Source organism: Psychromonas algicola (assembly GCF_004378355.1).
Classification (GTDB): domain Bacteria; phylum Pseudomonadota; class Gammaproteobacteria; order Enterobacterales; family Psychromonadaceae; genus Psychromonas.
Map to the genome: position 1 here is coordinate 115,343 of NZ_SNUB01000002.1, position 82,422 is coordinate 197,764.

Here is an 82,422-nt window from a genome sequence, read left to right on the forward strand (position 1 = left end):
TTCTACAAGTAAAGTGCCACTTTTAGGTGATATTCCTTATCTTGGTTTCTTGTTTAGAAGTACGGTTCATGAAAACAGTAAAGCAGAACTCTTAATCTTTGTAACACCGCGTATTGTGATGCAAACAAAATACTGAACGTAATGCATATAAAATACTAAACAAGATATATATGTTGTAGAACTCTGACATTTATCGTCAGGCTTTATTTTTATGGCTTGCAATGTATTGTTAACAATTGCGATAATAAGGCACTTCTCTTTAATTTTTAAGGGTTTTCCTAATAATCAATCACTTGAGTAAAAATTCAACATGGCAGAACAGCGTAATATATTTTTAATTGGTCCAATGGGTGCTGGTAAAAGCACAATTGGTCGTCAACTAGCACAAATGCTGCACTTAGACTTCCTTGATTCAGATAGTGAAATTGAACGCAAAACTGGCGCAGATATCGCTTGGGTATTTGACGTTGAAGGTGAAGAAGGTTTTAGAGCTCGCGAACAAGATATGCTAGACGAGCTTACACAAAGACACGGTATTGTTTTAGCCACTGGTGGTGGTGCGGTTATTCGACAAGAAAACAGAACTCACCTTTCAGCGCGTGGCATTGTTGTTTACTTAAAAACAAGCGTACAAAAGCAATTAGCAAGAACATTAAAAGATAAACGTAGACCTTTATTACAAACTGATGATCCAAAATCGGTTTTAGAAACATTAGCAGAAAAGCGTAACGCACTTTATGAAGAAGCTGCGGATTACACGATTGAAACAGACGAGCAAAGTGCAAAAGTGGTTGCGAGTCAAATTATCTCTTTATTGGATTTTTAATGGAAAAATTACTCGTTGATCTAGGTGACCGTAGTTACCCAATCTCTATCGGTGAGCATTTATTAACAAATGCTGACTTATTCAAGAGCGCTATCAAAGGCCAAAAAGTAATGATAGTCACTAATGACGTCGTTGCTCCTTTGTATTTAGAAACTTGTAAAGAGACGCTAAAAGACTATCAAATCGATGAAGTGATCTTAGCGGACGGCGAGCAACACAAAAATTTAAGCACCTTTGAAATTATATTAAGCACTTTACTTGCTAAGAAACATGCAAGAGATACAACCATTATTGCATTAGGCGGCGGTGTTATTGGTGATATGGCAGGATTTGCTGCTGCATGTTATCAACGTGGTGTTGATTTTATTCAAATTCCAACCACATTATTATCTCAGGTAGATTCTTCTGTTGGCGGAAAAACAGCAGTTAATCATCCTTTAGGCAAAAATATGATTGGCGCTTTTTATCAGCCACAAGCTGTTGTGATTGATATTGAGTGTTTAAAAACATTACCTGCGCGTGAATTTGCTGCAGGCATGGCGGAAGTGATTAAGTACGGTATCATTTACGATGAAGCCTTTTTTGCTTGGTTAGAAGCCAATATACAAGCAATCAAATCATTACAGCCCGAAGCGATTATTTATATGCTTAAGCGTTGTTGTGCAATTAAAGCTGAAGTTGTCGCTTTAGATGAAAAAGAACATGGGATTCGAGCCTTATTAAATCTGGGCCATACTTTTGGTCACGCTATTGAAGCTGAACAAGGTTACGGCAATTGGTTACACGGTGAAGCGGTCGCTGCAGGCATGATCTTAGCTGCTGAAACCTCTTATATCTTAGGTCTCGTTGATCATAGCGATGTTGACAGAATTATCGATTTAATCGAAGCATTTGATTTACCACTAGCAGCGCCTGCTGAGATGCAATACAAACATTTTGCTGAGCATATGCAGTTAGACAAAAAAGTACTTAAAGGAAAATTACGTTTGGTCTTACCAACATCAATAGGTACAAGTGCCTTATTTGATGATGTAAGTGAATCTGTTCTTCGTGACGTTATAGAATCGTAGCCGGCTATGGTTGAAAGAACATTAATATCACTCCCTTCCCAACTGCAGTTAATTGAACGACTTCAGCATCTTATTTACTTATCTTCTTCGCTTATTTTTGTTTCAGGCGAAGCGGGATCTGGGAAAAGTACGTTAACTGAAAATCTTTCAAACTCTTTAAATGCAGAGTTACAGCAGATATACATCTCACTATCTAACACACCTAGCGTTGATAAATTACGCCAACAAATTGTTAGCCAGCTTTATGATCATCCTTTATTTAATTCTGAAGATAACCTATTAGATACTATCCTGCGTTTACAGGCGTCAGAGAGTAAAGAGAGTAATAAATTATTGATTATCGATGGTGCAGATAATTTACCTGAAGGGTTTATTATTGAGCTATGCGAGTTATTCTCAGGTGAAGATTTTGTACGGGATAGTACATTAAATATTTTATTACTTAGCGATGAAAAAACTAACCAACAACATTTAGATTATATCGAAGATAATTTAATTGCACGTATGCAAGCGACTTTAAATCATGTTGAATTCAAGTTGCCACCTTTATCCGCAGAAGAAAGCCTTTCTTTATTACAGCATAACTTTAAACAGGCTGACTATCAGCCCGAAGTGCAACATCAGGAAGCGTTAACTCGACAACTAAAAGAATGTGCAGGTAACCCTAAAAAAATAATTCAATTAGCCGATGATTTAAGCCAAGGCAGTGTGTTACCTCCTCGTAAATATTGGTTAAAAACGGCATTGCCAGCTATCTTGTTAATGTTGTTATTAGTTGGGATCGTCAGCGCTTTAGGAACTTATTTATACCCTAAATTTATCACTCAGAAAAAAGTTGAGCCCAAAATAGCTCCTGAGGTGGTAGAGCAAAAAACACAAAAAGATGTACGATTAGAACACTTACTCATTCAAGAAAAAAGAATGCAAGAAGCATTGGCAGGTGAGTGGGATGACGCCAATGCAGAAATAGAAGATAACCAACAAGAAGTTGGCTTGCCAGAACAAAAAGGCCAGCGTGTTGTTGTTTCTGATGAAGAACTTGTCAAACTTGTCAGTGCCGTTGAAGCAAATACTAAGAAGTTGCTTGGAGATAAGGGGGAGCAACCTATTACCTCATTACCACTTAGCCAAACTGAAGATAAAACATCACAATCTGAGGTTGAAAACGAGCAATTTTTGCCAATACATAGTCAACAAAATGATGACAGTAAAACCTTATTGTCTTCTTTGCGTGAACAGGCTGGTTTGGATATTGCCGACGAAGCCCCTGTTGAAGCGGTTTCCGTGGTAGTTGAGCCTTCTGCTCCAAATGTTGTTATTCCTGTGGTTGATCCTGTTGCGATAGAAAATGAAGTTAAAAATGATGTTCAGCAAGTTCAAGTCGAAAATGACGTATTGTTAACAGAAGAGTCACCATCACAACAGCAAGTATTAACTGAAAGTGCTGCACCTGAGACTCCTTTGCAAGTGAATAAGGAGCCTGAATTACCTGCAAGTAATGTATTGACTGAAGAAGCGCAAACAGAATTAACACCAACAGCTATTTTATTTAATAAATCGCCTGATCATTATACTTTACAGCTTTCTGGAATGGCGACAAAAAGGTATGTTGAGCTCTTTAAACAACAATCAAAATTCCCTCAAGAAAATTTGTTTTTATACGAAACTGTTTACCAAAATAAACCTTGGTTTGTTGTACTTTACGGTGATTATGATTCAGTTCGATCAGCTCAGTTAGCTGCAAATAATTTACCCGATGCCTTCAAAGGAATGTCGAGCTGGGTAAAACAATGGCAACTAGTACATAATGAATTGCGATTAAATGATGAATGAAAAAAATAGAGCCTTTTTAAAATGGGCCGGTGGCAAGTATAAATTAACTGAGCAAATTAATGAGCGTCTTCCTAAAGCAAAGCGTTTAATTGAACCTTTTGTTGGCGCGGGCTCTGTTTTTTTAAATAGTGATTTTGAAGAATACGTACTTAACGATATCAATCCTGATTTGATTGAAATGTACAGAATCATTAAACGTAAACCAAAACAGTTTATTCAAGACGCTAAAGTTTATTTTCAGGATGAATTTAATAAAGAAGAGGTTTACTACAAACTACGTTCGGAATTTAATAAAAGTGACGATATCTATTTGCGCTCATTATTATTTTTGTACCTAAATCGTCACGGTTATAACGGCTTATGTCGTTATAATAAAAGCGGCGGTTTTAATGTACCTTTTGGCCGTTATAAAAAGCCTTATTTCCCTGAAACTGAATTGCTGTTTTTTGCTGAAAAAGCGAAGAAGGCAACTTTTACTTGTAAACCTTATCAGAAGTTATTCTTATACTTGCGTGACACGGATGTACTTTATTGTGATCCACCTTATGTGCCGTTAAGTAAAAGCGCTTCTTTTACAAGTTATGCGACACAAGGTTTTACCCTAGATGATCAAGCACAGCTTGCGAAATTAGCTCGAGAAAGTAAAGCGGCCGTTTTATTGAGTAATCATGATACAACACTCACCCAAGAGTTATATCGAGAAGCTCACTGCGATAAAATTTCTGTGTCTCGAACTATTAGTAGTAAATCTTCTGATCGTAAACCTGTTGCAGAGCTTTTCGCTTTTTTCCCTGCCAAAAAATAACCTTTGATTGATGAAAGTCGACTGCGGTTAATTCACTATTGACCTTATTTTTCCTGATTGAATTCACTATCTGCTTTAATTACTTCAAAACTTGTTATTCAGTGCGAGTTATTTCATTCAGTCGCCGAGATCCACTATGTATTCTGATTGGTATTATGTAGAATAATCACCTAATTATTTAGCTTCTTTTTATTTAGGGACAAACCATCATGACCGATTATTTAATTGCACCTTCGATTCTCTCTGCAGATTTTGCTCGTTTAGGGGATGATGTTCAAAAAGTATTAGATGATGGTGCCGATGTTGTGCATTTCGATGTAATGGATAATCACTATGTTCCTAACTTAACAATCGGTCCAATGGTTTGTAAGGCATTGCGTGACTTTGGCATTACAGCGCCGATTGATGTGCATTTAATGGTTGAACCCGTTGATACTATGATTGTTGATTTTGCTAAAGCTGGCGCATCAATTATTACTTTTCATCCAGATGCTTCAAAACACGTTGATCGTTCATTACAACTTATCAAAGACCATGGCTGTAAAGCAGGTTTAGTGTTAAATCCTGCTTCTTCGTTAGAAGAGTTAACCCATGTCATGGATAAATTAGATGTTATTTTATTAATGTCAGTGAATCCTGGCTTTGGCGGGCAATCTTTTATTCCTCATACGCTTGAGAAATTACGCCAAGTTCGCAAATTAATTGATGACAGCGGATTAGATATTCGTTTGCAAGTTGATGGTGGCGTGAAAACAGATAATATTAAAGAAATTGCAGAAGCTGGTGCTGATATGTTCGTCGCTGGATCGGCAATTTTCAATCAACCAGACTATAAAGCTGTGATTGATGAAATGCGCGTTGAATTAGCAAAAGTTAAATAAAGAATTAAAAAGAGAACATTTTAAAATGTCAGAGATAACTAATATTAAACTTATTTGTTTTGACCTTGATGGCACATTAGTAAACAGCGTGCCTGATCTACGCTTAGCTTTAAATGCTATGTTAGACGATTTATCATTACCTCATGTTAACGGATTAGTTGTTAAAACATGGGTGGGTGATGGTATTCCAAAAATGGTTGAGCGTTGTTTATTACATGTTCAAAACAAAGCAAGCAGTGAATCTGAGTTAACTAAAGCAGTGGCTATTTTTGAAGGTTATTACCAGCAATTTTTAAATACAGAGTCTGGTTTATATCCTGCGGTAAAAAGTACTTTGTTTTCACTACAGGACAAAGGCTATAAGATTGCTTTAATTACCAACAAAGCAGAGAAATTTTTACCTGAGTTATTGGCTTATTTTGGAATCGACCGTTGTTTTGATTTGCTTATTGGCGGTGATACTTTAGCTAAGAATAAGCCAGAGCCTATGCAAGTGAATCATGCCTGTGAACATTTTAATGTAAGCAAATCTGAAGCCGTAATGGTTGGCGATTCTCGTAACGATATACTTGCTGGTCAGAATGCCTCAGTAAAAACAATTGCATTAACTTACGGGTATAACTTCGGTGATCCGATTGCAGATATGAACCCAGATTATCTTATTAATCATTTCGATGAATTATTAACATTGCTTTAAAGCAATGAAGGAAATAAACAATGACTAAACCAGTTGTATTAAGTGGATGTCAGCCATCAGGCGGCTTAACTATCGGTAACTACATGGGCGCATTGCGTCAATGGGTTGTAATGCAAGAAACACACGACTGTTTATTCTGTCTTGTTGATTTACATGCGATCACTGTTCGTCAAGATCCGAAAGCATTACGTAGCGCGATTTATGATGGTTTAGCGATGTATCAAGCTGTTGGCATCGACCCACAGAAAAGTACTATGTTTATTCAATCACAAGTGCCTGAACATGCTGAATTATCTTGGATTTTAAACTGTCATACACAAATGGGTGAATTAAACCGTATGACGCAGTTTAAAGATAAATCACAAAAGAATGTGACTAATATTAACGCGGGTTTATTTAGTTACCCTGTATTAATGGCGGCAGATATTTTGTTATACGGCCCTAGCAGTGTGCCAGTAGGGAGCGACCAAAAACAGCATCTTGAATTAGCTCGCGATATCGCTACACGTTTCAATAATGCTTACGGTAATACGTTTGTTGTACCAGAGCCTGCTATTCCTGAGCATGGTGCGCGTATTATGAGCTTACAAGAGCCAACCAAGAAAATGTCTAAATCTGACGATAATGAAAAGAACTTTATTGCATTATTGGAAGACCCAAAGAAAATTGCGAAAAAAATTAAAAGCGCAATGACGGATACCGATGAGCAAGCGCGTATTTATTTTGATACAGCGGAAAAGCCTGGAGTATCTAACTTATTGACCTTACTTTCTTGTTCAACGGGTAAATCAATCGAAAGCTTGATCCCTGAATACGAAGATAAAATGTACGGTCATTTAAAATCAGATACAGCAGAAGCGGTTGTGACTTTATTAGAGCCAATTCAAGAGCGTTTCAAAGCATTACGTGCTGATGAAGATGCATTGCAAGGAATTGCAAGAATAGGTGCTGAAAAAGCACGTGAGCGAGCGGCTACTACATTAGCGACGGTTTATGATCGTATTGGTTTTTTACCAAAATAATACTATATAACCAATGCTTTAGTGCTAAACAGAAAAAAGGCTGATAAATATCAGCCTTTTTTATATCTCTTAAATGATCGATTAACCTAAGCCTTGACCTGCATCTTTTTTGTTAATCAACTCAATCATATAACCATCAGGGTCTTTAACAAATGCAATCACAGTACGGCCGCCTTTTACAGGGCCTGGTTCACGTGTGATTTCACCACCTAATGATTTAATTTTTTCACAAGTTGCATAAATGTCATCGGTTTCAATTGCAATATGACCATATGCATTACCTTTCTCATAACTGTCTGTTCCCCAGTTATAAGTCAATTCAATCACGGTTGTATCAGCTTCATCGCCATAACCTAAAAATGCCAGCGTATATTTATACTCTTGGTTTTCAGATTGACGCAATAATTTCATATCCAATACATTTTGGTAAAAGTCTAATGATTTTTGTAAGTCACCAACACGTAACATAGTGTGTAATAAGCGCATCGTCTATTTCCTTCTAATCTTGTGGACACAAAAAAGGCGAATCTAAATTCGCCTTTTTAATCGGGGGGATTTAACTTTATAACTAATAAAGATCTTTTATTAAAAAGGCAACCGTTGATGCGATTTCTTCATCACTACAGTTACTACATGTTCCTCTTGCTGGCATTGAGTTAAAGCCAAGGATTGCATGATTGATTAATGTGTCTTGGCCTTGTGCTACACGAGGTTCCCAAGCTGCTGCATCACCTTTTTTAGGTGCGCCTAGTAAACCGCTACCATGGCAAGCAACACAAAAAGTATTGTAAATGCTTTCTCCTGAACGAGGACCTGCTGGTGCAGCGGGTGCTTGTTTTGAGCTAGCTGTTACGATTTCGCCATCGATATAAACATCACCAATAGGAGCGATACGATCAGCAATTGCATCTTCAGAGTAATCTTGTGCAAAGCTTGATACACTGAAAAGACTTATAGAAAATGCAATCATTATGCTAAGACGTTTAATAAGGGCCACGTGAACTCCTGTCATGTTAAATAAAAGCCAATTTTCAGAAAGGCTTGTTGTCAAAATGTTAATTATAACTAGATTGGCTTTAACTACCAATCTGTTTATGGGTATTATTGTTTCCAGTTCACTATTTTCTTTTCTTTTCCAGAAATAAGTCGGTGAATATTACTAATATGTCGAAGAATGATCAAACTCGATAGCATAAGAACCGGCAAGGTGAACTCTGGTTTTATAAATTCGATAAAAATAGGAGCAGCAATCGCTGTTACAATAGCGGCAAGCGAGGCATAGCCACTTAATGCGATGGTTAATAACCAAGTAAAAATGAGCAAGCCAGTCATATCCATTCCTAAAGGTAATAAAGTCCCCAAACCTGTCGCAACTCCCTTACCTCCTTTAAATCCAAAATAAGGAGGGAAAATGTGCCCCAAACATGTTGCGATACCAATGAAACCAATGGCAAAAGGAGGAATGTTAACAAAATAAGCGATATAAACTGGCAGCGTGCCTTTTAATAAATCAAAAATTAACACCAAACTTGCTGCTTGTGCATGATGTAATCGTAAAATATTAGTTGCACCTGGGTTTTTAGAGCCATGTAAGCGTGGATCTGGCCAGCCTTTCACTTTACATAATAAAATCGCACCATTAAGTGCGCCGATAAAATAAGCGGACACGGTAAAAATGAGTGTCAATAATATAATCATGGTACTTATTTCATCCCATTAAGGTAAAATGCTGTGAAATTTTAAGCTTAACTACAACGTTAAGTTGATAACTTAGCTTGTCAGGTTTAGTTGAGTCGCAGAGTTTACTTGTAAAAAACAGGAAACAAAAGCAACATCGTCTAAAAAATAATCATAACGAGAAGGCATCAAAAAATGGATATCGTTTTTATCAAGCAATTAGAAGTCATTAGCACCATTGGTGTCTACGGTTGGGAAAAAACAGTTCAACAAAAACTCTATTTTGATCTAGAGATGGCTTTTGATAATCGTCCTGCTGCAGCTTCCGATGATATTAACCTTGCATTGAACTACTTCAGCGTCTCTGAACGTGTTAATCAATTTGCTCAACAACACCAATTTGAATTAATAGAAACCATGGCGGAGCGTGTCGCTGAGTTAATTATGACTGAATTTTCTGTGCCATGGATAAAGTTAACTTTACACAAACCGGGGGCACTACCTAAAGCTGAAAGTTTAGGTGTTCAGATAGAGCGTGGTAATAAGTAGTGGCAACTATATTTATTGGTATTGGCTCAAGTATTGATAGAGAAAATTATATTCAACAAGGTATTTCCTTGTTACAAAAGCATTTTGGGGAAGTAAAGCTGTCCAGTGTTTTTGAAAGTGAAGCGGTTGGTTTTACTGGTGGTAACTTTTATAACCTCGTTGCTCAGTTAACATCTGAATTACCCGTTGAACAAGTTATTGCTAAGCTAAAAATGCTCGAAGTGCAATTAGGTCGACCTGAAAAAGCGATTAAGTTTGCACCACGAACATTAGATTTAGATATTCTATTGTATGATCAATTAGTGGATATAAGCTTAAATATTCCTCGCTCAGAAATCACTGAAAATGCCTTTGTGTTACAACCTTTAGCCGAACTTGCGCCTGAGTTACTACATCCATTATTAAATGAAAGTTACGAAAATTTATGGTCGCAATATCCAGTTAATAAACAAAAGTTATGGAAAATAGAAATGTCTTTTCAAAGAGACAGTGTTTAACTAATTAGAGAAAAATATGAGTATTTTAGAAATTGTTGTACTGGCCTTGATTCAAGGGTTAACTGAGTTCTTACCTATTTCAAGTTCAGCACATTTGATTCTGCCATCGGTTCTTTTAAATTGGCAAGATCAAGGGTTGGCTTTTGACCTTGTGTTAAACATTGGAACCTTAGCGGCTGTGCTAATTTACTTCCGTCGTGAAGTGACAAATATGTCCTTTGCTTGGGTAGATTCAGTTAAAAATAAAAATCACACACAGGACAGCAAATTAGCGTGGTGGATAGTCTGGGCAACCATTCCTGCTGCGGCGATTGGTTTTTTTGGTAAAGACTATATCGAAATTTATTTACGTAGTGGTTATGTTATTGCGGTGACCACGATAGTCTTTGGCTTATTACTTTGGTGGGCGGATGCAAAAGCGAAGCAAATTAAAACAGAATATCAAACCGGTTTACAAGGCGCGATTATATTGGGTTTTGCACAAGCATTAGCGCTTATTCCTGGCACATCTCGTTCTGGGATCACTATTACAGCAGGCTTAATGTTAGGGTTAACACGTAATGCAGCTGCGCGTTTTTCATTTTTAATGTCGATTCCAATCATCTCAATGGCATCGGGTTATGACTTATTAAAATTTATATTGTCAGATGAATATGTTGATTGGTTTTCATTGATGCTAGGTGCCGGTGTTTCTTTCGTAAGTGCTATTTTATGTATTCACGTGTTTTTAATCTTACTAAATAAAGTGGGTATGTTACCGTTTGTTATCTATCGTTTGATTTTAGGCGCAGCACTTTTTTATATTTTAGCTGGTTAATGGTGACAGCTCATTACTAAAAAATTAAAGCACAGCAATTAAAGCTGCTGTGCTTGTTTAAACGCTTTCACTAATTGAATGCGTTGTTCATTTAGTTTCTCTTTGATTTCCGCACCTTGAAAGCCCTTACTAATAATCGCTTGAATATCGACCTTTGATGCTGCCTGAAAGGCTTCCCACATAAATCCAGCCGTTGGGTAAGGTAATAATTCAAAGCCTGTACGGCCTTTAGAATCAGCAACACAGCATTGCAACATTTGTTGGAAACGTGCAGGTTTACGCCATGCATCACATTTATCCATAATGCCAACAATCGTGCTTGGCCTTAATTCAAAGGCGCTATGAATATTGGTATGGTGCTCACTCACTAATAAAGCTAAATCACGACATTCATTGGGTACTTTAAGGCGTTTACAAAACTTCTTAATGACATTAAGACCTTTAAAACCGTGCCCTTTATGACTAGGCCATTCGCTCTCTGGAGTTAATGCTTTACCCAAGTCGTGTACCAAACACGCAAAACGGAAGGCTAATGCATCAGATAATAAACAAGCTTGCTCTAGCACCATCAATGTATGAATGCCTGTATCTATCTCTGGATGCCAGCGTTTAGGAGCGGGAACACCGAATAAGTTATCTATTTCAGGAAATAAAATCGCTAGCGCTCCGCAATCTCGTAATACTTGAAAGTACACTTGTGGGCTTTGTGTATGTAATGCTTTTTCTGTTTCTGCCCAGACTCGCTCAGCGGTTAACGCTTGTAACTCGCCGCTATTAGCAAGTTCAGTCATTAACTGCTGTGTTTCTGGTGCGATGTTAAAATCAAGGTGAGCAAACCGTGCAGCAAATCGTGCCACTCTTAATACACGCAAAGGATCTTCGCTAAATGCCGGGCTAATATGACGTAAAACCTTTTCTTTTAAATCTTTCTGGCCGAAATAAGGATCAATAATTTCGCCTTCTTGTGACTCTGCAATAGCATTAATTGTGAGGTCTCGGCGAATTAAATCATCTTCAAGGCTAACATCTTGGCCTGCATAACATGTGAACCCAGTGTATCCAGAGCCTTGTTTGCGTTCGGTTCTTGCTAACGCATATTCTTCATTAGTGGTTGGATGTAAAAACACAGGGAAATCTTTGCCTACTTGAGTAAAGCCTTTCTCTAACATGGCTTCTGGGGTGCTATTAATCACAACAAAATCACGGTCTTTGACTTCGAGGTTTAATAACTTATCTCTGACTGCGCCACCGACTAAAAATATACGCATAGCTTCCCCCTCAATGATTGATGTAATAATGCCAATCACGATAAATAGATAACATATTTAGCGCAATCGGTATAACTATAGTCGAACAGTTACGTAGCTGTTCGTTTTACTGAAAAAAGTGTTAAAAAAAACGCACATAAGTGCGTTTAAATAATGCTTAAAAACGGTGATTACCAGCCGCTATTACTTTTTTTACGTCGAGGTAAAAATGGAAGTATTAGACCAAATAAAATACCAAAGAATAAAATACTACCGCCATACATTAACCATTCCATCATCATGCGAGATTCTTTTGTTTCTTTTAAAATATCAAATTCAACATTAAGCGCTTCTAGTTCGGCAACAGACTCTTCTAACGCTTTCTTTTCAAGTCTTAGTCTGGCAATTAACTTATCTTTATCAATAATTTCTTGATCTTTATTCGATACGGTTTGCTCGTGACTATTATTCGCTCTTTTTAATGTGTTTTTAGCAGCAGCGAGTTCTTTTTGTATTTTAGGCAACAAAACATTTGCTGGTGGTTGTTGTTGTAGTTCGCTTAATTTAACCCAACCTGTTTTACCTGCGTTGGTTTTAACTTGCATAAACTTGGTTTCTTCATTGTATTCTAAGGCATTAACATCAGTGCCTACAGCAAGGGCTCCAATAATACGATATTCTAAACTAGGGCCTGAGTGCATGAAAATAGTCAAGTTATCTGTTACATATTGTGTCGCAGCAAAACTGCTAGATGAGAATATTAAGCAAAGTAATAATTTAATTGATTTCAAGAGGCATACCTTTTTTAGATAAATAACAGAAAGGACATTCTAAAAGGTATTACGGTGGGTGTACAAGAAAAAAGAGAGCATAAGCTCTCTTTTTTTATATTTTTAGCAAATTAAAGGTTAAGAAAAAATGCTGTTTAATAGATAAAAGAACACGATTGATAACCCAGCTCCAATTGGTAACGTCACCACCCAAGAGATAACAATGTTACGAACTACCCCTAAATTTAATGCTGCGATACCACGTGCCATACCTACACCCAGCACGCCACCAACAAGAGTTTGTGTTGTGGAAATTGGTAAGCCAGTGCCTGAAGCAATAACAACCGTTGAAGCTGCTGCTAATTCAGCGGCAAAGCCACGGCTCGGTGTTAAATGCGTGATACCTTGACCAATCGTTGCCATTACACGGCGTCCAAATATTGCTAAACCTAACACAATACCAATACCACCTAGAGGTAAAATCCACCAAGCTAATACTGCTTTTGAAGCGATTTGACCATCATTTTCAACAATATTTACCACAGCCGCTAGCGGACCAATTGCATTAGCAACATCATTTGAACCATGAGCAAACGCCATTGCACAGGCGGTGACTATCATTAGTACTGCAAATATTTTTTCTACATTAGCAAAGTGCATATGCTTATCTGCTTGCGGATCAATTTTAATGCGTTGTATAAATATTTTACCTACTACAGCAATTAAAATACCAATAATCACAGCGAATACATTTGCTTCTACTAGCGAGAAATGTAGGCCAACGTGTTTAAGGCCTTTAGTGATTGTTACTAATGATAGTATAAAACCGGCTAAGAACATGTATAAAGGGACATAACGTTTTGCATTTGCAATCGGATCTTTTGTATTAAAGATAAGCTTTTGAGAGCTCATAAAAATGAAGTAAGCGATAATGCCTGAAATTAGTGGGGTAATTATCCAACTACCTATAATACCAACGACTTTGCTCCAGGTTACACTGTCTACACCTACACCTACCGCCGAGAAACCAACAATGGCACCTACGATAGAGTGTGTTGTAGAAACAGGCCAGCCAAAGTAAGACGCAATAATTAGCCACATACCTGCTGCTAATAAGGCTGCTGTCATACCAAAAACAAGTAGTTCAGGTTGATCGACAAAATAAGAGGCATCAATAATACCTTTACGGATCGTTGACGTTACTTCGCCACCTGCTAAATAAGCACCAGCAAATTCAAAGATCATTGCAATAATAATTGCTTGCTTGATTGTTAATGCTTTTGAACCAACAGAGGTTCCCATTGCATTAGCAACATCATTTGCGCCAATGCCCCAAGCCATTAAAAAACCAACTGCACCTGCAAATAAAACAAGCATGCTTCCGTATGTGTTTAAAATATCCATAATGAATCCTTTGAGCTACGAGCGAGCTAGAATAAGTTCTAGCTGAGTGCCTATTAATTCTGAATGATCAGCAAGGCTACCTACCCATTCTAGAATTTTATACAAAAACATTACGTCCACTGGTTTGTAATTGTCTTCGATGGCTAATAAGTTACGACGAAGTTTGATTTGTAATGAATCAGTATCATCTTCAATTGTTTCTAGTACTTCGATCATTTTTGTCACGATATCTACTTCACGGCCTTTAAAGCCTGTTTCAAGTAGTTCGTCTAAACCATCGATTGCATCTTTAGCTTGTTTAACAGCGTCTAAACTACGTTGCACATAAGCCATGAAATCATCAAAAATTTCATTTGGAATTTGTAACTGACGACCAAAAATACGACCAGCAATATCTTTTGCTGTATTCGCAATTTTATCCTGACGGTTAACAAGTTCAAGCAGGTCTGCACGGTCAATAGGCATAAATAAGCCTTTTGGTAGTGTTAAACGTAATTCGCGCTTAAGCTCATCTGCTTCTTTTTCAAACTGAGATATTTGTTTACGCACTTCATCTGCTTTATCCCAATCATTTTCAGCACTAGCTTGAAAAAATGGGATCAGCAAATCACCACACATAGCAACTTTGTCTATATGTAATTGAATAGGTTTGATTGGAGACTTAGCAAAGACCCCAAATATCGAATTAACTGGCATGATTTACCTTAAGTTTTTATGGTTTATTAACCATATATTGATTAAGTTGAACATTTTATATGCCGCGCATGTTAACTTTCTTTTGCGCACAATAGAACATCAATTTAGTATAATTCAGGAAAAATTACGATTAAAGTCGCTAGAACGCTTAATTAAAAGGTCATTTTGGGTATCAATTATGGAAACAGAAATAGAGATTAAATTTTTTTTTAACGCAAACTTTTCCGAAAAACTGTTGGATGTCATCACTCAACACACGGTTATTTCCCATAAAAATCAAATGCTACACAATGTTTACTTTGAGACTGAAGGGCGTGATTTAAGAAAAATGGATATGGGGCTGAGAGTGCGCCGTATCGATGAACAATGTACACAAACCATTAAAACATCGGGCAGAGTGATTGGCGGTTTACATCAAAGACCCGAATATAATGAACCAATAGAGGGTTTACAGCCAGAACTTGCGCGCTTTAAAAGTAAAATTTGGCCTGAAGATTGTGATATCAATGAATTACAAAAAGCTTTAAAGCCGTTATTTAGTACTGATTTTAGACGCTTGCATTGGTTACTTGAAATGCAAGACGGCACTTTAATTGAACTTGCTTATGACTGTGGCAAAATCATAGCGGAGCAGGGCGAATCAGACATTTGTGAAATCGAGCTGGAATTAGTTAAAGGTGATGAAGCTCAGCTATTCATTTTAGCGCAAGATATCGCTGCATTACCTAGTGTTCGTTTAGGTAACGTAAGCAAAGCACAACGTGGTTATATGTTAATCGATAATGCGAAGTTTGAAGTTAAACCCATTGATTTTTCTGCTCTAAATACAGAGATGAACATTCAGCAAGCACTATCCACTAATTTTCAGCACGGCTTAAAGCACTTGCAGTATCATGAGAATTGTTACGTCGATAGTGGTAATTTTAATGCGTTAGTTGAATTACAAAAAGGCATCATGTTTTTGCATCAAAATATCCATCTATTTAAAGAAGGTGGAATTTCTTTTACTGGGTGTCGTTGGGTTAATGACCTGCAATGGTTAGCACGTAGTTTTTCGTGGGTTAATCAGCGTTTAATTCTACAAAATTTATTAGAAAATAAAGCGTATTATCTTCGTAAGTTACCAAAATTAAAACAATTACAAAAACAAATACAACTCGCAGATCAAGCCTTACCCAATGAAGAAGATATCTTCAATCTATTGCATAGCAGCCGTTATTGTAACTTTGTTTTAGGGTTGACTGAGTGGTTGATTCAGCTTGAAAAAACAACATTAGAAACACAGGGTGAGACATCATTATTAGATTTTTCTAAAGCGGCATTAGATAATTGTTGGGCAAAATTAACTCAACCCCTTTCTGTGGAAGGCTCTCTTGAGTTAGATAACTTATTGCCGCATCAAGGATTATTAGTTTCAAATTTAATGACGGGATTAAGCCTTGGACATATGTTTAATGAAACCTTATGCGCCGAATATCGCTACCCATGGTTAGATATTTATCAAGGTACTCTAGAGCTTTCTATGCTGAATACGGTCTCTGAATTTGCTTCTGATGAAACAGATACAGAAGTGCAAGAAGAATACTTTAAATGGGTTAAGCGCAAGCAAGGCTCGTTATTAAGCGCAATTGAACAATCAAAGCAGCGTGCCTTATCGAATGAGAAATATTGGATTGATATTGAGAATTAAAGATCTATTTAATTGGATTGGACAGAATGTCGTCCGACAAAAGAACAAGAATACATTAAGATCATATTCATATTTCCATGTAAATAATGAAGTGAATAATTAATTTTTTAAATAAGTTTTAATTTGAGTATTCTTATTTCTATGACTAATTTCACTTTGATAGGCAATAACTAAATGAAAAAAACAGATTATTATATTTTTTTAGCGGATTCTTCGGATGGACCAATTATAAAAGATGATCTTGAAGAAGGGCCTCAGGATTGGGAGTTCTTGGAGAATGAATCGCTACTCGATGAATTTCCTGAGGTGGGTGTTTTGCACTTTTCTAATGAGAATGAATATTCAAAGTTATATGATTTTATTGAGAACAGATTAGGTACTCAGATAGTTTCTACAAAAGTGAAAGAGATCATGTTGGATCATGGCTTAGATTCATCTCAAGTAGAATATTTTCCTGTGACAATCAAAGATCAGAACAGTGACGTAGCTAGTAATGATTATTTTATGCTGAACTATATTAACGCTCAGCCAATCATCGATATGACGAAATCAGAATATGAGTTAAGTAGCTTCGATGATAGCCAAATATCAGTAATAAGCAAAACCGAGCTGGATTTAACGGATGTAGATCCTAAAGCAAAAATCTTTCATCCTTTAACTTACAAAAATATCACCGTGATTGAGTCATCGTTGCTTAATGCGTTTCAAGAAGCAGGCGTGACCGGTTTTTGGATGATTCCCGCACAAGGTTGGAATGGAATGATTTTGCCTCACGATAAGGCTTATATGAAAGAGCTGATGTTATAAGTGTGTTATACGGTAATGATTAGAATTTAAACTTATTAAAAGTAGTTGGAAACAATGTGGATATAGACTTAATTGGTTTTAAAGAAGATGCCATTCGAAATATAGAAAATAATTTGTTTTTGATTTCCAGCAAACTTGATTGGGACACTTTTTATCGAAAGACGTCTAAGTTATGCGATAATTTTTTAATTATTGCGACAGCTAATATAGTGATCGATTCGACACCCTATAATTTTCTACATAATCTTTGTCGCGTTGGCGAAAACTGGCGTCGTTTACTCTATTGTGCAAATACTCATTATGAGCAACGCGTTTCTTTTTTTAAAGACTATCCACTCCATGCTGCAGTTATTGTTCAGCAACAAAATTTAATTACGAATTTAATTAAAGAATTGCCGACACAATGGGAACAAGGAGAAGAGCCACAGGATCGTTACTATGCTAACCATCTTCTTCTTGCATTGTCTAACAGTCGAGTCACCATCAATAATGAAATTGAAACCTTATTATTAAACCTCGAGGCTTGCGAAAAAACAGGTCTACGGACAAAGCTCATTAAAGCGCTTTTATTAGTGGAAGCATCAATCGAAGATGATTTTTGGAAAGCATTTGATCAACTATTAACTGCACATCAGGAATGGGTGCAAAAGAAAATAGATCAAAGAAGTTACTCAATTGAAGCTTTTCTTCCTCATTCAAAATTATGGTTTGAAGGAATGGCGTGGCTGAAGTTGGCTCAAGTTAAAGGCTTTACATTACCAAATAGAGAGCTGGCTATGTGCCCGAAAGAGGCGTTGCTATCGATGCCTGAGCCTTACGATAATGATTGGGTTATTCTCTCCGATAGCACATTCTAATACCAATCATAGTAATACCGATTGCGTAAAATATGTTTATTTAAACTTTGCTTGTTAAAACAAACACATATTCGACTAAGTGTTGTTTGTCATCGCGGTTATTTTTTTCGACATGTTATAGCCAGAAATAGCAAAGCCTACTTCTTTATACAAAGCTAGCGCGCGTTGATTATTAAAAGCAACACGAAGCTTGATTTGATCAATGCCTACCGTCGCTAATAAATTTTCAAGTTGATTAAGTGCTTGTTTACCATAACCACTGCCTCGATATTGCGCTTCAATATAGAAATCATAAATAAACGTCGATGCATCACTGGCTTTGATCGAATGCCACAGGTAGCCGATTACTTTGCTGCTATTAGAATTTAATTCAATACACAGTAAATCATGCTTTTTGCTTTCAATACCATCAGGAAGACTGCTTAATAATGTCTGCTGAGCTAGTTCCGTAGCCGCTTCAATAGAGTGACCATAATTTTGTGCAAGATCATCTGCATAATCAGCAATAAAATAATCGCAATAAGCAGGGTATTCATCCGCCTTCATTTTTCTTAAACTAATCATTATTGATTTCTCTTAAGCTTTATACTGAATGGATTTATCTATTTGCCATCGGATGTTCAGGTTTCAATTGCATCAAATCCCAACGGTTTCCGTACAAGTCTTCAAACACCGCAACCGTCCCATGATCGCGCTCTATTGCTTCCTGAATGAACTTGATACCGATAGATTGCATACGCTCATAATCACGCCAGAAATCGTCAGTGTTTAAAAACAGAAATACTCGTCCGCCGGTTTGGTTACCAATCACATCAAGTTGTGCTGGTTTTGAAGCCTTTGCTAAGACTAGCGCCACTCCACTTGAGTTCGGTGGGGCAACAACAACCCAGCGTTTATCTCCATCGCCTTGATAAGCATCTTCTATAAGTTCAAATTTTAGTTTATTAACATAGAAATCAATCGCTTCATCATAATCTCTAACTACTAATGCCACGTGGACAATATTCTGCTTCATTTATTTACCTTCGCTTTGCGCCAAATATTTTCAATACAAGTAATAATCAAGTAAATAACTGAACACATAAGACTTAAATATAATCCTGTGAAAATAGTTTTACTATATGTCAAAATAAAAGGGTTGTTTTCTAACCCTATAAAATCAACTGTCATTATTGCAGCTAAACCTGCGTACATATCGGGCATAATAAAAAATTGTAGAGGGATCCTTAAAACAGCGCTTAAGAAAAGTTTACGACTTGTATTTATGTATCCATTTTTTTGTAAGTAATTATCAAAGCAAACATAAACAAAATACCAAGTAAGTATTCCTGTTATCATCGCTATTTCAAAGCCTTTGCCCTCTTCTGATCCTAACATAAATCCCAAAATAGAGTTTAGTCCAACTACCACAAACCATTTAAAATACATGTACATAAGTAGACCTTTTATTATGTTTTTTTGTCTGCATATACTGCAAGCACATGTCCTGTTGGTACGTGAACAGATTTAAGGATATGCTCATCGCGAATAATTTCGATTTCATCTTCGCCATCTATTTCAGTTAACTTTGCTACAAACTCTTTAGTGTATCGTTTTATATCTTCCGATGGACTTGTTATTCCCTCTTTTTGCATGTGGAGGCGACGTTCCATAATTAATAAGATTTCTTTGGCTTTCATTGTTCTATAGTCTCTTTTCTTTATGTGACGGTTATTTTTTGTTGTCAGGAGCGCCTAAGTTTGATGTGAAATACACGCCTTTAAGTTCTGCATCTTCAATGGCCTGTTTAAGCTCTTCTTGGATGAATGCGTTAATGTAACCATCAAAGGAGGTTTTAAATATCATGAAGTTTTTCGTTTTATCTTGGTGAAAGGCCATGCTCAGGTGCTCGCCATATTCATTTCTAATGCAGAGTTGTTTATTTAAACCATTGACGCTTTCAGCAACACTAAGTGTATTAAAAATATATGCGCAGCCTTTCTCGTACTCAACAGGTAAGAATTCACCATCATTTTTGATTAAACCTTTGACCACATCGTATGCTTTGGGGCTTAAAAATAATCGTCCATAATGTTCTGAAATATCTGGGATTTCATTGCCAGAAAATGTTGACGCTTCACGAGAAAAGTTCACCTTAAGTGGGCTCTTCACATGCATCAAAAAAGGCCGAGGCGAATAATTAACATTAAAGTGATGGTTTAGGGAGCCAAAATTGTCAAACATTTGCTCACTGTCATAACCAATGGTGCGGTATTTTTTAGCATCTGCGTAGATTGAATAAAGTGTCATATCTATTTCTTTATATTTCCTAGCCAATATATTAGAAGAGTAAATAACAGATAGACGAGAATACTGTTAAAAATGAATCTGAAATGAATAATTTAATGTCGATAGTCATTCACTCGATAGCGGTTTTTCCACATACAACGCATCGATGTTGTTCTCTTGAACATGTATCGCATATTTTCCAAGCGTTGTTTTTATAATGCTGTTTATGTGCATCATTCGCGCTGTTCCAATTCTCATTGCATTCAGGGCAAGTGCCAAAGGATCTCACCATTTGTTTTTCCGCACATTCTGTTGAACAATAAAGTGGTTTGGGATTTTTCTGCATTATTGCCCTTATTTATTTACAAAGAGTCTGATATATCTAACTCTACACTATTTTTTGTGCGTTTAAATTAGTGGCTGTTCAGCTTGATTCTTTTTATGTTGCCAGGCTTATTTGCAATACCAGCATTTGCTAACAAGCGATCAGTTTCTTTCTTTACCACGCAATAACATTCACAACTTAAACTTTCGAGCTTCTGTCTATCTAAAACAATAATGTGCCCGCGATGATAATTAATCACGCCTAGCTTATGTAATTTTCCAGCCGCTTCCGTTACTCCTTCTCGACGTACACCTAACATATTGGCAATAAGCTCTTGAGTCATTTCTATTTTATTATCGGCTAGGCGATCCAGTGACAACAAAAGTAAACGGCATAACTGTTGCTCAATGGTATGGTAACGGTTACATACCGCTGTCTGTGACATTTGAGTCATAAGTGCTTGTGTATAAAGAAGCATCAATGATGAAAACCTTTCGTGGCGCTTAAACTCCTCCATAAAATAATCGCCTTTAATGCGATAAGCATGCCCTACACTTTTGGCCACTGCTCTACTAATAGTACTTCCACCTCCCATGAATAAAGCCATACCAACAATTCCTTCGTTTCCCACTATCGATATTTCTGCGGATGAACCAGATTCCATTGCATAGGATAAAGAAATGATCGCATCAACGGGAAAGTACACATGAAGAATGTTATCTCCTGACTCATAAATAACCTCGTTCAATGTTAATTTCACTAGCTCTAAATGCGGAAATACACGTTCATATTCAACGAGAGGTAAGGCTGATAACAAGCGGTTTTTTAAAGGAGAGGTGATATTGGGGGAGGTATTATAGTCTGACATAACAAGGGTGCCTCTTTAATAAATGCAGTAAAGTTAATTAACTTCACTAGCCTTATGCTAGAGACCAAACATACTCTTCTAAGTGAATAAAAATCAACCCTGTAGACAGTTCAACTGTAATAAGTTTACGCTAAATCAAAATGTGCTATTAACGATCCTTTAACTTGCAAAATGTCCAACAGGTTATTGAAAAAGAACTAAAAATATTTTTTAACCAAGAGAGCAGCGCGCCTCAGTATTTAGACTAAGGCGGCTAACAAACAAGTAATAACTTTTTATAACCTACATTTCCATAATGCCTCTTACAGGCACATCTTTAAGCAACGCCATAATCGATGATTGTTTATTCATCTTCGCGACATCAATAAGATAACTTCTTTCAGGCTCACGCATAGATAATCCTGATAACATTTTTTTTACTGACGACGCTTCACCTTTTTCTATACTCATTTCTAATGGCATAAAGTTAGCTGGACCTAGTTTGTTTTGACTTGAGATATTCATTTCCATCAGTTTTCTCCGATAATTGAGTTTGAGTTCAAAAAATAATAAATACGTTAATGATTAGATTATCTTTTTCTGTTTATTCATCTATCTGATTTTTCACTGTATTTCGCAGACCAAGATGTCTCTAATGAGGCGACTATATCCTAAGATAAATGATTAGTCGGTACGGTGGCGCACATTGTTTTTGAGGGCAGATTGAGAATGAGGGGAGTAAGTTGTGGTGACTATTCGTTGGTGGTAATAAAAATATGTTGTGCGAGTTTATAAGATATTTTCGTTAGTACTTTTATTTTTACTTACGAAAATAGCTTTGCTTTTTTGAGGATTAAGTTAATGCCAGCTTAAGTTTGTTCCAACTATTTTTTTGCCCTTGTTCAATTACTTGCTAATTGTCGGTTACACCTACACCTATAACTTTACTGCGCCTTTCAATAAGAACTACATCACGCCAGATATTATTCATTTGGCCAAGCTTTTCACGAATACCAAGTTGACGAAAGTTATTATTTTTGTGGAGTTTAAGGCTACCTTTATTTTCAGGAAAAATAGCAGCTTGTAACATCCAAATATTATTTTTTTCAGACTCTAAAATTAAACTTGAGAGTAACGCTTGCCCTATGCCTTTACCTTGAGCACTAGCAGCAACATATACGCTGACTTCTGCTACTCCGGAATATACTTCTCTATTTGATATTGGCGAAAGTGCAGCCCAACCAATGATATTGTTATTTTCTACGGCTACAAGGCGGGAGTGGTTATGCATTGAAGTATTCCACTCATCCCAACTTTTCGCTGTTAACTGAAATGTAGCATTACCTGTATCAATACCTTGCTGGTATATGGTTTTCACGAAAGGATAATCAGTTTGCTCAAATGTACGGATTAACACTAAATTCTCCTAGGTAACTAACGTCCACAACACGGATCAATTTGAGATGCTGCGTTTTTACAGCACTTGGTCTAATCATATGCTTGAGGATTCCTGCTTAAAAATTTAACAGCCTTATAGATCTCATAGTAACGTAAAAGCCCGTTGTGTATATCTAATAAAAATAATATCAATATAACCTTAAAAACCAAATAAATCTAATCGCCTATCGTTTTTATTGTTAATAGAAGCCACTTTACATTACGTCACCTATAAAAGAGTAATACGTGATGGGGCCTACTTTAAGTTATTGATTTATTGTGTTTTAAGCGTTTTTGGGGAAAAGAGAGGTTGTTCTATTCGTCACTGTGATTATTTTTATTAAGCTGAAAAATATTGTGATTGGATCAAGGTACCTTACATGAAATGAGCATCACAAGTCCCATTGATGGTTAGGTAAAATACTATCTACTTTAAATTATTATTAGAAATAATTTAAAGTAGATAAGGCGTTTACCATTACTCTGATTCGTTAAAATACTCACTGCTTGTCGCAAATTTAGTTAACTCTTCAATCACACACTTTTTAATATCAAGTTGGTTTTCTGCTGGGATATTATAGCGTTCGCCTAATTGTGCATAATCATCGGCACTTAAACTGACCGTTAAACGCGGGCGTTTTGGCTTGGTGTGCGTTGGCAGTTCTAATAAATCACGAATTTTTTCTGAAGGGCTGATGCCTTTGTCTAACGCGCTACGACGAATGCTGTATTGTAATTTGCTGTCCATATCAAAGGCGATTTGTACTGCTTTGACTACTTTCGCCGATTGCTGCCACTTCTTTGGTAATTCACCACTTGCCATTATTATTCTCCTTTGATCCATAACTCTGCAATATCCTTAGCAGGGCGTAGGCTAGATAGGTAGACATCTGTGTCGCCATTTTCAAAAATAAAGATTTCTATCAAACGTAATCCTTGATTACCTTCAAGCGAGTAATATTCAAATTCTCTGCCATGGTCTTCATCTGAAAACTGTGGTGGTTTGCTATCGCGGTAATCAGCTTCATGTTTGTAACCTGAAGTTGAGAAATCTTGTTGAATATATTCCTCGGCAATCATATCCGCATAAGCATGATTTGTTGTAATAGGTTTTAATCTTGCTTGGCCTGGCTCTTCGAATATTTCTGAAAAAGCATCCATATCAAATAAGTTTTCAACTTCTGCACGGGTTAACAATAAGCTACATTTTATCAGGTTCTGCGGATTTTTAGGGAAACCAAGATAAACTAATGTGTCACTTGCACCTTGACCAATGACTTGTGTGTAGTGCTCATGTTTAAATTCGATAGTATTAATATCAATCACTTGTAATTGCTGTTTACGCATCATTTCAGGTAATGAAAAACTATCACCAAAACAGAAAATATCACCGGTTAATAATTGCTTTGGTTCATTTAAAAGACGAGTAGGCGCAGGTGCTTGCTTGCTAAATAATGATTTTAAAAAGCCCATGGAATTCCTTAGAGTTTAAAAACAAAAAACACGACGAGCAAACGCCAGTCGTGTGTTATTGAAACAAAATGTTGGCTATACAACGGAGTTGTTAGCCATTAAACCTTATGCTTATTTGTTTTTTAAGCGGTCTAATACAGATTGTGCGCTTGTTTTTTGAGCACCAATGCCTGCTGCTTGTAGTTTGCTTTGTAGCGATGAATCTGGTGTTTCTGATTCTAGTTGCTCTGCTGCTTTTAACTTATCATCAAACATCGCTTGTTTCTTTTTAATGCGCTCTAAAGAGTCTTTTGCATTAAGCAATTTAGAGTTACTTGCTGAGAAGTTATCTGTAATTGCCGATGTTGCTTTTTGAACGCTTTCAGTGGTTTTAACCATAGTTAACTGACGTTTGTATTCAGTTAGTTGACGTTCACTCTTTTTGATGAGTTCTTTTAAACGGTCTGAGCTTGTTAAGAAACTTTCGTTTGCTTGTTGTTGCTCTGCAGCGCTGATTTCTAACTCAGAGATTTTCTCTGCTACTTCAATTGCTAATGCTTCGTTACCTTGATTCAAGGCTTGCATTGCGTAACCTTCGTGCTCTTTAATGCTTGCTTGAACTTGTGCTAATTCACGCGCTGCTTGCATTTGTTTTGCCATGACTTCTGTTAAATCACGTTTTGCGATAGTGATATGTTTTTCAGAGTCACGGATTTCTTGTTCAAAAATACGTGTTGAATTGGCATCGATAATCGCTTCACCCGCTTCACTTGCGCCGCCACGTACTGCTGTAATTATTTTTTTAAATATACTCATTATAAACTCCGAATTAGTTTAGGTAGCTATCCATTTCATTGATAACTTCAAGGCTGTTGTCGCTAAGCGTAACCACTTCAAGTTCGATATCTTCTAAGCTTGAATTGATTGATAGTGCGCCAAAAACAACGTATTTATTTTCAACTTTTGCAAAAGATGACAATGGCATTGGAATGTTCATTTCTAACATTGCTTCCATCATGTTCATTCTTTTATCTTGTTTAACTTCGTCTTCGCCCCATAAGTAAGCGATACATAAGATTTGGTTGTCGCTGATAGAAACAAAAATCGGAATCTCTTCACGTCCAATGATTTCTACCTGTAGGACATCTATTTCACCGTTAATGGGTGTACAGTCAAAATCGAATCCGGTTCCAGCATCTTCTGCTAACTTATTTAAGTGAGTAGCGATAGTATGAATATTCATCCTGTTCCTTACTGTTTGACATTAAATGTCTCGTGAGTGTTAATTTAGAGTGTGTGGCATTATATGTCAATGAGTTTGTGTTTTTATTTTACGGTTTATCAACACAGCTTATTAACAGAGTCCATGAATGCCTTTGACTGTTTTATCTCTATTGTGTTCCGATGGTAACGTTAATTAGGGAGTGAATAAAGTGTTTGCTTGCTTATAAACATCATATTAATGAGGCATTTACTTAAATTTTTAATATTCATCAACTTAAACTGCTGATCAAACCTAAAACTCCTGTTAAGTTAAGCGCTTCTAAAATTGGATCGCGAGTGACTTATGTCTTTATTAACTAACGCCTCACAAAAGCATTTACAACAACTTGGCGAACGTTTCGATTTGTCTATTTTGAATGAATCGCAACTCGAGCAGTTATCTGAAGTGTTTGCATTAAGCGATTTTGTGGCTGAGTCATTAATCAAACAACCCGATCTTGTTAATACCTTATTTGAAAGTGATTTATTAAGCTCTGCACAACGTGCTGATAGTATTATTAATGAGCTGAGCACTGCGTTATCTACAACAGAAACAGAGCAACAATTGCATCAAGTTTTACGTCAATTTCGACGTAAACATATGGTGGTGATTGCGTGGCGTGAATTATTAAACCTCAGCACTTTAGAAGAAAGCTTTGGACATACTTCTTTATTAGCGGATCAATTAATTCTGCAAAGTATGGATTGGTTATATCAGCAATTATGCAAACTGCAGGGCACGCCGATTGGCGAATCAGGAAAAGCACAAACTTTATATGTGTTTGCCATGGGGAAATTGGGCGGTAAAGAGCTTAATTTTTCTTCTGATATCGACCTTATTTTTACTTACCCTGAACGTGGCGAAACCCAAGGTGGGCGTCGTGTTATCGAGAATAATCAATTTTTCACTAAATTAGGCCAACAGTTAATTGCTGCCTTACATCAAATCACCGTGGATGGTTTTGTATATCGTGTTGATATGCGTTTACGTCCCTTTGGGGAATCTGGGCCTTTAGTGACGGCGTTTAATTCCATTGAAGATTATTACCAAACCCATGGTCGTGAGTGGGAACGTTATGCCATGGTGAAAGCGCGTGTATTAGGTCAAGAGGGCGACTATAAACAAGAACTTGAAAAGATGCTCAGACCCTTTGTATTTAGACGTTACATCGATTTCAGTGCGATTGAATCTTTACGTAAAATGAAAGCTATGATCAGTGCTGAAGTTCGCCGTAAAGGATTAAAGGATAATATTAAACTTGGTATGGGTGGCATTCGTGAGATTGAATTTGTTGCGCAGGCATTTCAGTTGATTCATGGTGGTCGACATAGTGAATTGCAGTGTAAAGGTTTGCAACAAGCTCTCTCTGAAATTGCCAAAATGGGCGTATTACCCGAAGAGCGTGTGAACTGTTTATTAACCTCTTATCATTTCTTACGTTCAGTGGAAAATGTGTTGCAACAAATTGGCGATCAACAGACACAAACCTTGCCCGATAATGAGTTGGATAAGTTACGTTTAATTAAGGTGATGAAGTTCGATGATTGGGATGCTTTTTATCAGCGTTTAAATAAAATGATGGCGAATGTGCACCGTGAATTTAATTGGGTGATTGGCGAGTCTGAAGAGCAACATCACGAAGCCGATAAAGAGTTTGTTGAAATTTGGGAGTTAGCCTTAAGCAGTGATGAAATGGTGCCGCTGTTAACGGAGCAGGTGTTAGCTGAAAATGGTCAACATGAGCAAGTCACATCAGAGCATATCGCGACGTTTGCTCAATTAATTGTTTCTTTAAAGCAAGATATCAGTAAACGGCCGATCGGCCCTCGTGGCCAAGAAACCATTGATAAATTATTACCAAGATTGATTGAGTTAATTTGTGCTTATCCCGATCCTGAATCATTGTTTGAACGCATCCATCATCTGATTTTAAACATCATGAGTCGTACTGCTTATTTAGAATTATTAAATGAAAATGAAGGCGCGTTAAAGCAGCTGTTAACTTTATGCTCAGCCAGTTCACGTGTTGCGGCTCAGTTGGCACGTCATCCTATTTTGTTGGATGAATTGCTGGATCCACAAAAGCTTTATCACCCTACTGAATTGGCTCATTACAAACGAGATTTACAACAATTTATGTTGCGCATTCCAGAGGAAGATATGGAACAGCAAATGGAAGCGTTACGACAATTTAAACAAATGCAATTTTTGCATATTGCGACGGCGGATATTGCTGGTGGAATTAAGTTACCTCAAGTGAGCGACCATTTAACTTGTTTAAGCGAAGCGATTTTAGAATACGTGGTGCATCTTGCTTGGGCACAAATGGTTGAAAAATTTGGATTACCTAGCAATGTCATGGGAACCGATAGAAAAGGGTTTGCTGTTATTGGTTATGGGAAAATGGGCGGATTAGAATTAGGTTATGGCTCCGATCTTGATGTGGTGTTTTTGCATGATAGTGATATTGCAGGCACAACAAACGGGGCAAGAAGTATCGATAATCAGCTTTTCTATTTCCGATTAGCGCAACGCATGATTCATTTATTTAGCTCTCGCACTAACTCTGGGATCTTATATGAAATCGATATGCGTTTACGTCCATCGGGGGATTCTGGTCCACTTGTGGCTAGCATGGCAGGCTTTTGTCGTTATTTAAAAGAAAATGCGTGGACGTGGGAACATCAAGCATTAGTGCGGACTCGTCCAGTGTTTATTGACTCAATGATGTTAGAAGAGTTTAAGCAGATTCGCTTACAGATATTAAGTCAGCAACGCGATCAGCAACAATTGAAAAAAGACGTCTCTGATATGCGCGCTAAAATGCGAGCTCATTTAAACAGAGCAGAGCAGGATCAATTTGACCTTAAGCAGTCACCCGGTGGTATGGTTGATATTGAGTTTATTGCACAGTATTTGGTGTTGGCTAATGCGCATCAATTTCCTGAACAGTTAAGTAAATGGTCCGATAATTTACGCATTTTTGCAGCATGTGAAGCAACAGGGCTATTAACGCAGCAACAGGCGAATAATTTAATTGATGCTTATTGCCATATTCGCGATGCAGCACATCGTTTAACTTTGGGTAAAGAAACCAGAATCGTAGATCACAAGCGTTTTGCTTCTGATCGAGAAATAGTCATGGCTATTTGGAATCAGCTTTTTGGCGAATAATTTTGTGATTGTTAGGATCAGAAAATCGGCAGATACAAAAAAGGCGAGTGAATTGAGGTTCACTCGCCTTTTTTGTTATTAACGCTATTTATGTAATAAATGCTTAAGTATTATTTATAAACAGAAGGTTCGCCTTCAGGGCGAGTTTTAAAACGACGATGTAACCACATATATTGGTCATCACATTCTTTTACCATACGCTCTATTTGTTGGTTAGTACGGGTGGTATCAATGGTGATATCGTCACTTGGAAAATCTTCTAATGCTTCATAGAAAACAAGCTCATAACCTTTGTTGTCAGGCAGACGTTTCAAAAACATAGGAATAACCACAGTGTTTTTAACCCGCGCTAATGTGCTTGCTCCTGCCACTGTGTTTGCATCTTTAACTTCAAAGAAGGGCGCAAAGGTACTGCTTTTATGTTTGCCGTAATCATGATCCGGTGCATACCATAAAGCTTGGCTGTTTTTTAAGGCTCTTAGCATGGCTTTTAAATCTTTACGATCTAACATAGCTTTGTGATGACGCATACGGCCACGATAAAACCAATAATCTAATACCGCATTGCTGTTTTTTCTGTATACCGCGTAACTTGGGTGAATTAATCCTAATGCACGCGCACCCATTTCTAGTGTTAAAAAATGGGCTCCTAAAAATATAATGCCTTTGTCTTGTCGTGTTGCTTTTTCTAAATGCTCAATGCCGCGCACGGTTAATAAACCGCGTACTCTCCATGTTGGCCAAAACCAAGCCATGCCCATTTCTAATAAAGCGATACCTGTGTTTTCAAAGTTGATGCGAACTTTTTTATCGACTTCTTCAGGTGTTAGTTCTGGAAAGCAAAGTTCGATATTACGACGTGCAGTATGGAAACGTTGTTTAGCAAAAGGCGTTGCGATTCTTCCAATAAATTTCCCTAACGTTAATAAAACAGAATAAGGCAATAATGAAGATAAAAAGAGGGCAAAAATGCCTAACCAAGCAAACCAATATTTTGGATGAATAAAACTCGCTTTTAATTTGTAAGCTTCCATAAATCACTCTCTGTGTGCAGAACAATTATTCTAGTGAATATTGTTAACTATGCCTATTTGTTGATGGCCTATTTTATTGTGCTTTCATCAATATTAGTAGGTGTAAATTAAACCTTTGACTGTTAATGACAAATACTGCTTATTCTTCACCATGGTAAGCCGTACCCGTGTAATCATCAAAGCGCGAATAACGCCCTTGGAAGGTTAAACGTACTTTACCAATTGGACCGTTACGTTGTTTACCTATGATGATTTCTGCAATGCCTTTGTGTTCACTTTCTTCGTGATAAACCTCGTCACGGTAAATAAACATAATTAAATCGGCATCTTGCTCAATCGCACCTGATTCACGTAAATCCGAGTTAATTGGACGTTTATCTGCTCGTTGCTCAAGGCCACGGTTTAGCTGAGATAGGGCAATAACAGGACAACGTAATTCTTTAGCTAACGCTTTTAATGAACGAGATATTTCTGAGATCTCTAAGGTACGATTTTCACTTAAAGAAGGAACACGCATTAATTGCAGGTAATCCACCATGATCATGCTGACACCACCGTGATCACGAGCGATACGACGAGCACGAGAACGTAATTCTGTTGGCGTTAAGCCTGAACTGTCATCGATAAACATCTTACCTCTGTCTAATAAAATAGACATGGTTGATGATAAAGAAGCCCAATCGTTTTCATCTAATTGACCAGTACGAATTTTACCTTGGTCAATACGACCTAGCGACGCCAACATACGGTTCATGATTTGATCCGCGGGCATCTCTAAGGAGAATATGATAGTAGGTTTATCTGAGTTTAAGGCTGCGTGCTCAGCCAAATTCATGGCAAAGGTGGTTTTACCCATAGATGGACGCGCGGCAACAATAATTAAATCACCTGGTTGGAATCCCGTGGTCATTTGGTCTAAGTCATTATAACCAGATGAAAGTCCGGTAATACCATCACGCGGGTTTTTACATAAGTCATCAATTTTAGCGACGGTTTCTTTCAAAATGTCTTTAATTGGCTGTGGGCCTTCATTTTGATTATTACGCGCTTCTGCAATTTGGAATACTTTGGTTTCGGCAAAATCCAGTAATTCTGAACTGTCGCGCCCCTCTGTATCGTAACCTGCTTCTGCAATATCGTTAGCAACACCAATTAGTTCTCTGACAATGGCACGTTCACGAACGATATCTGCATAGTTGTTAATATTTGCAGCACTCGGTGTGTTTTGTAATAATTCAGCCAAATACGCAATGCCGCCAACACCTTCTAGATCTTGAGTATCTTCTAGTTTTTCTGAGAGTGTTACGATATCCACTGGGATATCATTGCTGCTTAGTTTTTCAATGGTAGAAAAGATCATGCGATGTGCGCGAGTGTAAAAATCACGTTCCACAACACGCTCAGAAACGTCTGACCAAGTTTCATTGTCTAATAATAAACCACCAATAACGGCCTGCTCTGCTTCAAAAGAGTGAGGTACCGTTTTGATTGGTGATTGTGTGTTATTTTTTTGTTTTGTAAAAGCAGGTTTATCCGCCATTTTAAATCCTAATAATTTCGGTCAGAGTAGGCTAGATTGAGGTAATACCAATCATAGTAAGTAACTGATCTATTTTACTTGTTAAAATAACTTATTTTCTCGTTGTAAGTTTCGTAAAGGGAACAACCATTTACATCAACTTACGCCTCAAACTAAGCTATTTTTCCAGCGCAAAATTTAGATCAGTTATTTAATACAATTGGTATAAAAAGCATTTGTTGCCTCAATTCTTTATGCACTATCGGAAAGGCTGTACTTTAGCAAATAGCCATTGATTGGTCATCTATTTGCTGTTTATTAATCATAATCATTTGTTGATTATCGCAGAACTGCTTTCAGCGTCTATATTGCTGTACCTTGTATGGTAAACTGCACCAATGCTTGTGTTTTAAAATGATAGTTTCGCATCACTGCAACTGATAAAAGTATTATAAAAACGATGTTGTAAAAAAGTAAGGAAAGTATGTGTTAGTTAAAAGGTCTTTTTTATCACGGTTAATTAATCGTTTTTGGGTTAAAAGTGCCGTGGTTCCTCAAAATCCACTGGCTGAATTAAAGTTAGATTTATCTCGTCCTATTATTTATGTACTTGATCAAAACAGTGCCAGCGATTTATTAGCGCTACAACAAGCATGTAGAGAGCTTGCGTTACCTGATCCTTACCGCTCCATTTCATTGCAAAATGAAAGTATGCCTGCGGTTATTTATCTGCATGATTGGCACCTATTTAAACAATCTTCGCTTAACAAAAAACAACCGACTTATTTAAAACAGTATCAACAGTTACTTAAGTTGCATCAAGAATACTCAAGTATGGATGTGCAATTGGTGCCAGTGACTTTCTTTTGGGGAAGAAATCCCGGTAAGCAAAAAGCGCGTAAAATATTTTCAGGGCGGAGTAACCCTAATTGCATTCAGAAAGCATGGTCTATCTTGACCACGGGTAGAGATCATTTAATTCGTTTTAATGCCCCGATTTCAGTTCGACAATTGGCTAAAGCGGAAAAGGGTGAAGACTACAAACAACAGGCTTATAAATTAGCGCGATTAGCGGTTTACTTTTTCCGTGCACAGCACAGTTCAAGCCGAGGGCCGCAAATTCCCAAACGCAAGGTGATGATCAATCGCATTATTGCTAGCGCTATGATGCAAGAAATTATTAAACAAGAAAGCTTAGAAAGTGGCCGATCTGAACATGAAGTTATTAAAGAATGTAAAGGCTACTTAGAAGAAATTACAAGTGACTTTTCCTATCGTTTCTTGCGTTTTTTTCGTGCGGTTTTATCTAAGGTTTGGAACGGTATATACCAAGGAGTGGAAGTTAATCACGCTCAGAAAGTACGAGATGCAACTCAAAGTGGTGCAGAGATCATTTATATGCCTTGTCACCGAAGTCATATGGATTACCTTTTGCTTTCCTATTTATTGTTTGAAGAGGGCATGATGCCACCACATATAGCGGCGGGAGTTAACTTAAATTTCTTCCCTGCTGGGAGCATTTTTAGGCGTTCAGGCGCTTTCTTTCTGCGTCGTAGTTTTAAAGACAACCCTATTTACGGCAAAGTCTTTAAAGCGTATTTTGCGATGTTATTTAAACAAGGTTACCCGATTGAGTTTTTCACCGAAGGTGGGCGCAGTCGAACGGGGCGATTATTACCTGCTAAAACCGGTTTGTTAGCGATGAGCGTGCAAACCTTTTTAGATCAACCTGAGCGCAATGTGATGATTGTACCTGTGTATATTGGTTATGATCATATTATGGAAGTAAGCACTTACATGAAGGAGCTTTCTGGACAGAAAAAAGAAAAAGAAAGTGCATGGCAAGTGTTGGGTATTGTTAAAAAACTGCGTAATTTTGGACAAGCTTTTGTTAACTTTGGTGAGCCTATTAATCTTAAACAATACTTTGACCAACATCAGCCTGAATGGCGTGAGCAAGCGTTAACGGAGCAACAATTTACTTCACAGGTGAATGATTTAGCGGTTAATGTGATGCAAGGTATTAACCATGCCACAGCCGTCAATGCGTTACCTTTATGTGCTGCAATTTTATTGGCAACACCCGCTCACCAAATTGGTAAGCAGCGTTTGTTAACATTAATTAAGTTACATCAAACCTTATTGACTGATATCGCTAAACACTCGAATGTGACTTATCCAACGCAATCGGCTGAATTGATTTATGAGCATGCTTTAGCGATGAATAAATTCTCAGAAGAGAATTATGTGGTTAGTTGTGATCATAAACAAAGTACGCACTTAACTTATTACCGTAATACTATTGTGCATGTTTTTGCTCTGCCTTCTTTATTAAGCTTTGTTATTTTGAAATTAGTTGATGAAGCAGACATCATTGAGATTAATAAAGTAACTGAAATTGTCAGCGAGTTATTTCCTTTTGTGGAAGCTGAGTACTTTTTAACGCCTTCAGAGATTGCGCTGAGTGAACGCATTAAACTGTTATTATTACAATTTAAACAAGCTAACCTTATTCGTTTCGACGGGAACAATATTAAGCCTATTGAAAGTGCTTCGTTACAAATATTAAGCGAACATTTAAATGAAAGTCGTCTGCGTTATCATTGTGTACTAACATTGTTAGCTGAAGATTTAGAGCGGGATAATGACGAGTTATTAGCTGCAAGTAAAAGCAATTTATTAGGCAATAGCATTGAACCCTTTGATGAAAAAGTCATTAATGTATTTATTAAACAACTTGATAGAGCAAACCTAGAATATTCGCAGGTGTATAAGCTATTGGGGCTTTTATCAAACAAATAGGAATAAACATGATCTTGGATGGAAAAGGCTTAGTTGATGTATTACGCTCACAGGTTAAGGAAGTTGATTGTACTGAAATGAATCAACGCTTACAAAGTGATGAGAATCTACTGTTCATTGATATTAGAGAAGCAAAGGAAACTGCTCTTGGTTCCGCTGCCGGAAGCGAGTTAGTGCCGCGTGGTATATTGGAAATGCAACTTACTAGCCTGCCAAAATATCAGGCATTAAACAAAGCATTAACAACACCAGAGCAATTACCTATTTATTTAATTTGTCGTTCTGGAGCACGTAGTGTTTTAGCGGCAGCTTCTTTACAGCAAATGGGTTATCAAAATGTACATTCAGTGTCGGGTGGCTTTTTAGCGTGGCAATCATTAGGTTTTAACGTTACCAGTGAATAAGCCTTACACAATTTTAGCTTCACCTGTTTCATTTCAGGAAGAAATTAAAAAGAGCCGATTTTTGACTTTTATCCAACCAGCAGCAGGAAAAACTGCTGCAATGGAATTTATTGCGCAAATTAAAGCATTACACAAAGAAGCACGTCATCATTGTTGGGCGTATATCGGTGGAAGCCCTAAAGATAGTGTTAATATGGGATGCGGCGATGACGGTGAGCCAAAAGGTACGGCAGGGAAACCCATGTTGGCTGTTTTACAAGGATCCAATGTTGGCGAAATCGTTGCCGTTGTAGTGCGCTATTCTGGTGGAATTAAACTCGGAACGGGCGGATTAGTACGCGCTTATAGTAACGGTTTACAACAATTGTGTCCTACAATGCCTAAAGCTGAAAAACGTTTCTTTCAACAGTTTCAATTGCAATGCGACTATGCTCAAATGGCAACCATAGAACATTTATTGTCATTGAGTTCTGGACGCATCCTTAATGTCGATTACCAGCAGTCTGTGGTGGCGTTAATAGAAGTGGATAATGAACAAGTTGATCTGTTTAAACAAAAATTACAATCATTGATGCAGGGAAAGATCATTGCAAAAAAAATTAATGCTTCACCTTAGCTGGGTTAACTAGTGGCTATTCGCGCGATTATTCGAATAGTAGGCATGCTGATCGGATTATTCAGTTTGACCATGTTGCCACCAGTATTCATTGCTTATATTTATCAAGATGGAGGCGGTAACGATTTCTTCGCCGCTTTTTTTGTGACTTTACTGATCGGTTTGTTTTTTTGGTTTCCGAACCGCCGCGAAAAAAGTGAGTTACAGTCTCGTGAAGGTTTTTTAATTGTTGTGTTATTTTGGGCTACGTTAGGCAGTGTTGGGGCAATCCCTTTCTTAATGAGTTCAAGTGTCGATATGAATGTCGCCACTGCTTTCTTCGAATCCTTTTCTGGTTTAACGACCACAGGTGCAACCACTATTGTGGGGTTGGACGAATTACCTAAATCCATTTTATTTTATCGCCAAATGTTACAGTGGTTTGGTGGAATGGGGATCATTGTATTAGCCGTTGCCGTGTTACCGATGTTAGGCATTGGTGGCATGCAGTTATATAGAGCAGAAACGCCGGGGCCTGTTAAAGATTCAAAAATGACACCACGTATTGCAGAAACGGCTAAAGCGTTGTGGTACGTTTATTTATGCCTTACCGTTGCTTGTATGCTGGCTTTTTGGTTAGCAGGGATGAGTTTATTTGATGCATTAACACATAGTTTTTCAACGGTATCAATTGGTGGCTTCTCTACTTATGATGCCAGTATGGGGCATTTTGATAATCAAATAATTAATATTATTACCGTTGTGTTTTTGATTATTTCTGGGATTAACTATGCTTTGCATTTTACGGCTTTCTCTGCGAAAAAATTTAGTTTAGAGGTGTATAGGCGTGACCCTGAAGTACGTGCTTTTATTTTTATCCAAGTGGCTTTAACTGCGATTTGTTTTTGGATGTTGATTGGTAATAATGTTTACGACTCCATTGAAACGACTTTCTCGCATTCTTTATTTCAAGCCGTTTCTATTTCCACCACGGCAGGGTTTACAACTACCTCTTTTGCCGATTGGCCTTTGTTTTTGCCTGTGTTGCTTATTTTTGCAAGTTTCATTGGTGGTTGTGCAGGATCGACAGGCGGTGGTTTAAAAGTTATTCGAGTGTTATTGCTTAACCTGCAAGGGCAACGAGAGCTTAAACGTCTTGTGCACCCTAAAGCGGTTTATAAAATTAAGTTGGGTAATAAAGCGTTACCTGATCGTGTGATAGAGGCTGTATGGGGATTCTTTTCAACTTATGCCTTGGTATTTATAATTTGCATGCTCGCCTTATTAATGACTGGCATGGATGAATTGAGCGCTTTCTCAGCGGTGGTGGCTATGCTAAACAATCTTGGTCCTGGTTTGGGAGAGGTGGCATTGCACTTTAATGATGTGAGTGATGCTTCTAAATGGGTGATGATCATTGCCATGTTATTTGGACGTTTAGAAGTATTTACTTTATTGGTGTTATTTACACCGGTATTTTGGAAAAATTAATAGGACGATAACCATGCAAGCAACAGCAAAAGCAGAGAAAGTATTAATACTTTATTCTTCTGTTGAAGGACAAACTCTTAAAATTATTGAACATATGAAACAATCGATAACACAGGACGTGGATGTGTTTGATATGGAAACAGAGTTAGATATTGATTTTTCACAATATCAAAAGGTCTTAATTGGCGCATCTATTCGTTACGGAAATTTCCGTTCGAGTGTGATCAAATTTGTAAATCAACATCAACAACAATTAGATGCCTTACCAAATGCTTTTTTTGCCGTGTGCCTCACTGCCCGTAAACCTGAAAAAGCAGTACCTGAAAATAATGCTTACATGAAAAAATTTGATCTCCTCTCAAAATGGCATCCAAAGCACAAAGCGGTGTTTGCTGGTGCACTTTTATATTCTCGTTATAACTGGTGGCAAACGCTGCTTATTCAATTGATTATGAAAATGACTGGCGGCAGTACAGATAAAACAAAAGACATGGAATTAACAGATTGGCAGAAAGTTGATTTGTTTAGTGAACAATTTAAATCATTATAACGGTATCAATAGTTAAATAAGGCCTATAATTAATTTTTGCCGCTATATGCTTCGCAAGGTTTAAATTAAAATTTAAGCTGAAATAATGTGGCTGCTGATTTACAATAAGCGGCCTTTACCCGCTTAGATTCTCGATAGGTTGTATATTTTGAGCCAAACCATCACCAACAGTGCCGCACATAACGTCTTATTCGATGTGTTTGGTTACAATCAATTCCGTGATGGACAAGAAAAGGTTATTAACGAACTTATCTCTGGTCGAGATGCATTAGTGGTTATGCCTACGGGTGGTGGTAAAAGTTTATGTTTTCAAATTCCTGCATTAGCGCGCGAAGGCATCTGTATTGTTGTTTCGCCTTTAATCTCCTTAATGAAAGATCAAGTCGATACTTTGCAAGCCTGTGGTGTGCCTGCTGCTTATCTCAATTCAAGTTTATCTTATCAAGACCAAAATAACATAGTAAATGCATTACACCGTGGTGAATTGAAGCTATTGTATGTCGCGCCTGAGCGTTTATTACGTCCTGATTTTATTGCTCGGTTACAACACCTGCCCATTAACTTGTTTGCTATTGATGAAGCGCATTGTATTTCTTCTTGGGGACACGATTTCCGTCCTGAATATGCACAATTAGGCCATCTAAAAGAACACTTCCCACAAGTGCCTTTAGCGGCTTTAACGGCGACCGCTGACCATGCAACGCAACAAGATATCTTACAGCGTTTAAATCTTCAAGACCCTTTGATAGAAGTGCGTAGTTTTGACAGACCTAATATCGAATACTTATTGATTGAAAAATACCGTCCTTTATCGCAGCTGTTTAATTATTTAGATCAGCATAAAGATGAAAGCGGCATTATTTATTGTACTAGTCGTAAACGTACCGAAGAGATTGCTCAGAAGTTAGCTGCAAAGGGATTTAATTCACGTTGTTATCATGCTGGATTGCCGTTAGAAGAACGTCAAACGGTGCAAGACCTCTTTATTAAAGACGAAGTCGATATCGTGGTTGCGACGGTTGCCTTCGGGATGGGCATTGATAAACCTAATGTGCGTTTTGTTGTGCATTATGAAATCCCTAAAAATATTGAATCCTACTATCAAGAAACTGGGCGAGCAGGGCGTGATGGTTTACCTGCGCAAGCTATGTTGTTTTATGACCCAGCGGATCCAGCACGCATTCGTAGTTTGCTTGAAAAGAATCCTAACCAAGAACAGTTACGCATTGAGTTACACAAACTTAATACCATGGTGGCTTTTGCAGAAGCGCAAACCTGTCGTCGGCGTGTTGTTTTAAATTACTTTGGTGAATATAGCCCTAAAGCCTGTGGTAACTGCGATATTTGTTTAGACCCACCACAAAGTTACGATGCGACCGTGGATGCACAGAAGATATTGTCTTGTGTTTATCGCACTGGGCAATACTTTGGAATCACTCATGTTGTAGAAGTGCTTCGAGGTGCTCAAACTGCACGCGTTAAAAGCCTTGGGCATGATCAACTTTCCACCTTTGGTATTGGGAAAGATAAGTCTACAGAGCATTGGTTTAGTATTGCGAGACAGTTAATTCATTGCGGATTATTAATGCAAAACTTAACACGAGGATCTGCTTTGCAGTTAACGGAAGCCGCTCGCTCAGTGTTGAAAGCTGATCAAACATTAATGTTAGCGGTACCAAGATTACAACTCGTCAAAACGACGGCTAAGCAAAAACGTCGCAGTGTTTCTGCTAATGCAGATAGTAAATTATTTGCTAAATTACGTCATTTACGTAAACAGATTGCAGATCAAGAAAACCTGCCGCCTTACGTTATTTTCAGTGATGTTTCTTTATCTGAAATGAGTGAGTTAATGCCCACTAATGATTCGCAGTTTTTGTCGGTGACAGGTGTGGGCCATATTAAATTAGATAAATATGGCGAAGAGTTTTTAGCTGAAATTAGACAGTATGTTGATAACCTATAACTTGTTAAGGCTTAAGGCAGAATCTTCTTAAAATTTTCTAAGTTCACTTCTAATTCAGGCATCTTTTCTGAAGGAACCGCTACCCAACCATTTTCTTTTTTAGCTAAACTGAATGAGAAAGGGTAAACCTGAGAAAAGCCAAGTCGTAAGTCTGTTGCGATCAATGTATTTTGCTTGTCTTCAAACTTTAATAAACCACCACTAAACCATTCTAAACGCTGTAACTCATTGGAATCAAAATCATTAAGTAACGTTCGGCCACTGTCCAATGCTTTCCATTTTAATGGTTGTTGATTAAATATATTGGTAAACGTTTCATAGTAAATATCGCCGTGATAACTGATCACGCGCCAAAAAACGATATTAAAAGGCGTTGGTGAAATAAACACTTTACTGTTTTGTGTAATAGGTTCTTTAGCTAAGTGAGACTTTAAATACCAAAGTTGGCTTTGGCCCAGTGTTAAATACAAACAACTGATTAATAGCATAATACGATTTATCTTTTGCCATTTGATCGCGTGCTGGTGGCGCCAAAGTGCGAGCACAGAAACTAAAAGCGGTAGAGTATATAACGGGTCGATAATAAATACGCTTGACCAAGAGATAGGTTGCATTGCTATTGGCCACAATAATTGCGTGCCATAGGTTGTGAATCCATCTAATAAAGGATGGGTGATTAAAGGCAGAAAAATAACAAAAAAGAGAGCTTTCTTATTCGTTTTCCATTGGGGGTTAAGCCACAAGGCTAGCCAATATATAATGATGCTTAATGCACTTAATACAAATAATGAGTGACTAAAGCTGCGGTGTAAGGTGAAACTATCGATTGCGGTTTGATAGCTTACAAGGACATCTAAATCAGGTAAGGTACCTAATGCTGCGCCTGCGAGTAATACTTTTCGACCGAAAGGTTTGATACCCACGGCACCTGCAACACTTGCACCAAGAGCGATTTGAGTTAATGAGTCCATTGCTTCTCTATATTTTTTAATAATATTAAAAGTGGAATAAAAACATGTGGTTAAGCATGTTAATGAACACTATATCTTTTTAGTGTTTGTCCTATTAATACGCAATGGACCATAACTAAGTTCAATGTGTAATTATTGTTACTTTTTATTGCGACGTTTTACGCTTTTAACACCAGATAGTTTCTTAATTTGGCGCATGATTCTTGATAAATGCACTCGATTAATAACGGTTAAGGTGACGTTAATTGAGTAAATATGGTCAGTCATTTCACTGGTTTCAACGTCTAATACATTGGCATTACTTTTAGCGATAACATTAAATATTTTTGCTAGCCCTGCTTTATGATTGGCCATTTGAATATTCAAATCACTTGAATATTCGTATTGGTTCATAAAGTTCATATCCCATGACACACTGATATATTTATCTAGTTCATTTTCAAAGCCTGCGACATTGTGACAGTTTTTATTATGAACCACTAAGCCTTTACCTGTACTTGTATGAGCAACAATTTGATCGCCCGGTAAAGGTTTACAGCAGTTGGCGTAGGACAACATCATATCTTCAGCGCCTTTAATCGCACTTTGACGAATACGCTGTTTGTAATTTGATTCAGTTAATTCATCGGTATTACCGCGTAAACGTCGCGCTAACACAATACTTAATAACTTACCGCTACCGACTGCATGTAGTAGATGATCAAAGCTTTCTAAGTGATGATCTGCTATCACTTTATCAATGTTTTCCTGAGGAATATCGGTAAGGTTGGTTGCATTTAACGCTTGTTTTAATAAACGTCTACCCATTGGAATCGTTTCTGATTCTGGTAATTGTTTAAGGTAATTGCGTATTGCGTTACGAGCACGGTGAGTTGCCGCAAAGTTTAACCATTCAGGGCTTGGATTTGGCTCTTTGGCTGTAATGATTTCAATGGTTTGTCCACTTTCTAGCTTTTGGCTTAATAATGAATATTCGTTATCCACTTTTGCGCCAATACAGCGGTGACCAATTTTAGTATGTAACATGTATGCAAAATCAACAGGCGTTGCAAAAGCGGGTAATACAATGATTTTTCCCTGTGGTGTTAATACGTGGATATCATTTTTACCTAGCTCTTGTTTTATATTTTCTAACAAGGCTATTGGGTTCGCATTATTATCTTCTGACTCTGTTAATCCTTGGAACCAGTTACGCGTTTGTAATTGTGCCGCAAGATTAGAGCTTTGAGTGCCGCCTTCTTTGTAATTCCAGTGCGCAGCAATACCATGTTTTGCAACTGCATCCATGTCTTCAGTACGGATCTGAATTTCAATATTTACACCATCATGAGTTACCAAAGTGGTATGTAATGACTGGTAACTGTTTGATTTTGGTAGTGCAATATAATCTTCAAAGTATTCAAGTTTAGGTTGATACAAATGATGTACTTGGCCTAATACGCGATAACAAGTATCTAAATCTTTTACGATAATACGAAATGCGTAAACGTCCATCACATCATGGAATTGGCAGCCTTTTTTACGCATTTTTTTATATAGACTATATAGATGTTTTTCTCGACCGATCACTTCTGCTTTGATTGACATGGAGTCAAGTTGGCCTGATATTTCATCGCAAATGCTTTGTATAAAGTCTTTGCGGTTACCGCGTGCTTTATTAATTGCCACTTCTAATACGTGATAACGGGCTGAATTTTGGGCTTTAAAAGCGAGCTTTTCTAATTCGTTTTTTAAGTAGTGTAAACCAAGGCGATTAGCGATTGGAGTGAATATCTCAAAGGTTTCTTGTGCGATACGTTGTCGCTTATCTAAACGTAGTGAGTCTAATGTACGCATATTGTGTACGCGATCGGCTAATTTGATCAACATAACACGGAAGTCTTTAGACATCGCAATCAGCATTTTTCGAATGTTTTCTGCTTGTGCTTGTTCGCGATTTTCAAAATTGAATTTATCGAGTTTAGTGACACCTTCAACTAATTCAGCAACACTAGGATTAAAGGCATCGGCTAATTGTTGGTGTGTGGTGTCTGTATCTTCTAGCACATCATGCATTAATGCCGCTGAAATGGCTTCGTAGTCTAGCTTCATGTCCGCTAGGATTTCAGCAACCGCGACCGGGTGAGTAATATAAGGTTCGCCACTTGCTCTTTTCACACCATCATGTGCTGCATATGCATAATGATACGCACGCTCGACAAAAGCACATTGCTCTTCTGTCATATAGGTTTGAATAGATGCTTTGAGTGTTTGAAACATGAATATTACTTTCCTTATTATTAGCCTTACATCATTAGCATAAAGGCTGTTTAGTGACTTGAAAAGTATTTAATGCGCTAAATCGAAAAATAGCCTGTAAACAGCGCTAACTCAACACCTTAAACTATTATATTGTATCAATTTGAGTTACTTTTATAAATATACCGTTGTAAAAACGAATTAAAAAGAAGGATGCCGCGTGTCTTGCAAAATATGTTCAAGTGAAATGTTTAAACAAAAATTAGGGCGATGCAAACAATGCATGGTGATCAATTTGATCATGTTAGTGCTTGGCCTTATTGCTTACTTGTTAATTGACCTTAAAAAACTACAAGCAGTGCAAGAAGTGGCTTTATTGATGTTTATTGGGGCAACTGCCATTTTAATGAGTGCTCATATTATCGCATGGTGTTTTCATCGTTTTAAAAACGACAAGTAATTTTAAAAGTAATACATAGTTCGACATCGTTGTAATCTTACTTTCCCCCGTTCTCATTTTATTCAAGCGTATGAATATTAGTTTAAATTTTTACATTTTAATTAAACAGATAACTTATCGTAGCAATTTCAATCAAGATGATTTTATTAAAATATGTAAAATTCACTTATGTTAAAAACTTAAGTCGTGTAAATAGCCACCACGCATAAATAAAATGATCAAATGGGTATGATTAAATGAATAATTACGAGAAAAACATTATTAGAGTATGTGATTACATTAATCAGAACCTTGATGATGACTTAACATTAGATATGTTAAGTACTGTCTCGGGGTTTTCTAAATATCATTTTCATCGCGTTTTTTCTGCCTTTACTGGAGTTAATTTAATTAAGTTTATTCAGATGTCTCGACTAAAACGGGCATCTTTTAGATTGGTATTCAAAGCTGATATTAAAATTATCGATATTGCTTTTGAAGCTGGATTTGAAAGTCCCGAAGCATTTTCAAGAGCTTTTAAACGTGAGTTTGGACAAAGTCCTTCTGAATTTAGAAAATTCCCAGAGTGGCTCAATTGGCATGAGAAAACAGATACCTTGGCCATGCCATTAATTGAAAAGGCGAATAACAAAATGGACGTAAAGGTTATTGATTTTAAAGAACAAAAAGTTGCGGCATTAGCCCATTATGGCGACCCTAAACTTCATTACCAAACATCGATGAAATTTGTTGCTTGGCGCAAAACAAGTAAGTTATCGCCAATCAAAACCAGCAAAACTTATGGCATTCCTTATTCTGATCCTCATGTGGTAAAAGCTGAAGATTTCCATTTTGATCTCTGCGGCTCTGTAACAGTAGACATTCCAGAAAATGAATACGGTGTGGTCAATCAAACCATTCCAGCAGGACGCTGCGCGGTTGTTCGTGATATTGGTAATCGAGATGATTTAAGAAAAGGCGTTTATTATTTGTATCAACAATGGTTGCCAACAAGTGGTGAACAATGCCGAGATTTCCCTGTGTTTTTTCATTATGTTAATTTTGTTCACGATGTGCCGGAGCATGAAGTGATCACTGATATTTACTTACCAATTAAATAGTTTTTTACTTATAAGCTTTATCCAATTAGGAATTTGTAAAATATGACGACTTCTTCTAACAATATGTTTCTTACGGGAACCTTATCTACAGTATTTATGAAAACCGCCGCACCTATTATTTTAATGATGCTAGTCAATGGTTCGTTTTCATTGGTTGACGCTTACTTTCTTGGTGAGTATGTTGGATCGTATGCACTTGCGGCTGTTACCTCTGTGTTCCCTGCGTTTATGTTGCTTGTGGCTTTGTCTAGCTGGGTATCGGCTGGCTTTTCTAGTGTGATGGCAAGGCTGTTGGGTGCCAATAAAAAAGATGAAGCTATATCGGCTTACGGCCAAGCGATGACTTTATCTATGCTGGTTTGCTTGGTGTTGATTTTATTGTTTTTAGTAGGCGGTAAAGACTTAGTATTATTTGTTAATAATGATTCAGAAAGCTTATCTAGCATGAGTTACGATTATTTATCACTGATGATATTTTTCTCACCTTTGTTGTTTGTTCTTACCATTAACAGCGACAGTTTACGTTGTGAAGGACAAATGGCATTTATGGCTTTAGTCCCTTTGTTATCTGTATTGTTAAACGTGATATTTAACTACATTTTTATTGCAGTACTTGGTTGGGGCGTTGTGGGTTCTGTTTACGGGACTTTATTGGCTCAAGCCTTGTCGCTAGGTGCTGTGTATTTATTTCGCCGTTACAGCAACACCGCGTTAAACGTTGCTATTGTACGCTTTACTAAAAATCGTGAGTTATGGTCAGACTTTTTAGCCTTAGGCGCACCGACAAGTTTATCTTATGTTGGTGTAGCACTGTCTTCTGCGTTTATTTTATATAACTTACAAATATGGAGTAACGCAGACTACAGCATGACCGTTGCTGCTTATGGCATTATTACCCGTATTATGACGTTTATCTTCCTTCCATTGTTAGGTTTGAGCATGGCGTTTCAAACCATTTTAGGTAATAACATTGGGGCTAAAGAATGGTTAAGATCAAATAGCGCAATTAAAGTTGCCATCGTCATAGCTTTTATTTATTGTGTATTTTGCCAGTTGTTTGTTTTATTGCTGAAAAACCAACTAGGTAGCGCGTTTGTCAACGATATAACTGTGACGGAAGAAGTAGCGCGTATTATACCCATTATGTCATCCGCTTTGTTTTTATTAGGCCCGTTAATGATGGTTGGTGTTGTGTTCCAAGCCATGGGTGATGCAAAAAGAGCTGCGATTTTAAGGTTGGCAAAAGTGTACTTTTTTACTCTGCCTTTAATTTTTATTTTGCCAGTTCTGTTTGCTGAATTAGGTATTTGGTACGCAGGGCCAAGCTCAGAGTTTTTAGCCTTGTTACTAACCATTGCAGTTTTGTATCAGCGACGCCAAAAGTTAGGTAACCCGTTTGGTTTGTTTTTTAGAGATGAAAAATAGTCTATTTTATTTAATTCATCTAAGAAAAATCATCATCAAAGATCTGGTTGTTATTGAATATTTTAACTACAAGTCATTGAAGGAATATAAACGCAGCCTAAAATCGCGTCTTGAGTGGCACCTGTAACCGCTTTTAATGGCACTGGCTTCTCTAATATTCGTTGCTCAGCTAACCATGCAAAAGCAACGGCTTCTACAAACATAGGATCAATGGCAAGTGTCTCAGTGGTCTGTATCGTATGATCTGGCATTAAAGTGATTAGGCGTTGCGTTAATAGCGGGTTAAGCGCACCTCCGCCACATACATAGACATTACAAGCTTCACTTTGCTGAAGAATTTGATCGCTGATGGTGATCGCACTGAATTCTAACAAGGTGCGTTGAACATCTTCTATTGGGATACTTTGGTGTTTAAGCTGCTGTTGTAACCAGTTTAAATTAAATTTTTCACGGCCAGTGCTCTTAGGCGCAGGTAAAGCAAAGTAGGGGTCGTTTAATAACATGGATAACAATGTTTTGTTTATTTCGCCCGTTGAAGCAAACCAAGCATCTTTATCGTAGCTTTTTTGATGGTGTAAATTAATCCAAGCATCCATTAGCATATTACCTGGACCAGTATCATAACCAAAGGCATGTTCAGTACCTTGAAGAATACTTATATTTGAAATACCACCAATATTAAGAATAACGCGCTGTTGATTTTGTTTAGCGAACAATGCTTGATGAAATGCAGGTACTAATGGTGCACCTTGTCCGCCATAAGCCATATCCATTCTTCTAAAATCTGCAACACAGGCAATCTTTGTTTTTGCGGCGATTAAGTTTGCATCGCCAATTTGTTGTGTGAATGCATATTGGGTGTCAGGAGAATGAAAAATAGTTTGCCCGTGACTGCCAATGGCAACCACTTCGTTTGTTTGGATATTCTGATTTTCTAAGAGGGTGTTTACAGCTTCAGCACAAGCAAGGGCAAAGCGATGATCGACTTCTCCTAAGGTTTGTAGCGTGACTTGTTTGTCGTTACAGATGGTTAATAACTCTTCGCGTAACTGTTCGGGTAAAGTGACTGCTATCCCTGCGATTTGCACAAATCCAGTTTGTTGGCGTTGGCATAAGGCAACATCAATCGCGTCCAAGCTAGTGCCTGACATTAAACCGATATAATAAGGTTCAGCCTTAAATGACACGGGAAAACTGCTGCTGGCGTGCTTTATTACGCAGGTAGATATCAAAACACATACAAATGTTGCGAATTAATAATTGCCCCGTTGATAGCACTTGGATTTTATTGGTATCGATGATGACGAGCTGATCATCAATAAAAGTTTGTAACAATGCAATATCTTTTTCAAAGTATTGGTCAAAGTTGATTGAAAACTGTTGTTCAATAACCGCTTTATCTAGCTTGAAGTTACAAATTAATTGTTTAATCACTTCTCGTCGAATTAAATCATCTTGATTCAAAGCAACACCACGCCATTGTGCATTGCCTAACTCTTCAACTTGCTGGTAATAATCAGCTAATTTTTTTTGATTTTGGGAATAACAATGACCAATTTGGCTAATTGCTGACACGCCCATGCCTAATAGATCGGCATCTTCTTGGGTTGTATAGCCTTGGAAGTTACGATGCAGTACACCTCGTTGTTGCGCTAATGCTAGTTCATCATTTGGTTTTGCAAAATGATCCATGCCGATGAATTGATAGCCCGATTGTGTGAGAAACTCAATGGTATGTTGTAGCATTGCTAATTTTTCAGCAGGCTTTGCCATATCATCTTCATTTATTTTACGTTGTGCTGCAAACAATGTTGGCATGTGAGCGTAGTTGAAGATTGATAAGCGTGCAGGATCTAGGGCAAGGACTTTCTCTAAAGTAAATGCAAAGCTTTCTTTAGTTTGTAAAGGCAGACCGTAAATCATATCAAGATTTGTTGATTGGAAACCTTGCTCTTTAGCACGTGTTAAAAGTTGCTTAATAAAGTCTTCGTCTTGCTCGCGATTAACTGCTTTTTGCACTGCTTTATTAAAATCTTGTATGCCTAAACTTAAGCGGTTGAAGCCTTCTTTAGCAAGATGATCAATGGTATCTAATTCAATTTCTCGAGGATCCACTTCGATACTTAATTCGGCTTTATCTGAAAATCTAAAATTATCACGTAACAGTTTCATTAAACGTGTGATTTGTGGAGGTAATAAAAAAGTAGGGGTGCCGCCTCCCCAATGTAACTGACTAACAGTGCGATCTTTGAAGTGTTGTGCTTGTTCGATTATTTCTTTTTCTAAATAATCTAGATATTTGTCTGCTTTTTCTTGGTGTCGAGTAATGACTTTATTACACCCACAGAAATAACAAAGCTTGTGACAAAATGGAATATGAATATATAAAGACAAAGGACGCGAAGGGTAAGTCTTTGTCGCTGTAACTAAATCAGCATGTGTGAAGCTTTCATTAAATTCTAATGCGGTTGGGTAAGAAGTGTATCGAGGTCCACTATAATTGTATTTCTCAATTAAGGCCTGATCCCAAACAAGCTGTTGCATGCTGCTCTCTCTTTATTTGAAGTAGTTAATAAATAGGTTTTATTTAATAAAACAAGGATACGCTTAAAATAAAGCAACACCTTAAGATAAAACAAACTTTAGCGTTATATAGTAAACTCTGCTAATAAGGCGCTTTCTTTAATAATGGCGTCTTCCATTTCTGCTTCAAATACTTCGCGTTTAATATCCATCATTTTAATTTCTTTCACAGGGTGGTTTTTGCGCTCTTCATGCGTTGGCATATCTTTAACTTTTTCAAACATCGCACTTAATGCTGGGTAATCTGAAGTGATATTAACAGGCTGTGGAAGTTGTAATGTTTCTAATAACACAGTTAAACGAATTGCAGCCTCCGATACATTGCATTGCTTTTGCATAGTGGCTTTGGCAATAAAGCGGATGCTTTCAACGATATTGTCGTTTCGTTCCTGTATCTTCTGCTTTTTAAATTCAGCTTGGTTTTTTTCGATAAGTAGCGCTTGTGCTTTTTGCATCTTAATTTTATTTAATAAAAAGCCTGTGTAAAAAGCGAGTGCTACTATTACAATCACTGCCACAATCGCTAATATCATTTGTAAATTCATATTACTTATAACCTATCTAAATTCGTCTAATGCTGAGCTCGCATCTTCAAACTGTTGCAATAAATCTTCTTCGCCTTCGTCATCTAACCAACCTAATTCTTTCATTAGTTCTTGATGACGTTGCATTTGTTTATCAGCCCACTTTTGCTCTTCTTTCGTTAAAGGAACGTCTGTTTCCATTTGTTCTAACAAATCGTTTAAGCGTTGGTCATTTTCAATTGCTGCAATCTCTTTCTCAGGAGATAGTTTTTGAACCGTAGGTGCTTCTGCTACAGCTGTTTTCGGTTCTATTGCTGTTGTTTTAATGACTTTTGCTTTTGGTTGCATAAGCACTTTAGGCTTAGCGGCTTGTTGTGGCTTTTCATTAACAACTAATGCGACTGGTTTTTTACTACCAATACGTTTGTCATTTTTAGCTTGGCGCTGGCTTTGTTGTGCACCTTGCTTGGTTTCAATCGCGTTACGATTACCTGCTTTATTACCTTTTAGCTTATCTTTGCGTTTTTTATCACGAGCCATTTGTGCCTGTGTAGACGTTTCTTTACGACTGCCATCAAATCTTGGTTCTGAATTACCAGCAGTACGGCTTTTTTTATTACGGGACATGTTTCTTTACCTTTTATATCAGTCTCAATCGTTCGCTTTATAGAGCGTTTTTGATCTCAATGACTGCGGTGTGATGAGCACCAAAATTGGGGATCTTAATATTGCGCAGAATAGCAGATTTATAACACTTACAAAAGCGCTTAGATGAAGTAACAAAAAAGGCATATCTTTGCAGATATGCCTTCTTAAAAGAATTAATCGTTAAAGATTAATGTAATGCAGAAATATATTTCGATAATAGCTCAATATCACTATCACTTAATTTTCCTGATACATCACCCATCATGCCACTTGGATCATTATGGCGAGTACCGTTACGGAATTTTTCAAGCTGTAATTTGATGTAAGCTGGATGCTGACCTGATATTTTAGGGAAATTAGCTAATTCTAATCCGTTACCACGAGGACCATGACAAGCGGTACATCCTGGAATCGCACGTTTCATATCACCACCCATGTAGAATTTTTTAGCTTTTTCAGCGACTTCTGCTGAAACCGTTTCAGGTGTTGTTGTTTGCGATGCAAAGTAAGCCGCTAAGTCTTCCATATCTTGCTCTGAAAGATTTGCCACCATACCTGCCATGATAGCGTCTTCACGCTCTCCACTTTTAAATTCTTGCAGCTGCTTAACAATATAAGACTTATGTTGACCAGCTATTTTGGGATATAGATCTGATGCACTATTACCATCGGCATTATGACAAGCAGCACACACTGCAGATTTGTTTTTTCCTGCCTCTACATCGCCTTGTGCTTGAGCTGTGTTTAGAAAACCCAATACGGTGATCATTGCTATTAATAATTTATTCATAACTATCCAATCTAATTCTTAAAGTTGTTATTTTAGGGGGGCTACATTATGCTACAATATGCGCGAATAAAGCCTGTGTAGTTTACACAAGTTTCATAAAAGTAACAATTTTGCTACACAAAACATATGAGGCATATCGTGGAATTTCCAAAAATACATTTTCAAAAAGCACATTTTTTAATTAGTGCACCTGATATTCGCCACCTTGATAAACATTTACCCGTAGAAAGTGGGATTGAAGTTGCCTTTGCTGGCCGCTCAAATGCAGGTAAATCGAGTGCCTTAAATCGTCTTACTCGTCAAAAAAGTTTAGCGAGAACCAGTAAAACACCTGGTCGTACTCAGTTAATCAATGTATTTGAAGTGGAAGAAGGCAAAAGATTAATCGATTTACCGGGTTATGGCTTTGCAAAAGTACCATTAGCGATGAAATTAAAATGGCAAAAATCGTTAGGTGAATATTTACAGGAAAGAGAGTCGTTAAAAGGTCTGGTCGTATTAATGGATATTCGCCATCCATTTAAAGAGTTAGATCAGCAACTTATCTTTTGGGCGATTGATGCGAATATTCCTGTTTTAGCTTTATTAACTAAAGCAGATAAATTAAAGCAAGGTGTACGTAAAGCGACGCTTTTAAAAATGCGTGAAGAAGCTGAAAACTTTGAAGGTGATGTACAAGTTGAACTATTTTCTTCTTTAAAAGGAATTGGTGTTGATATATTGGAGCGTAAAATTGCTCAATGGTATGGAGAACATGATTTATTAACGCAAGAAGAAGTTGATGAAACGGATCCTGAAGCCGATGTTGTTGAGAGTTAAGCTATCTGACACATAAGCTAGTTATAAATACTTAAACCTGTTATTAATTAATTTAATAACAGGTTTCTTTACGCTTGTTGTCATCGCAGTAAAACGAGGTGACTATAGGCTGTGACTGCCGCGATTAAGAGTTCATGCTCGCGCGGTAAGGTATTTTCATAATAAAACGTGCACCTTCTTCTTCTACAACATATTTAATGTCACCCTTAAATAACTGACTAACAATATTATAAATAATATGAGTACCTAAGCCACTGCCACCGGAACCACGTTTAGAGGTGACAAATGGGTCAAATATACGCTCAGCCATATCTTCAGGAATGCCTTTACCCGTATCACGATAATCAATAACTAATGTTTCATTTTGCAACTCGATATTAATATAGATTTCACGTTTACCTGGCCATTGACCAAAACCATGAATAATGGAATTAATAATTAGATTTGAATAAATTTGTACGAAGCTGCCTGGGAAGCTATAAATGGAGAGATCTTCAGGACAAGAAATTGAAACCGTCGTGCGACTCTGTTTAATTTTATGCTTAAGTGATGTGACTACTTGTTCTATATTTTCTTTTAATTTAAATGAATAACAAGCTTCTGATGATTGATCTACGGCTACCTGTTTAAAGCTACTAATTAAATCCGCAGCGCGCGTTAAATTATTATTTAATAATCTTCCTGATTCAGTAAAACGATCTATTAAACCACTTAAATAAGATCGTGAAAGTTTATTTTCACCTAACTTTTCTTTTAAAGTATCTACTTCTTCCTGCAAAAAGGAAGCTGCTGTCACGCTGATACCAATCGGAGTATTGATTTCATGTGCAATACCTGCCACCAAGCTTCCTAAGGAAGCCATTTTTTCGGACTCTACTAAGGTTTGTTGTGTGCGTTTTAATTGCTCAACGGTTTCGCTCATTTGTTCATTACTTGCTGTTAATGCCGCTGTTCTTGTATTTACTTTTTCTTCAAGTTGGTCGTTGAGCAATAGAATCTCTTGTTCTACTTTTTTCTGTGCAGTGATGTCGTGACCGAAACCAATAAGGTATTTGATATCCATGCCTTCGTAAAAGGCAGAAAAAGTCCATAATAAGGTATTCATTTCTCCCATTTGATCATGCATTCTAATTTCAATACTGTGCAATGGCTCATTGGCAGATAGTTTTTCTTGTAATTCAGCTTTGTGTTTTTCTAATACAAAAATATCAACCCAACTTTTGTTATGTAATTCTTCTTGCGAATAACCCGTTAAAATAACGGCGGCAGGATTAATGGTAGCGATTTTAAATTCGGCATCTAAACAACAAATGATGGTGCTTGATGCATTAATAATTGTTGCTGAAAAATCACGTTCTTGTTGTAATTCTGCAATGGCTATTTCTTTATCTGTTAACTCAGCCACAATCCTTTTTTGCATTTTATTAAGTAGATAAACCAACTCGTCTAATTCATCGCTGGCATCTGAAATGTAATCGTTGCGGCCATCAAGCGTTAATATCTTATTGTTTGAACTTAACTGGATATTGCGAGTATAAAGTGCAATTTTATTAATATGACGGATAACTAAATAGTGGATAATAAATAAAATACAAAAGGCGATAACCATGGTTTTAATGGCTTGACCTATTAGTATAAAGAAAGATTTCTCTACTAAGTTATCGTAAACCTGATCTAAAGAGGCGGCAACAAATAAGGTTCCTACTATTTGGCCTTGATGAACAAGGTCAAATTTTTTACTGATATCAAAGGTTTCTTTTATCGTACCTTGATGGCTCATGATCACTTCAGTATTGCCTACCACTTCATGTACTTTCACATACTGTATATAAGGCAGGTTCATAATGCTTTTAGTCTGCACTTCAACTTGTTCTTTATCCAAACTCCACATACTCACAGCTAAGGGCTGTAAAAAGCTGGATTCAACTTGATTAATGGTGGCTTTAATTTTGGAGGTGTCTTGTTGGTAATCAAATAATAACTGCAGCAGGGTAATAATAATAACTAAAGCGGTGCTGCAAACAAATACATAAGAAATTAAGCGAATAGATAAACTATTTTTGATTTTGAAAGGTCGGAGATTGGTTAATGACTTTATTTTTTGTATCGGCATTATTACAGATCCATTACTTTAGTTTTATATAAAACAGTCTTAGTTTGGCACAGTTTTTTGAATTTCTGCAAGTTAGCGATCAGCTTTGTTAAATATTATTAACATTTTAAAGTAAAAATTTACTAATTAGTACACCTTGAATTTTCTTATAATTAGCCGCATATTATTATTTCATTCCCAAATAAGACAAATGCTATGACAATAATAAAAGATTCGTGCCTAACACAAACAGATGCTCTTCCTTTTTTCAGCAAACTGAACCCCGATGAAATTGAGTCAACGGTTAAGCAAACGATTGCTGATAACAAAGCATTGATCGAACAAAAATTAGCAGAGTTAGATACCTATACGTGGGATAACTTTGTTGCTGTATTAGATGAAGCTGATGATCATCTAGGTAAAATATGGTCTCCAGTATCACATATGAATGCGGTAGTCAGCAACGATAAATTGCGTGCTGCACACGATGCATGTCTAGGTCTCTTTTCTGAATATGGCACTTTTGTTGGCCAACACCAAGGCCTATATGAAGCCTACCTGAGCATTGCTAGTAGCCCTGAGTTTGCTCAATTAAAGGGTGAACAACAAAAAGTGATTAATAATGCACTAAGAGATTTTAAATTGGCAGGTATCGCACTAAGTGATGATAAAAAGCAGCGCTATGGTGAAATCAAGCAGCAACTTTCTCAATTACAATCTAGCTTTAGTAACAATGTTATGGATGCAACGTTAGCATGGAGTAAGTTAGTTACTGATATTGATACATTAGCTGGATTACCAAAAACAGCGATTGCAGCAGCGAAACAAGCCGCAGAAGAAAAAGAATTAGAAGGGTATTTGTTTACTTTAGACTTTCCAAGCTATTTAGCGGTAATGAGTTATGCGGAAAACCGTGAATTGCGTGAAGAAGTTTACACCGCTTTTGCAACACGCGCTTCGGATCAAGGTCCTAATGCTAATGAGTTTGATAACAGCGATATTATTGAAGAAATATTAGCCTTGCGTTATGAGTTAGCGCAGCTTTTAGATTTCCAAGATTTTGGTGAGTATAGTTTGGCGACTAAAATGGCTGAGAAGCCATCACAAGTAATCGATTTTTTAAATGAACTTGCAGAAAAATCAACAAAACAAGCAGAGCAAGAACGCGATCAGGTCTTGGCTTTTGCAAAACAAAAGGATGGTTTAGATAAACTACAAGCTTGGGATTTAAGCTATTACGCTGAATTATTAAAACAACAGCGTTACAATATTTCTGATGAACAACTACGTCCGTACTTTCCTGAGCATAAAGTAGTTTCTGGTTTATTTGATGTAGTACATCGTCTATTTGGTTTGAATATTAAAGAATCAACAGAAGTCGATGTATGGCATAAAGACGTACGTTTCTTTGAAATTTATAATCGTCAAAAAGAACATATTGGTAGTTTTTACCTAGATTTATATGCGCGTGAACATAAACGTGGTGGCGCTTGGATGAACGATTGTCGAGTACGTCGTCGCCAAGTTGATGGGAGCTTACAATTACCTGTTGCTTATTTAACGTGTAACTTCAATAAACCTGTTGGTAACCAACCTGCATTATTTACACATAATGAAGTGGTTACTTTATTCCATGAGTTTGGCCATGGCATTCACCATATGCTAACTAAAATCGAATCTGCGAATGTTTCGGGTATTAATGGTGTTCCATGGGACGCTGTTGAATTACCAAGTCAGTTCCTAGAAAACTGGTGTTGGGAACCTGAAGCATTAGCATTGATTTCTGGACATGTTGATACAGATGATACTTTACCCACTGATCTATTAGAAAAAATGTTAGAAGCAAAGAATTATAATAGTGCGTTACAAATGGTGCGTCAGCTTGAGTTTTCTTTGTTTGATTTTCTTTTACACCACGAATATAAAGTGGGTGTTAAAGGTCAGGTTCAATCAGTGTTAAGCGATGTAAGAAGCAAAGTTGCTGTGATTGAAGCGCCTGCATTTAATCGTTTTCCAAATAGCTTTAGTCATATTTTTGCTGGTGGTTATGCGGCAGGTTATTATAGCTACAAATGGGCTGAAGTACTTTCTGCTGATGCATTTTCTAAATTTGAAGAGAATGGGATTTTTGACGCAGAGACAGGACGTTCATTCTTAACTAACATTCTTGAAAAAGGTGGTAGTGAATCGCCAATGGTATTGTTTAAAGCCTTTATGGGACGTGAGCCATCAATCGATGCGTTGTTGCGCCATTCTGGTATTAAATAGTTAATACCTAATTAAGTTAGTAATACAGTTTACATTTGACTGTATTACTAACTTATTAATTACTTTGTTAAGTGATTAACTCTTCAATTTTTTGCCTCGCCTTTATTCTCTCGGCTTCCTCTTTTTTATTTAGCATAGGGGGAACAATCATCATGAAATAAGCAATCGCAAAAAGTACAGTTATTGTATTGGACAGGAACATGGTATACCAGATCCCATACTCTGCGACCGAAGGTAAAAACGCGTAAAAAAGTAATATCCCCGGAATTCGAATTCCCCAAAGGCGAACCGTATTAACCACCAATGTAAACATCGTTTTTTGAAAGCTATTTACAATACCTTGTAATGCGTGAAAAACCGCCCAAGCTATCGCAGTCCAGCCGACTAAACCTACATAATTGATAACATGCTGATATGTTTCTGGATCATCCTTGGTAAGGAAATGTGCAATAGGGTATTTAATTAACTGAATAAGAAAGGCCGCGGAAATACCAATGATGAGTGAATATAAAAGTCCTAGTTTGATTGTTTCTTTGACGCGATCAATAGCGCCTCTTCCCCAATTTTGAGCAATCAAAGGAATTAATCCTCCTCCAATTTCTTTTGCTGGAGAGAATAGAAGTGAATTAATTCGGTTACCAATAGCAAAGGCGGCCACGGCTTGATGACCAAATTGCACAATAAAAACATTAAGTACTAAAAAACCAAAATGTGAGCTCGCTTGTGTGAAAGATAAAGGTAATCCTACTTTTAATAATTTTGTCCATATTGCTGCTTTAGAATAATTAGACGAGGTTCGCCAGCCAATATTAAACTGATGCTCCTGATGTCCATATAAATACAAAATAATCAGCATTTGAATCGCTGATGTTAATAAGGTTGCATAAGCTAATCCATCAATTTTAAACTCTATTATATAGAGGAAAACAGCATTCAGTATCGCGTTACATATAATGCCCAAAATAGAGATAGTCGAAATAACTTTCATTTTTCCCTGTGATTTGAATAGGCTAATATAAAGCTGAAAAATTAACATCGCCGGTACTGAGAAAAAGAGAATTTGTGAATAAATAAGTGCCTGATTGTATAGCTCTGTGGATACACCAACAGCTTTGAGGATCGCTGGAAGTAAAAAAACACCGGGAATAGCAAAGATAATTGAAAGCACAATAATCAATAATCTCAGTTGAGTTGCATAAGCCGATGCTTTCTCTTTTTTTTCTTCGCCAAGTAATGTGGCGATAATGCTAACTCCGCCTCTTGTGACACCAGAAGCAAACGCTTTTAGCATAATGAATAAGGGAGTTACAAACGCGATTGAAGCGACTTCTAAGCTCCCTAATCGAGAAGCAAAGATCATATCAACAAAACCATAGGAAGTTGTTACAAAACCCGCGACCATCATTGGAGTGGTCATTTTGAAAATTAAAATTCTGATTGGGTCTTTATGTAAATCTAATGCGGGTTTCATTTTAATTCTCGTGATCTAGCAAACTAACTCTACTTTCACTGTATCACTATCGTTATTTCTAAAATAATGATGAACTCGCTAAAATGAAATTCATTTAATATTTTTTTCGCATTAGGAGATAAAAGTTTGCAGTCATTGAAATGTGTATTGAAAGGGGGTTGAGAAAAATGAAAGATCCGCAAAATAATTATCTTTAAGTAAAGTAGTTATTTTGCGGAGTGATTAAATGATATCGCTCTCTACCACTCAATGCCTGCTTGGGCTTTTACGCCTGCTTTGAACGCGTGCTTTTCAGCTAAAATCATACTATAAGTATCGACTGCATCGATTAACTCTTGTTTTGGGCCGCGACCTGTTAATACTACATTCATCTCTTTAGGGCGGTTTTTTAACGCATCTAAAGTCGGTTGTAATTCAAGGTATTCATATTTAAACATATAAGTGATTTCATCAAGAATCACTAAGTTATATTTTTCATCAGCTAGTAATTCAGCTGCTTTGTCCCATGCTTTTTGTGCACTGTCGATATCTTTCTGTCTATTTTGAGTTTCCCAAGTGAAGCCATCGCCCATGGTAAACCAATCAACATTATCATGCGCATTAAAGAATTTTTCTTCCCCCGTAGACATAGCGCCTTTTAAAAACTGAACGACAGCAACCTTGTGGCCATGGCCTAATGAGCGCGCCAACATACCAAAAGCTGAACTGCTTTTACCTTTACCTGGCCCTGCTAGCAGAATGCTAACACCACGTTCTTCTTGAGCAGCTGCAATTTTTTGATCTTGCTTTTCTTTGACTGCTTTCATTTTCTTTAAATGTTTTTCTTCTGAGAATTTATCGTTAGCCATGTTTTGTTCCTTTTAAATAAAATAAAACCTGTGAATACACGTTTTATAAAGCGAATATTTGTCGTCTTTTCTATTCCCTTACTGCTCAGCTATAGAGGGGTACTAAAATAATGTAACCGATGATACCTGAAATAACAAAAGCAATCAGTACCATACTTTGGTGATGACTTGAAATGGCTAATACACCTAAGGTTGTATAAATCGTAAAGTTACTATTTGTGGTGTTTACTAGCTCCTCATCTAACCGTTTTGTTTGATTGCTAATTTAATAAAGTAAAAATCGTTATAACGCATTTATTTGCTATCTTATGTAAATTAATTTTATGAACTTTATTGTTTAAATCTGTCAAAACTTCTTAGGGTGTGTTGTGGATATTGAGGGTGATGTCTGCTCAATGCCATGTAATAACAGCTGCTGTGACTAATAATATATTGGGTTGTGTAATTAACTCTGCTTACGAGGACTCATTTAAACTTCATTATTATTGGATTTTGGGTGTAACTTGTTATTGAATTAATCTTTGTATGATTGACGTAATATGTGGGCCATCTGTTGTGATCTACAATGATTTCAATAAATAATGAAGCAAATTCGATAAGTATTAAGCGCACTTAAAAGTCTATTGAAACATAAATCTGTTTATAAGGTATCTATGAAAAAGCTAATATTAACTTCTGTTCTTGTTGCATTTGTACTTTTAGGAAGTACTTATTTTATCGGGGAAATGGTGCAAAAAGAATTACCTAAGCAATTAGCGAAACCAAATTCTCTACAAATCACAACAGAATTGATCAGTTATCAAAAATCGTTTTTATCCGCCAATATGAAACTAAAAGTGACATTACCTGTTGAAGGCAGTGAGCCGCTGCAATTGCTAATTGACTCTGATATTCATCATTATCCTTATAAAGCAACAGCGATTAATCATATTACTTTGTTGGATTCCGAGCCTGCTAAAAAAATAGAAGCTTTCTTTGATGGGGATGATTGGATAACTTCCTACGCGGATCTTACTCTATTGGGAGAATTAACGGGTGAGTTTCATTTGTCGAATGGTTCCTTTGAAAGTAAGAATGAAAGCTTATCAACAGAGCCGCTTAATTTCGTTTATAAATATAATGTTTTAGATAACAGCAGTGAATTTAATATTGACTGGGTTGGTTTTGCAGGGAAAACACCTGAAGGGGCGTTTTCAGCGAAAGAAATCGATGCAACTTATCACTTATCTCATCTTCCAAATACACCTTTGATTAACTATCAATACCAAGCTGTTGTTAAAAAGTTTGAGTTAGGTAATGCTGTTAAAAACCTTTCAATTCAAGGTGTTTCTTTAGAAGGTGAGAATGAAATAAGTGAAAATTTATTAACGGTTAATACAAGTAATGAATGGAAAATAAAAGAATATTCTGATGGCACAAAAGTGTTCACAGACAACCATATTAATTTACATCTTTCGGATCTTAATTTAAATGCATTAATTGTAGAAAGAACCGGGATAAGCGGATCTGAAGTTTCTCAACAAATATTCAATGATCTATTAAACCAAGGTTTTAATTTGCATTTGCAAGATCTTTACTCGAATACACCTTGGGGCAAAGTGGATGGAAAGCTAAAAATGGATATTCAACCTGGTATGACGTTAGCGCAAGTTGTAGAAAATCCGTTTTTATTAATTGATTATGTGAATGGAAACTTAGACTTAAGTTTGCCACAAAAACTATCTGAACAAGCTGAACTAGGTGACTTCTTAAAAATGGGAACAATGAGTGGTGTATTAAAACCTGAAGGTGAACAGTTAACCGTTAAATCAACGCTAGATAGAGGTGAGCTGAAGATTAACGACCGAATTATTCCAATGTAGCTTAACGCTAAATGTAGAGTGATTCACTGTTAATAAAACGCGTCACTCTACATTCAAGCTTAACTTAAAGTTAACGAAGATGAGGATTACTTACTTTTTCTCTGCCAATGGTTGTTGTTGGGCCGTGACCGGGATAAACAAGCGTTTCTTCAGGTAAGGTTAATAACTTGGTTTTTATGCCTGAAATCAATTGTCCATGGTCGCCTCGAGGGAAATCAGAACGTCCAATTGAACCATTAAATAAAATATCGCCTGCGATAAGTTGTTTACTGGCCGCATCAAAAAGCACAACGTGACCCGGAGTGTGACCAGGAATATGTAGCACGCTAAACTTTATGTTTCCAACTTCAACAATATCGCCTTCCTCTAACCATTCTGTAGGTAAGAAACTGTTCACTTTTGGAAAGCCAAACATATTGCACTGCTGTTCCATTTCATTAAGCCAAAATGCATCTTCTTTTTCTGGTCCAATAATGGGGATATTTAATTGCTCAGCTAATGTTTCAGCGCCACCAACATGATCTAAGTGTCCATGCGTTAATATGATTTTATCAACGGTTACATTATGGTTTTTCACGGCACTTAAAATGCGTTCAACTTCACCACCGGGATCAACGATAGCAGCTTTGTTTGTTTCTTCACAAATCACTAAGCTGCAATTTTGCTGATAAGGCGTGACTGGGATAACAATTACTTTCATTTTTAATCCTTAAAAAGTCAAAGGTGGCAGATAACCACCTTATTCATACTGATTAAACGTGTGTTAAATTTTTCTTTTTAACTTCAACAGCTTTAGCAAGATGAATATGGTTCATCACGTGTACCAAGGCTTTTGCCGATGACTCGATAATATCAGTAGATAAACCAATACCATGGAATTTTTGTCCATTATAAGAAGCAACAATATCGACTTGGCCTAATGCATCCTTACCTTCACCTTTACTGGTGATTTTATAAGAATTCATATTGATATCTAAGCCTGATATACGCATCAAACATTGGTATGTAGCATCAATAGGGCCGTTACCTGTTGCCGCTTCTACTACTCGTTTATCTTCACCAATTTCCATTACAACCGTTGCCGTCGCGACAACGCCTGTACCTGATTGTACATTGATGCTTGATAACTTGTAATATTCTGGTTGGCTTTCAATTTGATTGAAGAACATTAGCGCTTCTAAATCATAATCAAATACTTGGCCTTTTTTATCCGCTAACGCTAAGAAACTTGCGTATAACTCTTCTAAATCATAATCCGTGTCGCGGTAACCTAACTCTTGCATACGATGTTGAATAACATGGCGACCTGAGCGAGAAGTTAAGTTTAATTTGTTAGTTAAAATACCCACACTTTCAGGTGTAATAATTTCATATGTATTTTGTGCTTTTAACACGCCATCTTGGTGAATACCTGATGAGTGAGAAAACGCATTCGCTCCGACAATGGCTTTATTGGATTGAATTGGCATATTACATATTTGGCTAACTAATTGACTGGTACGTGCGATCTCAATAGGTTTGATATTGGTTGTATAACCCATTTTTGCTTGTCGTGTATGTAGAATCATTGCCACTTCTTCAAGTGAACAGTTACCTGCACGTTCACCAATACCATTCATGGTACATTCAATTTGACGCGCACCATTTTCAACGGCTGTAATCGAGTTCGCAACTGACATGCCTAAGTCATCATGACAATGTACAGAAATCACGGCTTGGTCTATATTCGGTACTCGGTCAAATAACGTTTTGATAATGCCACCAAATTCACTTGGGTAAGTGTAACCAACTGTATCGGGAATATTGATAGTTTTAGCGCCAGCTTTAATGGCTTCTTCTACCATTCTACATAGATTATCAATTGGCGTTCTGCCTGCATCTTCACAAGAAAACTCAACATCATCGGTAAAGTTACGTGCGTATTTAACCGCTTTTACTGCCATTTCTAAGACATCGTCAAAGGAACGTTTTAGCTTACTTTCAACATGAATAGTAGAAGTCGAAATAAAAGTATGAATACGGAAGGCTTCTGCTACTTTTAAGGCTTCTGCCGCAGCATCAATATCCTTTGGCAAGGCACGAGAAAGTGCACAAACGCGACTGTTTTTAATTTCACGTGCAATGGTTTGTACGGATTCAAAATCACCGGGAGATGAAATAGGAAAACCTACTTCCATTACATCGACACCTAAACGCTCAAGTGCAAAAGCAATCTGAAGTTTCTCTTTTACAGTAAGGCTTGCACTTAATGCCTGTTCACCGTCACGTAACGTCGTATCGAAAATAATCACTTGTTCAGACATAGGTAGCCCCTTGTAAATATTGTTGTTTGTAAAAATAAAGATATAAAAAAACCCGTACATAGACGGGTTTAAGCAGTTTAACTGATGTTATTCAGACACTCGCTACCCGTACGCTTTTAGCGTCAACAGTAAACTTAGCAGGAGTGAATCTATTTTTATCATCGGTTAACTCAAATAATTTAGTTAAATTAGGTCATTAAGTAGATGATTACGTTTTTTAAATTATGCGTCAAGTGCTTATTGGTATGTAAATGAGGGGAGAGGTTCAGTTTCGAGTATAAATATCACTTTTTACCTAATTTTTTCATTTAAACAGAACCTTTAGTGAGCTGATGAATCGTTACAAAATCACTTACGCTAAATTTTTCCTAAAAGCCTTAAATGACAGGCTGTTCTTGAAAATAAAATCATTAGAATAAGCCATATTGATTATTATACTTTAGGGCGCTAAGTTGAGAAGGGCATAGAGTGAGTTAACAAAAGGCGAGACGCGACCCCATTGAACTCCTTAATAGAAAATGTATTGTCTTACTCATAATATAAATGAGCCAATAAATCGCCTACATTAGTCCAAGAGCTAATACTTAATGTACAAATAACCTAGATGCTTGCCTCTAATAGTCATTTTAATCAGTATGAAATGAAAATATAAATAATCTATTTAATCTCAAGTAAATGTGAGTTAATGTGGTTTTTATTTCAATATGCAGGCTGAAAAAGAGAAATTCTACAGCTTCGTTAGTTGTACAAGGAGTTAAATGTGAATAAATCTGGCAATGAGGGGAGCGGAATATCTTTAGTTCAGTTGGTCTCGGTTGTTCCCGCAATTTCGTTCTGTTTTTCGGTAGTGTATATAATTGGGTATTCGCAATCTACCGGTATCCCAATTCTATCATTTATGAGCTTACAAAACATTGTTGTATCTTCATTGCCCTGGCTTATACCAAGCATGGTTGTATTCGGTCTCTTATTGGTTTTTGGTACTATAACAGCTAAGGTTGAGCTGGCTGAGGCAGTTGGGAAGGAAGATTTTCAGCCTCTTTGGGCTCGCATTGTGTTTTCTAATACATTCATGATAGGACTCTTGATGGGCTTCATAAGTATTTTGGAGCTGCGCAATGACGAGTCAATTTTTTTACAGCTTCCTGTACTATTCACTGTATTCTTGATTGGTGTAATGGAGTTCGGCCATTATTCGCGTCACTTCGTTGAATTCGTTGAATTATTCGGAGTGCAGCGGTTTCGTTTTGTGTCTCTAATGACAGTTATGCTATTGGCTACATTCTCATCAGGGATAAGCAATGGCTCATACGGTGGACATTTGTTTTCAGGCTCAGAAATTTGTAGAGTCTATTTGGCTTCTGATCCGGAGGTACTTGTAGGGAGTGTTCCCTTCTTAGTTGGAGAATATATCCTTTTTTATCCTGAAGATGGTGAAGGTACTATGCTGATACTGCGGGCAGATATTCTTAGAATCGAATCGACAGAAAGCGAACGACGTTCAAAAGTCAAAGAGGAAATTAAGTCGAGCTAGGCGGGTTCTACCATTATAGGTGGTAGCCCTCGTCAAAGAAGAGGACACCCGAATGATTGTAATAGTTAAACTATCTTTTAGAAATACTTATTTCTGCATCTAGAGGTAGTTTGTTATGACTCAATCTCGCCAATCACAATTATCATTATTTTAAAAAGCTTATTCTACTCTCTATTGTTTATGAGATTATAATCCCGCAGTGTTTGTAACGTTTTTTTCTTAGCAATAAAGTCGTACTATCAAGATCATTACATAGTAAGGATATAAAATGAGTGAATTTAAAAAGCCATCACAGGATGAGTTAAAGCAAAACTTAACAGACATACAATACAAAGTGACTCAGCAAGAGGGCACCGAGCCTCCTTTTAATAATTTGTATTGGGATCATACTGCAGAAGGTATTTATGTTGATATCGTTTCTGGAGAGGCACTATTTAGTTCATTAGATAAATTCGATGCGCATTGTGGGTGGCCAAGTTTTACTCAACCGATTGAGCAAGCGGAACTGACAGAAAAAGTAGATAATAAATTATTCTCGCAACGTACCGAGGTGAGAAGTTCGCAAGCAGATTCTCATCTTGGACATGTGTTTGATGATGGGCCAGCACCAACAGGTTTACGTTATTGCATTAACTCAGCGGCATTACGTTTTATTGAAAAAGATAAAATGGCAGAGCAAGGTTATGAAGACTTATTGAGTTTGTTTAAGTAATTGTTGGTTTAAGTGATGAGTTTTATTGATGTGTTTTTACCATGCATAAAAGCAGTTTGCGGCTATTGTAGCCTTGGTATTTTGCATTCAATATTTCAGGTAGCTGTTCAGGCTCGCAACAAGTAAAACCTAAGTGTTGATAGAAGGTTTCTAAATGAGGGTAAGGGAAGCAATAAATATCCTGTGTTTGCAGGTTCAATATATTGTTGATTAACAAACTTGCTAATCCTTTTCCTCTATATTCAATGGCGCAAGCTACCCCCGTTAATAATAATGCCCCTTGTATTGCTTTTAAGCGTGCGGCACATCTAATCTCCTGATCTTTTAATACAAACACTTGATCGCTTTTATTTGCCATTCCTTTTTTGTAAACACGTTTATAAAACTGGTTTACTAAAGGCGTTTGCTGTTTCTCTAATTGGCAAAATAATAGTGAGTTGGCAATCATCTTAGTTCCGAATAGTTTGTTTCAAGTTATTGATAAGGTAAACTAGCATGACACATGCCATAAGGGTTTATAATGATTGAAAAAAATTGCTCACTCAAGGCTTTTAATAGCTTTTCAATTGATGCTTATGCGCATCGTCTTTTCCATTTTCAAAAAATCTCTCAGCTACCTGAACTATTAGATCTTATCAAAGTAACCAAAGCAGCTAAACAGCCTATATTAGTGTTAGGTGGCGGTAGTAATACCTTATTTTGTGAAGACTTTAGTGGATTAGTGATTAAAGTTGAATTAATGGGCGTGAATAAAAGTGAAGATGCTCAACATCATCGATTAAAGGTTGCCGCGGGTGAAGATTGGCCTCAATTGGTCGAAAACACTGTTGAGCAAGGTATTAATGGATTAGAAAACTTAGCGCTTATCCCTGGCGTAGTAGGGGCTGCACCGGTTCAAAACATTGGTGCTTACGGCGTTGAGCTTAAAGATTTCTGTGAAAGTGTTGATTATGTTGACCTAATTGATGGCGAGCTTAAAACCTTAACCAATGAAGATTGTTTATTTGCTTATCGCGATAGTATTTTCAAAGGCGATTTAAAAGATCGTGCTTTAATTACCTCAGTTTCTTTAAAATTACCTAAGTTATGGAAGCCATTGTGCCGCTATGGTTTGTTAGAAGCGCTTAATGAAACAGCAGATTCAGTTACGGCGTTGCAAATCTTTGATAACGTATGTCGTATTCGCAGCGAAAAATTACCAGATCCTGCAATACTAGGCAACGCGGGAAGTTTCTTCAAAAACCCTATCGTCAGCGAACATTTAAGTGGGCAGTTATTATCGCATCACGCTGATATGCCACATTACCCACAAGCTGATGGCTCGGTTAAGTTAGCTGCCGGTTGGTTGATCGACCAATGTGGTTTAAAAGGGCATCAAATCGGCGGTGCAGCAGTTCATACTGAACAAGCATTAGTGTTAGTTAATAACGGCGGTGCAACGGCATATGATGTTGTACAACTAGCCGCTTTTGTAAGAGAACAAGTATTACAAAAATTCGCAGTGTTGTTAGAGCATGAAGTACGCTTTATTGATGCGAACGGCGAAACCACTTTGCAACAGGTAATAGATAATGTCTGAATTAAATGACCAAGGTAATAAATTATTAAAACTATTGGCTGATGGTGAATTTCATTCAGGTGAAAAAATTGGTGAGTTATTAGGTGTATCAAGAACCTCAGTTAATAACTATATAAAAGCATTACAAGAAATTGGCTTAGATATTTATAAAGTGACTGGCAAAGGTTATTGCAGTGCAACGCCCTTAACGTTATTAGATAAAAATATTATTAAACAAGTCAGTGGCTTTGAACATATTCATGTTGAACAGATACTTTCTTCTACCAATCAATACTTACTCGAAAAAGTACCCGATTTAAATAATGGGCAAACGTGTATTGCCGAATATCAAGCCGCAGGTCGAGGTCGAAGAGGGCGTGAGTGGGTTTCACCTTTTGCTTCTCATTTATACTTTTCAATGTACTGGCGTTTAGATGCAGGAATCGATAGAGCATCGGGATTAAGTTTGCTGGTGGGTATCGCGGTAGTGAATGCACTAGAAAAGCTAGGTATTCAAGGCGTGGGGTTAAAATGGCCGAACGATCTTTATTATCAAGGTAAAAAGTTAGCGGGTATTTTAATTGAATTACAAGCTCAAGCCTCTGATGCTTGTCACTCTGTTATTGGAATTGGTATCAACGTACGTATGCCAGCAGAGCAAGGGAAATTAATCGACCAACCTTGGATTGATTTAAATACAATTAATACAAAGCCTGTTGATCGTAACCAATTGTCAGGTTTATTAATTAAAGAATTGCAGTCATTGTTAGCCTCCTATGAAGAAAAGGGCTTAGCGCCATTCTTAGCGCGTTGGTTTGAATTGGACTGTTTTATCAATCAGCAGGTTAATTTAATCGTCGCTGATAATGTGCAAAAAGGCATTTGCAGAGGCATTAACGAACAAGGTGCATTGTTGTTAGAAATAGATAATGAAGTGAAGCCTTATATCGGTGGTGAAATCTCATTACGCTTGGCGAATAATTAGTCGAAACTAATCAAAATGATTTTTTTTTAAGCAATCAATCAAAAAACACTAATTAATTACTAAGAAAGACTTGCAAGGCGGCCTTAAGTTCTTTAATATTCGCGGCACTTAGACAGCGCCGACTTAGCTCAGTAGGTAGAGCAACTGACTTGTAATCAGTAGGTCACCAGTTCGACTCCGGTAGTCGGCACCATCTAAGTCCTGGAGGGGTTCCCGAGTGGCCAAAGGGAACAGATTGTAAATCTGTCGCGAAAGCTTCGGTGGTTCGAATCCACCTCCCTCCACCATATTTCCTCACTTGTCACGGTGAGACAGTAGATAACAATGCACAGCATTGTTTTTTGCTTTGTGGCTTAGGCTACATAGATGCAGAGTTTGCGGGCATCGTATAATGGCTATTACTCCAGCCTTCCAAGCTGATAATGCGGGTTCGATTCCCGCTGCCCGCTCCAAGTTTTTATAAAGAACTTCCTTAAAACCAAGCTATTATGCTTGGTTTTTTTGTTTCTGGTGTTTGAATTTTTTAAACAATAGACTCATTTATTTAATTCAGAATACTCTTGTCCACAATCCCTTTATCAATCAGTTGTTTTAAAATTTTAGTACTTTTTTCTTTTAACATATCGCGAAGTAATCGTGCTGCTGGTGTGATTGATTGCCTGCTTGGAAAGATAAGCCAAAGTTCTGTCGGCTTGGGTGTAAACTCAGGGAGTAAGCTGACGACCTTGCCTGATAGTAGGTCGTTGGACATATCAAGTGCAGACTTCATTCCCTTATTTAATAGACAAAGACCAGTCGGTCGCTAAGCAATATGGCGCGGTGTGTACACCTGATTTTTTTGGATTCAATAATAAAGGTGAATTGCAATATCGAGGAAGACTTGATGATGCACGCATGGAAAGTGCAGAAAATAGAGTACCTGAGCTGATTAATGCAATGCGTTTAATTGCAGAAACTGGCCAAGGGCTAAAACAACAAACGCCTAGTATGGGCTGCTCAATAAAATGGCGCGATTAAGCCGAAATGATTGCGTTGCTAAAATAGGTAATATGTTATTTATATTAAAAAGTCATTACGGTTAGCAATGTTCTTTTTTAAAAAAGGAAATAATGTGGATCTTGAGTCGGGTGGATTGACTTCATGGCTTATACTCATAAACTAGAAAGTCACTTTTTATAAGGTTGGCTCCGATGAAGTATCAATCTCTTTTTGTGTTTATATTCTTAAGCTGTTTTAGTTCATTTCCTGCTGTTGCTAAAACAGATATTACATTAGGCATCTACGCGTCGGATATCACTTATACAGAGCCTAATGTGATGCAAGAAAAAGGGACATTAAAAGGTGTTATTGGCAGTGTGAGATTTAATCGAGGCGGTGCATTTCAATCATTTGAGGCTTCTTACGCTCGCGGAGAAATGGATTACGTTGGTTCAGGTACAATTAATGATATTCCCGATGAAGTTTTTGAAATCAAAGGGCTATTTGGACGCGATTTTAATTTAAATAGAGACCTTAGTTTATCGCCATATTTAGGTCTTGGTTATCGCTATCTTAATGATGATTCTAGCGGTTTAGTCTCTAGTACTGGCGCATCTGGTTATGAACGAGAACAAGTTTATTTTTATATGCCAATTGGGTTCGAGTTAAAGAAAAACCGTAAAGTATTAGGTTTTAAACTCAGTAGCCGCATAGAATACGATTATTTTATCTCAGGAGAAAACAATTCCTATTTAGGTGAAATAAGCAGTTCATATGACAATATTACACTTAATCAAGATGACGGTTATGGTTACCGTTTTAGTCTCGCTTTTACTAAAGCATTTAATAATGGCAGTTCGTTAACTATTGAGCCTTTTTATCGATATTGGCATATTGATGATTCAGAGATAACGTATGACAGTATTAACAGAGGTTGGATCGAGCCTGATAATAATTCCAAAGAAATGGGGATTTCTTTATTGCTAAGAATGTAGTTGTTAGATTATTTGAAAAATATTGAGATAGCTAGCTTAACCTAACTATCTCAATTAACTTAACGTATTTTTTAGATTAAAGCGCCCAAGCGACTGCTAGCTTGAAATCACGGCCTGGAGACATATCCCCTTCATCACCGTAAATTGAAACACCAAAGGTTCCTTGATCTCGGTAGGCTTTATCAAACAAGTTACTAATTGTTAATGTTACTTTTAAAGAATCATCATTAAGTGGTAACCATTGTCCATAAATATCATGTACACCGTAACCCGCTTTTTCCTCAAAGTCATCCGACACATCGCTAAAGTGGGTCATAAAGATAGCTGACCAACCAAACTCTAGTGATTCTGAAAGTTGGTAGTTAAGACTAGTGCTAATGGAGTCACCAGTAGACGCTCCAAGCGTATTAACATAATAACCATCTAAAGACTCACCATTAAGCTCTGCAATATTATGGTTGTAACTTATGCTGGTTTGTAGTGCGTGCCAATTGTAATTAGCACCAAGAGTTACCCCTTCAGTAATTAGCTCTCCAGAATTATGATATACCTTATAATCACTATCGCCCCATTCTCCATAAGTAATTACGTCATCAATAGTAGAATGGTAAATTTTTGCAGATAAAGCTAATTCATCTAATTGATAATCCAGTGATAATTCAATATTTTCTGTTGTTTGTGCTTCTAAATCAGCAGCATTTGTATAGCTTTCTAAAATAAAACTTTCAATGACTTGCACACCACGCATAGCTTGCGCATAACTAAGTGCTAATTTTAGATCTTCTGATGGTGTAAATTGAATGCTCGCATTAGGGCTAAAGGCGCTATCTTCAAAGTATTGGCCACTTGAATCAGTTGTTTTGTAAGTATCGTAACGGCTACCAATACTGAATAACCAAGCTTTTGCTAATGGTATATCAGCTTGCAGATAAGCTCCGTATACATCACTTGTATCCGATGTTTCGTCAGCGCTTGTGTATAAGTCATCATAAGTTGATGTATCTTGATGATAATCTATACCGTAAGTGACAGAGTTGTTGGCAAACTCACTTGTATTGCGAATGTCAAAACCATAGGTTTCAATATCACCGTAATACAATCCACCTCCATATAAAGCAGCCCAAGCCGTATCATCGCGTTGGACATTTGCTTCTGTATGATAAACATTTGTTTCTAATGCTAACCAATTGTTATTACTTGGATTTAATGAATATTCTATGGTTGCTGTTTTGCGATCAGCTTCTTGATCAAAAGCAGGGTTGTTTGCTGCGGCACTCCAATTTGATTTTCTTGTTCTTTCGCCATCATTGATTCGATTATCATAACTAAGACTTAAGCGTTGGTTATTGTTAAAATTACCTACTACTTTAATTAAACCATTTTGTTGGTTGTCATCTGTGTATTTAACTTCGTTACCATCACCATCTTGATAATTATCAGATTCAGCTTGTACAATAGTACCCATTGCACTCCAATTATCGGTTAACTTACCATATAGGCTCGCACTGGCTTTATAGGCGTTAGCATTAGTACTATAACTACCTTTAATCACTGCGCCAAATCGTTCGTCTGTCTTTAATAAATCTTCAGGATCTTTAGTCGTAAAGCTAAGTGAACCGCCTAATGCTCCTGGACCAGAAAGGGCATTACCGGCACCTGCTTTAACATCTACTTGCTTAAGTAACTCTGGCTCTATATATATTGAACCTTGATGATGGAAGTTACTGCTCGATTGTCTTGCGCCATCGATAGTGACATTCAGCATGGTACTTTCTAAACCGCGCACATATACTTTTTGTGAGGTAGAGTTACCACCACCAACGGAAATTTCTGCTTCGTTTTTAAAAATATCTTTAAGGTCACTCGCCTGTGATTTTTCTAATGCATCTTGATCGATACTAATATCAAGTGCTGAAAGGCTCTCACCAGTAATCGTTGTTGTATCAACGTCTTGATTTTCAGCTGCGATGACTGTGTTACTTAATAATGCTGAGGTTACAGCCATCGAGATAATGCTGCGTGTTAGCCAAGTCTTGTTTTTTATATTCATCTTACACCCTGTTAATGATAACTATTATTAATTGAGGTGTATTCTCTGGTTTTGAAATGAAGAAAGAAAGCAATTTTACATTTGTTACAAATGATATCTAATATCATTTAGGTGTTGGTTGATATATAAGGCAATCGTATTTTCATTTGTAAGCCTGTAGGTGCATTAGTGGCTTTTAATGTACCTGAAAGTGCTTCTATTTGACGTCTTGCTAGAGCTAAACCCAATCCGAATCCATTTGGCTTTTTATCTCTGGATTTATCTACTCGGAAGAAAGGTTTAAAGATATTTTCGAGATGTTCATCTGGAACACCAGTACCTTGATCGCTAATCAATATATTGACCACATCGACATCTTGATTAACTTTTATCGTGACTGCTTTTTCTATTGGTGAGTATTTTAATGCATTTCGGATTAAGTTTTCTAATGCTTGTACAAGTGCTCTCTGACTGCAATCTGCGAGACTAAGTTGTTGAGGTAAATCGATAATGAATTGAGCTTTGGGGAATTCAAATTTAGCATCTTCGATGATCACATTTATCAACTCAATAAGATCAAACTGCTCTCCTTTAAGTTTTGGCTTTTCATTTTCAAGCCATGCTAATGTTAATGTGTCTTCAATCAATGTACGAATATCATTGGTTTCTTTTTCTAATCTTGGTAGTAATTGATCAATAGCAATATCTTGTTTTGCCGATCCGATTGCCATTTCCATACGAGTGATAGGCGTACGTAATTCATGTGATAAATCAGCGATTAGCTGTCGCTGTTGAATAATTAGCTTGCTTGTATTCTCTGCCATTTGATCAAATGCATCGGCTAAATCTGTTAATTCATCACGGCGTATTCCTAAATCAGGACGAGCACGAGCATTATAATCTCCTGCACTAAATTTACGTGTGGCAATCGCTAAGCGTTGTAATGGAGACATAACGTAACGATAAATAAGCCAAGTTAGAAATAAAAGAGGTAAAAGGGGGAGTGCAATTTGCAATATTAAATCGACATGTTGCCAATATGCACCTGGACGCATACGTGTTGGTAATTGAATTAGGAAATGGGTATGTTTATCAACAAAAGGCACTTCCATTATCGGGTTATAATTGAAATAAAGGTGAATCTTCCAATCAACGCCTCGACCTAATACAAAACGGTCAAGATAGTCTTGTTGCATTTGAGTCCCTAAAATAGGATTTAAATCAGACTTTACAATGGCAACCCAAGTATTTTCTTGTTCTTGTAATGTCTTCAGCCATACACTTAATGCTTCAGTTTCTCCTTTTAAATACATCCCTTCGGCTTGTTTAGCATAGTCTCGAAGCTGCCTTTGGTGCTCTTCTGCAATAAAGCTCATCTGCCATTCTGTTTTATCAGTCAGTTCGTTAATGAATAAGAATAAGACAACGGTTGCTAGTGTGATAGAAGCGGATAATCGCCAAAAAAGAGTATTCTTCATGATAAACAATAACCTTTACCGTGGACTGTTTTTAAACGCTCTGCGAACATACCACATTCTGTTAATTTTCGACGTATACGGCTTAAATGCATATCCAAGCTACGATCGTAAGCGCTAAAGTCACGCTCTAATACTGCTTGATATAGATAAGGTTTGCTCAATACTTCGCCTTGGTTTTCTAATAAGATCCAAAGTAAGTTAAATTCAATGGTGGTAAATGAAAGCTGTTGCTCATCGTAAGTAACGCATAGATTGCTTTTATCTAAGAAAAATAAGTCACTTTTTAACTCAGCTGGACGGCGTAAAGTATCTTGTTTGTTGATTGTTCGTCTTAGCAAAGCATCAATACGCAACATTAACTCTTCTACATTAAAAGGTTTAGGTAAGTAATCATCTGCGCCTTTGTTAAAACCTTGAATCCTTTCTTCCTCTGCACCACAAGCAGTGATCATTATCACTGGCGTTGTCCGATGATTCCTGAGACGTTTTAACATTGAGAAACCGTCAAGTTTAGGTAATAAAACATCAAGTAAAATAAGATCGAAGCTTTCATTTAAAGATTGAGCTAATCCAGTTTCTCCATCAAAGCACTGTTCAACAGAAAAACCTCTTACTGATAGCAATTCGCTAAGTTGTTTATTTAAAGATTGGTCATCTTCAACAATGAGCACTTTAGGTATAATTTGAGGCAAACTCACTCCTAGTAGGAAGGTAATTTATAAATCTAATTGAGTGTTATTATCAATTGGGAGTGTAATACTTTTAAACAAAAAGATCGATCATTTAAATACTGTAACAGATGTAAAGTTCGTTGATGTGAAGTAATAAGTCAGGCTATATTTCAATCATAAATGATAATTATTAACAACGAGATCGAAAGATGAAGATAAAAAGCAGCCTGTTTATTATAAGTTTATTTGTATCCTTTTATGCATTTTCAAAACCAATTCAAATTACTCACATGTTAGGTAATACAAAATTAGAATCGGAACCACAGCGTGTTGTAGTGATAGGTTTAGGGACATTGGATGCATTAGATGCTTTTGCAATCGAACCTGTTGCAATCACTAAATCAATGCATTTACCTGATTATTTAAGAAAATATCAAGATCCTAAATATGCTTCATCGGGTAGTTTATTTGAACCTGATTTCGAAACTATTTATATGCAAAAACCTGATCTTATTATTACCGGCCCGCGTGCTTCTTCTAGTTATGCTGAATTAAGTAAAATTGCACCAACAGTTGTCTTCGCTAATGATGAAAACAAAGGTTATTGGGAAAGCACACAGCAGCAGTGGCGAAACTTAGGTTTGATTTTTAATATTGAAGAAAAAGTAGAAAAGAAAATTCAAGCCATTAATGCGGATATGCAAGTTATTCAGGAATATAATAAAAACTATAATGAGGGCGCTCTCATTGTGATGACGTCAGGTGGCAATGTTACTGCTTTTGGTGAAAAGTCTCGATTTTCTGCTATTTATCAAGATTTTGGATTCAAGCAAGCAAGTCGTATTACTAATTCATCAAGACACGGGGATTTGATCTCCTATGAATTTATTAGCAAAACAAATCCCGATATTTTATTTGTTATTGATAGAGATACATTACTTAATAAAGATAAAGTGAGCACTGTAGATAATTTTAGTAATGAGCTAATTAAAACAACTCTCGCTTATCAAAAAAGACGAATTGTGTTGCTTGACCTCAATGCTTGGTATTTGGCTATGGCAGGAGTAACTGCAACAGAGCAAATGATTAAAGATGTTTATAGGCTGTTGCCTTAGTTGTATTTATGATTTATTGAATTTATAACCAATGCCATATACAGAGCGAATAGGATCGACTTTATCATCGATTTGGTTGATCTTTTTACGTATGTTTTTAATGTGCGTATCAATATTGCGATCTGATATTTCCAAGGTGTCGCTATAGGCGTAAGCTAATATTTCATCACGACTAAATACACGGCCACTATTTTCCAAAAAAAGCTGCAGTATTAAGAATTCTCTTGGTGTTAAATCTAAAAATTGGCCTTGGAAAGTGACTTCATGCTCTGCTATTTTCATTTCAAATTCAGAGTGTTTTATTAACTGCGTCTGGTCGATTTCAGTACTATTATTGATTGCTCTGCGTAGTACACTTTTAATTCTTGCTATCACTTCTCTTGGACTAAAAGGTTTGCAAATATAATCATCGGCACCAAATTCTAAGCCTAATAATTTATCAATCTCTTCACTTTTGGCTGTGAGCATAATAATAGGCATTTGTGAAAAAACTCTAATTTGCTTACATATTTCTAAACCATCAATATCCGGTAACATTAAGTCGAGTAACATAAGGTCAACTTTATTTTCTTTAATAAAGTTCGTGACATCTTTACCTCTGTTTAAATGTTGAGTTAAGTAACCATTATTTTCACAGTAAGCGATCAGCACTTCTGCAATATGCGCTTCGTCCTCAACGATTAAGATTGTTTGCTTTTTCATTGCGGATAACTCCTGTGTTTAGGTAATGTTATATTGATACTTAATCCACCAAGTGATGAATCAGAAGTGGTAATGGTACCTTGATGCGCATCAACAATCTGTTTACATAAAGCCAAGCCTAATCCTGAGCCGCCAGAATCTCGGTTACGAGAAGGCTCTAAACGATAAAAGCGTTCAAATAAATGACCTTGAATGGTTAATGGGACACCGGGAGCTGAGTCCTGCATTTGAATATTTATATTCTGTTCAATGATATTTGCGTTTATTTGAATACAGCCTTGTGCGTTTGTATATCGGTAAGCGTTCTCAAACAAATTCACAAATAATTGTCTGAGTCTATCTCTATCGGCTAGCACATTGCATTTCTCATCGCTTATGAGTGCGGCTATTTGAGTGCAATCTACACTTAGTTCTTTTTGTTTAAACTTAGCACTAAAACTTTCTGCCACTTGCAATAGTATTTGAATAGGATTTAAAGGTTCTTTTTTGTAAGTGAGGCCACCGACGTCTGTGGTTGATAATTGGTAAAGATCATTGACTATATTACCCATACTATCAATTTGGTCGATAAACAGTTGAACTCGTTGTTCATCCGCTTTAAAAACACCATCTTGAATACCAATAAGTTGGCCTCTTAATATGGTTAAAGGCGTTTTTAATTCGTGAGAAACATCTGACATCCATTTGGAACGATTGCTTTGATTCTTATCCAAGGTTTCAGCAAGAACATTGACATTATCAGATAATAAAGCAAGTTCATCGTTGGTTTTTTTCTCAATACGAATGCTGTAATTTCCTTTGATTAATGTAAAAGTTCCATTAATCAGAGAACTGATCGGGGACACTAAATGTCGAGAAAATAACCACGCGGTTATCAATGCCAAAGCAATAACGCTTAGAGCAATAATGTAATAATTTTTGTATTGCTGGGCTAAGAACTCGTTACCTGGACTGCCTTCTAATAATTCAGATGGAATAAGACTGATCCAACCTATTTGTTCTCCATCAAGTTCAATCGTTTCACTATAGGGATTGTCTGATATTGACCTTCTGCCGATGATCACTTGTTTGTTGATATCATATAAACTTAAACGCTTTTGTGTTTGCAATAAATGACTTAACGTAGAAATACTATCTTCAGTTTGTTTATTTGCATCCATCGAATGAGTGGGTGCTCGGAGTGATGATTTTGTATTCGCACCTAACATTTCTTTCCACAGAGCTTCGTTACCTTTAAGTAATTCCCAGCTGCCATTTTCTTGATAGAAGGCAATGATTCTACTTTTTAGGTTAACGACTTGTTTGTGTTCAGCTTCATTCACAAAGTCATTAAAACTTGTTGATAAATTCACAGTGATTAATGCCAACATTAATCCCACAGCAACAAAGCTTGTAATGCAAAAAGCAAAGAAAAATTTATAGAATAACCTCAAGGTTAGTTCCTTTTTATAAAGCTGGTAACACTACAGTATAGCGGTATTGTTACCAGTAAGTCGCAAAGTAGTCATTATTTTAATCTCTCGAAAGGGCTTCTACTGGATTTAATTTCGCTGCATTTTGAGCAGGTAAATAACCAAATAAAAGTCCAATCAAGGTTGAACAAGCAAAGGCTGCAATAATAGAGTTCATAGAATATACCATTTGGAAATCACTGTTGCTTGAGGAAAAAACAAGCCCAATGACATAGGCTAAAGTGATCCCAAGGATCCCGCCACAAATACAAACTAAAACGGCTTCAATTAAAAATTGTCTTAATATATCGCCTTTACGCGCACCAACAGCCATACGGATGCCTATTTCTCGTGTTCGTTCTGTCACTGAAACCAACATAATATTCATCACACCAATCCCACCAACAATCAGTGAAATAAATGCAATTGTTGAAATTAATAAAGTCATGGTTGCTGATGTTTTTTCAATGTTTTCGCGGATGGTGTCGGTATTCACTGTGAAAAAATCTTCAACGCCGTGACGCATTTTTATTAAGCGAATAATACCTTGTTCTGCAGCAGTGCTTGATACACTTTCATTGATACGCACCGTAATATCGTTAACGTCATCTTGTCTAAATATACGACCAGATACTGTTGTGTAAGGTATCCATACATTGAGTGCTTCACTATTGCCAAAGGCGTTTTCTCTAGGTTCTGTTACGCCGATAATTTTAACGGGTAATTTTCCTAAAAAAATAATTTGACCGATAGCACTTTCGTTAGGAAATAAAGTTGTCGCAGTATTGGAATCAATAACCGCCACTTGAGCAAGTTCTTCTACGCTTGTTTCATCAAAGTATTGGCCCTGCGCTAACGTGTAACCTCGCACCCTAAAGTATTCTGTACCCACACCTTCTACGCCAGCAGTTAAAGCTTGGTTAGCATAACGAATGGCAACATTTGCTCTGACGGTTGGTGTTACGCTATCAACAAAAGGGAGCGTTTTTAATGCGTTTGCATCACTTGCAGTTAACGTTCGTATTCTTCCTGAACGACGATCTCCAAGTCCATTACCTGGTTTTATTTCTATTGTGTTGGTTCCCATCGATGCCATATTTTCTAACACCGCCTGTTGTGAACCCGTACCAAGCGCCACCACAGAAACCACTGAAGCGATACCTATAATAATGCCTAGCATTGTCAAAAAGGTACGGAGTCGATGACTAGACATGGCAATTAATGCCATTTTTAATGCTTCTAAATAACTTGAATAATCAAATCGACTCTGTATTTTTGCCGTTTTTTTATTGGCTAATACAGTTTTTTTCGTTTCCGTATTGGTTACGCGATCGCTTTTTATTTCTCCATCTTTTATTTCAATAACGCGATCTGCAAAAGCCGCAACTTGAGGATCATGAGTGACTAAAATAATGGTATGACCATCTTTGTGTAATTCTTGCAATAGCTCCATCATTTCTTCGCCGCTACTGCTATCTAAGGCACCGGTGGGTTCATCCGCTAAAATGACATCACCGCCATTAATGAGGGCGCGAGCAACACTGACGCGTTGTTGTTGCCCACCACTTAGCTGGCTAGGTTTATGATCTAATCTATCGCTTAAACCTAAGCGTGAAAGTAAGCTTTCAGCTCTTGCTCGGCGTGTATTTTTTTCTTCGCTTGCATAAAGCGCAGGCACTTCAACGTTAGCGACAGCAGAAAGATCGCCTAATAAATGATAGCGCTGAAATATAAAGCCAAAATATTCTCGACGTAGTGCGGCTAATTCATTTTCATCCATTTTAGAAGTATCTTGACCATTAATAAAATAATGCCCCGAAGAAGCTTTATCTAAACAACCTAAAATATTCATTAATGTTGATTTACCAGACCCTGATGTGCCGATGATAGCAATCATTTCTCCACGGTGTACTTTCAAGCTGACATTATTCAGCACAATTAAATTTTGATCGCCTGCGCTAAAGGTACGGCTGACGCCAACAATATCTAATAAGACTTCACTCATAAATTAAAACCCCATTCTTTGTGGGCGGCTTGAGGATTTTTTACTTGAACTGCTTTCGTTGGTAGAAGATTCTCCTATGATGATCTCATCACCTTCTTCAAGGCCTGACAAAACTTCTGCAACAATATTGTTATTTAATCCTACTTCTACTGTTCGATATTGTGACTTTCCGTCTATTTTCACGGGGACTTTATAAGTACTTTCTTGGTTTGTTTTAATTAGTATTTGAGAGGGAACTAATAACACGTTTTCAGCTTTATCAAGCACAATAGAAACTTGCGCTGTCATACCAATTCTTAATAATTTTTCAGGGTTATCAATATCAAATAGTGCGTTGTAATATATCGCATCACTATCACCGATATTGAGATTGCTATCGTCACCCGTCATTAATGTTGGCCCTGGTTCAATGGCACGAAGTGTTGCATGGTATTTCTGTTTAGGGGCTCCGAGAATAGAAAAATAAACGGATTGATTAGGTTTTACGTGAATAATATCTGCTTCTGATACTTCCGCTTTAATGGTCATGGTGTCGAGTTGGGCGAGTTCCACAATACTTGGGGTTTCTTGATTGTTACTTAATGTTTGTCCTTGTTGGACTGAAACATAAACCACAGTGCCATCGATGGGAGCGACAATTTTTGTATAACCAAGATTTAATTTTGCATTATCAACACTGATTAAAGCTTGTTCCTTTAGCGCGGTTATTTGCTCTAATTCTGCGTTGTAAACCATTAATGCGGCTTCTGCAGTGTCATAAGCGGATTGGAAACTTGCGCCATCTTTGAGCATTGTTTTCTGACGTTTAAATTCTGATGTAGCTTCTCGTATTTGAGCCTGCTTAGCACGATATTGGGCATTAATAATGTTAAGAGCTGCTTGTGCTTCTTTTAATGTATTCTGCTGAGTTAAACTGTCGATCTGTGCAATTAAGTCTCCCTTTTTAACTTGATCACCAAGACTAACTGCCAGGCTCTCGATTTGACCGGCAGCTTGAGAGCCAACATCAACAAGTTTAGATGGATATAAAACTCCATTCGTTAAAACGACACTTTCTATATTGCCTTTCTTAACAAAGTCAGTAGTAAAAATGCGCTCAGAACTTTTATCCGCAACGAAATAAAAGCTAACAAAACCAACAATTGATATAGCTAATAATGTAAAAGTGAGAATATATTTTATTTTTTTATTCATAGCTTGTTCCAATATCTATTTAAAGCGAGTACTTAACTAAAGCGATAGGGAATTATAGAAAGAAAATATAGGTTAAAAATGAAGATTGAAATTTCTTTAAAGTATTGTATTTATAGTGTTAAATTTTGTTTCAATGTGATTGTGTGGAAAATGTGTGGCTATTAAAAAACGTTTGTTTTTATTTTTGATTTTAACTCCTCGAAATCGGTGTCGTTAATTTTTACCCTTAAGTAGGGTGTTTTTGACTTTAATTGTTTTTTGCCAAAATAAGCAATAAAAACTATATTCACTGATATTTTTATTGTAATTGTAAAAATAAAGTATTTTTGCTCCTTCTTTAACAAAGATAAGTGTGCCAATCATCTGAATTACATCGTAAATACCTTGACTATTAGAGGCTTAAGGCTAAATTTAATACACCATGTCATTTGTTTTTCTATAGGTTATCTCATGTTTAAAAATTTAAAATTAGGTCTGAAAATAGGTCTTGGTTTTTTAATTGTGCTTGTACTACTTGCTATTGTGTTATGCATGAGTATTTTTTCTTTACAAGAATCTGAAAACGGAAGTAATCAATATCGAGATTTGGTTAGTGATACTAATTTAACGAATCAACTACAAGTTGATATGTTCAAGATTAGTATTAATGTAAAAAACTTTATGATCACTAAAGACGATAAAGATATTAAACAATATGAAGCATCTATCGTTGAAATGAGTGATGTTCTGAATACCGCTAAAGCACAAATTGATAACCCTGAAAGAGCTGCATTAATTGCTGAAATAGAAGCCTCAATCAGCAAATATAAAAAAGGTTTTGTAAATGTTGCAAACCTAATGAAAAAGCGTGATGACATTAATAATCAAGAGTTAGTCCCTCTTGGTGAAAATATGGGAAGAATTACTGCAAGTATTATTCAACGCGTTGGAGATACGGAAGCAGCTTATTATGCAAGTTATGTACAGGAAAAAATGTATATTGGACGCCTTTTTGTTGTTAAGTTTTTAGAATCAAATAGCGATGAAGATTTTGAAGCTGCAATTAATAATATGGAAGATATATTAGGCGAAGGTGTAGAAGAATTAGAAGACAATCTTGAAGATGAAGAAGCTTTAACACTTTTAAATGAATTTAAAGACTCCCATGAGCAATATATAAGTAATATGAAAACCATTCATAACCTTATTATAGAAAAAAATAAGATCATTGAAGGGACGTTAAATATAGTAGAAATTGAAATTGCCAAAAATATTGAAAGTGTAAATTCTACGATAGCTCAAGAACAAGAAGCATTGGGGATTGAACTTAAAGCAAATACAGCGCAAAGTATTAACTTTATATTATTGCTCTCCATCGTCGCATTGGCTATTGGGATTATTGCAGCTTACTTACTTACCATTTCAATCACTAAGCCTATCCATCGCGCAGTTGCGCTATCTAATCAATTATCAGAAGGTAATTTGACAATAGAGGTCGGCGAAACAAGCAAAGATGAAACAGGGCTTTTATTAAGTTCAATTCAAAAAACCGCTCGTAATTTAAGAAATATGATTGCAACCATTTCTGGTGCAAGTGCAGAGCTGGCATCCGCTTCTGAAACATTAGCGCTGGTGACTGAGAAAACCGCTCAAGGCATAGTACAACAAGAGACAGAAACCGAATTGGTTGCGACCGCAATGAATGAAATGGCTGCGACTGTTCACGATGTTGCTGATAATGCTTCAAATGCAGCAAAAGCAGCGGTAGAAGCTGATAATGAAGCTCATTCAGGTAGTAAAGTTGTTGAGCAAACCATATTAGGTATCACGACCTTAAATGCCAATGTGAATGAGTCTTCTGACAAGTTAGCAGATGTTGAAAAAGAAGTACTTAACATTAGCAGTATTCTTGATGTAATTCGAGGGATTGCTGAGCAAACTAATTTATTGGCGCTTAATGCCGCTATTGAAGCTGCTCGAGCAGGTGAGTATGGTAGAGGTTTTTCTGTTGTTGCTGATGAAGTTCGCTCTCTTGCAAGCAGAACACAAGAATCAACGCAGGAAATTCAACGTATCATCGAAAAACTACAAGCGGGCACTCAAAGCACCGTTGTAGTTATGGATAAAGGTCGTGAGCAAGCTGAACAATGTGTTGAACAGGCTAATGATACAAGTGCTGCTCTACAATCCATTACAAGGGTGATTGGTATTATTAACGACATGAATACGCAAATATCGGATGCAGCGGAACAACAAAGTTTAGTGGCTGAAAATATTAATAAAAATGTACTTAATGTTAAAGATATTGCACAAGAAAATGCAGCTGCTTCTGAGGAAACAAGAAGCGCAAGTACTGAGATTGCCAAGTTAGCTGAACAATTAAAAGCGCTAACGGTTAAGTTTAAAGTCTAAATTTTTAACAATATAAAATCATAAATAACAGAAAGCAGAAGATGATCACTGCTTCAATGATAAATACAATTTATTATGACTGTTATATTAATCAACTTATTACAGAGAGAATTCACGATGATAAAACCAATATTCATAACAGCAACTTTATTAGCTTCAAGTCTAGCTTTTTCTGCTCAAAACTACGTTGTCGATCCACAGCTAACAGATTATCGTGGTAATCAAGGGAAGAGTGATGTATGGATTTCACATGAAGACTCAGACGGTGGTTTGGGCGATGTGGGGAGTTCTGGTGATACAGCATTTGATGCTCAAGGTAGTTCTCGTATTCGTTTTAAAGAAAAAGTGGCAATTAACGACTTTACTGCAAAGCCTGGTTTAAGCCAAGTGATCACGGGTTTACCTGCTAATACAGATATGACTTTTTCTCTTTATTACTGTGATAAGAAGGGGCCAGCTTCACCAAGTACACTTTATTACGGTGTACGTGAAGCAGTCGAAGGTGCATCTTTAACTGGTAAAGTGATTGCCGAAAACCGAGTGCATACAAGAGATTTAGATGCAGCGCCAAAAGGTGAAAAGAAAGCGTGTTTCCGTCAAGTCAATGTTGATTTTAACTCTGGCGCAGGAGCTGTTGAAATCTTTAGTTTAATGGAAGTGTATGTAGGCGATGCTGACAAGCCTGATATGACTAAAGATATTGAAGTACGTATTGACGAGTTCTCAGTAACAGCAAAATAGTCCTCACTAAGTATTATTGTTGGAGCATTAAACCACCTTTTTAGGTAATGCCGTTCACTTAAGGTGAACGGCATATTTACTTTTCGCCACTGGATATCGATTTTTAGACGCTTTTAAACACCTCGGATAACTTCGCTCACGTTTTCCCTCCAACTTAAATTGTGCCGCATTTCTTTCTATATCAATCACTATTCTAGGAACATTACCT

At 37.0% G+C, this 82,422-nt stretch carries 79 protein-coding genes, 3 tRNA genes and 1 pseudogene (1 of these 83 running past the window's edge); 39 read left to right on the top strand and 44 right to left on the bottom strand.

Annotated elements, in window-relative coordinates; translation table 11 throughout:
- The 8 genes from E2R67_RS01515 to trpS form a co-directional block, all read left to right on the top strand.
- Positions 1 to 136, top strand: partial view of a type IV pilus secretin PilQ gene (locus tag E2R67_RS01515; RefSeq protein ID WP_134289162.1) — the 3' end only. Its footprint begins 1,556 nt before the window's first position; 136 of the gene's 1,692 nt are visible here — the last part of the coding sequence; its start codon lies beyond the left edge, outside the window; it ends in the stop codon at positions 134 to 136.
- 174 nt (positions 137 to 310) lie between these two features.
- On the top strand, positions 311 to 826 hold the full coding sequence (aroK, locus tag E2R67_RS01520) for a shikimate kinase AroK (protein WP_134289164.1): 516 nt from the start codon (positions 311 to 313) through the stop codon (positions 824 to 826).
- Positions 826 to 1,896, top strand: coding sequence for a 3-dehydroquinate synthase (gene aroB, locus E2R67_RS01525; protein ID WP_134289165.1), 1,071 nt, complete (start codon positions 826 to 828; stop codon positions 1,894 to 1,896). Before aroK ends, aroB begins: the two co-directional genes overlap by 1 nt.
- A 6-nt stretch (positions 1,897 to 1,902) precedes the next feature.
- Positions 1,903 to 3,729 (top strand): AAA family ATPase, encoded by a 1,827-nt coding sequence (locus tag E2R67_RS01530; protein ID WP_134289167.1) that lies wholly within the window; start codon positions 1,903 to 1,905, stop codon positions 3,727 to 3,729.
- Positions 3,722 to 4,534 (top strand): Dam family site-specific DNA-(adenine-N6)-methyltransferase, encoded by an 813-nt coding sequence (locus E2R67_RS01535; RefSeq protein ID WP_134289254.1) that lies wholly within the window; start codon positions 3,722 to 3,724, stop codon positions 4,532 to 4,534. Before E2R67_RS01530 ends, E2R67_RS01535 begins: the two co-directional genes overlap by 8 nt.
- A 209-nt stretch (positions 4,535 to 4,743) precedes the next feature.
- Positions 4,744 to 5,415, top strand: a complete 672-nt coding sequence (gene rpe / locus E2R67_RS01540; RefSeq protein ID WP_134289168.1) for a ribulose-phosphate 3-epimerase — start codon at positions 4,744 to 4,746, stop codon at positions 5,413 to 5,415.
- A 25-nt stretch (positions 5,416 to 5,440) separates the two neighbouring features.
- Positions 5,441 to 6,112 carry a phosphoglycolate phosphatase gene (locus E2R67_RS01545; protein WP_134289170.1) on the top strand — a complete coding sequence of 224 codons (672 nt, stop codon included), beginning with the start codon at positions 5,441 to 5,443 and terminating at the stop codon, positions 6,110 to 6,112.
- Positions 6,113 to 6,132: 20 nt separating this feature from the next.
- Positions 6,133 to 7,134 (top strand): tryptophan--tRNA ligase, encoded by a 1,002-nt coding sequence (trpS, locus tag E2R67_RS01550; protein ID WP_134289171.1) that lies wholly within the window; start codon positions 6,133 to 6,135, stop codon positions 7,132 to 7,134.
- Between the two features lie 81 nt (positions 7,135 to 7,215).
- Here trpS and gloA read toward each other — a convergent pair whose 3' ends face one another.
- From gloA to plsY, 3 genes are all read right to left on the bottom strand, one after another.
- Entirely contained in the window at positions 7,216 to 7,620 is a 405-nt protein-coding gene (gloA, locus tag E2R67_RS01555; RefSeq protein ID WP_134289172.1) for a lactoylglutathione lyase, read from the bottom strand.
- 82 nt (positions 7,621 to 7,702) lie between these two features.
- Positions 7,703 to 8,131: a c-type cytochrome gene (locus E2R67_RS01560; RefSeq protein WP_347876750.1), complete on the bottom strand. Its 429-nt coding sequence runs from the start codon at positions 8,129 to 8,131 to the stop codon at positions 7,703 to 7,705.
- Positions 8,132 to 8,235: 104 nt separating this feature from the next.
- The gene (gene plsY, locus E2R67_RS01565; protein ID WP_134289174.1) at positions 8,236 to 8,832 is read right to left on the bottom strand and encodes a glycerol-3-phosphate 1-O-acyltransferase PlsY; all 597 of its coding nucleotides are present in this window, start codon (positions 8,830 to 8,832) and stop codon (positions 8,236 to 8,238) included.
- Positions 8,833 to 9,006: 174 nt separating this feature from the next.
- On the opposite strand from plsY, the gene folB reads away from it, so the two are divergent.
- From folB to E2R67_RS01580, 3 genes are read left to right on the top strand one after another with little or no spacing between them, the layout of a single operon-like run.
- Entirely contained in the window at positions 9,007 to 9,360 is a 354-nt protein-coding gene (gene folB / locus E2R67_RS01570; protein WP_134289176.1) for a dihydroneopterin aldolase, read from the top strand.
- Complete coding sequence (folK, locus tag E2R67_RS01575; protein WP_134289177.1) at positions 9,360 to 9,857, top strand: 2-amino-4-hydroxy-6-hydroxymethyldihydropteridine diphosphokinase; 498 nt, start codon at positions 9,360 to 9,362, stop codon at positions 9,855 to 9,857. Before folB ends, folK begins: the two co-directional genes overlap by 1 nt.
- Positions 9,858 to 9,873: 16 nt before the next feature.
- Complete coding sequence (locus tag E2R67_RS01580; protein WP_134289179.1) at positions 9,874 to 10,674, top strand: undecaprenyl-diphosphate phosphatase; 801 nt, start codon at positions 9,874 to 9,876, stop codon at positions 10,672 to 10,674.
- Positions 10,675 to 10,712: 38 nt separating this feature from the next.
- Here the strand turns inward: E2R67_RS01580 and E2R67_RS01585 are convergent, their stop codons facing one another.
- The 4 genes from E2R67_RS01585 to E2R67_RS01600 all read right to left on the bottom strand — a co-directional run bounded on the left by E2R67_RS01585 (position 10,713) and on the right by E2R67_RS01600 (position 14,791).
- The gene (locus E2R67_RS01585) at positions 10,713 to 11,942 is read right to left on the bottom strand and encodes a multifunctional CCA addition/repair protein (RefSeq protein ID WP_134289181.1); all 1,230 of its coding nucleotides are present in this window, start codon (positions 11,940 to 11,942) and stop codon (positions 10,713 to 10,715) included.
- Between the two features lie 170 nt (positions 11,943 to 12,112).
- Positions 12,113 to 12,712 (bottom strand): TIGR04211 family SH3 domain-containing protein, encoded by a 600-nt coding sequence (locus E2R67_RS01590; protein ID WP_243836921.1) that lies wholly within the window; start codon positions 12,710 to 12,712, stop codon positions 12,113 to 12,115.
- Between the two features lie 117 nt (positions 12,713 to 12,829).
- Entirely contained in the window at positions 12,830 to 14,095 is a 1,266-nt protein-coding gene (locus E2R67_RS01595; RefSeq protein ID WP_134289182.1) for an inorganic phosphate transporter, read from the bottom strand.
- Positions 14,096 to 14,110: 15 nt separating this feature from the next.
- Positions 14,111 to 14,791, bottom strand: coding sequence for a TIGR00153 family protein (locus E2R67_RS01600; RefSeq protein WP_134289183.1), 681 nt, complete (start codon positions 14,789 to 14,791; stop codon positions 14,111 to 14,113).
- Positions 14,792 to 14,969: 178 nt separating this feature from the next.
- Between E2R67_RS01600 and E2R67_RS01605 the strand changes: the two genes are divergently transcribed.
- From E2R67_RS01605 to E2R67_RS01615, 3 genes are all read left to right on the top strand, one after another.
- Entirely contained in the window at positions 14,970 to 16,481 is a 1,512-nt protein-coding gene (locus E2R67_RS01605; protein ID WP_134289184.1) for a CYTH and CHAD domain-containing protein, read from the top strand.
- 174 nt (positions 16,482 to 16,655) lie between these two features.
- Positions 16,656 to 17,288, top strand: coding sequence for an imm11 family protein (locus E2R67_RS01610; RefSeq protein WP_134289185.1), 633 nt, complete (start codon positions 16,656 to 16,658; stop codon positions 17,286 to 17,288).
- Positions 17,289 to 17,344: 56 nt separating this feature from the next.
- Positions 17,345 to 18,145, top strand: coding sequence for an immunity 49 family protein (locus E2R67_RS01615; protein ID WP_134289187.1), 801 nt, complete (start codon positions 17,345 to 17,347; stop codon positions 18,143 to 18,145).
- A gap of 75 nt (positions 18,146 to 18,220) precedes the next feature.
- On the opposite strand, the gene E2R67_RS01620 is transcribed toward E2R67_RS01615, so the two are convergent.
- The 13 genes from E2R67_RS01620 to E2R67_RS01680 form a co-directional block, all read right to left on the bottom strand.
- Entirely contained in the window at positions 18,221 to 18,709 is a 489-nt protein-coding gene (locus E2R67_RS01620) for a GNAT family N-acetyltransferase (protein WP_134289188.1), read from the bottom strand.
- Positions 18,710 to 18,743: 34 nt separating this feature from the next.
- Positions 18,744 to 19,160, bottom strand: a complete 417-nt coding sequence (locus tag E2R67_RS01625) for a VOC family protein (RefSeq protein ID WP_134289190.1) — start codon at positions 19,158 to 19,160, stop codon at positions 18,744 to 18,746.
- Positions 19,157 to 19,573, bottom strand: coding sequence for a hypothetical protein (locus tag E2R67_RS01630; RefSeq protein ID WP_134289191.1), 417 nt, complete (start codon positions 19,571 to 19,573; stop codon positions 19,157 to 19,159). Before E2R67_RS01630 ends, E2R67_RS01625 begins: the two co-directional genes overlap by 4 nt.
- Positions 19,574 to 19,593: 20 nt before the next feature.
- Positions 19,594 to 19,824: a hypothetical protein gene (locus tag E2R67_RS01635; RefSeq protein ID WP_134289193.1), complete on the bottom strand. Its 231-nt coding sequence runs from the start codon at positions 19,822 to 19,824 to the stop codon at positions 19,594 to 19,596.
- Positions 19,825 to 19,855: 31 nt separating this feature from the next.
- Positions 19,856 to 20,434 carry an imm11 family protein gene (locus E2R67_RS01640; RefSeq protein ID WP_134289194.1) on the bottom strand — a complete coding sequence of 193 codons (579 nt, stop codon included), beginning with the start codon at positions 20,432 to 20,434 and terminating at the stop codon, positions 19,856 to 19,858.
- 109 nt (positions 20,435 to 20,543) lie between these two features.
- Positions 20,544 to 20,759: a hypothetical protein gene (locus tag E2R67_RS01645; RefSeq protein ID WP_134289195.1), complete on the bottom strand. Its 216-nt coding sequence runs from the start codon at positions 20,757 to 20,759 to the stop codon at positions 20,544 to 20,546.
- A 67-nt stretch (positions 20,760 to 20,826) separates the two neighbouring features.
- Positions 20,827 to 21,606: a Crp/Fnr family transcriptional regulator gene (locus E2R67_RS01650; protein WP_134289196.1), complete on the bottom strand. Its 780-nt coding sequence runs from the start codon at positions 21,604 to 21,606 to the stop codon at positions 20,827 to 20,829.
- A gap of 282 nt (positions 21,607 to 21,888) precedes the next feature.
- Positions 21,889 to 22,116 (bottom strand): hypothetical protein, encoded by a 228-nt coding sequence (locus tag E2R67_RS01655; RefSeq protein WP_243836922.1) that lies wholly within the window; start codon positions 22,114 to 22,116, stop codon positions 21,889 to 21,891.
- Positions 22,117 to 22,498: 382 nt separating this feature from the next.
- Positions 22,499 to 23,002 (bottom strand): GNAT family N-acetyltransferase, encoded by a 504-nt coding sequence (locus tag E2R67_RS01660; RefSeq protein WP_134289198.1) that lies wholly within the window; start codon positions 23,000 to 23,002, stop codon positions 22,499 to 22,501.
- Between the two features lie 498 nt (positions 23,003 to 23,500).
- Positions 23,501 to 23,845 carry a hypothetical protein gene (locus E2R67_RS01665; RefSeq protein WP_208379430.1) on the bottom strand — a complete coding sequence of 115 codons (345 nt, stop codon included), beginning with the start codon at positions 23,843 to 23,845 and terminating at the stop codon, positions 23,501 to 23,503.
- A gap of 2 nt (positions 23,846 to 23,847) precedes the next feature.
- Complete coding sequence (locus tag E2R67_RS01670; protein ID WP_134289199.1) at positions 23,848 to 24,495, bottom strand: hypothetical protein; 648 nt, start codon at positions 24,493 to 24,495, stop codon at positions 23,848 to 23,850.
- Positions 24,496 to 24,606: 111 nt separating this feature from the next.
- Positions 24,607 to 25,290, bottom strand: coding sequence for a PspA/IM30 family protein (locus E2R67_RS01675; protein ID WP_134289200.1), 684 nt, complete (start codon positions 25,288 to 25,290; stop codon positions 24,607 to 24,609).
- Positions 25,291 to 25,303: 13 nt separating this feature from the next.
- A complete protein-coding gene (locus E2R67_RS01680; protein ID WP_134289201.1) occupies positions 25,304 to 25,717 on the bottom strand; it encodes a YjfI family protein in 414 nt (137 codons plus the stop codon).
- Between the two features lie 324 nt (positions 25,718 to 26,041).
- Between E2R67_RS01680 and glnE the strand changes: the two genes are divergently transcribed.
- Entirely contained in the window at positions 26,042 to 28,912 is a 2,871-nt protein-coding gene (glnE, locus tag E2R67_RS01685) for a bifunctional [glutamate--ammonia ligase]-adenylyl-L-tyrosine phosphorylase/[glutamate--ammonia-ligase] adenylyltransferase (protein ID WP_134289202.1), read from the top strand.
- 110 nt (positions 28,913 to 29,022) lie between these two features.
- Here the strand turns inward: glnE and lpxL are convergent, their stop codons facing one another.
- Both lpxL and dnaB read right to left on the bottom strand, forming a co-directional pair.
- A complete protein-coding gene (gene lpxL, locus E2R67_RS01690) occupies positions 29,023 to 29,946 on the bottom strand; it encodes an LpxL/LpxP family Kdo(2)-lipid IV(A) lauroyl/palmitoleoyl acyltransferase (RefSeq protein WP_134289204.1) in 924 nt (307 codons plus the stop codon).
- Between the two features lie 139 nt (positions 29,947 to 30,085).
- Positions 30,086 to 31,486 (bottom strand): replicative DNA helicase, encoded by a 1,401-nt coding sequence (gene dnaB, locus E2R67_RS01695; protein ID WP_134289205.1) that lies wholly within the window; start codon positions 31,484 to 31,486, stop codon positions 30,086 to 30,088.
- A 465-nt stretch (positions 31,487 to 31,951) separates the two neighbouring features.
- On the opposite strand from dnaB, the gene plsB reads away from it, so the two are divergent.
- The 6 genes from plsB to recQ all read left to right on the top strand — a co-directional run bounded on the left by plsB (position 31,952) and on the right by recQ (position 39,273).
- Entirely contained in the window at positions 31,952 to 34,267 is a 2,316-nt protein-coding gene (gene plsB, locus E2R67_RS01700; protein ID WP_134289206.1) for a glycerol-3-phosphate 1-O-acyltransferase PlsB, read from the top strand.
- 8 nt (positions 34,268 to 34,275) lie between these two features.
- Positions 34,276 to 34,671 carry a rhodanese-like domain-containing protein gene (locus E2R67_RS01705; protein ID WP_134289207.1) on the top strand — a complete coding sequence of 132 codons (396 nt, stop codon included), beginning with the start codon at positions 34,276 to 34,278 and terminating at the stop codon, positions 34,669 to 34,671.
- Positions 34,664 to 35,287: a YigZ family protein gene (locus E2R67_RS01710; protein ID WP_134289208.1), complete on the top strand. Its 624-nt coding sequence runs from the start codon at positions 34,664 to 34,666 to the stop codon at positions 35,285 to 35,287. Before E2R67_RS01705 ends, E2R67_RS01710 begins: the two co-directional genes overlap by 8 nt.
- 12 nt (positions 35,288 to 35,299) lie before the next feature.
- Complete coding sequence (locus E2R67_RS01715) at positions 35,300 to 36,757, top strand: TrkH family potassium uptake protein (RefSeq protein ID WP_134289210.1); 1,458 nt, start codon at positions 35,300 to 35,302, stop codon at positions 36,755 to 36,757.
- Positions 36,758 to 36,770: 13 nt separating this feature from the next.
- Positions 36,771 to 37,307 carry a menaquinone-dependent protoporphyrinogen IX dehydrogenase gene (hemG, locus tag E2R67_RS01720; RefSeq protein ID WP_134289211.1) on the top strand — a complete coding sequence of 179 codons (537 nt, stop codon included), beginning with the start codon at positions 36,771 to 36,773 and terminating at the stop codon, positions 37,305 to 37,307.
- A gap of 148 nt (positions 37,308 to 37,455) precedes the next feature.
- Positions 37,456 to 39,273: a DNA helicase RecQ gene (gene recQ / locus E2R67_RS01725; RefSeq protein ID WP_134289212.1), complete on the top strand. Its 1,818-nt coding sequence runs from the start codon at positions 37,456 to 37,458 to the stop codon at positions 39,271 to 39,273.
- A gap of 11 nt (positions 39,274 to 39,284) precedes the next feature.
- On the opposite strand, the gene E2R67_RS01730 is transcribed toward recQ, so the two are convergent.
- Both E2R67_RS01730 and E2R67_RS01735 read right to left on the bottom strand, forming a co-directional pair.
- Positions 39,285 to 40,244: a metal-dependent hydrolase gene (locus E2R67_RS01730; protein ID WP_134289213.1), complete on the bottom strand. Its 960-nt coding sequence runs from the start codon at positions 40,242 to 40,244 to the stop codon at positions 39,285 to 39,287.
- A gap of 138 nt (positions 40,245 to 40,382) precedes the next feature.
- Complete coding sequence (locus E2R67_RS01735) at positions 40,383 to 42,509, bottom strand: RelA/SpoT family protein (RefSeq protein WP_134289215.1); 2,127 nt, start codon at positions 42,507 to 42,509, stop codon at positions 40,383 to 40,385.
- A 193-nt stretch (positions 42,510 to 42,702) separates the two neighbouring features.
- Between E2R67_RS01735 and E2R67_RS01740 the strand changes: the two genes are divergently transcribed.
- From E2R67_RS01740 to E2R67_RS01750, 3 genes are all read left to right on the top strand, one after another.
- Positions 42,703 to 42,942, top strand: coding sequence for a DUF3624 family protein (locus E2R67_RS01740; RefSeq protein WP_134289216.1), 240 nt, complete (start codon positions 42,703 to 42,705; stop codon positions 42,940 to 42,942).
- A 236-nt stretch (positions 42,943 to 43,178) separates the two neighbouring features.
- Positions 43,179 to 44,042 (top strand): AraC family transcriptional regulator, encoded by an 864-nt coding sequence (locus tag E2R67_RS01745; protein ID WP_134289217.1) that lies wholly within the window; start codon positions 43,179 to 43,181, stop codon positions 44,040 to 44,042.
- A gap of 42 nt (positions 44,043 to 44,084) precedes the next feature.
- On the top strand, positions 44,085 to 45,467 hold the full coding sequence (locus E2R67_RS01750) for an MATE family efflux transporter (protein ID WP_134289218.1): 1,383 nt from the start codon (positions 44,085 to 44,087) through the stop codon (positions 45,465 to 45,467).
- Between the two features lie 62 nt (positions 45,468 to 45,529).
- Here the strand turns inward: E2R67_RS01750 and E2R67_RS01755 are convergent, their stop codons facing one another.
- The 5 genes from E2R67_RS01755 to E2R67_RS01775 form a co-directional block, all read right to left on the bottom strand.
- Positions 45,530 to 46,654: an anhydro-N-acetylmuramic acid kinase gene (locus E2R67_RS01755; protein WP_134289219.1), complete on the bottom strand. Its 1,125-nt coding sequence runs from the start codon at positions 46,652 to 46,654 to the stop codon at positions 45,530 to 45,532.
- A complete protein-coding gene (gene hemN / locus E2R67_RS01760) occupies positions 46,644 to 48,011 on the bottom strand; it encodes an oxygen-independent coproporphyrinogen III oxidase (protein ID WP_134289221.1) in 1,368 nt (455 codons plus the stop codon). Before hemN ends, E2R67_RS01755 begins: the two co-directional genes overlap by 11 nt.
- 104 nt (positions 48,012 to 48,115) lie before the next feature.
- Complete coding sequence (locus E2R67_RS01765) at positions 48,116 to 48,595, bottom strand: DUF2489 domain-containing protein (RefSeq protein ID WP_134289222.1); 480 nt, start codon at positions 48,593 to 48,595, stop codon at positions 48,116 to 48,118.
- A gap of 12 nt (positions 48,596 to 48,607) precedes the next feature.
- On the bottom strand, positions 48,608 to 49,201 hold the full coding sequence (gene yihI, locus E2R67_RS01770) for a Der GTPase-activating protein YihI (protein ID WP_134289224.1): 594 nt from the start codon (positions 49,199 to 49,201) through the stop codon (positions 48,608 to 48,610).
- Positions 49,202 to 49,409: 208 nt separating this feature from the next.
- The gene (locus tag E2R67_RS01775) at positions 49,410 to 50,012 is read right to left on the bottom strand and encodes a c-type cytochrome (RefSeq protein ID WP_134289225.1); all 603 of its coding nucleotides are present in this window, start codon (positions 50,010 to 50,012) and stop codon (positions 49,410 to 49,412) included.
- A 126-nt stretch (positions 50,013 to 50,138) separates the two neighbouring features.
- Between E2R67_RS01775 and yihA the strand changes: the two genes are divergently transcribed.
- A complete protein-coding gene (gene yihA, locus E2R67_RS01780; RefSeq protein ID WP_445177024.1) occupies positions 50,139 to 50,831 on the top strand; it encodes a ribosome biogenesis GTP-binding protein YihA/YsxC in 693 nt (230 codons plus the stop codon).
- Positions 50,832 to 50,955: 124 nt separating this feature from the next.
- Here yihA and E2R67_RS01785 read toward each other — a convergent pair whose 3' ends face one another.
- Entirely contained in the window at positions 50,956 to 52,944 is a 1,989-nt protein-coding gene (locus E2R67_RS01785) for a sensor histidine kinase (protein WP_134289229.1), read from the bottom strand.
- Positions 52,945 to 53,139: 195 nt separating this feature from the next.
- Here E2R67_RS01785 and prlC point away from each other — a divergent pair, with 195 nt between their 5' ends.
- Positions 53,140 to 55,191, top strand: coding sequence for an oligopeptidase A (gene prlC / locus E2R67_RS01790; protein WP_134289230.1), 2,052 nt, complete (start codon positions 53,140 to 53,142; stop codon positions 55,189 to 55,191).
- Between the two features lie 67 nt (positions 55,192 to 55,258).
- Here the strand turns inward: prlC and E2R67_RS01795 are convergent, their stop codons facing one another.
- Both E2R67_RS01795 and cobO read right to left on the bottom strand, forming a co-directional pair.
- Positions 55,259 to 56,662, bottom strand: coding sequence for an MATE family efflux transporter (locus tag E2R67_RS01795; protein WP_134289232.1), 1,404 nt, complete (start codon positions 56,660 to 56,662; stop codon positions 55,259 to 55,261).
- 239 nt (positions 56,663 to 56,901) lie between these two features.
- Positions 56,902 to 57,510 (bottom strand): cob(I)yrinic acid a,c-diamide adenosyltransferase, encoded by a 609-nt coding sequence (gene cobO / locus E2R67_RS01800; RefSeq protein WP_134289233.1) that lies wholly within the window; start codon positions 57,508 to 57,510, stop codon positions 56,902 to 56,904.
- Positions 57,511 to 58,163: 653 nt separating this feature from the next.
- On the opposite strand from cobO, the gene E2R67_RS01805 reads away from it, so the two are divergent.
- Positions 58,164 to 59,372: a DUF945 family protein gene (locus E2R67_RS01805; RefSeq protein ID WP_134289235.1), complete on the top strand. Its 1,209-nt coding sequence runs from the start codon at positions 58,164 to 58,166 to the stop codon at positions 59,370 to 59,372.
- A 70-nt stretch (positions 59,373 to 59,442) separates the two neighbouring features.
- Here the strand turns inward: E2R67_RS01805 and E2R67_RS01810 are convergent, their stop codons facing one another.
- Together E2R67_RS01810 and leuA are read right to left on the bottom strand one after the other, a co-directional pair.
- A complete protein-coding gene (locus tag E2R67_RS01810; protein WP_134289237.1) occupies positions 59,443 to 60,072 on the bottom strand; it encodes an MBL fold metallo-hydrolase in 630 nt (209 codons plus the stop codon).
- 52 nt (positions 60,073 to 60,124) lie between these two features.
- Positions 60,125 to 61,675, bottom strand: a complete 1,551-nt coding sequence (leuA, locus tag E2R67_RS01815; RefSeq protein ID WP_134289238.1) for a 2-isopropylmalate synthase — start codon at positions 61,673 to 61,675, stop codon at positions 60,125 to 60,127.
- Between the two features lie 760 nt (positions 61,676 to 62,435).
- Between leuA and E2R67_RS01820 the strand changes: the two genes are divergently transcribed.
- Together E2R67_RS01820 and msrB are read left to right on the top strand one after the other, a co-directional pair.
- Entirely contained in the window at positions 62,436 to 63,209 is a 774-nt protein-coding gene (locus tag E2R67_RS01820; protein ID WP_134289239.1) for a hypothetical protein, read from the top strand.
- Positions 63,210 to 63,477: 268 nt separating this feature from the next.
- Positions 63,478 to 63,921, top strand: a complete 444-nt coding sequence (gene msrB, locus E2R67_RS01825; protein ID WP_134289240.1) for a peptide-methionine (R)-S-oxide reductase MsrB — start codon at positions 63,478 to 63,480, stop codon at positions 63,919 to 63,921.
- A gap of 22 nt (positions 63,922 to 63,943) precedes the next feature.
- On the opposite strand, the gene E2R67_RS01830 is transcribed toward msrB, so the two are convergent.
- Positions 63,944 to 64,369, bottom strand: a complete 426-nt coding sequence (locus tag E2R67_RS01830) for a GNAT family N-acetyltransferase (protein ID WP_134289241.1) — start codon at positions 64,367 to 64,369, stop codon at positions 63,944 to 63,946.
- A 72-nt stretch (positions 64,370 to 64,441) separates the two neighbouring features.
- Between E2R67_RS01830 and murB the strand changes: the two genes are divergently transcribed.
- From murB to E2R67_RS01855, 5 genes are all read left to right on the top strand, one after another.
- Positions 64,442 to 65,500, top strand: a complete 1,059-nt coding sequence (gene murB, locus E2R67_RS01835; RefSeq protein WP_134289242.1) for a UDP-N-acetylmuramate dehydrogenase — start codon at positions 64,442 to 64,444, stop codon at positions 65,498 to 65,500.
- Positions 65,493 to 66,464, top strand: a complete 972-nt coding sequence (gene birA / locus E2R67_RS01840) for a bifunctional biotin--[acetyl-CoA-carboxylase] ligase/biotin operon repressor BirA (protein WP_134289243.1) — start codon at positions 65,493 to 65,495, stop codon at positions 66,462 to 66,464. The genes murB and birA overlap by 8 nt, the downstream gene beginning before the upstream one ends.
- Positions 66,465 to 66,581: 117 nt before the next feature.
- Positions 66,582 to 66,657: transfer RNA gene (locus E2R67_RS01845), tRNA-Thr, on the top strand.
- 10 nt (positions 66,658 to 66,667) lie between these two features.
- A tRNA-Tyr gene (locus E2R67_RS01850) sits at positions 66,668 to 66,751 on the top strand.
- 90 nt (positions 66,752 to 66,841) lie between these two features.
- A tRNA-Gly gene (locus E2R67_RS01855) sits at positions 66,842 to 66,916 on the top strand.
- A 92-nt stretch (positions 66,917 to 67,008) separates the two neighbouring features.
- Here E2R67_RS01855 and E2R67_RS01860 read toward each other — a convergent pair.
- Positions 67,009 to 67,215, bottom strand: a complete 207-nt coding sequence (locus E2R67_RS01860; RefSeq protein WP_208379431.1) for a type 2 periplasmic-binding domain-containing protein — start codon at positions 67,213 to 67,215, stop codon at positions 67,009 to 67,011.
- Between the two features lie 5 nt (positions 67,216 to 67,220).
- Between E2R67_RS01860 and E2R67_RS01865 the strand changes: the two genes are divergently transcribed.
- Together E2R67_RS01865 and E2R67_RS01870 are read left to right on the top strand one after the other, a co-directional pair.
- The gene (locus E2R67_RS01865; RefSeq protein ID WP_243836924.1) at positions 67,221 to 67,481 is read left to right on the top strand and encodes a thioredoxin domain-containing protein; all 261 of its coding nucleotides are present in this window, start codon (positions 67,221 to 67,223) and stop codon (positions 67,479 to 67,481) included.
- A 173-nt stretch (positions 67,482 to 67,654) separates the two neighbouring features.
- Positions 67,655 to 68,437 carry an autotransporter domain-containing protein gene (locus tag E2R67_RS01870; protein ID WP_134289244.1) on the top strand — a complete coding sequence of 261 codons (783 nt, stop codon included), beginning with the start codon at positions 67,655 to 67,657 and terminating at the stop codon, positions 68,435 to 68,437.
- A gap of 76 nt (positions 68,438 to 68,513) precedes the next feature.
- On the opposite strand, the gene E2R67_RS01875 is transcribed toward E2R67_RS01870, so the two are convergent.
- The 3 genes from E2R67_RS01875 to E2R67_RS01885 all read right to left on the bottom strand — a co-directional run bounded on the left by E2R67_RS01875 (position 68,514) and on the right by E2R67_RS01885 (position 72,627).
- Positions 68,514 to 70,487 carry a TonB-dependent receptor domain-containing protein gene (locus tag E2R67_RS01875; protein ID WP_134289245.1) on the bottom strand — a complete coding sequence of 658 codons (1,974 nt, stop codon included), beginning with the start codon at positions 70,485 to 70,487 and terminating at the stop codon, positions 68,514 to 68,516.
- A gap of 107 nt (positions 70,488 to 70,594) precedes the next feature.
- Entirely contained in the window at positions 70,595 to 71,944 is a 1,350-nt protein-coding gene (locus E2R67_RS01880) for a sensor histidine kinase (protein WP_134289246.1), read from the bottom strand.
- Positions 71,941 to 72,627: a response regulator transcription factor gene (locus tag E2R67_RS01885; protein ID WP_134289258.1), complete on the bottom strand. Its 687-nt coding sequence runs from the start codon at positions 72,625 to 72,627 to the stop codon at positions 71,941 to 71,943. Before E2R67_RS01885 ends, E2R67_RS01880 begins: the two co-directional genes overlap by 4 nt.
- 197 nt (positions 72,628 to 72,824) lie before the next feature.
- On the opposite strand from E2R67_RS01885, the gene E2R67_RS01890 reads away from it, so the two are divergent.
- Positions 72,825 to 73,730 (top strand): siderophore ABC transporter substrate-binding protein, encoded by a 906-nt coding sequence (locus tag E2R67_RS01890; RefSeq protein ID WP_134289247.1) that lies wholly within the window; start codon positions 72,825 to 72,827, stop codon positions 73,728 to 73,730.
- A gap of 6 nt (positions 73,731 to 73,736) precedes the next feature.
- Here the strand turns inward: E2R67_RS01890 and E2R67_RS01895 are convergent, their stop codons facing one another.
- The 4 genes from E2R67_RS01895 to E2R67_RS01910 all read right to left on the bottom strand — a co-directional run bounded on the left by E2R67_RS01895 (position 73,737) and on the right by E2R67_RS01910 (position 79,082).
- On the bottom strand, positions 73,737 to 74,432 hold the full coding sequence (locus E2R67_RS01895) for a response regulator (protein ID WP_134289248.1): 696 nt from the start codon (positions 74,430 to 74,432) through the stop codon (positions 73,737 to 73,739).
- Positions 74,429 to 75,865 carry an ATP-binding protein gene (locus E2R67_RS01900; RefSeq protein ID WP_208379432.1) on the bottom strand — a complete coding sequence of 479 codons (1,437 nt, stop codon included), beginning with the start codon at positions 75,863 to 75,865 and terminating at the stop codon, positions 74,429 to 74,431. The genes E2R67_RS01895 and E2R67_RS01900 overlap by 4 nt, the downstream gene beginning before the upstream one ends.
- Before the next feature lie 79 nt (positions 75,866 to 75,944).
- Positions 75,945 to 77,888 (bottom strand): MacB family efflux pump subunit, encoded by a 1,944-nt coding sequence (locus E2R67_RS01905; protein WP_134289249.1) that lies wholly within the window; start codon positions 77,886 to 77,888, stop codon positions 75,945 to 75,947.
- 3 nt (positions 77,889 to 77,891) lie between these two features.
- Positions 77,892 to 79,082: an efflux RND transporter periplasmic adaptor subunit gene (locus E2R67_RS01910; protein ID WP_134289250.1), complete on the bottom strand. Its 1,191-nt coding sequence runs from the start codon at positions 79,080 to 79,082 to the stop codon at positions 77,892 to 77,894.
- Positions 79,083 to 79,532: 450 nt separating this feature from the next.
- On the opposite strand from E2R67_RS01910, the gene E2R67_RS01915 reads away from it, so the two are divergent.
- The gene (locus tag E2R67_RS01915) at positions 79,533 to 81,473 is read left to right on the top strand and encodes a HAMP domain-containing methyl-accepting chemotaxis protein (protein ID WP_134289251.1); all 1,941 of its coding nucleotides are present in this window, start codon (positions 79,533 to 79,535) and stop codon (positions 81,471 to 81,473) included.
- 117 nt (positions 81,474 to 81,590) lie between these two features.
- Positions 81,591 to 82,214, top strand: a complete 624-nt coding sequence (locus E2R67_RS01920; protein ID WP_134289252.1) for a hypothetical protein — start codon at positions 81,591 to 81,593, stop codon at positions 82,212 to 82,214.
- A gap of 54 nt (positions 82,215 to 82,268) precedes the next feature.
- Here E2R67_RS01920 and E2R67_RS01925 read toward each other — a convergent pair.
- Positions 82,269 to 82,422 (bottom strand): annotated as a pseudogene (locus E2R67_RS01925) (IS4 family transposase); the annotation flags it as partial.

What these genes read in the sequence shown, in the direction of transcription:
- E2R67_RS01675 (WP_134289200.1), bottom strand. Translation starts at nt 25,290, where the DNA reads ATGAGTATATTTAAAAAAATAATTACAGCAGTACGTGGCGGCGCAAGT.
- trpS (WP_134289171.1), top strand. Translation starts at nt 6,133, where the DNA reads ATGACTAAACCAGTTGTATTAAGTGGATGTCAGCCATCAGGCGGCTTA.
- E2R67_RS01635 (WP_134289193.1), bottom strand. Translation starts at nt 19,824, where the DNA reads ATGAAAGCCAAAGAAATCTTATTAATTATGGAACGTCGCCTCCACATG.
- gloA (WP_134289172.1), bottom strand. Translation starts at nt 7,620, where the DNA reads ATGCGCTTATTACACACTATGTTACGTGTTGGTGACTTACAAAAATCA.
- E2R67_RS01785 (WP_134289229.1), bottom strand. Translation starts at nt 52,944, where the DNA reads ATGCCGATACAAAAAATAAAGTCATTAACCAATCTCCGACCTTTCAAA.
- rpe (WP_134289168.1), top strand. Translation starts at nt 4,744, where the DNA reads ATGACCGATTATTTAATTGCACCTTCGATTCTCTCTGCAGATTTTGCT.
- E2R67_RS01895 (WP_134289248.1), bottom strand. Translation starts at nt 74,432, where the DNA reads ATGAAAAAGCAAACAATCTTAATCGTTGAGGACGAAGCGCATATTGCA.
- E2R67_RS01670 (WP_134289199.1), bottom strand. Translation starts at nt 24,495, where the DNA reads ATGGGCTTTTTAAAATCATTATTTAGCAAGCAAGCACCTGCGCCTACT.
- E2R67_RS01910 (WP_134289250.1), bottom strand. Translation starts at nt 79,082, where the DNA reads ATGAATAAAAAAATAAAATATATTCTCACTTTTACATTATTAGCTATA.
- E2R67_RS01920 (WP_134289252.1), top strand. Translation starts at nt 81,591, where the DNA reads ATGATAAAACCAATATTCATAACAGCAACTTTATTAGCTTCAAGTCTA.
- yihA (WP_445177024.1), top strand. Translation starts at nt 50,139, where the DNA reads ATGAGGCATATCGTGGAATTTCCAAAAATACATTTTCAAAAAGCACAT.
- E2R67_RS01625 (WP_134289190.1), bottom strand. Translation starts at nt 19,160, where the DNA reads ATGAAGCAGAATATTGTCCACGTGGCATTAGTAGTTAGAGATTATGAT.
- E2R67_RS01580 (WP_134289179.1), top strand. Translation starts at nt 9,874, where the DNA reads ATGAGTATTTTAGAAATTGTTGTACTGGCCTTGATTCAAGGGTTAACT.
- E2R67_RS01650 (WP_134289196.1), bottom strand. Translation starts at nt 21,606, where the DNA reads ATGTCAGACTATAATACCTCCCCCAATATCACCTCTCCTTTAAAAAAC.
- leuA (WP_134289238.1), bottom strand. Translation starts at nt 61,675, where the DNA reads ATGTCTGAACAAGTGATTATTTTCGATACGACGTTACGTGACGGTGAA.
- E2R67_RS01585 (WP_134289181.1), bottom strand. Translation starts at nt 11,942, where the DNA reads ATGCGTATATTTTTAGTCGGTGGCGCAGTCAGAGATAAGTTATTAAAC.
- plsY (WP_134289174.1), bottom strand. Translation starts at nt 8,832, where the DNA reads ATGATTATATTATTGACACTCATTTTTACCGTGTCCGCTTATTTTATC.
- E2R67_RS01665 (WP_208379430.1), bottom strand. Translation starts at nt 23,845, where the DNA reads ATGGCAAGTGGTGAATTACCAAAGAAGTGGCAGCAATCGGCGAAAGTA.
- murB (WP_134289242.1), top strand. Translation starts at nt 64,442, where the DNA reads ATGATTGAAAAAAATTGCTCACTCAAGGCTTTTAATAGCTTTTCAATT.
- E2R67_RS01680 (WP_134289201.1), bottom strand. Translation starts at nt 25,717, where the DNA reads ATGAATATTCATACTATCGCTACTCACTTAAATAAGTTAGCAGAAGAT.
- E2R67_RS01745 (WP_134289217.1), top strand. Translation starts at nt 43,179, where the DNA reads ATGAATAATTACGAGAAAAACATTATTAGAGTATGTGATTACATTAAT.
- msrB (WP_134289240.1), top strand. Translation starts at nt 63,478, where the DNA reads ATGAGTGAATTTAAAAAGCCATCACAGGATGAGTTAAAGCAAAACTTA.
- E2R67_RS01765 (WP_134289222.1), bottom strand. Translation starts at nt 48,595, where the DNA reads ATGAATTTACAAATGATATTAGCGATTGTGGCAGTGATTGTAATAGTA.
- hemG (WP_134289211.1), top strand. Translation starts at nt 36,771, where the DNA reads ATGCAAGCAACAGCAAAAGCAGAGAAAGTATTAATACTTTATTCTTCT.
- E2R67_RS01605 (WP_134289184.1), top strand. Translation starts at nt 14,970, where the DNA reads ATGGAAACAGAAATAGAGATTAAATTTTTTTTTAACGCAAACTTTTCC.
- E2R67_RS01655 (WP_243836922.1), bottom strand. Translation starts at nt 22,116, where the DNA reads ATGGAAATGAATATCTCAAGTCAAAACAAACTAGGTCCAGCTAACTTT.
- cobO (WP_134289233.1), bottom strand. Translation starts at nt 57,510, where the DNA reads ATGGCTAACGATAAATTCTCAGAAGAAAAACATTTAAAGAAAATGAAA.
- hemN (WP_134289221.1), bottom strand. Translation starts at nt 48,011, where the DNA reads ATGCAACAGCTTGTTTGGGATCAGGCCTTAATTGAGAAATACAATTAT.
- birA (WP_134289243.1), top strand. Translation starts at nt 65,493, where the DNA reads ATGTCTGAATTAAATGACCAAGGTAATAAATTATTAAAACTATTGGCT.
- E2R67_RS01530 (WP_134289167.1), top strand. Translation starts at nt 1,903, where the DNA reads ATGGTTGAAAGAACATTAATATCACTCCCTTCCCAACTGCAGTTAATT.
- E2R67_RS01545 (WP_134289170.1), top strand. Translation starts at nt 5,441, where the DNA reads ATGTCAGAGATAACTAATATTAAACTTATTTGTTTTGACCTTGATGGC.
- E2R67_RS01640 (WP_134289194.1), bottom strand. Translation starts at nt 20,434, where the DNA reads ATGACACTTTATTCAATCTACGCAGATGCTAAAAAATACCGCACCATT.
- E2R67_RS01795 (WP_134289232.1), bottom strand. Translation starts at nt 56,662, where the DNA reads ATGAAACCCGCATTAGATTTACATAAAGACCCAATCAGAATTTTAATT.
- E2R67_RS01905 (WP_134289249.1), bottom strand. Translation starts at nt 77,888, where the DNA reads ATGAGTGAAGTCTTATTAGATATTGTTGGCGTCAGCCGTACCTTTAGC.
- E2R67_RS01620 (WP_134289188.1), bottom strand. Translation starts at nt 18,709, where the DNA reads ATGATTAGTTTAAGAAAAATGAAGGCGGATGAATACCCTGCTTATTGC.
- E2R67_RS01805 (WP_134289235.1), top strand. Translation starts at nt 58,164, where the DNA reads ATGAAAAAGCTAATATTAACTTCTGTTCTTGTTGCATTTGTACTTTTA.
- E2R67_RS01705 (WP_134289207.1), top strand. Translation starts at nt 34,276, where the DNA reads ATGATCTTGGATGGAAAAGGCTTAGTTGATGTATTACGCTCACAGGTT.
- yihI (WP_134289224.1), bottom strand. Translation starts at nt 49,201, where the DNA reads ATGTCCCGTAATAAAAAAAGCCGTACTGCTGGTAATTCAGAACCAAGA.
- aroB (WP_134289165.1), top strand. Translation starts at nt 826, where the DNA reads ATGGAAAAATTACTCGTTGATCTAGGTGACCGTAGTTACCCAATCTCT.
- aroK (WP_134289164.1), top strand. Translation starts at nt 311, where the DNA reads ATGGCAGAACAGCGTAATATATTTTTAATTGGTCCAATGGGTGCTGGT.
- E2R67_RS01860 (WP_208379431.1), bottom strand. Translation starts at nt 67,215, where the DNA reads ATGTCCAACGACCTACTATCAGGCAAGGTCGTCAGCTTACTCCCTGAG.
- E2R67_RS01915 (WP_134289251.1), top strand. Translation starts at nt 79,533, where the DNA reads ATGTTTAAAAATTTAAAATTAGGTCTGAAAATAGGTCTTGGTTTTTTA.
- E2R67_RS01535 (WP_134289254.1), top strand. Translation starts at nt 3,722, where the DNA reads ATGAATGAAAAAAATAGAGCCTTTTTAAAATGGGCCGGTGGCAAGTAT.
- folB (WP_134289176.1), top strand. Translation starts at nt 9,007, where the DNA reads ATGGATATCGTTTTTATCAAGCAATTAGAAGTCATTAGCACCATTGGT.
- prlC (WP_134289230.1), top strand. Translation starts at nt 53,140, where the DNA reads ATGACAATAATAAAAGATTCGTGCCTAACACAAACAGATGCTCTTCCT.
- E2R67_RS01810 (WP_134289237.1), bottom strand. Translation starts at nt 60,072, where the DNA reads ATGAAAGTAATTGTTATCCCAGTCACGCCTTATCAGCAAAATTGCAGC.
- E2R67_RS01880 (WP_134289246.1), bottom strand. Translation starts at nt 71,944, where the DNA reads ATGAAGAATACTCTTTTTTGGCGATTATCCGCTTCTATCACACTAGCA.
- E2R67_RS01600 (WP_134289183.1), bottom strand. Translation starts at nt 14,791, where the DNA reads ATGCCAGTTAATTCGATATTTGGGGTCTTTGCTAAGTCTCCAATCAAA.
- E2R67_RS01890 (WP_134289247.1), top strand. Translation starts at nt 72,825, where the DNA reads ATGAAGATAAAAAGCAGCCTGTTTATTATAAGTTTATTTGTATCCTTT.
- lpxL (WP_134289204.1), bottom strand. Translation starts at nt 29,946, where the DNA reads ATGGAAGCTTACAAATTAAAAGCGAGTTTTATTCATCCAAAATATTGG.
- dnaB (WP_134289205.1), bottom strand. Translation starts at nt 31,486, where the DNA reads ATGGCGGATAAACCTGCTTTTACAAAACAAAAAAATAACACACAATCA.
- E2R67_RS01870 (WP_134289244.1), top strand. Translation starts at nt 67,655, where the DNA reads ATGAAGTATCAATCTCTTTTTGTGTTTATATTCTTAAGCTGTTTTAGT.
- E2R67_RS01610 (WP_134289185.1), top strand. Translation starts at nt 16,656, where the DNA reads ATGAAAAAAACAGATTATTATATTTTTTTAGCGGATTCTTCGGATGGA.
- E2R67_RS01630 (WP_134289191.1), bottom strand. Translation starts at nt 19,573, where the DNA reads ATGTATTTTAAATGGTTTGTGGTAGTTGGACTAAACTCTATTTTGGGA.
- E2R67_RS01875 (WP_134289245.1), bottom strand. Translation starts at nt 70,487, where the DNA reads ATGAATATAAAAAACAAGACTTGGCTAACACGCAGCATTATCTCGATG.
- E2R67_RS01750 (WP_134289218.1), top strand. Translation starts at nt 44,085, where the DNA reads ATGACGACTTCTTCTAACAATATGTTTCTTACGGGAACCTTATCTACA.
- E2R67_RS01830 (WP_134289241.1), bottom strand. Translation starts at nt 64,369, where the DNA reads ATGATTGCCAACTCACTATTATTTTGCCAATTAGAGAAACAGCAAACG.
- glnE (WP_134289202.1), top strand. Translation starts at nt 26,042, where the DNA reads ATGTCTTTATTAACTAACGCCTCACAAAAGCATTTACAACAACTTGGC.
- E2R67_RS01730 (WP_134289213.1), bottom strand. Translation starts at nt 40,244, where the DNA reads ATGGACTCATTAACTCAAATCGCTCTTGGTGCAAGTGTTGCAGGTGCC.
- E2R67_RS01645 (WP_134289195.1), bottom strand. Translation starts at nt 20,759, where the DNA reads ATGCAGAAAAATCCCAAACCACTTTATTGTTCAACAGAATGTGCGGAA.
- E2R67_RS01775 (WP_134289225.1), bottom strand. Translation starts at nt 50,012, where the DNA reads ATGAATAAATTATTAATAGCAATGATCACCGTATTGGGTTTTCTAAAC.
- E2R67_RS01595 (WP_134289182.1), bottom strand. Translation starts at nt 14,095, where the DNA reads ATGGATATTTTAAACACATACGGAAGCATGCTTGTTTTATTTGCAGGT.